Origin of the sequence: Paenibacillus qinlingensis (assembly GCF_031455095.1) — a bacterium.
In the GTDB taxonomy this organism is placed as follows: domain Bacteria; phylum Bacillota; class Bacilli; order Paenibacillales; family NBRC-103111; genus Paenibacillus_E; species Paenibacillus_E qinlingensis_A.
In genome coordinates, this window is sequence record NZ_JAVDSB010000021.1 from 1 (window position 1) to 101,031 (window position 101,031).

At 45.0% G+C, this 101,031-nt stretch carries 96 protein-coding genes and 1 riboswitch; of the genes, 33 read left to right on the forward strand and 63 right to left on the reverse strand.

The annotated features are described in order from the left end of the window. Positions 1-308: 308 nt before the first annotated feature. Together J2736_RS30200 and J2736_RS30205 are read right to left on the reverse strand one after the other, a co-directional pair. A complete protein-coding gene (locus J2736_RS30200; RefSeq protein WP_310502291.1) occupies positions 309-587 on the reverse strand; it encodes a hypothetical protein in 279 nt (92 codons plus the stop codon). Between the two features lie 156 nt (positions 588-743). After that, positions 744-1,973 carry an S-layer homology domain-containing protein gene (locus tag J2736_RS30205; RefSeq protein ID WP_310502292.1) on the reverse strand — a complete coding sequence of 410 codons (1,230 nt, stop codon included), beginning with the start codon at positions 1,971-1,973 and terminating at the stop codon, positions 744-746. A 211-nt stretch (positions 1,974-2,184) separates the two neighbouring features. Here J2736_RS30205 and J2736_RS30210 point away from each other — a divergent pair, with 211 nt between their 5' ends. The 4 genes from J2736_RS30210 (at position 2,185) to J2736_RS30225 (ending at position 6,788) form a co-directional block, all read left to right on the forward strand. Continuing rightward, positions 2,185-3,843: an FAD-dependent oxidoreductase gene (locus tag J2736_RS30210; protein ID WP_310502293.1), complete on the forward strand. Its 1,659-nt coding sequence runs from the start codon at positions 2,185-2,187 to the stop codon at positions 3,841-3,843. A 155-nt stretch (positions 3,844-3,998) separates the two neighbouring features. Continuing rightward, a complete protein-coding gene (locus tag J2736_RS30215; RefSeq protein WP_310502294.1) occupies positions 3,999-4,775 on the forward strand; it encodes a DeoR/GlpR family DNA-binding transcription regulator in 777 nt (258 codons plus the stop codon). Then, complete coding sequence (locus tag J2736_RS30220; RefSeq protein WP_310502295.1) at positions 4,768-5,592, forward strand: HAD family hydrolase; 825 nt, start codon at positions 4,768-4,770, stop codon at positions 5,590-5,592. Before J2736_RS30215 ends, J2736_RS30220 begins: the two co-directional genes overlap by 8 nt. Further along, entirely contained in the window at positions 5,589-6,788 is a 1,200-nt protein-coding gene (locus tag J2736_RS30225) for an MFS transporter (RefSeq protein ID WP_310502296.1), read from the forward strand. Before J2736_RS30220 ends, J2736_RS30225 begins: the two co-directional genes overlap by 4 nt. Positions 6,789-6,836: 48 nt before the next feature. Here the strand turns inward: J2736_RS30225 and J2736_RS30230 are convergent, their stop codons facing one another. The 3 genes from J2736_RS30230 to J2736_RS30240 form a co-directional block, all read right to left on the reverse strand. Continuing rightward, entirely contained in the window at positions 6,837-7,382 is a 546-nt protein-coding gene (locus tag J2736_RS30230) for a hypothetical protein (RefSeq protein WP_310502297.1), read from the reverse strand. Between the two features lie 45 nt (positions 7,383-7,427). Next, the gene (locus tag J2736_RS30235) at positions 7,428-8,864 is read right to left on the reverse strand and encodes a DEAD/DEAH box helicase (RefSeq protein WP_310502298.1); all 1,437 of its coding nucleotides are present in this window, start codon (positions 8,862-8,864) and stop codon (positions 7,428-7,430) included. An 85-nt stretch (positions 8,865-8,949) separates the two neighbouring features. Then, positions 8,950-9,525 carry an RNA polymerase sigma factor gene (locus J2736_RS30240; protein ID WP_310502299.1) on the reverse strand — a complete coding sequence of 192 codons (576 nt, stop codon included), beginning with the start codon at positions 9,523-9,525 and terminating at the stop codon, positions 8,950-8,952. A 217-nt stretch (positions 9,526-9,742) separates the two neighbouring features. Here J2736_RS30240 and J2736_RS30245 point away from each other — a divergent pair, with 217 nt between their 5' ends. Continuing rightward, positions 9,743-10,006: a DUF2573 family protein gene (locus tag J2736_RS30245; protein WP_310502300.1), complete on the forward strand. Its 264-nt coding sequence runs from the start codon at positions 9,743-9,745 to the stop codon at positions 10,004-10,006. 47 nt (positions 10,007-10,053) lie between these two features. Here the strand turns inward: J2736_RS30245 and J2736_RS30250 are convergent, their stop codons facing one another. Both J2736_RS30250 and J2736_RS30255 read right to left on the reverse strand, forming a co-directional pair. Continuing rightward, positions 10,054-10,830 (reverse strand): SDR family NAD(P)-dependent oxidoreductase, encoded by a 777-nt coding sequence (locus J2736_RS30250; protein ID WP_310502301.1) that lies wholly within the window; start codon positions 10,828-10,830, stop codon positions 10,054-10,056. A gap of 75 nt (positions 10,831-10,905) precedes the next feature. Beyond that, positions 10,906-11,364, reverse strand: coding sequence for a chemotaxis protein CheX (locus J2736_RS30255; RefSeq protein ID WP_310502302.1), 459 nt, complete (start codon positions 11,362-11,364; stop codon positions 10,906-10,908). A 279-nt stretch (positions 11,365-11,643) separates the two neighbouring features. Here J2736_RS30255 and J2736_RS30260 point away from each other — a divergent pair, with 279 nt between their 5' ends. After that, the gene (locus tag J2736_RS30260; RefSeq protein WP_310502303.1) at positions 11,644-13,323 is read left to right on the forward strand and encodes a PAS domain-containing sensor histidine kinase; all 1,680 of its coding nucleotides are present in this window, start codon (positions 11,644-11,646) and stop codon (positions 13,321-13,323) included. After that, complete coding sequence (locus J2736_RS30265; protein ID WP_310502304.1) at positions 13,320-14,117, forward strand: TIGR01457 family HAD-type hydrolase; 798 nt, start codon at positions 13,320-13,322, stop codon at positions 14,115-14,117. The genes J2736_RS30260 and J2736_RS30265 overlap by 4 nt, the downstream gene beginning before the upstream one ends. A gap of 516 nt (positions 14,118-14,633) precedes the next feature. Here the strand turns inward: J2736_RS30265 and J2736_RS30270 are convergent. Both J2736_RS30270 and J2736_RS30275 read right to left on the reverse strand, forming a co-directional pair. Continuing rightward, a complete protein-coding gene (locus J2736_RS30270) occupies positions 14,634-15,212 on the reverse strand; it encodes a PadR family transcriptional regulator (protein ID WP_310502305.1) in 579 nt (192 codons plus the stop codon). Between the two features lie 13 nt (positions 15,213-15,225). Beyond that, the gene (locus tag J2736_RS30275; protein WP_310502306.1) at positions 15,226-16,752 is read right to left on the reverse strand and encodes an MDR family MFS transporter; all 1,527 of its coding nucleotides are present in this window, start codon (positions 16,750-16,752) and stop codon (positions 15,226-15,228) included. Between the two features lie 261 nt (positions 16,753-17,013). Between J2736_RS30275 and J2736_RS30280 the strand changes: the two genes are divergently transcribed. After that, positions 17,014-17,916 (forward strand): LysR family transcriptional regulator, encoded by a 903-nt coding sequence (locus tag J2736_RS30280; RefSeq protein ID WP_056613689.1) that lies wholly within the window; start codon positions 17,014-17,016, stop codon positions 17,914-17,916. Between the two features lie 23 nt (positions 17,917-17,939). Next, a complete protein-coding gene (locus tag J2736_RS30285; RefSeq protein WP_310502307.1) occupies positions 17,940-18,746 on the forward strand; it encodes a histidinol-phosphatase in 807 nt (268 codons plus the stop codon). Between the two features lie 66 nt (positions 18,747-18,812). Here the strand turns inward: J2736_RS30285 and J2736_RS30290 are convergent, their stop codons facing one another. After that, positions 18,813-21,128: a bifunctional diguanylate cyclase/phosphodiesterase gene (locus J2736_RS30290; protein WP_310502308.1), complete on the reverse strand. Its 2,316-nt coding sequence runs from the start codon at positions 21,126-21,128 to the stop codon at positions 18,813-18,815. A 226-nt stretch (positions 21,129-21,354) separates the two neighbouring features. Between J2736_RS30290 and J2736_RS30295 the strand changes: the two genes are divergently transcribed. Then, positions 21,355-22,434: a ParB/RepB/Spo0J family partition protein gene (locus tag J2736_RS30295; protein ID WP_310502309.1), complete on the forward strand. Its 1,080-nt coding sequence runs from the start codon at positions 21,355-21,357 to the stop codon at positions 22,432-22,434. A 38-nt stretch (positions 22,435-22,472) separates the two neighbouring features. Here the strand turns inward: J2736_RS30295 and J2736_RS30300 are convergent, their stop codons facing one another. Further along, on the reverse strand, positions 22,473-23,960 hold the full coding sequence (locus J2736_RS30300) for an amidase family protein (RefSeq protein WP_310502310.1): 1,488 nt from the start codon (positions 23,958-23,960) through the stop codon (positions 22,473-22,475). Positions 23,961-24,161: 201 nt separating this feature from the next. Between J2736_RS30300 and J2736_RS30305 the strand changes: the two genes are divergently transcribed. From J2736_RS30305 to J2736_RS30315, 3 genes are read left to right on the forward strand one after another with little or no spacing between them, the layout of a single operon-like run. Beyond that, on the forward strand, positions 24,162-24,839 hold the full coding sequence (locus tag J2736_RS30305) for a GntR family transcriptional regulator (protein WP_310502311.1): 678 nt from the start codon (positions 24,162-24,164) through the stop codon (positions 24,837-24,839). 30 nt (positions 24,840-24,869) lie between these two features. Beyond that, positions 24,870-25,976 carry a mannonate dehydratase gene (uxuA, locus tag J2736_RS30310; RefSeq protein ID WP_310502312.1) on the forward strand — a complete coding sequence of 369 codons (1,107 nt, stop codon included), beginning with the start codon at positions 24,870-24,872 and terminating at the stop codon, positions 25,974-25,976. Then, positions 25,960-26,814: an SDR family oxidoreductase gene (locus J2736_RS30315; protein ID WP_310502313.1), complete on the forward strand. Its 855-nt coding sequence runs from the start codon at positions 25,960-25,962 to the stop codon at positions 26,812-26,814. The genes uxuA and J2736_RS30315 overlap by 17 nt, the downstream gene beginning before the upstream one ends. Positions 26,815-26,908: 94 nt before the next feature. Here J2736_RS30315 and J2736_RS30320 read toward each other — a convergent pair whose 3' ends face one another. The 5 genes from J2736_RS30320 to J2736_RS30340 all read right to left on the reverse strand — a co-directional run bounded on the left by J2736_RS30320 (position 26,909) and on the right by J2736_RS30340 (position 32,752). Next, positions 26,909-30,178 (reverse strand): response regulator, encoded by a 3,270-nt coding sequence (locus J2736_RS30320; RefSeq protein WP_310502314.1) that lies wholly within the window; start codon positions 30,176-30,178, stop codon positions 26,909-26,911. A gap of 66 nt (positions 30,179-30,244) precedes the next feature. Beyond that, positions 30,245-30,658 (reverse strand): hypothetical protein, encoded by a 414-nt coding sequence (locus tag J2736_RS30325; RefSeq protein WP_310502315.1) that lies wholly within the window; start codon positions 30,656-30,658, stop codon positions 30,245-30,247. 150 nt (positions 30,659-30,808) lie between these two features. Continuing rightward, a complete protein-coding gene (locus J2736_RS30330; protein WP_310502316.1) occupies positions 30,809-31,402 on the reverse strand; it encodes an HAD-IA family hydrolase in 594 nt (197 codons plus the stop codon). A 27-nt stretch (positions 31,403-31,429) separates the two neighbouring features. Beyond that, a complete protein-coding gene (locus J2736_RS30335) occupies positions 31,430-31,921 on the reverse strand; it encodes a CYTH domain-containing protein (RefSeq protein WP_310502317.1) in 492 nt (163 codons plus the stop codon). 18 nt (positions 31,922-31,939) lie between these two features. Continuing rightward, positions 31,940-32,752 carry a helix-turn-helix transcriptional regulator gene (locus tag J2736_RS30340; RefSeq protein WP_310502318.1) on the reverse strand — a complete coding sequence of 271 codons (813 nt, stop codon included), beginning with the start codon at positions 32,750-32,752 and terminating at the stop codon, positions 31,940-31,942. A 119-nt stretch (positions 32,753-32,871) separates the two neighbouring features. Between J2736_RS30340 and J2736_RS30345 the strand changes: the two genes are divergently transcribed. After that, positions 32,872-34,578, forward strand: coding sequence for a glycoside hydrolase family 2 protein (locus J2736_RS30345; RefSeq protein WP_310502319.1), 1,707 nt, complete (start codon positions 32,872-32,874; stop codon positions 34,576-34,578). 87 nt (positions 34,579-34,665) lie between these two features. Here J2736_RS30345 and J2736_RS30350 read toward each other — a convergent pair whose 3' ends face one another. Further along, positions 34,666-35,028 carry a group I truncated hemoglobin gene (locus tag J2736_RS30350; RefSeq protein ID WP_310502320.1) on the reverse strand — a complete coding sequence of 121 codons (363 nt, stop codon included), beginning with the start codon at positions 35,026-35,028 and terminating at the stop codon, positions 34,666-34,668. Positions 35,029-35,190: 162 nt separating this feature from the next. Between J2736_RS30350 and J2736_RS30355 the strand changes: the two genes are divergently transcribed. Then, positions 35,191-35,460 carry a hypothetical protein gene (locus J2736_RS30355; protein ID WP_310502321.1) on the forward strand — a complete coding sequence of 90 codons (270 nt, stop codon included), beginning with the start codon at positions 35,191-35,193 and terminating at the stop codon, positions 35,458-35,460. 778 nt (positions 35,461-36,238) lie between these two features. On the opposite strand, the gene J2736_RS30360 is transcribed toward J2736_RS30355, so the two are convergent. Then, positions 36,239-37,003 carry a hydroxypyruvate isomerase family protein gene (locus J2736_RS30360; RefSeq protein ID WP_310502322.1) on the reverse strand — a complete coding sequence of 255 codons (765 nt, stop codon included), beginning with the start codon at positions 37,001-37,003 and terminating at the stop codon, positions 36,239-36,241. Between the two features lie 102 nt (positions 37,004-37,105). Between J2736_RS30360 and corA the strand changes: the two genes are divergently transcribed. Together corA and J2736_RS30370 are read left to right on the forward strand one after the other, a co-directional pair. Continuing rightward, positions 37,106-38,056, forward strand: a complete 951-nt coding sequence (gene corA / locus J2736_RS30365; RefSeq protein ID WP_310502323.1) for a magnesium/cobalt transporter CorA — start codon at positions 37,106-37,108, stop codon at positions 38,054-38,056. Positions 38,057-38,058: 2 nt separating this feature from the next. Further along, positions 38,059-39,006 (forward strand): helix-turn-helix transcriptional regulator, encoded by a 948-nt coding sequence (locus tag J2736_RS30370; RefSeq protein ID WP_310502324.1) that lies wholly within the window; start codon positions 38,059-38,061, stop codon positions 39,004-39,006. Positions 39,007-39,090: 84 nt separating this feature from the next. Here the strand turns inward: J2736_RS30370 and J2736_RS30375 are convergent, their stop codons facing one another. Together J2736_RS30375 and J2736_RS30380 are read right to left on the reverse strand one after the other, a co-directional pair. Continuing rightward, the gene (locus J2736_RS30375) at positions 39,091-40,773 is read right to left on the reverse strand and encodes a hypothetical protein (RefSeq protein WP_310502325.1); all 1,683 of its coding nucleotides are present in this window, start codon (positions 40,771-40,773) and stop codon (positions 39,091-39,093) included. Further along, positions 40,766-41,827: a glycoside hydrolase family 88/105 protein gene (locus J2736_RS30380; protein WP_310502326.1), complete on the reverse strand. Its 1,062-nt coding sequence runs from the start codon at positions 41,825-41,827 to the stop codon at positions 40,766-40,768. The genes J2736_RS30375 and J2736_RS30380 overlap by 8 nt, the downstream gene beginning before the upstream one ends. Positions 41,828-42,018: 191 nt before the next feature. Here J2736_RS30380 and J2736_RS30385 point away from each other — a divergent pair, with 191 nt between their 5' ends. Beyond that, positions 42,019-42,624, forward strand: a complete 606-nt coding sequence (locus tag J2736_RS30385; protein WP_310502327.1) for a hypothetical protein — start codon at positions 42,019-42,021, stop codon at positions 42,622-42,624. A gap of 483 nt (positions 42,625-43,107) precedes the next feature. Continuing rightward, a complete protein-coding gene (locus J2736_RS30390; RefSeq protein ID WP_310502328.1) occupies positions 43,108-44,088 on the forward strand; it encodes a cation diffusion facilitator family transporter in 981 nt (326 codons plus the stop codon). Between the two features lie 9 nt (positions 44,089-44,097). Here J2736_RS30390 and J2736_RS30395 read toward each other — a convergent pair whose 3' ends face one another. The 7 genes from J2736_RS30395 to J2736_RS30425 all read right to left on the reverse strand — a co-directional run bounded on the left by J2736_RS30395 (position 44,098) and on the right by J2736_RS30425 (position 51,994). Continuing rightward, on the reverse strand, positions 44,098-45,159 hold the full coding sequence (locus J2736_RS30395) for a LacI family DNA-binding transcriptional regulator (protein ID WP_310502329.1): 1,062 nt from the start codon (positions 45,157-45,159) through the stop codon (positions 44,098-44,100). A gap of 144 nt (positions 45,160-45,303) precedes the next feature. Beyond that, positions 45,304-46,122, reverse strand: a complete 819-nt coding sequence (locus J2736_RS30400; protein WP_310502330.1) for an ABC transporter ATP-binding protein — start codon at positions 46,120-46,122, stop codon at positions 45,304-45,306. A gap of 1 nt (position 46,123) precedes the next feature. Continuing rightward, positions 46,124-46,942 carry an ABC transporter permease gene (locus J2736_RS30405; RefSeq protein ID WP_310502331.1) on the reverse strand — a complete coding sequence of 273 codons (819 nt, stop codon included), beginning with the start codon at positions 46,940-46,942 and terminating at the stop codon, positions 46,124-46,126. A gap of 22 nt (positions 46,943-46,964) precedes the next feature. Beyond that, on the reverse strand, positions 46,965-47,984 hold the full coding sequence (locus J2736_RS30410) for an ABC transporter substrate-binding protein (RefSeq protein ID WP_310502332.1): 1,020 nt from the start codon (positions 47,982-47,984) through the stop codon (positions 46,965-46,967). 65 nt (positions 47,985-48,049) lie between these two features. Further along, a riboswitch (guanidine-I (ykkC/yxkD leader) is annotated at positions 48,050-48,160 on the reverse strand. A 630-nt stretch (positions 48,161-48,790) separates the two neighbouring features. Beyond that, the gene (gene sdhB, locus J2736_RS30415) at positions 48,791-49,555 is read right to left on the reverse strand and encodes a succinate dehydrogenase iron-sulfur subunit (protein WP_310502333.1); all 765 of its coding nucleotides are present in this window, start codon (positions 49,553-49,555) and stop codon (positions 48,791-48,793) included. 2 nt (positions 49,556-49,557) lie between these two features. Further along, positions 49,558-51,321: a succinate dehydrogenase flavoprotein subunit gene (sdhA, locus tag J2736_RS30420; protein ID WP_310502334.1), complete on the reverse strand. Its 1,764-nt coding sequence runs from the start codon at positions 51,319-51,321 to the stop codon at positions 49,558-49,560. A gap of 16 nt (positions 51,322-51,337) precedes the next feature. Beyond that, a complete protein-coding gene (locus J2736_RS30425) occupies positions 51,338-51,994 on the reverse strand; it encodes a succinate dehydrogenase cytochrome b558 subunit (RefSeq protein ID WP_310502379.1) in 657 nt (218 codons plus the stop codon). Positions 51,995-52,271: 277 nt separating this feature from the next. On the opposite strand from J2736_RS30425, the gene J2736_RS30430 reads away from it, so the two are divergent. Beyond that, a complete protein-coding gene (locus tag J2736_RS30430; RefSeq protein WP_310502335.1) occupies positions 52,272-53,168 on the forward strand; it encodes a LysR family transcriptional regulator in 897 nt (298 codons plus the stop codon). Between the two features lie 9 nt (positions 53,169-53,177). On the opposite strand, the gene J2736_RS30435 is transcribed toward J2736_RS30430, so the two are convergent. From J2736_RS30435 to J2736_RS30445, 3 genes are read right to left on the reverse strand one after another with little or no spacing between them, the layout of a single operon-like run. Further along, on the reverse strand, positions 53,178-53,933 hold the full coding sequence (locus J2736_RS30435) for a response regulator transcription factor (protein ID WP_310502336.1): 756 nt from the start codon (positions 53,931-53,933) through the stop codon (positions 53,178-53,180). Between the two features lie 53 nt (positions 53,934-53,986). Continuing rightward, entirely contained in the window at positions 53,987-54,649 is a 663-nt protein-coding gene (locus J2736_RS30440; protein ID WP_310502337.1) for a potassium channel family protein, read from the reverse strand. Positions 54,650-54,662: 13 nt separating this feature from the next. Beyond that, positions 54,663-56,015, reverse strand: coding sequence for a TrkH family potassium uptake protein (locus J2736_RS30445; RefSeq protein WP_310502338.1), 1,353 nt, complete (start codon positions 56,013-56,015; stop codon positions 54,663-54,665). Between the two features lie 208 nt (positions 56,016-56,223). Here J2736_RS30445 and J2736_RS30450 point away from each other — a divergent pair, with 208 nt between their 5' ends. Further along, a complete protein-coding gene (locus J2736_RS30450) occupies positions 56,224-57,864 on the forward strand; it encodes a CPBP family intramembrane glutamic endopeptidase (protein ID WP_310502339.1) in 1,641 nt (546 codons plus the stop codon). On the opposite strand, the gene uvrC is transcribed toward J2736_RS30450, so the two are convergent. The 3 genes from uvrC to J2736_RS30465 all read right to left on the reverse strand — a co-directional run bounded on the left by uvrC (position 57,824) and on the right by J2736_RS30465 (position 60,698). Next, complete coding sequence (gene uvrC / locus J2736_RS30455; RefSeq protein ID WP_310502340.1) at positions 57,824-59,722, reverse strand: excinuclease ABC subunit UvrC; 1,899 nt, start codon at positions 59,720-59,722, stop codon at positions 57,824-57,826. The genes J2736_RS30450 and uvrC overlap by 41 nt on opposite strands. Before the next feature lie 118 nt (positions 59,723-59,840). After that, positions 59,841-60,155, reverse strand: coding sequence for a thioredoxin (gene trxA, locus J2736_RS30460; RefSeq protein ID WP_056613612.1), 315 nt, complete (start codon positions 60,153-60,155; stop codon positions 59,841-59,843). Positions 60,156-60,314: 159 nt separating this feature from the next. Next, on the reverse strand, positions 60,315-60,698 hold the full coding sequence (locus tag J2736_RS30465) for a MerR family transcriptional regulator (RefSeq protein ID WP_310502341.1): 384 nt from the start codon (positions 60,696-60,698) through the stop codon (positions 60,315-60,317). A 209-nt stretch (positions 60,699-60,907) separates the two neighbouring features. Between J2736_RS30465 and J2736_RS30470 the strand changes: the two genes are divergently transcribed. Both J2736_RS30470 and J2736_RS30475 read left to right on the forward strand, forming a co-directional pair. Further along, the gene (locus J2736_RS30470; RefSeq protein WP_082595384.1) at positions 60,908-61,048 is read left to right on the forward strand and encodes a YqzM family protein; all 141 of its coding nucleotides are present in this window, start codon (positions 60,908-60,910) and stop codon (positions 61,046-61,048) included. A 107-nt stretch (positions 61,049-61,155) separates the two neighbouring features. Next, positions 61,156-62,157, forward strand: a complete 1,002-nt coding sequence (locus tag J2736_RS30475; protein ID WP_310502342.1) for a globin-coupled sensor protein — start codon at positions 61,156-61,158, stop codon at positions 62,155-62,157. Between the two features lie 311 nt (positions 62,158-62,468). On the opposite strand, the gene dnaI is transcribed toward J2736_RS30475, so the two are convergent. The 4 genes from dnaI to J2736_RS30495 form a co-directional block, all read right to left on the reverse strand. Next, the gene (gene dnaI, locus J2736_RS30480; protein ID WP_310502380.1) at positions 62,469-63,425 is read right to left on the reverse strand and encodes a primosomal protein DnaI; all 957 of its coding nucleotides are present in this window, start codon (positions 63,423-63,425) and stop codon (positions 62,469-62,471) included. Between the two features lie 62 nt (positions 63,426-63,487). Further along, positions 63,488-64,981 (reverse strand): replication initiation and membrane attachment family protein, encoded by a 1,494-nt coding sequence (locus tag J2736_RS30485; RefSeq protein WP_310502343.1) that lies wholly within the window; start codon positions 64,979-64,981, stop codon positions 63,488-63,490. Positions 64,982-65,183: 202 nt separating this feature from the next. Continuing rightward, complete coding sequence (locus tag J2736_RS30490; RefSeq protein WP_310502344.1) at positions 65,184-66,140, reverse strand: alpha/beta fold hydrolase; 957 nt, start codon at positions 66,138-66,140, stop codon at positions 65,184-65,186. Positions 66,141-66,149: 9 nt separating this feature from the next. Continuing rightward, on the reverse strand, positions 66,150-66,434 hold the full coding sequence (locus J2736_RS30495) for a YuiB family protein (RefSeq protein WP_310502345.1): 285 nt from the start codon (positions 66,432-66,434) through the stop codon (positions 66,150-66,152). 202 nt (positions 66,435-66,636) lie between these two features. On the opposite strand from J2736_RS30495, the gene hemQ reads away from it, so the two are divergent. Further along, positions 66,637-67,383 carry a hydrogen peroxide-dependent heme synthase gene (gene hemQ / locus J2736_RS30500; protein WP_310502346.1) on the forward strand — a complete coding sequence of 249 codons (747 nt, stop codon included), beginning with the start codon at positions 66,637-66,639 and terminating at the stop codon, positions 67,381-67,383. A gap of 95 nt (positions 67,384-67,478) precedes the next feature. Here the strand turns inward: hemQ and J2736_RS30505 are convergent, their stop codons facing one another. Together J2736_RS30505 and J2736_RS30510 are read right to left on the reverse strand one after the other, a co-directional pair. Then, positions 67,479-67,757 carry a hypothetical protein gene (locus J2736_RS30505; protein WP_310502347.1) on the reverse strand — a complete coding sequence of 93 codons (279 nt, stop codon included), beginning with the start codon at positions 67,755-67,757 and terminating at the stop codon, positions 67,479-67,481. Positions 67,758-67,784: 27 nt separating this feature from the next. After that, positions 67,785-68,975 (reverse strand): NAD(P)/FAD-dependent oxidoreductase, encoded by a 1,191-nt coding sequence (locus J2736_RS30510; RefSeq protein ID WP_310502348.1) that lies wholly within the window; start codon positions 68,973-68,975, stop codon positions 67,785-67,787. A gap of 404 nt (positions 68,976-69,379) precedes the next feature. On the opposite strand from J2736_RS30510, the gene J2736_RS30515 reads away from it, so the two are divergent. Further along, a complete protein-coding gene (locus J2736_RS30515; protein WP_310502349.1) occupies positions 69,380-70,381 on the forward strand; it encodes an NAD(P)/FAD-dependent oxidoreductase in 1,002 nt (333 codons plus the stop codon). A 302-nt stretch (positions 70,382-70,683) separates the two neighbouring features. On the opposite strand, the gene sda is transcribed toward J2736_RS30515, so the two are convergent. After that, positions 70,684-70,929, reverse strand: coding sequence for a sporulation histidine kinase inhibitor Sda (gene sda, locus J2736_RS34355; protein WP_397341975.1), 246 nt, complete (start codon positions 70,927-70,929; stop codon positions 70,684-70,686). A gap of 254 nt (positions 70,930-71,183) precedes the next feature. Here sda and J2736_RS30525 point away from each other — a divergent pair, with 254 nt between their 5' ends. Beyond that, the gene (locus tag J2736_RS30525) at positions 71,184-71,345 is read left to right on the forward strand and encodes a mechanosensitive ion channel protein MscL (RefSeq protein WP_310502350.1); all 162 of its coding nucleotides are present in this window, start codon (positions 71,184-71,186) and stop codon (positions 71,343-71,345) included. Between the two features lie 46 nt (positions 71,346-71,391). Here the strand turns inward: J2736_RS30525 and J2736_RS30530 are convergent, their stop codons facing one another. The 4 genes from J2736_RS30530 to J2736_RS30545 form a co-directional block, all read right to left on the reverse strand. Beyond that, the gene (locus J2736_RS30530; protein ID WP_310502351.1) at positions 71,392-72,072 is read right to left on the reverse strand and encodes a glycoside hydrolase family 73 protein; all 681 of its coding nucleotides are present in this window, start codon (positions 72,070-72,072) and stop codon (positions 71,392-71,394) included. Between the two features lie 189 nt (positions 72,073-72,261). After that, on the reverse strand, positions 72,262-73,416 hold the full coding sequence (locus J2736_RS30535) for a sulfite reductase subunit alpha (RefSeq protein WP_310502352.1): 1,155 nt from the start codon (positions 73,414-73,416) through the stop codon (positions 72,262-72,264). 234 nt (positions 73,417-73,650) lie between these two features. Further along, the gene (locus J2736_RS30540) at positions 73,651-74,022 is read right to left on the reverse strand and encodes a HesB/IscA family protein (protein WP_310502353.1); all 372 of its coding nucleotides are present in this window, start codon (positions 74,020-74,022) and stop codon (positions 73,651-73,653) included. Positions 74,023-74,135: 113 nt separating this feature from the next. Beyond that, positions 74,136-74,330, reverse strand: a complete 195-nt coding sequence (locus tag J2736_RS30545) for an aspartyl-phosphate phosphatase Spo0E family protein (protein WP_310502354.1) — start codon at positions 74,328-74,330, stop codon at positions 74,136-74,138. Positions 74,331-74,657: 327 nt separating this feature from the next. Between J2736_RS30545 and mqnE the strand changes: the two genes are divergently transcribed. Continuing rightward, the gene (mqnE, locus tag J2736_RS30550) at positions 74,658-75,764 is read left to right on the forward strand and encodes an aminofutalosine synthase MqnE (RefSeq protein WP_310502355.1); all 1,107 of its coding nucleotides are present in this window, start codon (positions 74,658-74,660) and stop codon (positions 75,762-75,764) included. Positions 75,765-75,804: 40 nt separating this feature from the next. Beyond that, complete coding sequence (locus J2736_RS30555; RefSeq protein ID WP_310502356.1) at positions 75,805-76,869, forward strand: NAD(P)/FAD-dependent oxidoreductase; 1,065 nt, start codon at positions 75,805-75,807, stop codon at positions 76,867-76,869. A 3-nt stretch (positions 76,870-76,872) separates the two neighbouring features. On the opposite strand, the gene J2736_RS30560 is transcribed toward J2736_RS30555, so the two are convergent. Further along, positions 76,873-77,127, reverse strand: a complete 255-nt coding sequence (locus J2736_RS30560; protein WP_310502357.1) for a YuzB family protein — start codon at positions 77,125-77,127, stop codon at positions 76,873-76,875. Between the two features lie 96 nt (positions 77,128-77,223). Between J2736_RS30560 and J2736_RS30565 the strand changes: the two genes are divergently transcribed. Beyond that, positions 77,224-77,469 carry a NifU family protein gene (locus J2736_RS30565; protein WP_028558591.1) on the forward strand — a complete coding sequence of 82 codons (246 nt, stop codon included), beginning with the start codon at positions 77,224-77,226 and terminating at the stop codon, positions 77,467-77,469. A 66-nt stretch (positions 77,470-77,535) separates the two neighbouring features. Here the strand turns inward: J2736_RS30565 and J2736_RS30570 are convergent, their stop codons facing one another. From J2736_RS30570 to J2736_RS30590, 5 genes are all read right to left on the reverse strand, one after another. After that, positions 77,536-78,330, reverse strand: coding sequence for an SDR family oxidoreductase (locus tag J2736_RS30570; RefSeq protein ID WP_310502358.1), 795 nt, complete (start codon positions 78,328-78,330; stop codon positions 77,536-77,538). Positions 78,331-78,336: 6 nt separating this feature from the next. Then, the gene (locus J2736_RS30575; RefSeq protein ID WP_310502359.1) at positions 78,337-79,044 is read right to left on the reverse strand and encodes a Cthe_2314 family HEPN domain-containing protein; all 708 of its coding nucleotides are present in this window, start codon (positions 79,042-79,044) and stop codon (positions 78,337-78,339) included. 38 nt (positions 79,045-79,082) lie between these two features. Further along, complete coding sequence (locus J2736_RS30580) at positions 79,083-80,048, reverse strand: DMT family transporter (RefSeq protein ID WP_310502360.1); 966 nt, start codon at positions 80,046-80,048, stop codon at positions 79,083-79,085. A gap of 74 nt (positions 80,049-80,122) precedes the next feature. Then, positions 80,123-81,022 carry a COX15/CtaA family protein gene (locus tag J2736_RS30585; RefSeq protein WP_310502361.1) on the reverse strand — a complete coding sequence of 300 codons (900 nt, stop codon included), beginning with the start codon at positions 81,020-81,022 and terminating at the stop codon, positions 80,123-80,125. A 297-nt stretch (positions 81,023-81,319) separates the two neighbouring features. Continuing rightward, the gene (locus tag J2736_RS30590; protein ID WP_056613511.1) at positions 81,320-81,664 is read right to left on the reverse strand and encodes a thioredoxin family protein; all 345 of its coding nucleotides are present in this window, start codon (positions 81,662-81,664) and stop codon (positions 81,320-81,322) included. Positions 81,665-81,847: 183 nt separating this feature from the next. Between J2736_RS30590 and J2736_RS30595 the strand changes: the two genes are divergently transcribed. Next, on the forward strand, positions 81,848-83,683 hold the full coding sequence (locus J2736_RS30595; RefSeq protein ID WP_310502362.1) for a UbiD family decarboxylase: 1,836 nt from the start codon (positions 81,848-81,850) through the stop codon (positions 83,681-83,683). A gap of 149 nt (positions 83,684-83,832) precedes the next feature. Here the strand turns inward: J2736_RS30595 and J2736_RS30600 are convergent, their stop codons facing one another. From J2736_RS30600 to J2736_RS30645, 10 genes are all read right to left on the reverse strand, one after another. Then, positions 83,833-84,426 (reverse strand): alpha/beta hydrolase-fold protein, encoded by a 594-nt coding sequence (locus J2736_RS30600; RefSeq protein ID WP_310502363.1) that lies wholly within the window; start codon positions 84,424-84,426, stop codon positions 83,833-83,835. A 65-nt stretch (positions 84,427-84,491) separates the two neighbouring features. After that, complete coding sequence (locus J2736_RS30605) at positions 84,492-84,815, reverse strand: DUF3139 domain-containing protein (RefSeq protein ID WP_310502364.1); 324 nt, start codon at positions 84,813-84,815, stop codon at positions 84,492-84,494. A gap of 346 nt (positions 84,816-85,161) precedes the next feature. Continuing rightward, positions 85,162-85,740 (reverse strand): DUF3238 domain-containing protein, encoded by a 579-nt coding sequence (locus J2736_RS30610; RefSeq protein WP_310502365.1) that lies wholly within the window; start codon positions 85,738-85,740, stop codon positions 85,162-85,164. Positions 85,741-86,067: 327 nt separating this feature from the next. Next, positions 86,068-87,837 (reverse strand): sensor histidine kinase, encoded by a 1,770-nt coding sequence (locus J2736_RS30615; protein WP_310502366.1) that lies wholly within the window; start codon positions 87,835-87,837, stop codon positions 86,068-86,070. After that, on the reverse strand, positions 87,834-89,456 hold the full coding sequence (locus J2736_RS30620) for a response regulator transcription factor (protein WP_310502367.1): 1,623 nt from the start codon (positions 89,454-89,456) through the stop codon (positions 87,834-87,836). The genes J2736_RS30615 and J2736_RS30620 overlap by 4 nt, the downstream gene beginning before the upstream one ends. 251 nt (positions 89,457-89,707) lie before the next feature. Then, complete coding sequence (locus tag J2736_RS30625) at positions 89,708-90,631, reverse strand: glycoside hydrolase family 43 protein (RefSeq protein WP_397341988.1); 924 nt, start codon at positions 90,629-90,631, stop codon at positions 89,708-89,710. Between the two features lie 73 nt (positions 90,632-90,704). Beyond that, entirely contained in the window at positions 90,705-91,535 is an 831-nt protein-coding gene (locus J2736_RS30630; RefSeq protein WP_310502369.1) for a carbohydrate ABC transporter permease, read from the reverse strand. Next, entirely contained in the window at positions 91,532-92,338 is an 807-nt protein-coding gene (locus tag J2736_RS30635; protein ID WP_397341990.1) for a carbohydrate ABC transporter permease, read from the reverse strand. The genes J2736_RS30630 and J2736_RS30635 overlap by 4 nt, the downstream gene beginning before the upstream one ends. Positions 92,339-92,571: 233 nt before the next feature. Continuing rightward, complete coding sequence (locus tag J2736_RS30640; protein WP_310502371.1) at positions 92,572-93,987, reverse strand: ABC transporter substrate-binding protein; 1,416 nt, start codon at positions 93,985-93,987, stop codon at positions 92,572-92,574. A 294-nt stretch (positions 93,988-94,281) separates the two neighbouring features. Beyond that, positions 94,282-94,722 carry a phosphotransferase family protein gene (locus J2736_RS30645; protein ID WP_310502372.1) on the reverse strand — a complete coding sequence of 147 codons (441 nt, stop codon included), beginning with the start codon at positions 94,720-94,722 and terminating at the stop codon, positions 94,282-94,284. 393 nt (positions 94,723-95,115) lie between these two features. On the opposite strand from J2736_RS30645, the gene J2736_RS30650 reads away from it, so the two are divergent. The 3 genes from J2736_RS30650 (at position 95,116) to J2736_RS30660 (ending at position 99,004) form a co-directional block, all read left to right on the forward strand. After that, a complete protein-coding gene (locus J2736_RS30650; RefSeq protein WP_310502373.1) occupies positions 95,116-95,685 on the forward strand; it encodes a TetR/AcrR family transcriptional regulator in 570 nt (189 codons plus the stop codon). A gap of 133 nt (positions 95,686-95,818) precedes the next feature. Then, positions 95,819-96,727 carry an NmrA/HSCARG family protein gene (locus J2736_RS30655; RefSeq protein ID WP_310502374.1) on the forward strand — a complete coding sequence of 303 codons (909 nt, stop codon included), beginning with the start codon at positions 95,819-95,821 and terminating at the stop codon, positions 96,725-96,727. A gap of 906 nt (positions 96,728-97,633) precedes the next feature. After that, on the forward strand, positions 97,634-99,004 hold the full coding sequence (locus tag J2736_RS30660; RefSeq protein ID WP_310502375.1) for a hypothetical protein: 1,371 nt from the start codon (positions 97,634-97,636) through the stop codon (positions 99,002-99,004). Positions 99,005-99,176: 172 nt separating this feature from the next. Here the strand turns inward: J2736_RS30660 and J2736_RS30665 are convergent, their stop codons facing one another. The 3 genes from J2736_RS30665 to J2736_RS30675 form a co-directional block, all read right to left on the reverse strand. Next, positions 99,177-99,620, reverse strand: coding sequence for a GNAT family N-acetyltransferase (locus J2736_RS30665; RefSeq protein WP_310502376.1), 444 nt, complete (start codon positions 99,618-99,620; stop codon positions 99,177-99,179). Positions 99,621-99,887: 267 nt separating this feature from the next. After that, the gene (locus tag J2736_RS30670; protein WP_310502377.1) at positions 99,888-100,172 is read right to left on the reverse strand and encodes an HNH endonuclease; all 285 of its coding nucleotides are present in this window, start codon (positions 100,170-100,172) and stop codon (positions 99,888-99,890) included. Between the two features lie 484 nt (positions 100,173-100,656). Then, the coding region (locus J2736_RS30675) for a reverse transcriptase domain-containing protein (RefSeq protein ID WP_310502378.1) at positions 100,657-101,031 on the reverse strand (375 nt) is incomplete at its 5' end.

Genomic DNA, 101,031 nt, shown 5'->3' on the forward strand with positions numbered 1-101,031 from the left:
CCAGCGTTCGTCCTGAGCCAGGATCAAACTCTCCATAATAGAAAGATGACTTGCTCATTTGAAGCTAGCGAGATTTTGCAATCTCAATTGTAGTCGATTACTCGACTGTGCTTACTCACTCGTTGTTCAGTTTTCAAAGATCAATTTCTCATGCTTCATTCCCGCCTTAACCTCAAGGCCGGACTTACAATATAGCATAATCACCCAAACAGATGCAAGCTTTATTTTTACAAATTTCGATAAAATTTGCAGCCCGTTTTGGCTGGATCAGTAAAATACCACGGGCATTTGGATAATGCAACACCTTTTTAAAAAGAATATCGATTCAATTCTTGCTGCACAAGTTCTTGCTCAAATTGCTCTTTCAATGAATCATTGCTTGGTGAAATCGATAGTCCCATTTCTCTGAACTCACGAATCAGATTCTGAATCTCATGAAAGTTTTCTTGCTGCACATATTGCTCTGTCTGATTAATAACATGGAACGCCATGGCTTGATAAGCATCAGTAAAGCTTTCATCAACTCCCTCTGCTCCCCGGTAGTCAGCATAGTACCTTTTAAAAGTATCCATCAAACTTTCTTCCATCTAAACCCACTCCTCTCAAGATATCGCATAGTTTTTCACTTCACTTTCCAAATTATACAATTAAATTAGAACAAGCTCCCTGCATGAAGCAAGGAGCTCGTTTGTTTGAATCTAACCTTTTTATCTATCTCTATTAGAAGTGCGAACTTTTTATCTCTATTTAACGTCAATTGTTGTAACGGATTGATTTTGGCCTTTAAGCTGAATCAGGTGACCAGCAGAGAAGTTAGCCAAATTACCTGTCAAAGCGAAAGTGGAAGCCACAGTATATGTAGTCGATTGATCAACGCCATTGATATTTTGTGTGATCGTGATTGTTGCAATTTTACCTTGCGCGTTAATTGTTGTTGAAGTCAATGTACCCAACACATCGAATGTAGCATTCACTGGAGCATTGCCTGTTACTTCTACAAACACAACTGTGTTGTTAAATGTACGTACTTTTACTGTATCGCCAACAGCGATTTGAGTAGCAGGTACTTTAACACCATTACGCAAAACGAAGGCATCTGGGTGCAATGTATACGTTGTTGTTGTGCCATTTTTAGTTAGGGAAAGAACATTGTTGTACACAGCTGCGTTGACAGTTCCTGTCTTTGTATTTTGATCTTCACCAGGTAGTTGCTCGTTTGTACGATCAAGAAGAGCTGCCAATTGAGCACGAGTTACATTTTGATTTGGACGGAATGTATTGTCTTCAAATCCATCAACTAAGCCTTTATCAACGGCTACTTTCACATAACCAACAGATCCAGCTGGAATTTGCTTCGCATCTTTAAATGTAAGTTGGCTAGTCATGTTTGCTTTTGCTTCCGCTTCTAATTTCAATGCTTTCACGAGTAGTGTTGTTGCCCACAGACGATTTGCTTCTTCATTAGGACGAACGCTATCATCACTTTCTGTGAATAGGTCATTCTCAAGAGCTACAGCCACATAACCTACTGCCCATGCTGGAACTTTGTCTGCATCTTTGAAGTTCAACTTCGTTGATTTTTCAGCATCGGACTCAGCTTGTTCACGCAATCCCATCAAACGAACAGCTGCTGTAATCGCTTCAATGCGAGTTACTGTTTTTTCTGGTTTGAAGCTACCATCTTCATATCCTTCGAAAACACGTTTGGAAGCTAGACTTGCAATGTAACGCATTGCCCATTGTGCATTCTTCATATCATTGAAATTAATGTTAATCGTAATGTTTGTATTGCCTTTGGAGCTGTTGGAGTTATTCGATTTATTGTCATATTTTTGAGTGTAGTTGTTGTTATTTCCTTTGTTGCCGTGATCATCGTTTTTACTGCCATTTGCAAATGCGGCAGTTCCGCCACCAGCAACCATAGTTAGTACAAGACCTGTAGCTACGAATTTTTTCATTAGGTTTTTTTTCATTTTAAAATCTCTCCCTTAGTCATGTTATGGTTTATACATAAGATGGAGCCTTCGCGAAGGGTTCCTGGTTATGCTACAAGGATTCGCCAATGCTTGTCATTTTTTGGGGGTGTTGTTTGTAAATCTTTCAAAATCAATTCTCAAAGTCTATTAAATCCACCTTGAAACTGCTAAACTGAACCATATAGTCTAACGCTAAAGGAGCTTATGTATGCGCTTACGAAACCCGCGAGTTCAACTCGTTATTGCTCTGGCTGTACTTCTAATCATTGGATCGGCCTACTCTCTCGGCAAAGTTTGGTTTAAGCAAGGAAGCATGAACGTGACTGCAGTAGTTGCTCCATCTGTAACACATCCTACTACGCCACAAGCAAGTGATGTGCCGACACCAGTACCTACCCAAGAAACGAAAACCGAGAGCAAGACCACATATCCAACCGAAAACGTTGATGTCGTCGTTATTGGAAGCGAGCTCGAAGGACTATACTTGGCGCGAGCGGCCATGGATGAAGGCCTCAAGGTGAAAATATTAGACCCTCACCAAGCCTTTGGTGGTCAAATTCTGCAAAGTCAGATGCTGTTTCTTGACGAAACACGCGATGAACAAGGTCATTTACTTGTACAAGGCCGCGCCAAAGAACTTTTTGATGGCTTCCGTAATGCTAAAATTCGTAAGTTGCCTGAGTTTACTACTTATATGAATAAACTGAGTAAGGACATCCCGATCGAGTCAGGGATTACCATTCAAGATGTTGAACAGATTCAAACACCTGACCTTATGCACAAAATTCCATCTCTCCTATATAAAACGAATACAAATGAAGTTAAGAAAATCACAGCCTCCTATTGGGTAGACAACAGTGATTATGCCGCACTAATCAGCCGTTTAGATGCCAAGCGCTTACCTGGACTTGAAAAGTTCTACGGTCAAAAAGAAATTGAGTACATGAGTGCGGGTATGATGATGAAATTTAAAAACGTGGATTGGCATAAATTCAATACGACATTTAACGCTTTGAAACCTGAGGACAGATCCAAGCAATTTGGCGGTGGAAGTGTCAGCGATAGCTTCGCAATTGGACTTAGCGGGATGACAAAGGCATACCATCCTTCTAATGATCGTGTTTTCCTAAGAGGATTAAATGCGGTAAATCAACGTGATGGTGAAGTCCTCATTAACGCGTTGCTCGTATATACGGTGGATCCTGCAAAGCCAGAGTCCATTCAAGAAGCTGTTACTTTAGGAAATAAAGAAACGGCGCTCATTTTGCAGCATTTCCGGAAAACCTTACCTGGGTGGGAAAAAGCTGAATTGGGCGAACTTCCAACCTATCCCTATGTACGTGAGTATAACCATTACGAAATGGACTACACCTTGAAGCCATCTGATCTCCTCGGCGGAGCCATGTTCTGGGACAATGTGAGTATTGGCGGCTATCCCCTCGATTTACAAGGAACAAGTGCGAACAAATGGGGAATTGAGATGGGACGTCCTGATAAGTATGGCATGCCACTACGCAGCTTTTTACTGAAAAATTATGATAATGTCATCGCCGCTGGAAAAAACGTAGGTTCGTCAGCCATTGCTTACGGAAGTACACGTATTCAGCCAAACACGAGTCTGGCCGCTGAATCCATCGGTGTTATCCTTGGCCAGCTTCATGGAAAGAGTAAACTGAGAGAAATTACACCAGAAGAAATGACGAAACTCCAAGCGTACTTAGCGACGCGTTATCAAATTAAACTGACAGGCGTAACGGCGACGAATAAGATTACAGGTTGGAACGAAGAGGAAATTCGTAAACTAGATACGGGTGAGATTACTTATCCGAGCTACATTCAAACACGTAAGAAAACAACCGTTAAATAAGAATCAGATCGTAGTGACCGTGCTCTCGTTCGTGCAACGAGCAAGCACGGTTTTTTATTTTGAAATAAGGATTGAAAGCTACTCAACATGCGTATACAATAAGCCATATACTTATAATTACTTAATATCACTTAAGTGAAGGAGGTGAATTCCCCTTGTTTCAGGAAGAACGACTTATCTCCATCCTTGAATACTTAAAATCAAATAAGCGTATTTCCGTGGATCTGATTTGTGAGCTCTATGAAGTCTCACGCGATACCGCTAGGCGAGATATGGTCAAACTAGAGGAGCAAGGCTCCATCGTTCGTACAAGAGGCGGAGCTATTCTTCCTACCCTTTATAAAGAAGTGGGCAATTATGATCAACGACTTCAAGAAGAGTCCTCTTCTAAATTAACGATTGGAAAAACAGCTGCAACCCTTGTTCAAGATGGCGATTACCTGATGATGGATGCATCGACTACGGTCCTACACGCTGCCACTGCCTTAACCTCCAAGAACAACATCGTCATCACGAGTTCGATTGAAACAGCTGCTATCCTCACCCGTAAGGAAGGCATTACGATTCATATGCTTGGCGGTGTCCTAGATACTAAACACCATGGCGTCTACGGGGCTAAGGCGATTGAAATGTTAAAAGAATATCACGTTGATAAGCTATTTATTGGTACGTGTGGTATTTCCGAGACAGGTCTGTCTGCCCCCAATGAAGAGGACTGTTATTTAGTTAGAGCCATGATGCAGTATGCAGATCAAGTGATTGTACTCGCGGATCATTCCAAGTTCGGCAAGCGCTTGTTCCATCATGTCGTTGGATTTGAAAACATCGATATGCTTGTGACCGATCAAGCGCTTAGCGAGGAAATGAAAGAACGTTTATTTGCCAGTGAAGTGGAAATTGTACTTGCAGGAGGAGAAGACCAACATGATTAAACTTATCGTTAGCGATCTTGACGGCACGTTGCTTGACCATCATAAGAAAGTAACTGAACGCGAACTAAATGCCCTACGCCAAGCAAAAGAAGCTGGCATCACACTTTGTCTAGCTTCAGGCAGAATGAATATGGAAATGCAAAAGGTACTTCAAGACATCCAACATCAAGGCCATTCTGTTTCCCAAAATGGTGCCTTTATCCACTTAGTGGATGGGACACTTCTGCAAGCAAAGCTATTTGAGCCTTCCATCGCTCATCAAGTCTTTCAGAAGCTCAAAGCATACGACGTGGTAAAGCTAATTTGTACCGGAGATGCCAATATCATCGAAAGCATAAGCCCGGCGTCCGACGAGATTCAAGCGAGAATGTTTGAACCCTTCCTTTTGAAAAGCGAGATTGAGCAGTCCTTGAAGGATGCATTCCCGATCTGCAAATTCTCTCTCTTTGGTCGCGTAGACGTATTACTAGAAATTAAGAAAGTACTAGAAAACGAACTGCCTGATCAACTGGACATTTATTTGGCGGATAAAGATTGTCTCGACATCATGCCTCATCAGGTTTCTAAAGGCACCTCCATATTGACTCTAATCGCACATTTAGGCTTCAAGCCTGAGGAAGTCGCATGTTTTGGAGATTCCTTTAATGATGTGTCCATGTTCGGCATTACACCGCATAGCTTTGCCATGCATACGGCTCATGCCGATGTGAAAAAGCAAGCCGCTTACACGGTGAATTCCGTATCCGAAGCCATAGCCCATGTATTTGCTTTCAATGAAAAGAAGACGACGGAACATAAAGGCAGTACTGTACGATGAGAAGACTGTTATTCATGGGCTGCTTATCCTACTTACTAACAGGCAGTACACACGTAATCTTTGGCGCGGTGCTTCCTGAACTAATGGCCCATTATGGTCGTAGCTATAGTGGCGGTGGCATGCTGGTCTTTTTGCAATTTGGAGGCTTCATGTTAGGCGTGCTTGCAATGCCAGCACTCATTCGTCGCATCAGTCGTAGAAGTACAATTACAATGGCATTTAGCTTATTGTTTATTGCCATGCTCGCTATTGGATTACTGCCACCTTGGCCCCTAGTGATTGGATTGACCTTCCTTGCAGGCATCTCCTTCGGTCTTGTGGAATCCAGCATAAGCACATTCGTTCTCACGGCAGCCAAAGATCAACAAGCCGTTGCCTTCAGCAAGCTTGAAGTTTACTTTGGACTAGGCGCCTTAGTTATGCCGCTAGTTGCCAGTTTACTTATCGCAAACGGCGTATGGAAACATGCGTTCGTTTTACTTAGTATAAGCGCATTGGTCACTGGACTCATTTGGTCCAAACTTTCCTTAGGTGAGCATGATGAATTACTTGCACATAAAGCTGACCGTACACAGAAAGCGGAGCGAATACCCGTTTTATCTAAAAAGTCACTCCTGTTTCTCTTCTTACTTATGACCGTTTTCTTCTTATATTGCGGTATGGAAAATACGATCGTTAATTTCTTACCCTCTATTTTTAAAGATCAGCTAAATGCTTCGAGCTCCATCGCTTCACTTGGTGTTACCGCTTATTGGCTAACCATGGTGATTGGACGTGTATTTGCAGGTGTACTTGCGGAAAAGATTACGTATTTAAAATATTTAGTCTTCTCGTTTGCCTTAAGCGTGCTAACCGTACTCGTTTGGCTATTTAGTACGAATTTATGGAGTAGCTTTGCCGTTATCCTCTTGCTTGGATTATTCATGTCCGGTATGTTCGCCGTTGCGCTTATCTACGCCAATCAACTATTGCCAGGGCGTACGGAACAAACAACGAGCGCATTGATCGCCGCAGGCGGTTTAGGTGGCGCCATCCTGCCGCTGGGTGTCGGTTGGGGCATGGATCACTTCCATGTAGGCGTCTCGATCTGGTTTGTTCTCATCAGTATGTGTGTTGTGTTCGGAATTATTATGTACACACGTAGATGGCAGGCACCAGTGATGCGTGTACAGCAGGATGATATTGTTACTTCCTAAACGAAAAACCCTTCAGATCCACTTGGTGGACTTGAAGGGTTTTTCGCTTTACTGGAATGGTTTAAGCTGGATAAGAATCGACTTATCCTCGAATACCACATTCTTGATCCCAATTAATTTGGGCAAATGGGATTGAAGTGGAATTTCAACTGGCGCTAATTGAAGCCATGAACTCGGCAACTGCCAATTCTTGATCTGTGTATTCACATGTTGAATGACCAAATTAGGCGGTTCCCAACTTAAAGTAAACAGCGCGAGAGCACCAATTGGGATCCGCTCGTGCCACCTCACATTGACATCTGCCTCAACCATCGAACCCTGCAGATTCAGCGTGGCGCCTTCCATGCGAAAGTCATGTGGCAGTTGGGTATGCGACGCTAATTGCTTTTTGAGCAATTGATTGACATCCTCTTCCGAAAGCCGGACTTCCAGCTTGCGGGAAAGGATCATTTCTGCAATTTTGTTGCTAATGGATATCTCTTTATACTGCAGATCAAGCGACTCTGTTGGTTTCACATACTGAATGACGATGACTAGCATCACCGCGGCGATGACAGCCAGAGTCAAGATAGCAAACATTAATTTCTTCAGCATGCTTTACACCCCGCAGATTGTGAATAAGCTTCCATTCGAAGCGTGCTATTCTTCTTTATTCTGCTGCTTCTCTTTCAACCAGCGCGGAGCGCCCTTGCTTTTGCGATCGCGCTCGCGTTGCGCTTTGCTGACGGCCTTGCCTGCGGCAGCCGTCTTCCCTTGCGCTGCCGGCTTCGCCGGAGCAGCGCCCTGCTGGCCGCGCGCGTCTGGCGCCGCGGCACTAACACGCACCGCGCCCGCTGGCGCGGCAGCATCACGCGCGCCGGCGGAGCCGCTGCGCGAAGGAGCTGCGCCGCTCGGGCGCGCGGCTTCACGGCGGCTGCGCATCGTAGCCGCACTGCGATCTTGGGCCGGGTCGACTAACCGGCCCTCGTACATAGCCTTCGGCTCAATCGTGATGCCGAGCTGCTTCTCGAATTTTTCGATGATGAAGAGTTCCTTCGAAGTCACGATAGAGATCGACGTCCCTTCACGACCCATCCGGCCTGTCCGACCTACACGGTGAAGGTAATACTCCGCATTCGTCGCTACATCCAAATGGAACACATGCGTGACTCCCTCAATATCGAGCCCTCGAGCAGCCACATCCGTTGCCAGCAATAATTGGAATTTCCCATCGCGGAAATTACCCATGACTTTGGCACGATCCTGCTTGCTGGCTTCTCCATAAAGAGCTTCAACCGAAAGACCTACATATTGAAGCTTGCCAACGACTTGAGCAATATCGTCAGTCACATTAATGAAGACAATCGCGGAAGTTGGCTTAATCATCCGAACAAGTCTTCGGAGTGTGTCGATCTTTTCGCGTTCCTGACACACCACATAGTGATGCTCTAAGGTTTCAGCCGTACGCTGGGAGGGGTTAATTTTGATAATTACCGGATCCTTTAACCATCTTCCTGCCGCCTGCTCTGTACTTTGCGGAATTGTCGCCGAGACAAACACCATTTGACTAGTACGAAGCATCCCCTTAAGTACCGCTTCTACATCCTGCATTGACCCAAGTTCAAATACTTGGTCAACTTCATCGACAATGCCGATTTTCACATGATGCAGTGTAAGCTTACGTACCTTCATCAACTCAAGCAAACGTCCAGGTGTTCCAACAACGATATGTGGGTGTAAACGCAGCTTTTCGATCTGTCTCGCAACAGCCGCTCCACCGATCAAAGATTGCGCACGAATAGGTCCCCCACTCGTCAGCTTCTCAATTTCTTGCATGATTTGCATGCCTAGCTCTCGTGTTGGGACCACAACCATGACTTGCAATTGTTTCTGTGTTGCATCAATCCGCTCTAGGGCTGGCAATAGATAAGCTAGTGTTTTCCCTGTTCCTGTCTGGGATTGAATAATCGCATCTTTTCCTTGCAGCAGAACGGGAATCCCTTCCGCTTGAATCGGAGTTGGCTCACCTATCCCTAATTCTTGTAATTTATCTAAATATGTCTGTGCAATCTGCAGCTCTTCAAAACTTGTGCTCAACGCTAAATACCCCTTTTCTCTTCCAACCTCATGCCCATATTATATGCTAGAGTGCCCCAGCAAACAAATATATGCCCATATCCCTCTATTGATCAGAGCCCCACTCCTTCAAAAACTTCTGCTTAATCGCGTCGCGCGCGCGAAAAAGCCGCTGTCTCACAACACCTTCGGTCACGCAGAGTTCACTCGCCATATCCTTGTATGATAAATTATGGATCCATTTCATGGCGATAATCTGTCTATAAGCAGGATTAAGTTGATTGATATAGGCGATAACAGCCTCTCGCATCACCTTCATTTCAACCTCTATATCTGGAGCTGCCGAATATTCCGAAGTAGGGGCTGACTCTTTTAGTGAAAACAAGATTTCCGTTTCAAGCTCATCTCGGTTACGTTTATGTTTACGCAAATGATTTAAAGTTACGTTACGGGTAAGTCTTTTGAGCCAACTCTCATATTTATCAATCTCTGTTAATAACGGGGCTTTGTGAACGGCACGAAGAAAGGACTCCTGGATAATATCTTCCACAGCCGCGTGATCTCTCAAAATAAAGTTAATCATCGGATAAACGAGCAAGTAAAATTCTTTATAAATTTGCTCCTGCATGCTCTTATCTAATGTGTTAAAGTCGCTGTTAAATATCTCTCTCAGTGACTTCATCGTGTTCCCTCCTAGCCTACAGGTAAAAAGACCCAAAATGTATCTACCTTATTTTAGGATAAAAAGGGGGAGTAAACAATCGTTCTGGTAAAATTAACGGAAAAATTTACCTTCGTGTCACGAGAACTGCTTTTTGACAGCGTCAACTTCATCTATTAAACTAATATTTAACTAAAAGTGTTCCAACTACCTATTTCCATCCGAAGGGATGAAGTCAATGAATACGGATTTCGAAAACGATTTTAACACGTTGGTTACCAAAACAGCCGAGCTTATTACCGGTGATTCGTCGCCAGAAATGATCGAGAAAATCAAAATATGGGCTTTCTTCAACCATGTTCATAAGGCTTTGCCTGCGCTCGCATCGCATTGGAATCAATCTCATCCTGAAGCGAAGGCAGAGATGCGAAAGATTTTTGAGGAAATTCGTGCGCTCAATCAAGCGAAACAAGCAGCGAAGCCCGATCAAGCAGATACGTAGCATATGCAGAAAAAAAAGCGACCCCAATCATCCGACTGGGAGTCGCTTTATTTTTTATTCATAATACCAGTAGCTAGCTTATTGAATAGTCGAGGAAACATATGAAACAATTTGACGCCAGCACCTGCTACAAAAGGCAGGTTCTTCTCGGGAATGTTTTTCTCTACGGCATGAATAAGTTCTTTAACAACTTTTTCTGGCTTCAGCATAAACCAGGCAATGTTCTTCACATAGTTACCGCTCGGGTCCGCTTTGTCGAAAAATGGTGTCGCAATCGGGCCAGGGTTAATCGCTGTTACCACTACCCCCGTATTCGCTAGTTCCATTCGCAAACTATTCGTAAATCCAAGGACAGCATGCTTCGTTGCGGAATAAGCTGTTGATTTGGCAGAGCCGATTTTCCCCGCCATCGACGCAATATTAACGATATGCCCATTACCTGCGCTCAACATATGCGGGAGAACAGCTTTCGTACATCTTACGAGCCCAAGGTAGTTCACATCCATCATCTCTTCAAAATGAGCAAGAGGCGCCTCAACAAAAGCTTCGAATATGCCATAACCGGCATTGTTAATCAGTATATCAATACGCCCAAATTCAGCGATAATTCGACTCACAACTTCATTAACCTCATCTGTCTTTGTAACATCCATAGCGTAGACGGCATGCCGTCCTTTCAAGCTGGAAGCAATTTGTTGCAGTTGATCTGTACGCCGTGCCGTTAACACAGGAATAGCACCCTTAGCTGCAAATTGTTGAGCCATTAAAGCCCCAATCCCACTTGAAGCACCTGTAATTAAGACGACCTTGTTCTTAATGTCCAACCTGTTCCGCTCCCTCCAACGCATAAAAAAAAGGAGTTACCATGATCTAGGTACTCCGTACGTTTCTTACTTATATTACGTAATTATTACTTGAATGTCTAGTTCACCAATGCCATCCATAATTAATGGAATCGTTAATGCTTTCTTCGGCACAAATCCTGCTGCCGTAGCAGATTGGACCAACTTCGGTGGCGTGATGTCTACCCGTACGCCTTGATTAAAGAGCATCGTGCTCGCATTCCCACTGATCATATTGCCCAGTTCCGAAATGGCACTCTTCCCCATTTCATCCATCTCCGTGACAACGAATCCACCCATCATGGCAGATACCATTTTCAAAGCAACATCTTCAGCTAAGCCAAAGACCACATCGCCTTCCATTTGCCCAGTCATCCCGATTTGGATCCAGATATAATTTTCCACAAATTTGACGTCTTTAATGCCGAGCTGCCCAGTTGTTGGGCGAATGTTAGCAACTTGCTCGATGACGATTCTAGCCGACTCCAAAAAGGGATTAATGTACTCAGCCTTCATAGCTCCGCTCCGATCTCATTTGCGAATAAGTTCCACAGAAAAACGACCTTTTTCAACATTATACATAAAATTTTAGGACAAGTATACTGTCAATTTAACAAAAATAGTTCTAACTACTCAGATACATACCCCCACTTCAACCTTCATACTTAAATTGTCGAAGCCTGTAATTGCCAGAAATGAAATTATTTAAGGAGATTAACATTGGTAAATTATACAATATATTAGCTATATCTGTTAAACTATTAAAATAATCTCGAAAAGGAGAGCTGAGAGTCAATGACGATGAACCCCCCTCCTGCAAGTGCGCGGAAATTATCGAAGTACTTCGTATGTATCGTAGTGCTCTTCGGTGTAGATTTATTTGGATTACAACAGCTAGCTTTTTTTCAACATAATCGCCTGGCAAGTATTTCTCTTGATTGCGGCGTATTCGTCGTATTCATGATACTTCTCTTATTCATAATTAAGTTACTCCAACAACGTGAAAATACGATTTCAGAAACGTCTGAGCGATATAAATCACTGTTTGATAACCATCCTGATTCCATCATTTCTTTCAGTTTGGATGGCGATATCCTGTCTTCCAATCATGGGCTTGAAAGCCTTCTTGGTTTGGGAGAAGAATCATCAAAATCCGCCTCTTTTCTTCCTATGATTCACCCGCCTGATCTACTCAAAACATTGCACCATTTTCAAGTGGCCTCTGAAGGAATGCCCCAAAACTTTGATGCTTCTTTCTTACATCAGAATGGATTTCCTATCCCTTCTAATGTAACTTTTGTTCCGACGAAGGTGGGAAACCAAATTGTTGGGGTTTATGCTATTCTCAAAGACTTGACGGAAATAAGAGAACAGAAGAAAGAAATTGATAAGCTGTATAAACAAAATCAACTCATTCTAAACTCGGTTTCAGAAGGCATTTATGGCATTGACACGAATGGACGAACTATTTTTTGGAATAAAGCAGCAGAAGCGATCACGGGTTGGAAAGTAGACGAAATGCTTGGAAGACGAATACATAATGTAATACGTCCTGTTCATCAGGATGGTACCTTCGTAATTCCCGAGGAAAACGCGACAGTCAATACCATGCTTCAGCGAGAAGGTTCGGTTCTTAATAAAGATGTATTTTGGAAAAAGGATGGGGCCAGCTTCCCCGTTGAATATATGTCTAGCCCTATGCTCGATGGCGGCGGTCAGCTTCTTGGTACCGTTATTACATTCAACGACATTACGGAATTGAAGAAAACGCAGGAATTATTAATAAAATCTGATAAACTATCAGCTGTAGGACAATTGGCTGCCGGTGTCGCACATGAAATCCGCAATCCACTGACTGCCTTAAAAGGATTCCTCAAGCTGCTCACAACGAGCACTTCAAAGGAGCAGTATTACATTGAAATTATGCAAAAGGAACTTCAGCGTATAGAATTTATTGTGAACGAGTTTTTGTTAGTTTCCAAACCACAGGCTACGCACTTCGTTACTAGCACGCTGCATCCGATTATCATGAGCACGGTCGAATTACTTCAGCCTCAAGCATTACTCAGTAACATTGAAATTGAGACAGAGGTTGACGCTGGACTTCCGCCAGTTACTTGTGATGTGAATCAAGTTAAACAGGTCTTTATTAATATTATGAAAAATGCCATAGAGTCCATGTCGCAAGGCGGCAACCTGCGCATTTATGCTGAATTGAAAGGCACGGGAGATCACATCATCGTCCGCTTCGTGGATCAGGGGTGCGGCATCGCACCTGAACGCCTCCCTAAACTTGGGGAACCTTTCTACAGCACGAAAGAAAAAGGAACTGGACTCGGCTTAATGGTTTGTTATCGCATCATTGAAGCGCATGGGGGTTTCATGAAAATAAGCAGTAAACTTACGGAGGGGACGATCGTTGAGATTACTCTGCCGACTACAACTTACCTATCTAAAGGAGCAGCAACAGGATGAACGGATTTCTGATCGATCTCGATGGAACACTTTACAGAGGACATGAGCCTATCCCTGGTGCCGCAGCTTTCCTGGAATGGCTGCACCAGGAGCAATTGCCTTACTTATTGGTGACGAACAATTCGTCCCGCACCCCAGAGCAGGTAGCCGAGCATCTGCAAGCGCTCGGCATCGAAGTGCCCGCAGACGCCGTCTACACCTCTTCGCAGGCGGCTGCACAGTACTTGAGCGAGCAGCACGCGGGTCATCGCGTGCATATGATCGGCGAAGACGGCTTGCGGATCGCACTGGACGCAGCCGGCTTCGCCCTAGATGAGACGACGCCGGATTACGTCGTCCAAGGCATTGATCGCAGCTTCACCTATGGGAAGCTGACGGAAGCGGTCCGCCATTTGAAACATGGTGCGACCTATGTTTTAACCAATCCCGACCGGCTGCTGCCGTCGGATGGAGGGCTAATGCCAGGGGCAGGCACCCTGGCAGCTGCGATCACCGCCGCCTCCGGCGTGAAGCCGGTGGTGATCGGTAAGCCTTCGCCGATCATTATGGCGTATGCCATTGAGCGGCTTGGTCTGCCTGCCGCCGATGTCTGGGTCATCGGCGATAACGTGCACACCGACATCCGCGGAGGCGCGATAGCGGGGTGCCGCACGGCACTTGTGCTGACTGGCGTCGCCACGCCAGACAATGTGCACGAGCAGCTGGCGTCGGCTGGCTTGACGCCGGACTTGGTCTGCGCGGATTTACCGCATTTCATAGCGCAGCTGAATGCATTAGCTGCATCGGGCAATTAAGCGATAGCTGTAGCTGCTCTTACGGGCTTAAATAGAAGAAAACCTGCGAATGTGCAGGTTTTTTTCTTCGTTTTACTCCTGTAACAGCCAAATTCCTGCGAATGTGCATCCTTTTATCCTCAATTTGCGATTCCAAGAGGAATTGGCTAAGAAAGCCTGCAGATTCGCAGGTATTTCATATTTTCGGGATAAATCCCTCAGAAAGCCTGCAGATTCGCAGCCTTTTCCATCACCTCATGATCTACCTAACCGTATCCCTCTAATTAAACAAAACAGTCCCACTAGCATGATAAAACCTGTCGACCATGCAAAGGTAAAGTCATTCTTATAAACCATGAAAGCACCCAGACAAATTAAAACAATTCCCATCACTATATTATATAATTTCATGATGTCTCCTTTGTTCAATAGCAGTATAGTAGTTATCCTACCAATAATGCCTTATAAAATCAAAAACCGCACTACCTTATTCATCAAGGCAGTGCGGTTCTTCTTTGCACTCTTTCGTTTTCTCCCTTACTCAATCCGATCCCAATCCACGTCGAGCTCCGAATTCCGCTCCTGCAGCCGCCCCTCGCGGGCATCACGCTGCAACTCTTCTAGCCACTTTAACTCGGTAAAAGCACGCTTATAGCTCCCGACCATCATCTGCAAGACGACGCGTGGAACAATGTTGATATGCTCGTGGTATAAGCTTTTCATCTTGTTCATAATCATTTTCTGTTCCAAGATTTTATGTTCAAGAATATCCGCAATTTTGGCTTGGTCGCCATGAACGGTAAACGGCAGAGCGACATAGAGAGGATGATAATGCTTAATCTCCTCATGCAATTGATGGGACAATAGTTCTTGAAACTTTCGCTTACCCGCTTCTGTGATTTGATAAATGGTCTTCTCGGGCCGATTCGTATCCCGCACGACTTCTAGTGCCTCTACAAGCCCCTCTTTATGCAGCTGATCCATTGCATAGTAGAGCGAGCCATCCTGCAGCTTCATATAATTCGTCATGCCGCGTTCTTTCATCGTTTGGCGAATCTCATAGGTATGCCGATTGGCTTCCATTAATAGTCCGAGAATGACCAGCTTTATCGACATATGTGTAAACCTCCTAGTGTCCTACTGGTACATCTCCTTTAACAGGCGCTTTACCAACTTCTAGTTTAGCATTTCCCATTAATAAAATGAACGCAAGACCTAGTACGGCTAACACGATCGTGGTTTGGAATACCACAGCAATGGAATCTGCCAACGCCGCCAGCAGTTTATGCAAGACTTCCGTTGGTATATTCGCTCTCACTTCAGGTTGAAGCAGCATACGCGCATCGTGAAACTTTTCTGCCATCGCTGGATCATTTAGTGAAGTGGTAATATTGTCTTTTAATGCATTCACTTGAATACTACCGAATATCGCAACCCCGATGGCAGAACCAACGGAACGAAAGAATGCAACTAAGGAGGTTACCGTACCTCTGCGACGGAAATCAACTTTGTGAAGTGCAGACATGGATGTAATTGGGAAACAAGCGCCAATCCCCAGCCCTAGAATAATCATATAGGTAGTAATGACCCATCGCTCGGAATCTATGGAAATGCCGCCAAGCAGCGATGTCGCTACAAGCAGAAGTGCCACAGAGACAAGCAGTACATTCCGGTAAGAGAATTTACCGATAAATCTTCCACCTAACGCGCTACTTACGACAACACCAAGCATCATAGGCGTTAATGTCGAGCCAGCAGATGTTGCAGATCCTTCGAATACACCTTGAATAAACAAAGGAATGTACGTACCTGCGGAGATCAGCACAGCTCCATAAGCAAAGCTTACGCCCATACTTGAAGTAAACAAACGGTTTTTGAACAAATCAAGCGGGACAATGGGCTCTGCTGCATGTTTCTCAATGAGAAGAAAGCCAGCAAGCAGGACAACAAAACCAGCGAATAAACCAATAATCAGCATGGAATCCCACGCATACTCTTTTCCGCCAAACTCTAAGGCGAACATTAATGAAACAATAGCAGCCGTTAAAACAACCGTTCCAGACCAATCAATTTTAGCCTTACTATGTTCCACCTTCTCGTGGTAGAAGAAAATAATCATTAGCAGTGAAATAATACCTAACGGCAAATTGATAAAGAAAATCCATTCCCAAGTAACATGATCTGTGAAATAGGCACCAATAATAGGGCCAAGCACGCTGGATAATCCGAAGACAGCTCCGAATAAGCCTTGCATTTTACCCCGTTTCTCTGGAGGGAAAATATCAAAAATAATAGCAAAGGTAATCGGCATTAATGCACCGCCACCTATCCCTTGAATAGCGCGGTAAATGATCAACTGCGTCATCGATGATGCTGTTCCACACAGGGCAGATCCAATCATAAAGACGACGATTCCGATAATGAAAAATAATTTGCGGCCATACATATCGGATAATTTACCGAATATCGGCATCGCCGCCACATTGGCAATCAGATAGGCCGAGAATACCCAGACGAATTGGCTGAAGCCACCTAGCTTGGATACAATCGTCGGCATCGCCGTGGAAACAATCGTCTGATCCAAAGATGCCAACAAAAGTCCCAGCATCAAGCCCACTACGGTCCAGGTCGGATTTGATTTACGTGTTAAAGACATAGGGTGAGTCTCCTCAATAATTATTTTAATTACATAAATTATTATATTCAAATTTGAGTATTTTTCAATTGAAAGTTTGGGTTATTTCCCACTGTACTTCGCTACCTTATGCACCATTCTCCACATTTATCCTGCCATGTTGCCTAGTTAGCACTTCCTATCATATAATAAAGTAAGAAAAGGTTTTTATTCCCTTTACAATTTCGATAAATTTTATTTGTACCTTAGGCACCCTAAATCTAACTTGCAGGAGGTAATCTCATGAATATGAACCAGTTAGAAACCCTGCTCACGATTTCCAAGACGATGAGCTTCCGTAAAGCTGGTGAAATTCTAAACTTGACCCAACCTGCCGTTTCCGCGCAAATAAAAAGTCTTGAGGATGAATTCGGTACGATTCTGATCGATCGTAATCAGCCCGTCACTTTAACGGATAGTGGAAAACTTTTCTTAGAACATGCAGAGAAAATATTGCGGATCACGAGTGACCTGAAACAGCGTCTTTCCGATCTTAGCCAAACACCACAAGGGCATATCCATATTGGCACAACAACTTCCATTGCCATGCAGATATTACCTAGGGTCCTCTCCTATTTCCAAGATCAATTCCCGCTGATCAAAACAACGATTCATTCCATGACTTCATCTCAGATCATGACATCCGTGGAAAATGGTCATATCGATATTGGGATCACGTATTTGTTTGAGAAAAATCCAGCACTGGAGACGTCCGTGCTTTACTATGATAATTTTGAACTCATCGTCTCCACGCACCATCCTCTTAGCCGTTTCACACATTTATCGATCGAAAAACTTAGAAACATTCCGTTTATCATGCTTTCCCCAGAAACTGCCGGTCGACGTTTCGTCGATCAAATCTTCAAGTCCTACGATGTCTCGCCTCATATCGTCATGGAATTGTCTAGCAGTGAGGAAGTGAAGCGCATGGTCGAGTTAAATCTGGGTGTTGCGATCATTTCCAAAATGTCTGTTGCTGATGAACTGCGACATGGCTCATTGAAGATGGTAAAAGTGAACGAATTGGATATTACCCATCCCGTAGGTGTAGTATATAAGTCAGGACGATACCTGAATTCTGCTATGCAACAATTTCTTCGCGATCTCAAAGGAATGCCTGAAACACAATTTATTGGTTCAGAATAGTTTACTTTTTAGGAGGACTTGCTGTGAAATTCGACCTACATACGCATCATGAGCGGTGCGGACATGCGCAAGATACTATACGTGACTATATTGAGGCTGCCATTGCAGCTGGCCTGCACGTCATTGGCATCTCGGATCACTCCCCATACTTTGGAAGCTCCGAAGATCGTGCACAACCTGCCATCGCGATGGCAAAAAGTGAATTTCCTCGCTATATTGAGGAAGTGCTTCAGCTTAAAGAAGAATATGCAAACAAAATCAATGTTCTGCTAGGTGTGGAGTCTGATTATTTTCCGGAACACGTGGATATTTATAAGCAAGAATATGCTAAGTATCCGTTCGATTATATTATCGGCTCTGTCCATCTATCTGGTGGTGTGAGTATCTTCAATCGCAACAGATGGAAGAAGTTGAACGCAGCGGAGCACGTTGAGCACAAAGAAGAGTATTACCGCCTCATTGCTGAATCCGCGCGATCCGGTATGTTTCAAATTCTTGGACATATCGACGCCATGAAAGGCTTCTACCCAGCCTTCTCGGATATTCCAACGCCAAAGGTTGATGAGACACTGAAAATTATTGGTGAATCCGGCGTAGCCATCGAAATCAATACATCAGGCAAAACAAAAGATGTTGGCGGCTGGTACCCTTCACACGAAATTCTAGCGCGTGCGCTCCATTATGGTGTTGAGGTTACTTTCGGATCTGACGCCCATATCCCTAGTCGGGTAGCTGACGATTGGGAAGAAGTACAGAAAACCTTGAAAGAAATTGGATTCAAGCAATGGGTCTATTTCGAAAAGAAACAGAAACAGATCGTCGCGCTATAGGGGACTTTTCTTAAATAAATCAAAGCGGTGCTCCCATCAGGGGCACCGCTTTTATGTTTCCTATTTTTATATATCATAGGTAGGAACAGTCTTTTCGCCTAAGAAAGCTAATTTCTCATCTAATCCTTTACAGAATATAACTTGCAGCTGCTCTGGTCCCATCGGTTTATGAAAATAAAACCCCTGGATTTGATAACACCCATTCGCCACTAGGAATTCCACTTGCTCTTCCGTTTCGACGCCTTCTGCAATGATTTGCAGCTGAAAGGCATTCGCGACAGAAATGATTGCTTTGATCATGGCCCGATCCTTGCTGTCGGTTTGAATGCCGCGGACAAACGACTGATCCAGTTTAATTTTCGTGACGGGGAACCTTTTCAAATAGCTGAGAGACGAATAATGGGTACCGAAATCGTCAACGGAAATGGAGATACCTAGCTCTCGAAGTGTATAGAGTACGCCCATCTTCTCATCTAGCATAGCAACATTCTCGGTAATCTCCATCTCTAGGTAGCGTGCTTCCAGTCCCGTCTCTTCCAATATGGCCATAACCTTATCCACAAAGTGTACGTCATTTAACTGCTTAACAGAAATGTTTACGGATATCATCTGCGGAACGTCTTGCAGGCTATGCCAGGCTTTCATCTGCTCGCATGCGCCGCGCAGCACCCATTCACCAATAACATCGATAAGCCCTAGCTCTTCGGCTAAGGGAATAAAATCAGCTGGCGAGATGTATCCCTTTGTCGTATGATTCCAGCGCAAAAGTGCTTCTGCACCAATGATTGTCCCTTGCAAGCAATCGATCTGCGGTTGATAAACAATTTCGAGTTCGTTACGCTCCAGTGACTGGCGAAGATGACTCTCCATTTCCAGCTTCGAGATGGAATGCATCTCCATCTGTTGATTGAAGAAACAGAAGGAACTTCCGCTTTCTTTTTTAGCCATATACATCGCGATATCCGCGTTCTTCAACAGGGCATCCCAAGTTGAGCCGCCATGCGGATACTGTACGATACCTATACTTGCATTAATAAAGAAAGCGCGATTCTCAAGTAGGCAAGGCGGTTTCAAGATCGCAATAAGTTGACCGCAAAATGCCTGAATATCCTGCTCAGTAGGACTGTTCTCTAACAAAATAGCAAATTCATCCCCACCAAATCTAGCAAAGGTATGGTAAGCCAAATTAGATTGCTGAATGCGGTAGACAACCTCCTGCAGCATATGATCGCCCATGTGATGTCCGTGGGAATCGTTAACCATTTTGAAATTATCAAGATCAAAGAATAGGACGACTAACGAGGTGCCTCTCTTCTCATTGTATGTAATCTGCTCTTTCAGCATCATTTGAAAATGTGCGCGATTATGTATACCTGTCAGTACATCATGGTAAGCCAAGTAGGACAACATTTGCTCCGATTCCTGCATCCGTTTCGTAGACTCTTGCAGCTCCTGCTGACCTGCAATCAACTCCTCATTGGCTGCGGTCAAATCTTCATTCGCAATCTGCAGCTCTTGTGTGCGTTCATCTACAGCTTGACCCAATCGATTCCTTTGGCGAATCATATTTATAAAGAAGAATAAGCCTAGAAGCAAAACAAGAAGTATTGCACAACGAGTAACTAGAATCTGATTATTAATCGCTTGGATGGCATGCACGGGTGGCGTTGCCGCTAATTCCCATTGTGTATCTCGAAGATCGATTACTGAGATCAATGGCGACTCAACGAAGGTAGCATTTTCCCCATAAAAAGCAGTCATACCCAATCTTCGAATAGCCATCCTCGGACCCTCAGGAGTCTCATCTTCAATCCCTGATTCACTGAGTAATTCGTCTACGTTAATTGCGACCGATACGAAGCCCCAGAAAACCCCCTCTTGAAAAAGTGCTTTACGAGCTACCAAGCCTTGCATGCCTTGAAGCAACGTGAATGGGCCATCCGTTGTCATTTTCTTCGATTGTAAACCCACTTGAACTTGTGCTTGTACATGAGCCCGAGGATCCTTGAGTAGATCCCAATTCATAATATCTTCGTTTCCTTTGAAGGGATAGACGTACTTCATAACCCCATGTGGTGCAATCACCACATTCAAAGCGGACGCCTGTGAACCTGCATACAAAGCTTCGATGTAAGCATGAATTTCTCCATCACTTTTATCTTGCAAGTAGCTGGCACTTACATAAGCTTCAAGACTAACCATCAAATTAAAGTTGCGATTAATGACAGACTGCAGGGCAACCGCTTTAGCGGATAATTGAGCCCGCTCTGTGCTTTGCAATTCATTAAGCAGCGATGTTTTATAGGTGGTAAGAACCGATTCAGATGAAGTAAAGAGAAGGACAAAGATGAGGAATAGGAAGGTATACTGTAATTTGTTCATAGGTCTCTCCTCCCATATTGAATTAGAACAAAAGACACGTTTCGACATTTCTCTTTATTATTTCATCTTCACTCCCTTACTGGCAATATATTTATTTGCTGCCCATGATGATTGGGATACGTTTAGTTCCTTCCAAAGTAGAATGCTTTCTATGGAATGGATTCCCACGTTTCCAACCTTGTTATATAATTAAGCTAGACGACCTCGAACGAATGGAGACATGAAGATGGATATACATACAATTTCTATGCACCTCATTGATGAAGACACGGATCAACCCCGTTATCAATTCGATGAAGAGGCTTTACAAGAGTTAATGAAAAGTATTGGCGAAATTGGCTTACTCTCACCGATTAAAGTACGCACTACCTCTGACAATCGGTATAAGATTATTTATGGCAATCGCCGTTACAAAGCTAGTAAAATGCTAGGTCTTCCAACAATCCCTTGTATCGTATCTACGGTAACGGATGAGATGGAAATCTATTTGGAGCAGATTGCGGAAAATCTAACCCGAGAAGGCTTCTCTCCGATTGAGGAAGCCGAAGCTTTTCATAAGCTCATGCATGAAGCGAAGTTTAGCTCGTCCATTAAATATCTCTCTAGCAAGCTGGGCAAGCCTGAATCTTATATCAAAAACAAATGTGAGCTGCTCAAGTTTGGGAACTCCGTCAAGAAGCTCATCGTAGGCGGAACCGAGATTCGCAAAGACAAGCTCACGGAAGATCAATTGCTACCGTTGAAGGATCTGCCAATGGAGCATCGTGATCCGTTAGCGCTAATCATGGCACGTGATGAAATGCCCGTCAGTGACGTGAAGAAAATTGCGAAGATGTTTAAGGACAAGGACATCTCTGACAGAATCAAAGGCCAGTTGCTGTATAAGTCTGGGCACGAATTAATTGAAACCTGGTCCACCTTTCAGAACAATCGAGCAGAGCGAGCGAAGCCTATTGCGGCCAAGGCACCTGCCAAGGATGAGAAGGTTACAGATCAGGTTAACAAAGTGGGCACGGCGGATACGGCCGCTGTTACTGTCAAAGATGTTGTCGTAGCACACACTACAGCTTCCTCGGAGCAACCTGACGCTCATGCAGGGGCTGTAAATCCACTACACGCTAAACTACAGCAATTGATTCAAGTATTCCCTGCTCCTCCCACTCCAAGTGAACTAGCTTTGGCGCAAGATGAGATGAATGAACAACAAAAAGAACTGTTCTCACACAACGTCTCGACGTTAGTGGAACAGTTGGAACAACAATTAGAAGCTTGGAAAAAGATTCAAGTATTCGCTGTTTCTAAGTAATGTTTACAGATACCGCATGTGACTCGCGCTGACCCTATCTAGGGAAGCTCGGGCTGCATGCGGTGTTTTGTTGTTTGTTCAAATCCATAAGCAATCCGAAGCAACGTAGGTTCACTATACGCCGTACCAACGAAAGTAATACCTTGCGGGCCTTTGGTTATGTAACCGCCTGGCGCGATAACCCCTGTTGCAGCGTACCCGCCAGGTACCGTGATTGAAGGATAGCCCGCTCTAGCGGCCAGATCAGCACCGCCTTCATTCCCTAGGAACAACAGCGCATCCAGCTGATGCTCCCCTAGGGCATGATCGATGCCGAGCGCACGAGCATACTCCCCATTTTGCCTCAGACTGTCCATATAGGCTTGTTCCGTCAATGTCCCGCTTGTTTGCTCTGACCTCAGTAAATTGCCTTGCCCATATTTCAGTGTCTTCGGCGCATGCTCATCATTAAAGGCAATGACTTCAGCCAAAGAATGCACCGGTACATGTTCGGGCAGCTGTGCTAGATAATCATTCAAGCCCTTTTTAAACTCGTATAACATGACATTGTAATCCCATTTTATTTGTTCACAGGGCAGTACGACCGGATCGATAATCGTTGCCCCTTTTTGCTTCAAAGCAGCAATTGCCGCTTCAACGATTTCAAGTCTAGCTTGGTCTAAATGCGCATAATAAAAACGGGGAATTCCGATACGAGCTTTTGCCAAGAAACCCTCTTCAAGGAATTGGGTATAATCCTGAACAGCATGCCCCTTACTTGATAACGTAGCCCCATCCCTCTCATCTATTCCTGTTAAAGCGCCAAGTACGATCGCTGCATCCCGAACCGATCTAGCCATAGGGCCCGCAGTGTCTTGACTATGTGCAATCGGAATGATTCCTGATCGACTAACAAGCCCTAAGGTCGGCTTGATACCAACGAGACTGTTTTGGCTGGAAGGGCTAATGATCGAGCCCGATGTTTCAGTGCCAATGGCAGCAGCTGCAAAATGTGCTGCCGTCGCTGCAGCGGAACCAGAACTTGACCCGCCGACGAAGAGCTCACCAGGGCCATACGGATTCAGGGTCAATCCGCCTCGCGCGCTATACCCTGCCCATATTTGACCGGACATGAAACCAGCCCATTCGGTCATATTGGTTTTGCCAAGTAAGACGGCGCCAGCTGCACGAAGCTGAGACGCAACAAAAGAGTCTTCAGCAGCACACGAATCAGCGAGGGATAGTGAGCCAGCACTCGTATGCATCCTGTCTTTCGTATCGATATTATCCTTTAATAGAATAGGAATACCATGCAATATCCCACGCACTCCTTTGGAACTTCTTTCTTTATCTAGCTCTTCCGCAATGTGCAGTGCATCTGGATTTATTTCCAAAATGGCATGCAATTCCGAATCATACTTCGTAATACGAGCTAGATACATGTGCACGATCTGCACCGAGGTAACCACCCCCGCCGTCATCGCTTCTTGGATGCTCATTATATCGGCCTCAATTAGCCATTTCTCTTGTATAGGGTCTATCGACATTGGTGGACTCCTCATCTTTTCTGTGATAGCTACAACACTTCTCGATCCGACAACCATTTCCTGTAAAAGGAAGTCGGCGAGTTTACCTATAAGCAACTGTCGGGGAAAAGTTACGTTAAAATCCAATTAATCACCCACTACCACACTACCATACAAGTATGGTAATATAATTTTAGGTTACATGTAGCAAAGGAGACCCGCATGGATTTTTTCAAAAAACCACTAATTAACTCAACCCGCGATGCTGTCTACCACACGCTAAAAGATCAAATTCTAAGTCTTACCCTGCTTCCAGGGGCCACCATTTCGGAGAAAGAAATGTCGGTTAGCTTTGGTGTGAGTCGGACGCCTGTTCGGGAAAGCTTCGTCCAACTCGCACAGGAAGGCCTGCTCGACATCTATCCGCAACGCGGTACGGTCGTCTCTCGCATTGATTTGGAGCTGGTCGATGAAGCACGCTTCATTCGCGAACATCTAGAAAGCGCTGTTATTCGCTTGGCCTGTTTGTCTTTTCCAGACGAATCCCTGCGTTTACTTCAAATGAATTTGGCCTCTCAGAAAGTCTGCATGGATGAACAAGACTACAAGAGAATGTTCGAACTTGATGAAGCGTTTCATCGCACGATTTTTGAAGGCTGCAAGAAAATGAACACATGGGCGGTCATTGGGCAGATTAATGTGCATTTGAACCGTACCCGTATGCTTCGCTTAGCAACGGATCACCATTGGGATGAGCTTTATGCGCAACATGGGCAAATTGTTGATGCCATCAAGGAGCAGAAGCCTGATACGGCAGAGCAGTTAATCCATGCTCATCTTCACGTCGGCATTGCCGATCAAGCATTATTGAAAGAGAAATTCCCTACGTATTTCAAATAGGTTGATGACAATGGAGGCGAGTGCACAGCTATGAAAATGGTATTCCGCTGGTTTGGAGAGGGCAATGATACGGTCACGCTTAAGCAAATTAAACAAATTCCTGGTGTAGAAGGTATCGTCTGGGCACTCCATGATGTTCCTGCTGGTGAAGAATGGCCAATGGACAAGATTCAGAAGATTAAAGCTGAAGCTGATGCCGCTGGCCTGCATATGCAAGTTGTAGAAAGCGTCAACATTCATGAAGATATTAAATTAGGACTGCCAAGTCGTGATAACTACATCGCTAATTATAAGAAAACGATCGCAACACTAGCACAAGTTGGTGTCAAAGTCATTTGTTACAATTTCATGCCCGTCTTCGACTGGGTACGTACGGATTTACATAAGGAGCTGGAAGACGGCTCGACGGCATTATTTTATGAGAAAAGTAAAATTGCCAATCTTGATCTCGCTGAGCATGTCGGTCGAATTAATGCCAATCCTGATTTCAGCATGCCTGGCTGGGAGCCTGAGCGGCTGGCTCATTTGACCGATCTTTTTGATGCGTACAAAGATGTCTCAGAAGAACATCTCTGGGCGAACCTCAAGTATTTCTTGGATGAAATTATTCCTGTAGCCGCCGAGCACGGAATTCGAATGGCGATTCACCCGGATGACCCGCCTTGGTCCGTCTTTGGACTTCCGCGCTTAATGACGAGCCAAGCGAATATTCGCCGCTTCTTAGCCTTGCATGACAGCCCGTATAACGGGCTTACGATGTGCAGTGGCTCACTCGGTGCGAACCCGAGCAATGATATTGTCTCGATCGTGCACGAATTCGCGGATCGGATTCCTTTTGCCCATCTGCGGAATGTTCGCGTATATGAGAATGGTGATTTCATCGAGACCTCTCATCGTACGAAGGATGGCACAGTGGATATGTCAGGTATTGTGCAGGCGTTGCATGCCAACAATTACGAAGGCTTCTGCCGTCCAGATCATGGCCGACATATTTGGGATGAGCGCTGCAGACCTGGGTATGGGCTCTATGACCGCGCATTAGGGATCATGTATTTATGGGGACTTTGGGACATGCTGTGTCGCCAAGAGGTTACATCACACAAAGGAGCTGTTAACGAATATGAGCGCATTAACTAATTTTCCATCCCTCAAGGGGAAAGTCGTTGTGATTACAGGGGGCGCTGGTGTACTTTGCCGCGTGATGGCTATCGAACTAGCTAGACAAGGCGCACGTGTTGCTATTCTGAATCGCACCCACGAGAAAGGCTTAGCTGTGGTTCGTGACATTGAGGAGGCTGGTGGCGAAGCGATCGCTGTTGCCTGCGATGTCACCGTAGCTGAAAGTGTAGAGCAAGCTGCAGCTACAGTGAGGGAATTACTGGGTACCTGTGATATTCTCATTAATGGTGCGGGTGGCAACCATGCCAGTGCGAATACGACGAATGAGATTTTCAAAATGGAAGATATGACGAATCCCGATGTACAATCCTTCTATGATCTAAGTATCCCTGGTTTCCGCAACGTGCTGGACCTGAACTTCGTGGGAACACTGATTCCAACGCAAGTGTTTACGAAACATATGCATGGCAAAGAAGGCGCAACCGTCATTAATATCTCCTCCATGAGCGCACCCTCGCCAATGACGAAAGTTCCTGCCTACAGCGCAGCAAAAGCAGCTATCGACAACTTTACGCAATGGTTGGCTGTTCATTTGGCAGAAAGCGGCATTCGTGTGAATGCCATTGCACCAGGGTTCTTTTTGACAGAGCAAAATGCCAAATTATTAATGAAAGAAGATGGCTCACTAACGGACCGCTCGCATAAAATTATTTCCCACACCCCGATGCGCCGTTTCGGCAAGCCGGAGGATCTATTAGGCACGTTACTGTGGCTAGCCGATTCCGATATGTCCCGCTTCGTTACGGGTACGACGATCCCAGTCGATGGCGGATTTATGGCCTATTCAGGCGTGTAGAACAAAAACCGTTTCATTGCATAACGCTCATTGTGAGCTATGCCGTGGAACGGTTTTTGTTTGTTTATTTTTGACACTGTTCCTTCATCACCGCTTACGCTTCATCCGGAATACAGACGATAATACGTTTAATTTCCGCTTCAATCTCAGCAAGCTGCTCCACGTAATTTGCTTTCACGACTATCGCGGATTGGAGCTTAACCGCTTCCGCATGCAGAGCATCGGCCGACAAGCTCCCTGCTACACCGATGAGGGTATGTGCTGCTCTTTTGGCAGCCACCCAATCCTCCTCACGTTGATATTCGCGAAGCTGATCAGCAAAATCGCTATAATTTTTCTTGAACAACTGCAGCATAACGAGAAGGATACTTTCTTTCCCCTCTACGCGGGCCAAAGCCCCTTCCCAGTCTATCGCAGCAATGCCTTGATAATAAGGAGTTTCTTCAACAAGGTATGGTTCCTTCATGCTTCTTTCTCGCTCATTCGCGCCCTTAGGCTCTATCCATTTATGCATGACTCGAAACAGATGCTTCACATCTAATGGTTTACTAACGATATCGTTCATGCCCATTCGGATATAGGCTTCATGGTCCTGTTTGACCACGTTAGCTGTAAGTCCGATAATTGGCAATTCATGAAATTTTGGATTCAGCCTAATACGTCTCGTTGCTTCTACACCGTCCATAACGGGCATGTGGATATCCATTAGAACCAATGCAAACTCGCTTTTTTCCAGTTTATCCAATGCTTCTTGACCATTCGTCGCTAAGATAACCTTATAGCCTTGCTCCTCAATGAGCTCCGTAGCAACCTGTTGATTAATATCATTATCTTCAACAAGAAGAATATGCCCCTTTGCATCATCAGCAAGGGAGTCATTCGATTTCGGCCCATCAGCAACTTCTTGTGCCTGATCCTTAGCGTGGAACAAATAGTTCAACGTCTGATGCAGTTCTAGTCGACTAATCGGTTTAACCAGCACCGCATCAGGCCTGATCTCTTCAGGAAGTGTGAGAAGCTCTTCCTTCCCCATGGAAGATGTCAAGCAAATGATGCGCGTACGCTCTCGATGAAGGTTGGTAAGGAGCGTATCCCATGTCTCTAAGCCATACATGTCATCACTTTCCATATCGAGGATGAGGCACGGATACTCATCATCTCTTTCTTCTTGGTCTCTCAGTTGCTGAAATAACGCAAACCATGAAGGAATGGTCGTGACTAGGAGAGAGAATGACTCCAACATTTCCTGCAAGCTGTTTCTCATCAGCGGATGGTCCTCGACAACCAATATGCGATAAGGGGTATTCCCCTCGCCAATATCCCACTCATCAGGATCGTCCTGCTCAATCACTTGGAATGGCAGCGTAAATACGAACCGGCTCCCGCTTCCAACTGTGCTTTGAACGTTAAGTTCCCCGCCCATTAGACTGATCAAATGTTGACTGATTGGAAGTCCCAAACCCGTTCCGCCATACTCGCGACTCGTTGAGCCATCTGCTTGAGAGAAAGGTTCAAATATGAAAGAAAGGCGATCTGTCGATATGCCAATACCGGAATCTTCTACACTAAACTGCAGTCGTATCTCTTCAGGTGTTGACTGCGGACACAGCTCGATATGCAGCATGACATAGCCCGCGCTAGTAAATTTAATTGCATTGCTGCAGAGATTCAACAGAACCTGCTTCAATCGCAGCGGGTCTCCTAGTAATTGTCTAGGCAGTTCAGCTGGCGTGCTAAAAATAAGCTCAATCGGATGGCTCTTCGATAACACACTGCAAATGTTGGAGAGCTCCTTCAGCAGCCCATCCAGATGAAAACTTGTTCGTTCTACTTCCAGTTTCCCCGCCTCTACTTTGGATATGTCCAATACATCATTGATAATCCCCAATAACGTATGTGAGGAAGAGGTTATATTCGTCAAATAATCCTTCTGATGATCAGAGAGTTGTGTTTTCCCTAAAAGTTGTGATAGCCCGATGATGCCATTCAAAGGCGTACGAATTTCATGGCTCATTTTGGCGATGAAGTGACTCTTCGCTAGGTTCGCTTGATCAGCCGCATGACGCATGGAGGCTTCCGTAAAATCGTGCAGCGTACCCACAATGCCTTTCACTTCACCTGTTGCGTGATGATAAGCTGAAAGTGTAACCCGATAGTTTCTTCGTATTCCCTCTAATGAAAGAAGTGTAATCTCAAACCTCACATTTTCTTCCCTGATAAGCACTTTTTGAAAATGCTGTTCCCACAGCTTCTGTTCCGAAAGAGGGAGAAATGCCGTCATTTTAACGCCTAGCATGTCCTCTAACCTGGTTTGCGAGAGCTGACAAGCCGCTTGATTCGCCGATGTAATTTCACCTTCTGTTGTGAAGCCAAGGATGCCTTCCTGCGAGTTCTCAACGAGAATCCGATTCCGTTCCTCACTTTCCTGTATGTGACGTTCCGCCAAAGTTCTTTCGGTAACATCTGTTGCTGAACCTATAACTTCAACCACCTGTTCGCCATCAAATACGGGTTGTAAAGTCGTGAAGATAACTTTCCCTTGGACGTCCATCTCATAAGCCACTGGCTTTCCTTCATAAGCTTCTTCATACTTCGCGTGTAAGAAATGCGCAACATCCTGCGAAAAATAGGGAATCGCATGAACATCTCGATCGAAATAGTCGTCGGGTTTAATCCCTAGCTGTTGCAATAATTGACCATCGATAATGGTGAATACCAGTTTATTTTGTACTTTTTTGAGCTTAAACGTAAGCCCAGGTTGGAACCGCAGAATATCCGATAGCTCTTGCTGCATATGACGTACTTGCCCTCTAAGTTCTTCAGCGCGTAGGAAATAGCGGATAAGTCCAGCTACGAACAGTCCAGCTGCGAGATGCAGGAGTAAGTTCGGAATCACAAGTTCAGTGGCAGGAAGATGATAAATCATGACCATATCGACGTATAAAACACTGACAGGACATAACACGAGCAGCAACCATTTGACCGCGAAGTCCCGGATGTAGGAATGAATAAGCGTGCATCCCGCATAAATAATAAAGCCCAGAATCGATACGCGCAGCAAAACCGCAGGATCTATAATCGTTCGACCAATAATAATGATAACCGTTGTGATAAATCCCGAGACGCCTCCACCAATGAACGTGGCCATCAATATTGCAATCGCTTTCAAATCTAAAATGTGCCTTTCGCCCACATGGACACCAAGAAAGGCAAGTACAACACCGAATAACCCGTGCGTAATACCCGCCAATAGTTGAAATTTCCATCGAGTTGTTGCCTTTAATTTAGGAGAGTAAAAAATCTGAACAGAAATAAATACAAATACCGCTACGATCGAAAAATTGTTTAATAGGTCTTTCAGCATCGTACCCACCCCATCGGTTTGCGCTCATCCATCTATCTCTATTATAGATATCAAAATAGGCAAGATCTATACGATTTCATAATCTACTTGTTGGATAACGGAGAAGACTAAATCGATCAACTCAGCACGAGCATGATGAATAAAGCCTAATGACGTCTGTTGTAGATATTCAATGGATATACAAGAGGTCAACATAATCTTGCTAGAGAATACGTACATGGACAACTCATAGTCAGAAGCGACACTTTTGATAACATCGCTAATGTTTGTTCTTTTATACGACTCTGGCAGCTCAATGGCATACATGAGATATAGTGGTTCTTGCCCGGTTTGAGTCATATGGAATATTTCTTTATAGGGAGTGGTTCCTTGTAAACGCCAAAGAAAACCGAATTTATACTGCGAGTCTTCCTCCCACACTTGCTCGAACTGGGCTGTTAACTCGATAAATTGCTGACGATAATAGTGGATTAAATTCATAGATGGCCCTCACAATTCCTTTAGAAGTTCTAACACTACTAGATCATATCTAGAAAATGTTGTGAAACTTCTATCTCGCATTTTAGGGAAGCATGTTTTTTACTCACACTTCCCTAACGAATCCAAGATGGCGTGGGGACTTATTACTTATTACTTATTTTCATTTATAAATGCCGTAACCCGACTCATCCAAGTTCCTTCCGCATCGGCCAGTAAGGTATGCCAACCAATAGCTCTAGCAGGCGCAAGATTGCGCTCTTGATCATCTACGAACAAGATCGCCGCTTGCTCCTTGGCCAAATACGTGTGAACTAGCTCGTACACCTCACCATTTGGCTTGCAGCACCCCACCTCGCTTGAGATCGTTGCACTTTTTAAATAGGGTCGAATGGGGTCCAGCAGATGTGTCAGCCATTCAATTCGATGATTGCTGAGCAAGTGAATATCCGCGTGCTGACTCCACGTTTCCAGTTGCTGCATCGCCGCTAACGGTTGTAATTGTTGGAGTATCCATGAACGATCAACCTTGTTGTTCAGCTCTGGAAACAAATCGTTCAACCAGACCCAGAAGTCCTCTTCTTTCATTTTACCGACCCACAGATCGCCCTTAATTTCTTTAAAGCGCTGAGGCAAGGAAACTAGGGACTCCCCCTCCGTGCCACTAGAAAATCCGCTCCAAGCTTGTGGTGAGAAATTCGTTACGAGTACGCCTGCAACATCAAGAACCAATTGTGGTCTAGCCATGCTGCCTACCACCTTCCCCCATTGGAATTAGCGCTTCTGTAAGGCAACCCACATGGATTTATTACGGAATTCTTCTTCTGAACCGAGCTCTCTTCCGAACCAGGCAGGTGGCACAAACTGCTGCGCAGCCTGCAAATTAGGGAACTCGACTTCAACGACAAGCAAATCAATTTGTTTATATTCATCGATTTCGTAAGTAAATCCATTCGCTTCAAGGGTCGTACGAATTTTCTCTAACGGAATCAATCCCGTGCGATCCAGCAACTGTTTATAGATGGGCTCAGTTATACCGTACTCGACTTCTTCTCGCACCATCCCGTGTCCCGATTTGAAGGTATGCGTATACTGTGATTCCCCTGAGCTATCGATGAGCTGGCGGACGCGAATTTCCTGATCATCGGAGAAGGCCAAATAGGTTTGATAAATGTATTGCTTAGATACTTGAGCCAATTCGTTATTTGCTAGTTCAGCCGCAGGAAATGCGGGCAATAAATACTTTCTTTCAATCTCGGCACCCATAATTCGGTTAGCCCCTCTCTATTTGTTCATTGTTCGAAAACGAACCGGTGAAATCTCGTTCCATACTCGAAACATTTTACCAAAATGAAACTCATCTGCAAATCCACAAGCATCCGCGATCGCCTTCATCGGCTCATCGGTCAGTAAAAGCATCGTCTTCGCTTGCTCATTCCGCACCTGATTTAAATACGCCTTGGGCGAGATACCCTCGTGTTTCATAAACATTTTACGTAACTGTGATACAGAGATATGGTAGGTTTTCGCTAACTCCTCCAGCCGAATGGGCTGATGATAGCAGGTTTCGATCCACATCTTGGCTTGCTGAAAGGCTTTCATATAAGGGTCACTGGACGTATCTGTATCACGCATGAATTGAATTAGCCGCACTAAGACATACTGGAATTCAGCCTGTCGTATTTCTGGATCTGTTCCATGAAAGGACCATAACCGGGTAAGCTGTGCTTCCAGCCAATCCGATTGTTCAAGCGTATAGGGTTTATAGAAGGGAATTGTCAGCGCATCTACAGAAATTGGCTTCAACCAATTCAGATTTTCATAGGGAATATCCCATGCATCAAAAAGGAGCATCCTAATACATAACGGCTTGTCTGTAGAAGATGTCATCGTTAGTGTAAATCCAGGCTTTAGATACAACAAATTCCCAGTCTGTACGTGCAGCGGCACACCATCCGTCTCATGGCGAAATTCCCCTTCACCACTCATAATCCAATACAGCGAGTGTACATCTGTCGTATTCCGAATATCTTTCCAACCGGGGACTGGCGGCTTCTCATACGAGAGTCGATGATGATAAATTCGGTGGTTATTCAAAAGAATGATTCACCAACCTTGTAGCGATTTTGACAAAAAGCGTTGCGGTTTATCCATTCAAATTCCTTCTTCTTCTATGATACGCTATACGAAACATACATGAAAGGGGCTTAATGAACGTGATACGTACTTTTCAGCAGCATAACTTGCGACCTACCCGAATTTTAGATGGATTATGGGATTTCATCACAGATCCTGACAATAAAGGTGTTTCCGAAGATTGGGCTTCTCACTTCCCAACGAATTCCAAAAAGTTTGTCGTCCCCTCTTGCTGGAATAATGAGCTAGGCACTTATGATTATATTGGTGCAGCTTGGTACCGCACTTATTTTGATACCCTGAAAGAAGCGAATATTCGACTGGTCTTTGAAGGCATTCTTCATCATGCCGATGTCTACGTGGATGGACAACATATCGGCTACCACTTTGGCGGGTTTACACAGTTCTCAATGATTCTCCCACACCTCGCAACAGGCAAGCATGAGCTTGTCATTCGCGTGGATAATACGGTGGATTGGCAGACACTGCCGACAGACATTGCCGATTGGCACTCCTACGGGGGCATTATTCGTTCTGTTGAGCTTCAAGAATTGCCTGACGTCTATATTGATTCAATGAAAATTGATTATCAATTGAATAACAACACAGCTGAAGTTCAGCTGCACATTCAAGTAAGTTCGTTAAGCCAAGAAGATTGCCAAATTGATGTGAGTGCGAGTACAGACGGACTTTCCCTATCCGCTGCACATGTCACAGTTGGTGCTGGTCAAACGAGCAGCATCTCCCTAAGTGGAAGCCTAGCTAATATTAAGCGTTGGGATGTCGGTCAACCTGCGCTTTATACGTTTACGGTTAAAACTGGTGATGATGATCTCATCGATCGGACTGGCTTCCGTACCATTGAAGTTCAGGGCAGTGATATCCTGCTAAATGGCAAAAAGCTCTATCTTCAAGGTGTGAATCGTCATGAAGAGCACCCCGAGTGGGGATTCGCATTCCCGCCTAAGCTCATGCTAAAAGATTTGGATATCTTGAACGACATGGGCTGTAACATTGTGCGCGGCTCCCATTATCCGCAAAGCCAGTTCTGGATCGATCTGCTCGATGAGCATGGCATGCTGCTCTGGAGCGAGATCCCGATGTGGGGTTGTTTCATGAGTGTGGAAACGCTGGCAAGCCCGATCTTCAGAGAGCGCGGCGTTCACATGCTGGGCGAAATGATTAGCCGCGACTACCATCATCCGTCTATCATTTTCTGGGGCGCACACAATGAAATCGATACACGGACTCAAGAAGCGCTGGAGCTTACCAAAGCTTTCGTAAGCAAAATCCGCAGCATGGACTCCAGCAGGCTCGTCACTTATGCGACGATGCAACCGGAGGAAGATATCGTATTATCTTACTTCGATGTCATCGGGATTAATAAGTATTACGGCTGGTATGAAGGCAGCGTTGACGGATTTAGTACTATGCTGCAGAACTACTATAAAAATGCCGAGAAACAAGGCGCTGGCGGCAAGCCTGTGATCATGAGCGAGTTCGGCGCAGCGGGCATTTTCGGTGACGCAGGCTGGGAACCGCGCCTCTTCAGTGAAGATTATCAAGCTGACGTCGTCACGCGCGCATTGAAAATCTTCCGCGACGATCCGCGCATCGTCGGCACGCTGATCTGGCATTTCGCCGACATTCGCGTCGATGTGCGGAGCGACCGTCCTTACTTTCGCGACCGCGCGCGGAGCTTCAACAACAAAGGATTGCTCAGCGAGTATCGCAAGCCGAAATTGGCTTATCGCTTAGTGAAGGAGATTTATCGCTCCGAACGGTAGGAGAAATAGAAGGAGCTAAGGGGATGTTGATGTTTCCCCTTAGCTCCTTAGTTTTTTTGAAGATACGATTACGCGACTTTGGTCATCTCATTTGTGTAAAATATCGTCCTTCAATGTAGACACCTTCGCCAACACTTGATCAATCTTATCTGCCCCCACCTCATAATGAGCAAGCGCATCATGAAGATGTGTCACAATCGCTGTAAAATGTACCTCCTGCAGATTCATCCCTGCATGCACTTTAGCCATGGATGCCCCTGTATACTGGTTAGGCCCCCCTAATGCAAAACTAATAAATTTTGCCTGATGCTTGCGCTGCTTTTCCATATCCGTGTTGATAAAAAAGTGATTGACGGTCTCATCCGCCAAAACCAGCTCATAGAAGTAGTCCACTACAGCCGTAATAGCCCCTTCTCCGCCGAGCTTTTCGTATAACGTTGTTTCACTCACTATGTATATCCTCCTTCAGAAATAAAAGACATCTCCTTATTTTATCCAAGATTTTGCAAAATTATCTAATTATTCCGGACTCCGCCCTTGTCCCGCACACCGTCAATCTAGTATGCATTCTATATACTGTTAGAGATGCTAACTAGAAACGAGGTGATTGGAATGGCTTGTAGTAAAGTTAGAGCTGTTCGTCAACCTGACTTAGTTTTGATTAACTGGTCTAGAAATCCTCTGATTGCAGGCTCTCCGCGAAGGATTACTGCTGTACGTGTTATTGGCAGTTCACAACCTTGCCGGGCTACCTTGGTCACCAATGGTTTGCTTAGTACGGCATTAAGCTGTTTATTGGACGATTTCAGAATCGTCTACCAGAAAAGAACGACAAGTATAAGCGGTTATTTGTTGCTGCAACGTTTTCGCATACCATCCTAAGAACTAAAGGGGCAGCTGAGGCTGCTTTTTTTTACGTAAAAATGGTGGAGCTACAACGAGCCAAAACATGAGCTCGGCGGACGAAACTCTCGTGTGAGACGTCCAAAGTTGCTCGCTCAGTTGCTCTTTCGCTCCAGTTCCCGTCTGAGACGTCGATATTCGACGTCTCAGCTCCAAAACATGAGCACGACGGACGAAACTTTCGTGTGAGACGTACAAAATTGCTCGCTCAGTTGCTCTTTCGCTCCAGTTCCCCTCTGAGACGTCGATATTCGACGTCTCAGCTCCAAAACATGAGCTCGACGGACGAAACTCTCGTGTGAGACGTCCAAAATTGCTCGCTCAGTTACTCTTTCGCTCCAGTTCCCCTCTGAGACGTCGGTATTCGACGTCTCAGCTCCAAAACATGAGCTCGACGGACGAAACTCTCGTGTGAGACGTCCAAAATTGCTCGCTCAGTTGCTCTTTCGCTCCAGTTCCCGTCTGAGACGTCGATATTCGACGTCTCAGCTCCAAAACATGAGCTCGACGGACGAAACTCTCGTGTGAGACGTCCAAAATTGCTCGCTCAATTGCTCTTTCGCTCGTGACGTTCTTACTTACACACGCCCACAAACAAAAAAAGGGACCTAGCCAACGGGGCCAGATCCAAAGTTTATATTAAAAAAGGGGGGTCTTGTTTATTATAATACCCTTCTTATGTTAGAGGACTGTAACGGGAATGTTCCAATTGTGTTACAAATTGTTTGAAATTCCCAACTAACACTCCACGTGGTCTTTATTTGAGCAATTTTCGAAGACCAACCGGCGGTGCCTCGAGCGGGAAATATTCCAGCCCCATATGCCCCTCAAATCCAGTCTCATCAATAGCTTTAAAAATCTGTTCATAGTTCAACTCACCATTGTCGAGCTCATGTCTGCCAGGGTTGCCTGCCGCATGAAAATGACCGATCCAAGCAATATTCTCTCGAATGTTAGCGATCACATTTCCTTCAGTAATTTGTTGGTGATAAATATCAAATAAGATCTTCACAAATGGGCTTCCAACTTGTTTTATGATGTAGAAAGCTTCTTCTGAAGAAGCTAGGAAATACCCTTGGTGATTGACACGCGTATTCAGCGGCTCAACGAGCAGTGTTATGCCCTCTTTTTCCAAAATAGGTACACATGCCCGCAGTCCTTCAATCAGTGATTGTGCCTGCGCCTCTCGCGGCACGCCTTCAAGTTCTTGTCCTACTTGGGTAATAAGCTGGGTACAATTCAATCGCTTGGCAACGGCGATCGATTCGATGAGTCCCTCCAGATAAGCATTACGTTGAGCAGGATCCACTAAGCTTGTGAATTTTGTACAAAATGTCGATATCGAGACACCCGCTTCAGCTACTGCTTCTGCAACGACGTCCACATCCTTTTGCCACCAGGACCAGAATTCAATCGTATCATAACCGATCTCCTTCAACTCATTCACACTTTCCTTAAAATCACGCCCTCTATAGAGCGCATCCATACAAACGGAGAGCTTCATCACAATCCCTCTTTCCATTCTAATCTTTTCCTATTGTATGGTAAAATGAAGCAAATGCCTATGCAAAAAACTACGATTAAGTTCCATAGTAGTCAAAATGATATAACTAGGAGTCTCACTATGATACGAACACTTGCCGTCACAACCGACTACTCCGTGATACACGATCTCCCTCTTGAGGAGCTTTCATCGCCAACAATTCGTTGGTACTGGGTTGATTTCTTTAACCCAGATGAGCAGGAAGCTGCCAACCTAAAGGATCATTTTCACTTTCATCCCCTCGCCATTGAGGACTGCTTTCATTTCATGCAACGACCAAAAATCGATCATTATACGGATGTTCATTTCTTTGTCATGCATGCCATTAATGCGAAGACCCTGGAAGCGGAAGAAGTCGATATGTTCCTCGGGAGCAACTATATCGTCACGTTTCATTTGCATGAATCCAGGGAAATAGATGATGCCTGGACACGCGTATCCGAGCAAGTAAACATGCGAAACCAAGGCCAGATCTATGCCGCGTATTTAATTCTAGATAACCTTGTCGATCATTATTTCCCTGGTGTCTATCAAATTGAAGATGCACTTGATGATATGGAAAACAACATGAAGGCCGAAGCTATTGATGCATTAATGAATCAAGTTTTTGAAATTCGTTCCCAGCTATTGCAGTTACGCCGAACAATCGTCCCCATGCGTGACCTTCTGTACCGAATTATTAGTACGGATCGGATTGAGCAGGTACGCGAGCATCTCGTCTTTTTCACGGATATACACGATCATCTACTTAAGCTGTCTGAAATGATTGACTCGAATCGCGAAATTACTGCTGACATACGTGACAGTTACATCTCCCTTAACTCGAACCGTATGAACACGATTATGAAAACATTAACGGTGATTACAACGATTTTCATGCCATTAACGTTTATTGCTGGTATCTATGGTATGAATTTTAGCTATATGCCTGAGTTAGCGTGGCATTGGGGATATTTTGCCGTACTCATCATCATGGTGGGCATTGGATTAGGCATGTTCGGCTGGTTCCAGAAGAAGGGTTGGTTTAAGTAGTAATGAAGAAGTTACCAGTACCAGAGCTACAGAGTCCTGAACCTTCAGAGGCGCAACCATTCAGCTATGCTATTGATGATTATACGAATCATTTTCTGGCTACCTACCCTGTACACAGTGAATTTCGGACGATTCCGCTCGAACAGCAGTTGCTGCATTCACATAATGGCTATGAAATCTACCTTGTCCTGCAGGGCAGCGGCACCTACCTTGTTGGCGATCGCATATATCCACTGCATGCTGGGAGTTTAACGATCATTCATCCCCATGTCATTCATCGACCGTTCCACGGACAAAGCAAAGAATTCCACCGCTATGTCTTATCCATAGATGAGTCTTATTTAGATCACCTGCACACGATTTGTCAGTTGTCGGATTTATCCATATCCCGGCTGCTTTCCAAGCATCATCCAGATTCCAGTCATTATTTCCTGAGCGCTCAACAGTTAGATCGTGTCCAGTCGATATTCGCTGAGCTGACACAGGCTTTACTTAAGCGTGAGATGGGCTATGAGCTCGTTGTGCTGCGAAGTATCGCTGACTTTTTCCTTATCCTATTTGGCTTGCAGGATGAGCAAGGTGAGCATGCATCGAAACCTACAGGTTACCAGCATCTCGCCCATGATGTACTCTCCTACTTGATTGGTCATTATCAAGAGTCCTTATTGATTGAGGATATCGTATCGCGTTTTCCCGTATCGCGTTCGCAGCTTTTCGCCTTATTTAAAGAAACCACGGGTACGACCATTAAACAATTCCTGATTGAGTATCGCCTAAATAAGGCGAAGCGCTTGCTGATGGAGACAGATTTGGCCGTCTCTGAGGTTTCATCAGCCGTCGGGTTTGGCGACATGTCGCATTTCTTCCATATATTTAAAAAGGAAACGGGAATGACACCGAAGCAGTATCGTGTCGAGGCTTTAAAACGGAAGAACAGGACATTGTGGTAATGATGGCCAACTCGACAAAAAAGAGGTACAGGATATCCTCCCTGTACCTCTTTCGTGGCTTCCTTTTTCAAATTGCGTTAACACTTACTTCACTTGAAGTAAACTTTGCGGGGGCTGTACCCGATTATTCCGATAAAAATCATTAGTCTTCCCAGGTGCTGCAGGCACCGTAATCGACATCTGATCTTCCTTGGTCGCTATTGTAGCTGTCACAGAATTTCCCTCTTGTCGAACATCAACCTCCGGCAGTTGGTCAGCCGCATTGCCAAGGGAAAGTTGGAACAGCCAGACAGCTTTTTGAATCGCGTGGAAATCAAACGCCTTCTCCTCACCCGCATACAAGACATAATCCAAATAAAGCTCATCTCCACTGCGTTCTGCTGCAACCTCAAGAGAGCCGTAATCGGACTCCTCCAGAATAGCTTCTATACGAAGCTGCGTATCTCCAAGTAACGTCGTCAGACGTTTCCCCTCCACCAAAGTAGGCAGCTCGAGTTCTTGCAGATCACCGCCGAGCAACAATCGAATGCGCAGATCCTTCGCTTGGAATTTGCCGTTGATCACATCCAAATCCTGATGCCAATCGCCATTATCAGTCGCCAAATTAAAGCCATACAACACATGATTACGTGATTGCACGCCCGTGAAAATGGCAGAGCAGAAGTCACGGCCATCTTTTAAAAACTGCAGCTGAACGAATACTTTCTTCCCGCCGACATCCACGAAGGCTAATAAGTTACGGCGTTGATTCCACATACTCCCGATCGTGTAGCTTCCGAGCGAAAGCTTGTCATTTTGATACGTCGTCGCATAGTTTTGATACCCAGTCTCTGCTGCCAGCAACGTTGGCTCCATGAAATACCGTTCCTCATTAGAGCTAAAATAAGCATGATACTGCTCTGGACACTTTATCCCTGTCGTTTCCTTGTTAAGCGCATTTCCCAGGAAATGCTTCTCTCGCTCTGTCATCAACGTGAAATACGTCCGACTGTATGGGCCGCCCCACTCGCGTGTAGCTGGATGGTAATGCTTCGCAATCATCCCCCAAGCAATATCCAATAGCTGCTCAGCAAGCGCTACAGCCTCCGTAGAATGCGACTCCTGATAGATGCTATCCAGCTCCTCAATTGCAAGTGGTGAATAACATGGACTGTTGTATTCCGAGAACGTACCGATACCTGAAGTAAACACATGGAATCGCTTCAAGCGCTGTTCCCCATAACTCTGAATCTCATTGTCTCCTAACAGCTCGCCACCAACCAGTGTTACAAATGCCCCCATGATCGCAATGTTCGTATAATGAGGTCCCACATTTCGAATCATGATGGCTTGGCAAGCGTGATAAATCGCCTCACGAATCTGATTCACCAATGATTGCGGAAGGGAGTCTGCATACTTCTTCAAAATAAGAACCAAACGCTTTCCATGGAAATCCGCCATGTTCCAGTCCGGACGATCCATTTCATCTAGCGATTCTTCATAAAAATAAGGCCAGATCCCGTAAGAAGCACGAGATGCATCTTGATCCTGTTGAGCAATGACGACCTCGAGAATCTCTGCCGCCCTAAGGGAATAGGCTTCTCCACCGTAGCGGAGTAGATCGTACGCATAACAAGTGGAAGGATACAAAGCGTATACAAAAGGGTGCTGCTCCGGCTTGAGCGCCGTATGATACGTTGCCGTGAGAGGAGTACGAACTAACTTAACGCCTGCATCATACTGCTTCTCTGTAGCCTGAATTGCCCTTAATAATTCATCTCTATCCATGTTTCACCATCTCCATTTGAAGTACTTTCGCGAACAGCATGAGTACGAGACCTTGTCCGTAAAGCGTTGGGTACGTTGGGATATCGTCTTGATAAGCCTGAATCGTTGGCATCACGGGTGTGCCGCCGGACACCCCATTCACGACACCTTCCTCCGTAATATATGGAAAAATGGAAGTAAACACGCGCTCCACGGAAGCAGCAGTCTCTTCTCGACGAGGAATTAAGCCCTGCTCCATCCCTTTCAATAAACCATAGGCAATACCGGCACTTCCTGACACTTCCCTATCAAAATGAGGCTGATCCATGACCGTACTCCACAACCCATCTTCCTGCTGGTACGCCAGCAATCCGCTCATGAGGCGTCCATATCTCTCCTGAAGTTCATCTGGGATCACAACCAACTGTTTGATTTCTTCCACGATTAGTGGAATACCTGCTGCGATCCAAGCATTCGCTCTTGTCCAACGTGCGGCCGACATATGATCCCCAGAGGCGCAATTCCAGCCATGGAAAAGCACATTCGTCTCGTCATCCTGCAGCACACGAAGGTGAATCAACACCTGCTTCAACGCCTCTTCTGCATAGGTGATATTGCCGACTAAAGAAGCCGTTCTCGCTAGAAACAGGACCGCCATGAAAATCGTATCCGCCCACACTTGTTCAGCGAATGCCACATTCTCCGTAACCGTGTGCTCGAAGGCATCTTCCCTTGTTCGCGGCGTTTCCTTAATTAGCCATTCAGCTACGCGAACCGCTTCATCTCGGAACCATTCATCATTCGTAGCACGGTATAGTGCTGGGAAAATAGCATAAGGCGCGATCGAATTGATAACCTTGGTGCCTTTAGCTTTTTCACTATTCAGCTTCACCCATTCCTGCAAATAGGCCATTACTTCTGAATGACGAGTAGCCTCATAATATTCCAACATCGCAATCACACCCACACCTGGTACCCAGTCCCAGTGATGAATGTCCATTCCCCATTCACCGGAATGATCCTTTATCATTTCTTGCCATACCTTATTCGCGTTGTTTGCATACGTAGAATTCATTGCTTCAGCAGCTCCCTCTTCTTAAATGACTACCTACAGCGTAGCATCATTCGCATAAGAGTTGCTTGGGCTTCCGTCTCAAAAACATGGGGAATCGTCCAGAAAAACGTGCCGAATTTTCACAAAACTTTTCCTGCTGCTATTTTACCCTTATACTAAATGGATACAACTGGTAAATGGAGGTATAGACGATGGCTTGGTCTGAATTACATAAGGTGCCCAATGAATACAGTGATGAAATGAGGAAGATTGATGAATCCCTTCTTCAGCTTTTAACAGAGCGCAAATCCCTAGCAAAAGGAAGACGGTTTTACCCAGAGAAGGAAGTCTTGCAAGAATGGTCAGCTCGATTCGGGATCGAGATCCCACAGATCAACTGGCTGCTGAACAGTCTGAATGAGCATTACCCTGTCATGCCGAATGAACCAGGTGATTTGGAGCATGTGATGCCCATCATGAAGACATCGGTGGTTGGTGACTTTGCGTATACATTGACACATGCGATGCAGCATCAGCACAGTAGTATTGTTTACGTCGAAATTAAGCTCCGTCCAATTGATGCACATTTCAGTAACTTCCGTCCACAGCTCCAGCTTGATATTCAAGGAAGTGAACACTATCGTATCGTCAGAAATGGTTCAAGAGGTGGTGGTGGTCAGACACAAATCACCTATCTCGTCTCACCTCGTTTACCTGATCATGTGGATGGGCTGCATTTTGCCTTAATTCCGTATGCCAGCCCGATGGAATCTCCGCCTAAGGAGATCGTTTTGGATCAGGAAGTTCAATTTGATTAATATAGAGGAAACTCACGCTCTGACAGCAAAAAAAGCCCATCACTGGGCTTTTCTTGTTTCATATACATCATTCTATGTTACTAATCGCTATGGTAACTGTCAGTGCCGCAAGATATAAGGCCAGAGGTGAACGTCTGCGCTTTGCGAGTTTTTTACTCAAACTTCATCCCTCCTAGATGTAAATTCTTCATAAGAAGATTTAACCAATCTAGCGAGGGATGAATCATTTTCGTAATTTCATAAAAAAAGGAACCCAGCCAACGGGGCCGGGTTCTAAAAAGTTTATATTAAAAAGGGGGTCTTGTTTATTATATTACCAAGTGAACATTATGGAACCATAACAGGAATATTTCATTTCTGTTACAAAATAGAAAACGCTTTATTATATCCAAAATCCTCCCACAATTTTAGTTGCACCTTTCACCTATGTGGCATATACTAAATACATGTTAATTAGAATTATTCTAAATAAGGAGGAAGCCTATGAGCGTCGAGTATGACTATCATCATCTCCACCATGTGAAAGTACAAAGTAAGTCAAGAAAAACCCTGTGGGTCACCCTCATGTTAACTGCATTTTTTACGATTGTTGAAATTGTCGGTGGGGTGCTCTCGAATTCCCTGGCTCTTTTGTCCGATTCTGCCCATATGATTTCAGATGTCATTGCACTAGGCCTAAGCATGGTGGCCATACATCTAGCTACGCGTCAGCCTAACGCCCGTTTCACTTTTGGATTCCTGCGCTTTGAGATTATCGCTTCATTTCTCAACGGGTTAGCACTGTGTATGATCGCATTGGGTATTTTTATCGAAGGTGTCCAGCGTGTCATCCACCCTCAACCCATACAATTGGGTCTCATGCTTGGCATTGCTTCCATTGGTTTCGTCGTTAACCTCGTGCTCACACTAGTTCTCCATAACAGCGTTAAGGAGGAGGATAATCTGAATGTGCAGAGCGCGCTTTGGCACTTTTTTGGCGACTTACTAAGCTCTGTTGGTGTCATCATTTCAGCCATTATCATTTATTACTCTGGCCTCCTCTGGTTCGATCCGCTGATTTCGATGGTGATTGGGGGCATTATTTTTACAGGTGGGGGCAAAATTATCCGAGAATCCTTCATGATCCTGATGGAATCTGTCCCTGAAAGGTTTAATTTAGATGAAATCCGCTCCGTGATCGCGAAGGTAGAAGGCGTAGAAGATGTGCATGAAATGCATCTCTGGGCGGTTTCGACCGACCATTATTCGCTGACTGCCCATGTGTTCATTAGCCCGAACATACAACCGTTCTGCGTCATTTTGGCCATTAATGAAACGCTAAAAAGCAAGTACGGCATCGAACATGCCACGATTCAAGTCGAGCACGCCGACATTAATCCGCATGGCACGTACGGGAAGGATTTTCTGCGACAGCAAAAACAGATCAAACAACAAACAAACCGTACATCACCTCTTCCGAAGTGATGTACGGTTTTATTTATTCTGCGTCGAGTTCCGCACAACCATTTCCATATCGATGAGCAACTCGTGCCCCTTCATCTGGGCTAAATATGAATCGAGCAGCTTCGCACTTTCCTCATCCAACTCTTCCCCTATCTGCCGCATGAGGAAAGCCGCGACTAAACGAGTTTGCAGCTCCACCGGCATCTCGAAGCTTGTAATGGACGGAAAGCTCGCTTTGGCGAAATGCTCATTATCCATCCCAATAAGCTGCACATCCTCAGGAACACGGATACCTCGCGCATGGCATTCAGCAATCAGCTCCAACGCCAGGGCATCATTGAATGTGTAAATACCAATAGGCCGCAACTCGCCGCTCACACGCAAGGCTTCATCTAAGGTGCCAGATACTCCTAGCTCGCCAGCATCCAAAAGTGCATGTACGGTTGACTCTGTTTGATCGCCCAGCCCAGCTAGAAAACCTTCGATCCGCTGCTCATTGGCACCCATTCCCTTACGTCTACCCGCATAGAAGACGGCTCGACAGCCATGTGCAAGGAAGTACTGTACGGCCTGACTCGATGCCTTGGCAAAATCCAAATTTACCGCCAGCTTCGTAATCTCATTCGGCCAGCCCCAGCCGTTAAATATGACGAGCGGCGTACCTTCGCCGACCAACTGCTGCGTGGAATGCATACTGATGGCCAAACCATGTGAAACCAACCCGTCCACACGCCGTTGTAATAAATGCTCAATATGCCGGGTCTCAACCTCAGGGTCCATGCCTGCAGCTGAAAACACAGATAAATGATAGCCATAACTGTGAAATCTCTGTTCAAGCTTTTCTGCAAATCGGCCGTAATACCCGCCAAAATGCGGGAGAATTAGCCCCAACTCATTCGAGCGCCGCCGGCTCAAATTGGTCGCCATCACGTTCCGACGGTAACCTAACCGTGCAACGGCTTCATCTACTTTACGGATCGTTTCCGGTGACATTGGAACTTTTCTGCGATTAATCACATTCGACACCGTCGCAATGGACACACCTGCCTCAGTGGCAACATCGACGATGGTAGCTTGTTTGTTTTTTTTCATCCCATGCCCTCATTCTTGAAACGCTTAAACATATTGTAGCTAGAAGGGGATAGCTCGTCAAATCACTCTTCACCCCCTATGCCAAAACAAAAAAGGCACCACAAGCAGATTAATCCGCTAATGATGCCCATGCCCCTGTTGCCCTTACTCGTCGTGATGCCCAATCAACGAAATGATCTGCTTCTTCAGCTTCACAAAAGCTTCCGAGTCCTTCACATCCTCTACTTGCCGCAGTCCGTGCGGGATGACAATCTCACTGCGAATCGTTCCAGGATGCGCCTGCATCACATACACCCGTTGCGATAGAAAGATGGCTTCCTCGATATCGTGCGTGATGAAAACAACCGTCGTTTTCTCCTTTTCCCAAATGCGCAGCAACAGCTCCTGCATGGCATTCTTCGTCTGCGGATCAAGCGCTCCAAACGGTTCATCCATCAGCAGCACATCCGGATTATTCGCCAACGCTCGCGCGATGGCAACCCGCTGCTTCATACCACCCGACAGTTCCTTCGGCAGTGATTTTGCGAATTTCTGCAAACCGACAAGCTCCATGAAATGATCGGATATGGCTCTCTTTTCAAACAAAGGAACTCCCTTCAACGTCAAGCCGAACTCGATATTCTCTCGCACAGATAACCAGGGAAACAAGGTATAGCTCTGAAAAACCATGCCTCTATCGGCACCTGGACCCTCAATTTCATGACCATTGATACTCAAATCCCCCATCGTTAAGGGCTCCAAACCAGCAATGATACGCAATAAAGATGACTTCCCGCAGCCTGAAGGGCCAACGAAACTAACAAATTCATGGGCATCTACATGAAAGGATACACGATCCAAAGCGACGAACTGCGACTTCTTCGAACTGTATACCTTCGTAACCTCGACAGCTTCGATTTTACGCACGGCTGCACGTTTCCCAGATGAGGGCACGCTGTTATCTACCAGATTCAAAGCTTCCATCTTAACGCCCTCCTTCCAACCATGGGAAAAACCGCTTATGACAATAAGCAAATGTGCGATCTGTTAATAAACCAAGCAAACCAATCGCAATAATGCCTACAAAAATTTGATCCGTATTCAGAAACCTCTGCGCCTTCATAATCGAAAATCCAAGACCACTGCTAGCCGCAACTAACTCTGCTACGACCAGATACGTCCATGCCCACCCAATGATTAAGCGCAGCGTGTTCATCAAATCTGGCAATAGTGCTGGAATCAGCACCTTTTCGATTACCTGCCACCGTTTCGCGCCAAGCGTATAGGAGGTTTGCAGCAGATCATTGGACACCGACCGTGTATTGTCTGCAACCATCAGCATCAGTTGGAAGAAGCATCCCAGGAAGATAACAAGAATTTTCGCCCATTCGCCAATCCCTGCCCATACCATAATTAAAGGAATGAATGCCGTCGCAGGCATATACCGAATGAATTCAGCACCAGGTACGAACAATGCCTCAGCAAAACGAAATGTTCCCGCCAATATCCCGAGTGGAATCCCGATTAAACAAGCAAGCAAGAATCCACCGCCAACTCGGAAAATACTAATCCAAACATGATCCCAGAATACGGGGTTCTGTAATTGAATCCCAAACTGCCGTAGTACCTGATCAGGCGTTGGCAGGAAGGTGCGATTTACGAATTCGCCGTAGCTCATTACGCTCCAGAATAATAAGACAACCGCAACGATGAGTACGACACCAGACAAGTAGGCTCTACGGCTTATATCACCACGTATGGCAAACAATGTGGACTTCCGTCTTTTTTTTAGCTGTGTTTCCATCTGCAGTCCTCCTGTTCAGCCTTTATTTCTTGCGTTCCTTCATGACTTCCTCAACAAAATGGCCGTCCAAGAAGGTTTCCGCTTTCGGTATGGTGCTAAGCATATCCAAGCCTTTTAAGAATTCGGCTGTTTTCACAGAAGTAAAGGCTAGAGACTCATAGGAATCCCCTTTGGCGAAAGCTTTGACGTTATCCTCCAGTTGGAATATCTTCACGCTATCCACACCAGCTTTGTATTCATCGACAGGCGTCTCTGCGGCTTTGGCCATAATTTTCAGAGACTCCTCTGGATTGGCTTTCCAGTAGTCCAAAGCATCGAACCAAGCGTTAATGATCTTTTTCACATCGTCTGGACGATTCTTCGTAATTTCTTCTTTAAACACGAGCAAGTCTGGGATCAATCCAGGTGTATCCTTGGATGAAAAGAGCAGCTTCCCTTTCCCCTCTTGAATGGCTTTGCTTAGGAAAGGCTCCCAGAGTACTGCAGCATCCAGATTGCCCGCTATGAACGCTGGCCCTGCATCGTTGACTGTCATATTCGTATAAGAGACATCTTTCTCTGCTAATCCTGCTTTCTCAAGCGCTGTCAGCATCAGAAGATGATCGACTGTTCCAAGCTCAGTAGCGACTTTCTTCCCTTTCAAATCTTTCAAAGAATTGATACTTGGCTTCACGACAACACCGTCGCCGCCATTGGAGTTATCATTAACCAGCACTGCTTTCAGCTTAATGCCTTTACTTGCTGGAGCTAGTGTATCACTTAACGTTTGACTATTTGCATCTACTTTACCTGATGCGAGAGCGGATAGGGAGTCACTGTATACAGGGAACCAGACCAGATCCACGTTCACGCCATTCTTCTCAAAAAAGCCCTTCTCCTTCACGAGGTACCACACGAACCAGCCCGGCCATGGACTAAGCGCCAACTTAATTGGCTCCTTGCTGCCTCCTGCTGACGTACTCGCTTCTTTGCTGCCACACCCGCTGATTACTGTAAAAGTAAATAATACCGCCAACATCAGAAATATTGTTTTTTGTCTCATTCTCCGAACTCCCTCTCTGTATAAAATGATAAGGAAAAAGCCCGGAATGATATCATATCCTGATATCCTCCCGGGCTTTTATCCCTCCGTGTGCACGATGAGGTACTCATCGTGTGTCTTCTCTTGGACCTGACCGATAGCCTTCATTCTATCGCGGAACCCTAGAAAACAAGTTTGCTATGCGGTTGTTTCTTCGTTGTCTTACTTTTGTCTATATCATACTTAGATTAGCGAGTCATGTCAATATATATAACACAAATAAATAAAAGGTTGTCAAAAAGGTCTGCTGCGTAATATTATATAACATATAGATGGGCTATTCGGAGGTGTCGCGATGCTTTCGATTCATTTCCACATTCTTATGTTAGATAAGAAGACTATCCCACCTGCCGCGACGCCCTCAATTGTTTTCCCCTATAAATAATCATGATGCAAGTGTATGCGTGTCAATCCCCGTGGTTCACTAACCTCTACACATGATTCAAAAGACCTGAGAGTCTGACTCAGGTCTTTTTGTTGTTCCGAGACGTGAGGATTCGGCGGGGAGTATCCCTGTACCAATTCCCCGCACCGACTGAGTGACATACACCCAATCCTTCTCACAATCTCCCACTACCCTCTTGCTTCTCATTATCTCTACTATCCCCTTCGCTCAGGTTACAAATTTCATTCCAACATTCAGCAACCTTTTCTTCTGAGCCAAAGGGATAGTGCCAATAGACCGATGAATAAGGACACACTACACCGCAAAAAAAAGCCCAGCACCCCAAAGGGTGCCAAGCTTTTATCTGTCAGCGCAACTTAACTTACACGCCTAACCATTTCTTGAACAAGTGCTTCGTCGTATCCAAGTTCAACGCTGCGATCGACGTTGTAAGTGGAATCCCTTTCGGACAGGAGCGTACGCAGTTCTGCGAGTTCCCGCAGCCTTCGATACCGCCATCTGTCATCAGCGTATCCAGACGCTCGTCTTTGTTCATCTCACCTGTTGGGTGAGCGTTGAAGAGACGAACTTGCGATAATGCGGAAGGCCCGATAAACGAGTTTTTGTCATTAACGTTCGGACAGGCTTCCAGACACACGCCGCATGTCATACATTTGGACAACTCATAAGCCCATTGACGCTTCGACTCGGCCATACGCGGTCCAGGACCAAGATCGTATGTTCCATCGATAGGAACCCATGCCTTAACCTTTTTCAACGCGTTGAACATGCGTCCACGATCGATTACAAGGTCACGCATAACAGGGAACGTGCTCATAGGTGCTACGCGAATTGGCTGCTCCAGCTTATCTACAAGCGCGGAACAAGCTTGGCGAGGCTTTCCATTGATAACCATGGAACAAGCGCCGCATACTTCCTCCAGACAGTTGGATTCCCAACATACGGGTGTTGTTTTCTCGCCATTCGCATTTTTAGGATTACGTTGAACTTCCATCAAACCGCTGATCACGTTCATGTTCGCGCGGTAGGGAATTTCAAACTCCTCTGTATAAGGTTTAGAATCCGGACTCTCTTGACGAGTCACGATAAACTTCACAGTTTTCGTTGCACTTAGTGTCTCCGCCATGATCAGGATCCCTCCTTTTTCTTCTCCGTGGAGTAGTCACGTTTACGAGGTTTAATCAACGATACATCAATTTCATCATACGAAATCTTAGGACCATCTGGCGTCCAGTCTGCGATTGTCGTTTTCATGAAGTTATCATCATCACGTTCTGGGAATTCTGGCTTGTAGTGCGCGCCGCGACTTTCATCACGCATCAAGGCGCCAACCGTCATCGCTTCAGCAAGCTCGAACATGTTCCATAGCTGGCGTGTGAACGCAACACCTTGGTTGTTCCAACGTGCTGTATCTGTAATGTTGATGTTGTTGTAACGTTCTTTCAAGTCTTTGATCTTGCCAATCGTTTCTGTCAAACGATCGTTGTAACGCACAACTGTCATGTTCGCATTCATCATGTCACCAAGCTCTTTATGAAGCACGTACGCATTCTCTGTACCGTTGTTCATTTTGAGCAAACTTTCATAACGATCTGTATGACGTTTCTTCTCACGGTCATAGATGATCGATGATGTATCATCCGCATGTTTGGATAAACCGCGAATGTACTCAACCGCTTTAGGACCAGAAACCATACCGTCATAGATAGCAGAAACAAGGGAGTTCGCGCCCAAACGGTTTGCACCGTGATGCTGATACTCACACTCACCTGCTGCGAATAGACCAGGGACGTTCGTCATCATGTTATAGTCAACCCACATGCCGCCCATCGAATAATGAACAGCTGGGAAAATCTTCATTGGAATTTTACGCGGGTCGTCGCCCATGAACTTCTCGTAAATTTCCATAATACCGCCGAGCTTAATATCAAGCTCTTTCGGGTCTTTATGAGAAAGATCCAAGTAAACCATGTTCTCGCCGTTAATCCCTAGCTTCTGATCAATACATACGGAGAAGATCTCGCGCGTTGCAATATCACGAGGAACAAGGTTACCGTACGCTGGGTATTTCTCTTCAAGGAAGTACCAAGGCTTACCATCTTTGTACGTCCAAATACGGCCGCCCTCACCACGTGCAGATTCGGACATCAAGCGCAGCTTGTCGTCTCCAGGAATCGCTGTTGGATGAATTTGAATCATTTCACCGTTCGCATATTTCACACCTTGTTGGTAAACCGCACTTGCGGCAGTACCTGTGTTAATAACGGAGTTCGTTGTTTTCCCGAAAATAATCCCAGGACCACCTGTTGCCAAGATCACTGCATCTGATGGGAACGTTTGAATTTCCATGCTGCGCAAATCTTGTGCGGCGATACCACGGCATACACCTTCGTCATCAATAACTGAACCGAGGAATTCCCAGTGTTCGAATTTCGTTACGAGACCTGCTGTTTCCCAACGACGTACTTGCTCATCGAGAGCATACAGAAGTTGTTGACCTGTCGTTGCACCAGCAAATGCTGTACGGTGATATTTGGTACCACCGAAACGACGGAAATCAAGCAAACCTTCTGGTGTACGGTTAAACATAACGCCCATCCGGTCCATCAAGTGAATGATACCTGGAGCCGCGTCACATAATGCTTTAACTGGAGGTTGATTCGCTAAGAAATCTCCCCCGTAAACTGTATCGTCAAAGTGCTCCCACGTGGAGTCACCTTCACCCTTCGTATTCACCGCACCGTTAATGCCGCCTTGCGCACATACGGAGTGGGAACGTTTCACAGGAACCAAGGAGAACAATTGTACATGAACTCCAGCCTCTGCTGCTTTAATTGTCGCCATGAGTCCCGCAAGGCCTCCGCCGACGACGATGATTTTTGAATTAGCCACTTCTGTTCACCCTCCCTTATTTCCCCGTATGCGCTTCTACTGGAACTGAAAATTCTGTACCTGTAAACGCAGTTAATGACATGATAAACATCACCGTCATTAGAACGAACAAGCCCATTGTAATGATAGTCGAAAAGCGTTGCGCACGCGGTCCAACCGTAATACCCCAGCTCACTAGGAATGACCATAGGCCGTTCGTGAAATGGAATGTTGCGGATACAATCCCGATCAAGTATAGCGTGAATACTACTGGATTCGTTGCAATATCGTGCATCGTGTTCCCAAGTGCCTCATGCGCCACATTGCCTAGGGCAACCTGAATACGAGTCTCGAATAGATGCCATGCAATGAACAAGAAAGTAAGTACCCCTGTTACACGTTGCAACATAAACATCGTATTACGGAAATACCCGTAGCTAGATACGTTATTACGCGATTGATAGGCTACATAAAGTCCATAAACGGCATGGTAAAGAAGTGGAAGCCAAATCCCCACGATTTCCAATAACAATCTCAACGGCAAATCGTTCAACCAGTTAATTTGATCCAGGAAGGCTTCAGGTCCTTTGGTAGCTTCATAGTTAGTGAGCAAATGCTCAATAAGGAAGAAGCCCACTGGAATGACACCTAGTAACGAGTGGATCTTACGAAAGTAATACGAATTACTCATAATGTAACCAATTCCCCCCTCAACAAAATTCAAACACAATTAACATCCGACAAGTTTTGACAAAAACAAGCCACATATCATTGTACTCTCGCCGCAAACGAGCGTCAACCCATAATCATCCACGCCTATTTTGCCAATTCATTCAATGATTATACACAAAGGTTCACGAAATATAGATAATTTGTGACATGTACATCGTACCTCTTTCATGCTTATAATGGAAGTGCCGTTTTTTTATATCTACTTATAACTATTTCACATATAGAGGCGAGGTAAACGTATGGAGCTGTTAGATGTTTTCGCCATTGTTGTCGAACAAGTCAGTCTTAACAAAGCGTCACAATTATTAAACATTTCACAACCTGCACTTTCACGGAAAATTATGAAGCTGGAAGATGAGCTTGGCGTGGAGCTTTTTATCCGGAAGGGGAAACGACTGGAGTTAACCAAAGCGGGGCAACTCTGCTATGATCACGCCTTGGAGAAACGTCTTCTTGAACGAAAGTTCAAGCAAGCTCTCCATAGCTTTAAAGCCGCGGGCAGTACTTCATCACTGACCATCGGCGCTTCACTTACAACACTCCAAGCTACACTGCCTGATCTGATCACCGATTACTTGCAGGATTATCCACTGACGGATATTAAGCTGCTAACTGGCAAAACCCATGAGATTGTCTCCCTAGTGAAAGACAACAAAGTGGATATCGGCATCGTTGCCTCTCAGATTAATGCGACAAGTCTGCATTGTGAACCGTTGTTCGATGATCATCTCTGCTTAGTGCTCCCATCCGGACATCCGTTAATCGATCAGCCGGAAATTACAATGAAGGACTTAAATGAATTGCCGATGATCCTTTTTTCGAAAGGGACTTGGTACCGCATTTTGATGGACGAGCTCTTCAATCGTTTCACGATCTTTCCTAACGTTCAAATGGAGATCGACTCCTTTGAAGCGATTATCCGACTTGTTTCCACTTGCAAAACAGCGACATTATTACCCAAATCCTACTTGCGTGAAGATTTAATTCAGAATAATGAACTAATTTTGAGAGAACTCCAGGAACTGGAACAAACGAAGCGAACAACCTCGCTTATTTACTCCGATCACTCTGCTGACAATGCAGAATCCATGAAGTTCGTCGCCCAAGCTATCAAATACTTCGCTAAGAACCGCTAGCCCCGCCTATTACATGCGTACGAATTTATAACCAACACCCCAAACCGTCCGAATCCATTTCGGCTCTTTGGGGTTATCTTCAATCTTCTTTCGAAGATTCGCAATATGTACATCAATCGCCCTGTCCGTTACAAAAGAGTCAAAACCGCGAACCGTCTGCAATAAATCTTCCCGACTATACACGCGCCCAGGGTTGTTGATGAAGCATTTCATAATCTCAAATTCGGAATAGGTCGTTTCTACGATCTCGCCATACACACTCATAGAACGCGTATTTATGTTAAGCGTTATTTTGTCGTGTTTATCCATAACCGCCGATACGGCAGCCGTTTTAGGCACTTCAACTTCGTTCACATCTCGTGGTTCCGACTGTGTCGCCTGAAGCTGGTTCATGGATGGATACATCTTAGCTCGACGAATGAGCGCATGAGCCCTGGCAATCAATTCATGCATACTGAATGGCTTGCACATGAAATCATCAGCGCCTGCACCTAGCGCATTCACACGTTCCACGATTTTATTTTTCATCGAAACAATCATGATTGGTATACTTGAGTTTTCACGAACTTGTCGACATATCGCTAGCCCATCCATGTCTGGCAGCACCCAATCCAACAGAATTAGATCTGGTTGAAATTGCGGGATTGCCGCGATGCCACTCATGCCATTCTCCTTACGGATGATATGAAAACCCTCTTCCTTCAAATACATCGTGACCATATCACCGATCATCGCATCATCTTCGATCATGAGTACCTTATACATGCGTTGTCCACCTTCATCAAAATTTCACTCGCTGCAGGACATGGAATGTGTGATCAGCCGATAACTTGACTTTCAAAATCATTAATCTGGTTGTTCGTTCCAATGAGTACCATGATGTCGTTCTCATTCACCTTGTCACCCGCTTGCGGTGCAATGATAACCCCAGTCTGCTTATTAATCGCCACAACACTGCAACCATACTTCGCTCGTGGATCTAACTCCTGAATTGTAAAGCCGCATAAACGTTTCGGGACCTTCAACTCAACAATTGTATAGTCTTTCGAAATTTCAATGTAATCTAATAAATTCGGTGTCACTAGCTGATGGGCTACACGAATGCCCATATCACGTTCCGGATAGACGACGCGATCGACGCCTAGTTTCGTCAGAACTTTTCCGTGAAGCTCGGATAACGCCTTGGCAACCACTTGGTTAACCCCTAAATCTTTCATCACAATGGCTGTCAAAATACTGGATTGAATATCATCCCCAATGGCGATGACAGCACAATCAAAATTACGAATCCCTAAAGATTTGAGCACATCTTCATCCGTTGCATCCGCGACAACCGCATGTGTCAACTGATCACTCATATCGTTCACGACTTCTTCATCCATGTCAATCCCTAACACTTCATGTCCAAGCTTCATTAATTCTTTAGAAAGGCTTGACCCAAATCTGCCTAGCCCTACTACCACATATTGTTTCTTCTTCATCTTGCTGTAACCCCTATCCAATCGTAATTTTCCCCTCAGGGTATCTAAATAATTCTTTTTCCTGCTTTGGTTGCAGCGCATAAGCTAGTGTGACGGTTCCTAGACGTCCTGCAAACATCGTTATACTGATTAGCACCTTGCCAAATGCCGTTAACTCCGGCGTTAATCCCATGGTCAGGCCCACTGTTCCGAATGCTGATGTGACCTCGAACAAGATTTTGATAAAGGACGAATCCTGCGTTGTAGATAAAATCATGGTGACGATAATAACTAAGAATAAGGACATCATGGTTAACGTAATGGCTTTAAGAATGCGATCTTTCGCTAAGCGGTACCGGAAAACAACGATATCTTCTTTTCCACGAATCATGGTAATAATGGCACTGATCAGAATCATAAAAGTAGTTACCTTGATGCCTCCGCCCGTCGATCCTGGAGAAGCACCAATAAACATAAGAATAATCATAAGGAATTGAGATGCTTGGCGTAACGCACTAATATCGACCGTATTCGGACCGGCTGACCTTGTAGCTGCAGATTGGAAGAAGGATGAGAGCATTTTGGAACCAAATTCTAAGGAACCTAAGGTTCTGATATTTGTAAACTCGAATATAAAAATACCAAGTGCACCAACAACCAATAGTAATCCACTCATGCTGAGAACAACTTTGGAGTTCAAGGATAGCTTCTTCTTTTTGCGGAGATCCATCATATCGGAAATAACGATGAACCCAATTCCACCAAGGATGATCAACATGATAGCGACAAAGTTAACTACGATGTCACCCACATATCCGGTAAGAGAAACGAAAGGAGAGTCAACCGTACCGAACAAATCAAAGCCAGCATTATTGAACATGGATACCGCATGCCAGATCCCGAAATAGAGCCCTTTGGCAAAGCCAAAATCAAACGAAAATCGAATGGTAAAAATGACTGCGGCAATCGCTTCAATGGTTAACGAATAAATGATAACTTTGCGAATGAGCCGTACGATCCCCTCCATGCTGCCTTGATTTAAGGCTTCCTGCAGGACAAGTCGTTCCTTCAAAGTGATTCGTTTCCGAAAAACGAAAGCGACTAGTGTGGCCATTGTCATAAAACCAAGCCCGCCTACTTGAATCAAAGAAATAATGACGATGTGTCCAAACGTTGTAAATGTGCTCCCCGTGTCTACGACAATCAACCCTGTCACCGTGGTCGCAGATACGGAAGTAAATAGTGCATCAATAAAGGACAAGGACTGACCTGTCGCCGAGGCAAAAGGCAGCGTCAATAGCCCCGCTCCAATAAGAATAATCACAGCGAAACCTAAAACCAGTATTTGAGGAGGTGTTAGTCGCCATATATTCAGTTTTGTATTCATCGTGCCTCCTGCATTTGTAAAAATAATCAAAATCCGCTTTGCCTATACAATAGAGTTCCCCGCTCAAAATGTAGAAATTCCGATAATTAGCAATTGATAGGTATTATATAATTGTTTCCGAATGTTTGCCAGCCAAATTGGCATTCATATTAAACTGTGTTAACGTTGAGAAATGATCGAGAATCCTGAGTTCAGAAGGGAATTGACTATGCGCAGGCTGAAATTTAATCGTTCTCTGCTCTTCTTGTGTTGTATTGGACTGCTCCTTTATTTCGGTGTTTCGATGTTGTACGGACTACACGAGGAAGAAGCATCCCCAGCGGATATGCCCACAATCTCCAAACAACAAGCAGCAGAAAGTGCGGCGTCCTTCATTCGCCAGCGATATGAGCTGCATAATCCACAAACTTACGTTGTCTATCAATCTAAGAAAGAACGAAACGGCTATTTTCAAAAAGAAAAATTACTAGAATCTTATACGAAACAATACGGCGAACGGTTCCCTATTGACTATTATCAAGTTAGTGTAAAGGATCCTACAACGAAACGGCAGTTTGAAGTGGATGTGAATTATACAAATTCATCCATCATCGGCTGGCATGAAAATCTAGAAATCAATCCGACAAGACAATCCTCACTGATTAGTAAGACGAAAGCAGATACGCTAGCGAAGGTAGAGCTTCGTCAAATGGGCTTTGATCCAGAGGATTTCAGCCGAATAGACGAAACTAGAAATAATTCGACAGAGGAACAAACAACACTTCTCTTCGAAAAACGCACGAATCCAATTGGCGAGGCTAAGCTTCAGGTTCGCGTGGATTTCGATCAGACGAATCTCACCGGCTTTCAAGTTAACTTCCAACTTCCTGCTTCTCACCTAGATTGGCTTACTAAGCAAGACGATTCCGCTTCACGCATGACGTGGGTATCCATGGGGTTCAGCTTGTTAATGACACTTGCTGCTATCGTTTTTGCCATTATCTATAGAAAACATATCCGATTCAGCAGAGGTTTGCTCCTAACAACCATCTTCTTAGTCATTTATATCATGAATAATGTGAATATGTATCCGGCTTTTCGAGTGATGAGCGGGGATATGAACAGTGATTTTGCTGTCCGGTTTACAATCCTATTTATGAGTGCCATCACACTCCTTTTAGGGATTTCGCTCTATCTTTCACTGGTCGCAGGTATTGGCCTTTGGAACTCCATTGGTCAGAATAAATGGCCTAGCTGGAAAGAGAATAGATTTGGCCAAGAGGTATATGACGGAATGGGACGCGGCTATCTGTTAGCTATCTTCGTCCTGGGAGTTCAGCAAGTCTTATTTTATGCAGGCGAAATGAAATTCGATGTATGGTCCGTCAATGACCCGACGGATTCCGTACTCAATATGCTCGAGCCTCGATTATTCCCGTTAATGGCGTGGGTTGCGGCTATTTCGGAGGAGGCCACTTTCCGGTTTCTAGGCATCATACTTTTCAAGAAGTTATTTCGCAACAACTTCATAGCCATCCTGCTTCCTAGTGTAATCTGGGCAGCTAGTCATACGCAGTATCCAATCTATCCGGTATACACGCGACTCATCGAGGTCACGATCATCGGTATCATTCTCGGTTATGTCTTTTTGAAATATGGGTTCATTACCGCTATATTTGCCCATGCTTGCATGGATAGCATTCTGATGGGCTTGTCCCTCTTCTCGTTAGGTAACGTTGGCGATGTACTTGCTGGCCTTCTGTACCTGATACTTCCCGGAATTGTTGGGGTAGGCTTGGCCTGGTTGCATGGAAAAAGGCGAAAGCCCCCTATTCCTGGGGAGCCGCCGCCTCGCCTTGAAGTGCTTTGATAATTTCATTCGCTAGTTTCTCGCCAATACCCAGAGGCTTGAAGTCCGTGACTTCAGCCTCTTTTATTTTGCGCACGGAGCCAAAATGCTTGAGCAGCGCCTTGCGGCGTTTCTCACCGATGCCCGGAATGGCATCGAGTTGTGAGACGACCATCGATTTGGCCCGCGTTTCCCGATGAAACGTGATCGCGAAGCGATGGACTTCATCTTGAATGCGCTGCAACAGATAAAACTCCTGGCTATCCCGCGGCAGCGGAACAATTTCGGCAGGATCACCGATCATCAGTTGAGCTGTCTTATGCTTGGCATCCTTCACAAGTCCGCAAATCGGGATATATAAGCCCAATTCATTCTCGAGAACGTCAATTGCGGCGGAGATTTGCCCTTTCCCCCCATCGACAACGATTAAGTCTGGCATCGTGAGATTGTCCTTCAGCACACGCTCATAGCGTCGTCTAACGACTTCCCGCATCGTTTCATAATCATCCGGTCCTACGACCGTCTTTACTTTATATTTCCGGTATTCCTTGCGATCTGGCTTACCATCAACGAAAACAACCATAGCCGATACAGGATTCGTCCCTTGGATGTTCGAGTTATCGAACGCCTCGATGCGGCGAATTGTGCCAATACCGAGCCATTCGCCGAGGTTCTCGACCGCCTTCGTCGTACGACGCTCATCCCGCTCAACGAGTTGGAATTTCTCATTCAGCGCATTCATCGCATTGTCTCTAGCCATATCGACCATTTGCTTCTTCAGCCCACGCTGCGGCATATGCACTTTCACCTTGAGCCACGATTCCAGCGCTTCGCGAATCTCCTTCTCCTCGCCCTCCGTGCGCCGGACTCCTTCGGCCAATGCCTCTTGCTGCGCTTCCGGCTCCGGCATCGTCGGCAGGAAAATCTCCTTCGGCAACGCCGGGTTATCGGCGTACATCTGCGATACATACGTCATGAAATCGTTGTATTCATCGCCGTAGTAAGGGAAGAGCGATACATGCCGCTCAATGAGCTTGCCCTGGCGCATGTACTGGATATGCACCGCCATCCAGCCTTTGTCGACGGCATAGCCGAATACATCGCGATCCAGCGCGTCTGCCGTCGTGATCTTCTGCTTCTCCATGAGCGCATCGATGCTCATGATGTGATCCCGCAGCTCCTTCGCGCGTTCGAAGTTCAGTTCCTCCGCTGCCGCCAACATCTTGGTCGTCAGCTCTTCTTTAATGATGTCGTGTCCCCCGTTCAGGAAACGACTGATCTCTTGCACCATCCGCTCATTCGTTTCCGCGGATACTTCTAAAGCGCAAGGCGCAAGACATTGACCCATATGATAGTATAGGCATACTTTATCGGGCATGGTCTTGCACTTGCGCAGCGGATACAACCGATCCAGCAGCTTCTTCGTCTGCTGGGCCGCGAAAGCATTGGGATAAGGGCCGAAATACTTCCCCTTATCCTTATACACTCGCCGCGTGACTTCCAGACGCGGCTGCTCTTCATGGGTAATTTTGATATAAGGAAACGTCTTATCATCTTTAAGAAGTACGTTATAACGAGGATGATGTTGCTTAATCAAATTACACTCAAGAATGAGTGCCTCCATGTTAGAGGAGGTGATAATATATTCAAAGTCGCGAATTTCGCTGACTAGCTTTTGCGTCTTGGCACTGTGACTCCCCGTAAAATAGGAGCGCACACGATTTTTCAATACTTTAGCTTTACCTACATAAATAATCGTGCCTTGATGGTTCTTCATAATATAGCAGCCTGGCTTATCAGGTAATAAAGATAGCTTGTGCCGGATCGTTTCCAGACTCTGTTCGCGGACGTCAACGTCCTCTTGCTCGAAGTCAGTCATCCTCTAAATCTCCTTCCAGAAAAAATCTTCGCGAATGAAAAAAAAAGCTCTTTCTCAGCATAGCAGAAAAAGAGCTTTTTCTCACGAACAATTGTTTCTAGTTTGTAACGGTTACTTCTTATTGGTGACGGGAAACAACGTTTTTCAACGCGTCTTTGGATTGGAAGCCAACCACTTTGTCAACCGGTTGTCCGTCTTTGAAAACGATCAACGTAGGGATACTCATAACGCCAAAGCGAGCTGCGGATTCCGGGTTGTCATCCACGTTTACTTTTGCGATTTTCAAAGATTCAACTTCTTTATCTAGCTCTTCCAATACAGGAGCGATCATTTTACAAGGTCCGCACCAAGGTGCCCAGAAGTCTACAAGTACTGTACCTTCTCCTTCAACTTCTGCTTTAAAACTGTTGTCAGAAACATTCACGATTGCCATGATAGTTCCTCCTTCTAAGAATGAATTTGATTTATAAGGTGAAAAGTAAGATTAAGTTAGTCACTTAACTTGCTTCGCATCACGTCAACATACAAAGTATACCACACTCATAGGCCTTTTCAACCAAGCCATAAGTTAGCAAACCCGGTATCCTTTGGTCTATATCGAGGGTAATTCAACAGGCAGCCCTTGGCGTCGCTGTTCCTCAATATAGGAAATACGATCCTTGAGATTCGCCTGGAGGAGCTGCAGCATCTCCATTTGTTTCTCGATTTCTTGCAGTTTCTCGGTGTACAGAGGCAGCAAATCATCACAGAGTGACTCTTGATTCTTCATCACACAGTTCAGAAAGCTCTCAATCTGTTCGGTCGTAAAGCCGAGGCTCAAATAAAATTGAATCGTCTTTACCCGCTCGACAACCATCTGATTGTAGACCCGATACCCATTCTCTTCACGCTGTGTTGCTATCAACCCTTTGGCTTCGTAGTAGCGCAAGGACCGAATACTTGCTCCGGTAAGCTTGGAAAGCTCACTAATCCGCATAGCCTCACTTCTTTCCTGTTCCTACATGTTGGAGGAATGTCTTTATTGTAAACCATAACACTAATGTCAGAGTCAAGAAGTATTTTGCCCATTCTTCTCGTTATTGCAATTGTTTGCACAATTGTCACTTTGATTAGCTTTACAACTTTCGACGAATTTGGGTATACTAGGCTTACAAATAAGAAAGTCGGACGTTAGGGGGTAACCACATGAGCAATCAACACCCTGAGCATCACGTGTACGAAGAACCACGTAATGATTTCATGGACGTAGGCATTGGCTTTGGCGTATTCTTTGGCGCATTGTTCGTCATTGCAGTCATTGCCACTGTCATCCAAGTGATGAAATAAGAATAGGTAAGAGTTTTTAATGAAAAGCCGCTTTGCACACTTACTGTGAAGTGGCTTTTTTCCTGCAATTTTGTACGTATCATCGTCTAAAGGGGAATCATCTATTCATGATTAAAGTTCAACCAGAACGCCAGAAACTCATTACATATATCGGCCTAAAGAATGAAGATTTACAGCTTTTAAAAAGCAAAGCAGAAGCCTTCCAGCTCATCGTCAATCTCCTTGTTGATGAACTGTACGCCGATATTATTAATTGGCCAGAGCTTAGAGAATTGATTGAGAAACACAGTACATTAGAACGCCTCAAAGAAACGCAACGTTGGTATTTCATGTCCATGACTTCTGGCGTGATTGATGACGAATTTATATCCAAACGTCTTTATATCGGTAATGTTCATTCCCGCATCGGTCTCACAACTTCGTGGTATCTAGGCACTTATCTCAAATATGCAGACTTAGCTACTGCGCATTTCAAACGCATTTTACCAGATGATTGGGCCCAAGTGATTTATGCATTAAGCAAAATGTTTAATTTAGATTCCCAGCTTGTCCTTGAAGCTTATGAGCATGACGAGAAGCAAAAAATACAAACACTCGCTGATGAACAGCGTCATATGCTGACAACAATCTCCAGCGCAGTTCAAGAGCTCGCTTCCATGATGGTTGAGCTAGGCAGCAGCAGTCAAACCGTTGCAGATACGGCAATTCAAACCGCTGAATCTCAAGATCTTTCCAATACGCGCATCGATGAGCTGAATGACGAAATTAAAGACATTGCCAAGATGGGCTCTGTCATGAAGGAAATTTCCGAGCAAACTCATCTTCTCGGATTGAATGCCGCCATTGAGGCTGCCCATTCCGGCGAATTTGGCCGAGGTTTTGAGGTCGTTGCCAACGAAGTGCGCAAGTTGGCTGCTAATTCCAGACAAGCCCTTGATCAAATTCAAGCGAAACTCAAGCTGATCACACAGAAGCTGGAGTTGGTTCGAAAAGGCTCCGAGGAAACGACGCACTATGCACGAACACAAGCTGCCAGCGCTCAGGAACTTACCTCGTTTGTCCAAATGATTGAGAAAATTACGGCTGAGCTTGAGAAGTTGAAAAAATAAAAATGCGTCTGCTACTTCGGGTTTAGATGGTTAAACCTACAGCTAATATGCCCGAATTTATCTTATTTTCTTGATTAGATGGAAAAAATACATTTAATTTCGTTGGAATTTGAATAATCGAGCAAATCGAAGGGATTTAACTACAGAAAATACAGTTAACCTTTCGAATTCGTAAAATTCACTACAATTAGATGGATAAAATCCAGTTAGATTGCGGAAAGAAGCCGAAGCAGGTTCATTATTCAAAGGTAATTAACAAAAGAGGCTAGTTTCAAAAAGTCTAATCGACTTTTGAAACAGCCTCTTTTTTCTTATGATTTCCCGCGTTTATTCGTTCCAGTCACTTCCACCACATCGACGAAAGGGCGTATCCGGTCCATAATCCGTTGCCCTTTATACTCTTCATCGCCATCTTTGTTCGTGAAGCTAAAATGCTTCTCTAACCCCGACAACGCATAATTTGAAGTGAAAAAGGTTGGTTTCCGATTCATCCGATGATTCACAATAGCGCCGATTACATGATCTCTTAGCCAAGGGTTCAGATTCTCTGCCCCAATGTCATCAAATACGAGCAAATCTGTTTCCTTCAGTAGATCGATCGTTTCCTTCAGCTTGTAAGGCTCCTGGAACATTCCCTTCAGGTCCTCAGCGAAGTCAGGCATGTAGACGATGGCTCCCGTCATGCCGACTTTGGCTAGCTGATGCAGCATGTAGCCCATCAAGAACGTTTTCCCAGTACCAAATGAGCCGGATAAATAGAGCCCACGCGTTTGAAGCCCCTCTTCAATGGTCAAGCTTACATAGTCATTGATTTGCATAACCGCTTTGGCTCGATCCAAATCCGTTTCCAAAATATCACCGAAAGAGAAACTTCGCGAAATCATTCGCGGGTCTACGTGAAACGTGCGGATCCGAGAGCTAATCGCATCTTGCTGTCCTTTGGCAATAAACTTCTTACAAGCTACCTTCTCCTCATGAATAAAAGGCGTCTGCCCCTCCACCGATTCGGCTGTCAGGATTGTATAATGGCCTGTCATATCATTGGGACAGTTCTCCAGACCAGGGCAATTTGAGCACGTTTTGAATTCAGTAACATGCTGATACAACTTGTTCATATTTATTTTAATCGCATAATCGTCCACAAAGGGATACTTCTGACGAAACTTAGCAATCAAAGGGTCAGCCATAACCCCTTGAATTTTCTCTTCTGCTTTTCTTTTCCACTCCGTATCAGGTAAGGACTTGAGTAATTGCGATAAGGATTCCATCATGTTCGGCACCTCCTAACAGTTCCATCGGACTAATCCTCAGATCCACGGCTCGGCTCTCATTAGCTTTTACGGTTAAATCGTTCATCCAGCTTCTGTGCCATCCGTCTAGCAGCCTCCAACTCCTCTGCAGACAGCCTAGTAGACGACGTAGTCCCCGTATCCGGCATCACAATAGGAATATGAGGCTTCTGGGTCTTACCCTGACGACCACGGGTAGCAGAGCCCCCACCAGCTTTGGCAGATTCCACTTTGGAAGCAGCCTTCTGTTTATAATTGATTTTCTCACGGACATACTCAACGGCTTGCTCATAGGAAATAATTTGTTTGCCGAGCATATCAGAGGCAACAGCCTCAATCGAGGATTTGGCCCAAGAGCGACGATCAATGTGCAGGAAGTGAATCAAGACATTGATGACTTCCTCTTTTAATTTATAGTTCAAATCGATTTTCTCGAAAATATTAAGTACGCCATCAGGTATCGAACCCTGTGTGAAAAACATTTTCAACACAGCCGTGTATGGCTCATTTCGCATGATGTAGTTGTATTGATGATCTGTACATTCGCCGCGCAGCTGCTGAGGAACCTCTAGATAAAAAGCCATCTCAACGGACTGCTCTTCCGAAACCTGTGTGTCGTCCTCGGATTTCGTTGTCGTCCGCTCCCGCTCCTCATCCCGCTTCTTACTCTGTCTATAAAACAGATTCGCATTATACTGCATAAGATCCATAACAAGTTCACCTTCTTCGGTGAACACGCCATCTTCGTCCAGCAAGCGACACGTTTCTTGAAGAGATAGATTATACTTCTTCGCCACAATATTAATAGCTATCATGTGCTCTGGCTTGTGCTTCAGCGCTTCAACGAACACGCGGTTACTCGCGCCACGAGGGAACCTCATGATGATATCCGCATACTTGAAGCCTTTGGTCGTCACGTCCATCCGTGCGTCCCCTTGCTTGCTTGCAGAGGCCTCATAGAGTGCTTGCTCCAGCTCATAATCCACGACTTGCGTGTTCAAGCGAAATAGCTCATAAAAAGGTACTGACAAGTTCTCTTCCGTAGCCTCTCTACACTCCTCAGGTTCGGGAGATAGAAGATCTTCTCGCAGCGACAACAGCATGAATTTGCCCACCTTGTCGCGCAGCAACAGGGTTAAATGCTGATTGCGGAAAAACTCATTCGGCCCGAGCGGCGCGAACAACGTATAGACGAAAACGTAATCCTCTTCTTCCGGAATGAATTTCCGTGTCGTCTGCAGAAGACCAATCGCTTCTAGTTTGGAAGATTGTTCTATTAAGTACTTGCGTCCCCGTTCGCCATGCTCTAGATCAAGCAGCAGAAACAACTTCCGTTGCTGCTCCATCGGTGAGTAACCGACTTTCTCCGCACTCATCTGCTGATAGAGTGCTTGATAGAGACTAATCGCCAAACCGCCTATCATCGGTTGATACATCATCGCTAACATTTTATAGTCCAAACTGCTCAAAGAAAACTCACGGTTCACACAAAACCTGTGATTCTCGGTGAAATGCAGCATATTCGTCATTCTCATCCCGTTACAGCACCATCCTGCCTCTGCTCGACTGAGCAATAGCTCAAATTACTGCTACCCCATGCCTCAGTCTCTCTCTATTAGTCTACCACAAAAATCGACAATCTTGGTATCTACAAGAGAAAAGATAATTTTACCTTTTGGGCAAGAAAAAGATTCCATCGCAATAACTCACTAGCAATGGAATCCTCGCTTGGCATTCTTAATGATAATTTTCAAACCCGTTCTCAGCGTCCTCTTCGGTCCCATACATCTGTGGATGAAGCTTCTGCGCAATAGCTAGATCCAGCTTCCAGCGCTCTTTCTGCTCCTTCTTGTCTAAGCTCTCTATCCACAGATGAATGATATCGTTCATACGTCCAGCGCTTTGAATCGGGACTGGATGCTTCGCACCTTTGATGAAAAAAAGAGAACTATTCGGCAGACCCTCATGAAGAATATGCGCATAAGGGTGGAACCCTCTATCCTTTTGACCATAGATCAATAAGACTGGTTGGTGAATGCTGTGAAGCCGAGTCGTGCAGCTGTAGTGAAACGATTGTTCGAAATATGATTTCACATTGGCTGCCGCATCGTGCAACGCATGTTCGTTAAGCTCCTGATAGGTTGTCTGTTTATCGGCATTGCCATACGTAATTGCATTCGTCAAAAGATTCATAACTCGGCTAGGATTCGCCATTCGAATCGCAAGCCACACTCTAATTCTATTGTAGGTGTCTGTCAATTCAGACATGCCACTTACAATAATTCCCCCTACAAATCGAGATGAGTATGCGAGCAGAGCCGCAAGCGCAACCGTTCCTCCGGTTGAATATCCGCACAGAAAGGCTTGCTCGATTCCTAAGAAATCAAGAAGCCCAACGATGTCTTGCGAAATAAGTTCATAACGTAACGGCATCTTTGAAGGAGCACTACCGCCATGCCCTCTAATATCGAAGGTAATCACTCGAAAATAGACGCTTAGTTGCTCTTTCTGATACTTGAACGCTTCGAGTGTTAGTAAAGGAGGGGGAATAAACACAATTGGCGTGCCCATTTCTGGCCCTGTCATCTCATAATGCAGTGATGTTTCATTCACATTCGCCCAAGGCACTTGTCGTGTCTCCTCCGCAATGAAGTTTAAGTAACTCCTCTTAGCGTGACCTGATTGGCCTTCCATTATGACGAATTAGAACATTTTGAACCCACGAATACGCAGTGCTTTGATGGCCGATCCGCTCAGAATAGCGCCAACTAAACCACCGATCGCTGGAATCACATCAACGACTGTAAAACTCTCGTCACTGGATAAGAAGGATGAGGAGCCCATATAGCCATAGATGATAATCCCAATCACCAATGCAATGAAAGCGTATAGCGGAAACCATGTTGTTTTCATAAGCATATTCAGAATAAAGCCAATCCCAAAGAATAACACCATCATTAAGACAGTGGCGATAATCATTTGCAGCACGATAGTTCCCCCTTGTATATGTAAGAAGCTCTTCCTAACATTGGCTTCTGTCGCTCCTATTATTGTAATCGACGAAAAGGTACAGGTAAAGTGTACACAAATTGAACAATTTATACGGGATATTCACCCTTTGTCCATTTGCCCTTTCTCCATGAATTGGATACAATGTAGGGGATATTAGCCCTTGAATGGAGGAAAAACAATGAGTGAAGCCGTACAAACGCTGGAAGGCTGGTATGCGCTCCATGACTTCCGTCTAATGGATTGGAATGCATGGCATGCCGCAACCCCACAAGAACGTAAGCTTGCAGCGGACGAGCTGCAATCCTTCTTGTCCCAGTGGCAACAAGTTGAGAACGATAAACTAGGCAGTACTGCCGTTTATAGCATCGTCGGTCAGAAAGCTGATTTTGTTTTCATGCAATTGCGTGAAACGCTGGAAGAATTGAATGAGCTGGAAACAGCTTTTAACAAGTCTAGCTTCGCTGCTTTTACTATACCCGTTTATTCCTATGTTTCCATCGTAGAATTGAGCGCATACCTTGCGAAGCCAGGTGTTGATCCTGCGCAAGATCCTGAGATTCAAGCACGCTTGAAGCCAATTCTTCCGAAATCCAAACACATCTGCTTCTACCCGATGAACAAACGACGTGAAGGCAATGACAACTGGTACATGGTTCCTGCGGAAGATCGTAAGTCCATGATGCGCAGCCATGGGATGATTGGACGTACCTATGCAGGTAAAGTCAAACAAATCATTACAGGCTCAGTTGGTTTAGATGATTGGGAATGGGGCGTTACACTATTCTCCGACGATCCGCTTCATTTCAAAAAACTCGTATACGAAATGCGCTTTGATGAAGTTAGTGCGCGCTTTGGCGAGTTCGGTGATTTCTATGTCGGCAATGTTATGCTTCCTGAGAAATTCGCTTCATTCATTCAAATATAAGACTAGTTAAGAGCAAGGGGCTTCTGTCCTTTGCTCTTTTTTACATTAATAAAAAAAGCACTGCTCTATGAGGAGCAATGCTTTTTGGCAATCATCTATTCATCGTCGTCGTCACGTAGAGCAGCTTCTAATTCAGCTTCCATCTGTGCTTTACGCGCCAGATAAGCTTCCGTGTCGCGGTCACGCTGACGACTTTTCTCTTTCAGACGCTCAATCGCAGGAAGAATGAGGATATCAATCTCCTTTTGGACTACAGCAACATGATCGTACCGTTTCTCAGTCTCTAAGAAGTGACCGACTTCGATCAAGGCATTGTAGCGATCCAGTTCATCCCTTGTAAGAAGTCCTCTTACTTGGACACTACAGTGTCGCATGGCAATCCCCCCGTTAGCATCCTTTGACTAGAAACGTCCTTTACGTATAACAAGTGGAATTCCGCCAATAATGTAAAGGTATCTCATATCGACCACTTTTTTCATCATTGCAGCAACATTCCCTTTCAATTTACGGGAACCAACGATACCAATCGCTTGACCTTTACCAAGGGAAGCAACTGTACCTTTGTTCGAATATTTGAAAGTTTTCATCTGGGATCCACGAATCGAAGCGATCAAGTTATGAGCAACAGCCTCACCTTGCTGCATCGCGATTTGAGCTGTTGGTGGATAAGGTCTGCCTTCATCGTTCATCACGATGGAACAGTCACCTACAACATAGATGTTATCAAAGCCTGGTGCATGAAGGTGCTCATCGACTTTGATTCTGCCGCGCATCGTTTCGAAGCCAGCTTCATCGAGCATATGGTTACCACGGATACCACCGGTCCATACAACAGTTGCCGCTTTAATAAACTCATCACCAGCAATCAATACGCCTTCTGGTGTACACTCTTTAATCGCCGTACCGATTTTGAAAGTGATACCTTTGTCAGTAAGAACTTTCATCGCATACTCAACGAGCTCAGGATCAAAACCTGGCAACGCCGTTGGAGCAGCTTCAATATTATAAATCTTCACGAGGGAAGGATCCACGTCGAATTCTTTGCAAAGTAAAGGAATACGATCTGCAAGCTCACCGATAAATTCAATACCAGTAAATCCTGCGCCGCCGATAACGAACGTCAAGTAATCTTTGCGATCTGGTTCACGTTTGAACTTCGCGAATTGATACTCGATATGCTCACGAATAAATCGTACACTGTTAATACTGCGAATATTCAAAGCATTTTCTTTCAGACCCGGAATTCCGAATGTTTCCGCTTCGCCACCAAGTCCGATTACTAGGTAGTCATAGGAAAGAGTTCCGTCTTCCAGAATTACTTTTTTCTCATGTGGACGAATTTGCGTAACCGTTGATTTCACGAAATCAACTTTAAATTCATCGATCAATTTCAAAATGTTCACGCGTGCATTTTCAGGATTATCTGTCCCTGCAGCTGGCATGTGAAGATGTGTTGTAATGTAGTGATAATCATGCTTGTTTACAAGCGTAACATCAGCTTCGTTGTAATTCAGTTCCTTCTGCAACCGAATTGCAGCAAGGATTCCGCCGTAACCGGCACCTAAAATAACGATTCTTGGTATTCTACTCATGTCTCTCTCACTTCCATATCCGTATTTTGTCCCATGGTCTCTCTATCTTGTGAAAAATTACACAAACAGCTTCAAAAGTAGTATACTGCTACTAGTTTGCACGCTTTCGAAGTGAATTATGATGAAACAGGTGGAGATTCGTCACAACCATGGTAAACCGATTCTCATGATATGATATAATTTTAATAAGTAAATATCAAGTGTCATTTTGCATAAAAAATCTTGTATTATAGGCGTTTAACCGCCCCAATCTATGTAAGCATTTACTTATCATAGCTATAAGCAATGGAATATGAAATTCCAACTTATCTGTTTCCTTTACTAAGAAGAGACGTTGAAAATGATCATGATTATCACTTTATTTCATATACTTACTCATATCGGACCAAATCGGAGGTTCTGCTATGAACGTGAGAGAAATAAATCAAGAAATCGTTGACATTGTTGTCATCGGCGGTGGGCCTGCTGGCATGTTTGCTTCCTTCTATGCGGGAATGCGTCAAGCTTCTGTGAAAATTATTGAAAGTATGCCTCAACTAGGCGGTCAGCTTGCTGCCTTGTATCCTGAGAAAAATATTTATGACGTCGCTGGCTTCCCTAAAGTAACGGCCCAAGAACTCGTCAATAATTTGTCTGCACAAATGAAACATTTTGCTATTACCATCTGTTTGGAAGAAAAAGTTCATCAGGTCGTTAAGAAAAAAGAGCGTCTATTCGAAATTACGACTGACAAAGGTGTACATTTGAGCCATGCCGTTATTATTTCAGGTGGCGTTGGGGCATTTGAGCCGCGTCGTCTTGAATTACCGGAAGCTGCTCAATTCGAGAAAAAAAACCTTCATTACTTCGTAAGTGATTTGAATGCATTTGCTGGACAAAAAGTTGTAATTAGCGGCGGCGGGGATTCCGCAGTTGACTGGGCCTTAATGCTGGAGCCCATTGCCGAGAAAGTAACCTTGATTCATCGCAGAGATAAATTCCGTGCGCACGAGCACAGTGTGGAGAACCTAATTAACTCGAAAGTTCATGTGGTGACACCAACAGAAATCACGAAGCTACACGGAACAGATCGAATTGAGCAAATTACACTTAAACATATTAGGTCAGGCGAAGAAAGTATCCACGATGTCGATGCAGTCATCATCAGTTTCGGCTTCGTATCCTCTCTTGGGCCGATTTCTGAATGGGGTCTTGCCATCGAAAATGGTTCCATCGTGGTTGATTCCCGAATGGAAACGAATATTCCTGGGATCTTCGCTGCTGGTGATATTACGACATACCCAGGAAAATTGAAATTGATTGCTGTTGGCTTCGGTGAAGCTCCTACGGCGATTAATAACGCCAAAGTATACATTGACCCAAGTGCTAAGCTTTCACCTGGCCACAGCTCGAACATGAAATTGTAATCAGCCAAAATGAAATGGGGTATTCTATACCTAATCTACGGATTAGGAGGAATACCCCTTTGTCATCTATATGTCCAGTTTGTAATGGCTTGCGAGAATTGCAAACCAACTGTCCTATGTGCTCGCAGCGTATGTGTGACCATGGTAAGCTGAGTGACTTGCTCGGTCCTTATTCGCCTTACGAGATGAATAACATTTCTATGACAAACCAAGATGGCGATGATCTAGATGCTTGCCTTCATCTCTTGAATTGTCCCGACTGTCATTCTAGCTTTACCCTACAAATACCTGCTGAGTAAACGTTAATTAAGTGGTGTTTCGTCCTTAACCAATACCGATAACTTTAATTTACGTCTTTGAATTTCCGCGAGCAAAAGTTCAAGAAAATCGGATTCTAATCTTAAATCTAGTGCCTTGTAATAAGAGTCGATCAATGTCTCATCGCTAATTTGTCTCACTGAAATCACCCATATTCTATAATTTAAACTTATAGTATCACGGGGTTTTTGATAGAACAAGCGTTCCGTTATCCACAGATAAGTGTGCATATCCTGTGGGTAAATTGTTAATATGTACCATGAAGGCAAGCAATGTATAGGGGGATAATGTGCATAAACTTATACACATCCAAAACCTGCCAATTACCGATAAAAAAAAATGATCACTAATTTAGGCATTTTTAACGTTCACTTAACATATCGTTCATCTTTTTCACAAAATTGAAAAGAAATTTTAATCATCCCTTAATATTCATCCTTTACAATAAGAGTTGTAAGCATAATATATAAGGAGATGAGTACAAATGATCGTCTATGATATCGTTTTGAATGGCGAAATTAAAGAAACCATTAAACCCCGCAAGAACCGTTTGAAAGAAATTTATGCCTATATGCAAGAACAAACGAAGTTAATGCAAGCCAAGTATGGTGACAATGTTCGAATTAAAGGCCGAATCGTGTATTAAGAAAGTCCTATCACCCTCGGCCTGCTCTTCTTCCACAATCAAATAATCAAATAATTCCTTTGCGATGTAACACGGTTATTAATCGATAGAAATCATAGCTCCCTTTCTCCGGTGTGTCGATGAGTCCTGCTTTTACCGCAGCATCAATGCCTGGTTTGGCCCAAGCCGGAATGACGGTAAGTGCTGTTTGCTCTTCAAGAGATTGAACTCTCTCATTTAACGCTGCGATTTGTTCCTGTAGTTTCTCTAACATCCGAATGACCTCCTCATCGAAGAAAGTTAACCCCTCTGTTACTATGATTGCATTTAGTTTACTTGTGTAGGCAGGGTCAGTCGCGTATCCACTTTGCTGTAAAGCTGTTGTTTGAGCCTGTGGACTGCCCGCTGACCGAACTGCCGCATATCGCGTTGCTTGAAATAGTAGATCTTGATCCCGAAATCCATCCTCAATAGAGGCGTAAGCTCGAAAATCCCCTATCACATTCGTCACATTTTGCCCATTTATGAATTCCCAGGTTCTTGCAGAGACACGATCTCCCCGCCAGTAAGGCGTCAGTACGCCATTCCCAACTTTGTAACCTACCAAATTGTTCCACGCATTGATTTTGCCACCTGTTTCTAGCAATGCTTGTGATATCCGGACAGATGGGAAAATCGGTGAGCCCTCTAAACGCAACTTAACTGCAATCGGTGCAACGAGATCGATGAAATCCTTTCTTGAAGCCATTGAACGCCCTCCCTTCTATCAACTGCATATGCAAGCTATATATTTATAGTATTCCATAAAATGGTAGATAGAGACGGCTAGTAGAGGGTCTAGATGTGGATATTTCATTGAAATTGTTCACAAAAAAAAAGGAAGAGGCTGCACCTCAGTCATTTTCATGACCTTCGGGACACCCTCATCTATCATTCTTTAATAAACATCGCGTTGGTAACGTCCTTGCTCTTGCAAGCCATTCAAATAAGCTTCAGCCTCTTCGCGGTTTAACTTGCCTTCCTTTTCAATAATATCAATCAACGTGTTGTGAACATCCTTCGCCATGTTTTGTTTATCGCCGCACACGTAGAAGTAAGCGCCGCTCTCTAACCATGCGAATAGCTCTTGGCTATTCTCTTGCATTTTATTCTGCACATACACTTTCTGCGCCGTATCGCGTGAGAAAGCTACGTCAATCTTGGTCAGTGCGCCAGCCTGTTGATATTGCTCCAACTCTTCCTTATACAGGTAATCAGTCGCAGAACGCTGGTCTCCAAAGAACAACCACGCTTTGCCTGACGCTTGGCTCACTGCACGCTCTTGAATAAAGGAACGGAATGGCGCAATACCTGTACCTGGACCTACCATGATGATATCCTGCTCCGAGGACTCCGGCAGGTTAAAATGTTTGTTCAGTTGGACAAACACGGGAACCGTATCACCTTCGTTCAGGCGCTCTGCGCACATCACGGAACATACACCTTTGCGCTCGCGGCCATGCGACATGTAGCGAACAGCACCGATCGTAAGGTGAACTTCCCCCGGATTGGCTGCAAAGCTGCTTGCAATGGAATATAAGCGTGGCGGCATTTTTCTTAATAAAGCAACAATATCGTGCGGGGAAGCTTTCCATGGACCAAATTCACTTAGCAAGTCAAGCAAATCACGGCCGTCTGTATAAGCCTTCAACTGCTCCGTATCTGCAACAAGCTGCTTCAATGCTTCATTGTCGGAAAATTCAACGGCTTGCTGAACGATTTTTCTGGACAGCAGCGTAAGCTCGAAATGCTTCAAAAGCGCTTCTTGAAGCGGAAGAGTATCGTTTTGTTTATTAATGACAACCGCTGTGTCCGCATCCCACTTCATGACCTCAAGAATACCAGCGACCAACTCTGGATCGTTGTCAGGCACTACGCCTAAGCAGTCACCAGGCACATAGGACAGGCCAGAGCCTTCAAGTGAAAGTTCAATATGACGTGTTTCTTTTGTGGATCCTTCACCGTTCAAATTCGTATTTTTCAACACTTTCGCCTGAAACGGATTGGTTCTAGAAAACAAGGATGGTACTTTTTCGACATCAGTAACTTGCATTTCTCTTCACCCCATGAGAATTTTTTTCATTTAGAATAGCACATGCCGCTCAACTTAGGAATATTTTTTAATTAACTCTATTATGAATTATTAGGTTTTTCCAAAAAATTAAACAATTTGTCTTTATTTGAGGCCAATTTTTCATTCAATGACCCTATTTCACACAAAAAAACAAAAAACCTCCCAAATCTGTGTTAAACATCAACACAAACTTGGAAGGTACGTTATCGGTTATTATGCCTCAACCTTATCATCGCAAGGCTCAGGTGTTCCTTCATAATCCGCTGGCTTGAAGGACGAGCCACAACCACAAGATGCTACTGCATTCGGGTTATTGATGGTGAAGCCGCCACCCATGCCTTTATCTTCGAAGTCGATTTGGACGCCGTATAAATACTTAGCGCTTTCCTCGTCAACAACAACTTTAACGCCGTGAATGGTAAATTCTTTATCGTCAGACTTTTGATCATCGTCAAAGCCCATTCCGTAAGAAAAGCCGCTGCAACCGCCAGCTTTCACGCCAAGGCGTAAGAATAGCTTTGTAGACTCTTCAGCAGCCAAAAGCTCTTTAATCTTATCACTTGCTGATTCACTAATGTTAATCATAATGGAAATCCCTCCTTGGTTGTTCCCTACATAATAAAGGAAACCTGGCATTCGCATACGAAGTGCTTGCTTCAAGTATACTCCTAATCCATCCGATGCTCAAGGGCAGTTGTTCACTGTTTAGGACGTCTTATGGCATAGTACTGCAATAATAGCTGGTCTAGATCTCGACTGCATTTCTGCACATCAGGATGAAGGAAACCATAAGAGGTTCCTAAACTAACCATTTTACCTCGTAGCAGTTCAATTTTATTATGAAGTCGTTCCTGCGGTTCGGTCACGAATAATGGTAGCACGATTATTATCACCTTTGGCCCTTACGTAATCACATTGCAATAGTATACAGGAATTTGTTAATATTGGGAATAACATTTGGCCAATTTCATCGAAAAAATATAAGATATGGATAAGATTGTCGATTTATCTTCAACGTTCTGATGTTGCCCCTCCTAAGTAGGAGGTTTATAATAAGATGGATGGAAAGCTTGTATCGTTATAGATCTGGTTGTGAATTCCTTCACCGAACGGGTTGACAGGTACGCGAGCAACTCACACCACCTAACGCACCTAGTTCTAATTGCTAGCTGCGTCGTTTCATTTTGCGGTTTATTTTATATTTATAGGAGGCATGGAACATGAGTATTACGACAGTAGACCCGATCAAACGGATGGCTGAGATTGCTGACAAAGTTGAGAACGGCGAACGTTTGACCATGGAAGATGGACTGTTTTTATATGAATCTGACGACCTTTTAACCATTGGTCAATTAGCTAATAAAGTGAACACACGATTGAATGGAAACAAGGTTTATTTTGTACAAAACATGAGCTTATATTTCACGAATGTTTGTGAGGAGCATTGTTCATTTTGTCATTTCCGCCGCGATGAAGGTCAAGAAGGAGCTTACACATTAACGCCGGATCAGATGTTAGATTATATTGCCGAGAATTTTAACCCTGAAATTAAAGAGTTCCATATTAGTCAGGGGCACAACCCTCATCTGCCTTTCGAGTATTATGTCGATTGTATTCGTCGGTTGAAGCAAGCTTACCCAGACGTAACGATTAAAGCTCATACGGCTGCTGAGATTGAATTTTTCTCCCGTATCAGTGGCTTAAGCTACCGCGAAGTGCTGAAAACATTAATGGATGCTGGACTTTCCACGCTACCTGGCGGTGGAGCCGAAATCCTTACAGAACGTTACCGTTCGAAAATGAAGGTCGAGAAAGCTTCCACCGAAGAATGGCTGGACGTTCACCGTCAAGCTCATCTTCTTGGGATGAAGACGCACGCGACCATGCTATATGGTTCAATTGAAACGAAAGAAGAACGAATTCGCCATATGATGTTGCTGCGCGAACTGCAAGACGAAACAGGCGGTTTCCTCGTATTCATTCCTAACTCTGTTCAGCCAGCGAGCAAAAATGCAAGTCTTAAACGTTTCGTTCCCGCTTGGGACGAACTCAAAACAATGGCGATAAGCCGCTTAATGTTGGACAATTTCCCACATATTAAGGCTTACTTCATCAATATTGGAACGAAACTTACGCAACTTTCCTTCACATTCGGTGCTTCAGATGCTCATGGCACGATCGTGAAAGAGAAAATCTCGCATGCTGCTGGCGCTCTTTCACCAGAAGGTTTAACACGCGATGAGATTGTATGGCTCATTCAAGGTGCGGGCCGCGTCGCGGTTGAGCGAGACACCTTTTATAATGAAATCAAAGTGTATGAGAGATAATAGAGAATAGATCATCGTTCAGAAGGGATATTGGTTAGCTATGAAAAAGTTTGTCATTCTCGGAGGAGGCTATGGCGGTTTGACCATAGCTTTAAACTTGTTGGAAAAGGATCTACCCGGCGAAACAGAAATTATTATGATTGATCGCAGTCCCTTTCAAGGTCTCAAAACCGAATATTATGCCCTTGCTTCAGGTACCATTGCTGAGACGCACATTCGAGTTGCCTATCCGGATGATTCACGACTACAACTTGTGTACGGGGAAGTCTCTGGTGTTGATCTTGGCACGAAACAAATCAACTTCTACGATAAAGAACCCATTACCTATGACTGGTTAGTCATTGGACTGGGTTGTGTTGACAGTTATCATGGAATTACGGGTGCTCAGGAGTTCTCATCCAGTATCCAGACACTGGCTCAAACGCGTGCAACCTATCAAAAAATCAACAACATTAATCCATACGGACAAGTGTCCATTATTGGCGGTGGCCTCAGCGGCGTCGAGATGGCTTCTGAGCTTCGCGAGAGCCGGCCTGATCTGAATATCCGATTGATCGATCGTGGTCCAAGTCTGCTTTCCGCTTTCCCTACGAATCTACAGCAATATGTGCGTGAGTGGATGATTGAACATCACATTGAGCTGCGCACACAAGTTTCGCTTGTTCGATTAGATGGCGGTGATCTGTACAATCTGGATGAAATTATCCGTACAGATGCGACTATTTGGACAGCGGGTATACAACCAACGCCTGTTGTCGAAGCTTTGAATGTACCCAAAGATCGTCAAGGACGTATTCTGTTAAATGAGTACCACCAAATTCCGAACTTTGAGGACGTATACGTCGTAGGCGACTGCGCGTCCCTGCCTTTCTCACCAAGCGCTCAAGCAGCTCAAGCGCAAGGCAAGCAAATTGCAGAAGCTATTCAAGCGATCTGGAAAGGCGAGACTCCTAAACTTGGCAAGATTAAGCTAAGAGGAACGCTCGGCTCACTTGGTAAGAAAAGTGGCTTCGGTATTATGGGTAAACGTACACTAATGACAGGTAAAATTGCTCGTATGCTCAAAAGCGGCGTGCTCTGGAAATCCAAACGCCACTTCGGTTAAGTTTTATTCACTAAGCAAGTCATACATGGCTTCAATCTCTTTGATCTTATCTAAAATGGCAGTATGGAGACTCTCTGCGCTTTCAGCAGCAATAATCTCGCCATTGACTAGCGCGTAGGGCTCCATATAACACTGTCCGCAATTGCCTAGACAACCGTATTCCATAACATCGAATTCGGGATTTGCTTCAAGGTCTTTCATGACTTTGTCAGTTCCTGTGTGCATATTACTGGCACAAAATTCTATAATTGGTCGCATTTAAAAATTCCACCCCATGCTGATAGTTTCAAGCCTCAAACCATTTTCATTTAAAGCGTATTGTACTATAATAGATAAAGAAAGGAGATGAATCAAATGACAGAAAAAACCAAAGAAGCGATTTACGATGAAGTTCTTGAGGTTTTAGATAAACTTCGTCCTTTCCTACAACGCGATGGCGGTGACGTCGATCTAGTTGATGTGGAAGACGGAATCGTAAAACTGAAACTTATGGGTGCCTGCGGTAGCTGCCCGAGCTCAACAATCACATTAAAGGCTGGTATTGAGCGCGCATTAGTTGAAGAGGTAGAAGGCATAACAGAAGTCGTACAGGTATTCTAATTACGACTATATCATAAGAAAGAGCTTACCTCTAGGGTAAGCTCTTTTTGCTGTACGATACGAGGACTATTCGGATTTGCGTTGTTTGATCACCGGGATTGGTTGGATAGGATCCAATGCACCAGAGATATCCATTATATTGCCGGTTATGAAATCTGAGTTAGGCGAACATAGAAAATCGATGACACGTGCAACATCCTCGCCTGTTCCTGGTCTCCCCACAGGTGTTTCCCCATCCACTTCTAAGCGTGCTTCTTCCATCGTGCGCTCTTTGTTCTTCCCGCGAATATCACCTGGACAAATCATATTCACCGTGATGCCATGCGCGGCTTCTTCCTCGGCTAATGTTTTGGTAAAGGAGACTAACCCAACCTTGGCAGCCGCATAGGCAGCTCTGTGCGTCCAGCCTCTCGCTTCTGCCGCTTTCCCGAACCCAAAATGAATAATACGCCCCCAGCGCTTCTCGCGCATCATAGGCAGTACAAGATGATCTAACGTCATTACGCCTAGCAGATTTCCACGCATTAAATAGTCAATTTCATCGATATCGTAGTCAGCAAAAAAGCGCCGCTCCCGAACAAAAGGCCCTGCATTGTTCACAAGTATATCAATCGACCCCAGCGCTGAGACCGTTTCTTCCACCATACGGATATTATCCTCGCGTTTGGCTACATCCCCTTGAACAGCGATGCTGCGCACGCCCATTACCGTCAATTGCTGAACAAGTTCAGCAGCTTCCCTCTCACTTGTTACATAATTCACAGCGACCTGGCAGCCTTTCTTGGCTAAGGTTAATGCCGTCATTTTGCCCAAACCCTTGGCACTGCCTGTAACCAGTACTGTTCGACCTCTTAATGGCATGGTCCCCTACCCCTTTGTCACATACGCCGTAATGTAAGTAAATGCTACTGTTAAGGTTCGGCATACCATGTCAAATCCCTGCTGCAAATCATCTAAATTTAGCTTCACATTCTCAAGATGTATGCGCTCACCAATCAAAGGTTCTTTCTGCTGGAGATCGTCCAGCATCTCTGAATTGATGTAGTGCATTTCCATATTACGCAGATTGCGGAGTCGTTCTAACGGCGTTTTATAAGCCATTTTGAGCGTATAGAGCTGTAGTTCTAACGAACCATGAAGATGCTTCTCATGCATATGGCGGAGTACCGTAAAATACGAGAATCGCGATTTTAATGTCTCTGTTTTTAAAGAGAAGAGGTCATTCATGAAAGTCCCTAGTTTGTCTAAAATAGAAAATAAACGAATAAACGCATTTTTGAAGAAGTACACAAATCGCTGATACGTCTCCGTTTCCTGCGGATTCATGTCCTCCAGAAAGCCCTTCACGATCATCTCACCATAGCGCTCGCAGCAATATTTGCTTTGTTCACATTCATCTAAGGCATCGATAAACCCCTTACTCCATATGGCTTGCCGATGAAAGATCGAATATTCCGTAGAGAGGTGACTCTGCTCGGTGGCGATCTGTTTCATATAGGCTCTTATAGCATCGCCTGCTTCCAGCAGGAGACCACTATCCACACGTTTCGGCTCATTAAATAAGACACGAAGCATGGGATCACCTCCCTTTTTATCATCATCTGATTATCTTGTTACTTCGATACCGTTGTGGCTGTTGGGACAGGCATAGCGGAACGCTTAGCTCCAGCAGTACGATCACGTTGCACGAAATACATCGCAGCCAACACACCTGCACCTCCCAAATACTGACTTAACGAGATCGATTCTCCAAGGAAAATGAAGCCCCCAAGGGCAGCAGTCACAGGAAGCAAGTAACCGTAAGCCGATGATTTAAATGGTCCTAACTTAGCTAAACTCCAATTATGCAGAGAAAACCCGACAGCCGTTGCCAAAAGCGAAGTATAGATTAAACTAATCCATCCAGCCTGCGAGATCGCTGCGAAGTAAGCACCATCCGCACGCAATATGACGAAGGGTAATAAAGACAAAGCTCCCGCTGTCATTTCTAGTGAAATGAGGATTGGAAGTGGATATTTTATCACCAAACGATTCATCCCAATGAGATAAATGGCTCCCATGAAACTGCGCATCAAGAGCAAGATATCCCCTCTCAATGTATCACTGCCTAAGTGAAAGCCCTCGGCGCCCCCTGAGACAATGAGCATTACACTACCGAGTGCCAAAGGTATCCCAAGCAGGATTCTCCAAGTAATCTTCACTTGCCCGACAATTACGGCAATGAGTACTGTGATGACAGGCATGAAGCCTCGCCCCAGCACAGCACCATTCGCAGCATTGGAAAACTGCAAAGCATATTGCAGGAGTGCTTCCATTCCAACGGCATTGAGTATGCCTAACCCACAAATAAGCAGAAGATCGCGACCTGCAATGTGAAAACGAAGCGACCGAGAACGATAATAGAAGTAAGTATAGACCCACAGGATCGGAATCATACTCGCGAAGCGTAGACCATTAAAGACTAAACTGTCCCATTCTCTTCCGCCGATTTTGAGAGAGGCCAAATTAATTCCCCAAAGCAGGTAGACCAATACAAATCCCAAATGTGGATAGATCGCTCGTAAACGTCCCGAGTTCATCACGTCATAACACCTCTATAATGGAAATGGCCTTCCGTTAGAAGGCCTTGTTGTGCCTGTGCCGCATGATGCTGCTAGGCTTTACGATCATATAACGTGAGTACACACAAATAACATAAGAATCCAAACATACAAGCCACAATAATGGCATGAATCATACCTGTAAATAAATAAGCAACTTCATTCCCTAAGGACCATGTTACGACTGCGCCGCTAATCACTTGAAGCGAAACGAGAATAAGAGCCCATTTGCTCCCGAACCAAAGCTTGTCCGTCTTCTGATAATGGCGTCGAGCTTGCAGGTACAGAAATAATATACATACAAAGAGCAGCAAAGCGGCAATCCGATGTGTAAACACAATGCCAGTTGCACCGCTAAGTTCAGGGATCACTTCGCCATTGCATAACGGCCAGCCCGAGCAGCCACCTGAAGAAACGGTATGACGCACGAATGCTCCTAAGTAAACTACCACGTAGCTGTAAATAGCTGTAAACCAGACGATTACTTTAAAATTAGTATGAATCTGCGTTGTTCGAATAAATTGTCCCCACGGGGTAAACACGAGTGCAAGCAGCAGGGAGAAAGCAAAGGCAAGCAAGGATAAACCGAAATGAAGAGCAAGGACAAGAGAGGATTGCGGCCAAACAACGGCCAATGCGCCCATAGCTGCTTGAATCAAGGTCATGACTACGGTTGCTGTGATAAAGAATTTAGCATCTCTACGCTTCACATAGCGGAAAACCAAGTAAAACGTTACAACAAGAATCATCGTCACAACACCTACAACTAAGCGATGACTGTACTCGATAAACGAAGAAATGGTATGTGCTGGAATGAATTTTCCATGGCATAACGGCCATTCGTCACCGCAGCCCCGGCCAGCGTCAGCCTTAGTAACTAAGGCTCCCATAGCAAGAATAAGAAACATGCCGATGGCGGATAAATTCGCAAATCTTTGGATCCATTTTTGCATGATTGCACCTACTTTATGTCATATCTACTGAGGATCATGTCGAATACTGTAGTTCCGCTTTAATTATAGCCGTAATATGAAGCCATTTCCATTCGCAATTGTTACAAAGCTCCGAAACAACAGGGGAATCAAGTTATGCCCAACACTTGGAAATAACATTATAGTGTGTGTAGTATGGAAGCATTTATTCCGAATATAAAAAAAGGTTCGATTCGGGCATGGCTAACATCAAAAAACACCATCATCGGATTAATCCGACGGCGGTGTCCATGTGATGTGTATGAGAACTCCTCCTTCTTAAGGAGCCAACGCATTTGAAACTTCAATTGCACGGTCAAGGAATTGCTCGATTTCCTCACGGGTTTTACGCAGTTTGCTGACGAAACGAACGACTTCTTGCCCGTTACGGAAAGCAATGAAACTCGGGATACCTAAGATGTTCAATTGTTCGCACAAATCCGGGAATTCATCACGATCCAGTTCAATGAAAGTAAGACGGCCTTCATAGGCTTGCTCTACAGCAGGCATAAAAGGATCAATATAATGGCAATCCTTACACCATGTCGTTTTAAAAATAGCGATTGTCACGCCAGACTGCGAAATTTGCTCTTGAAATTGTTGCTCAGTCGATACTTTACGCATAGGACACCTCATCACTTCTAGAATTTACTCTCTTATAGCATGTGAGAAAATCAGTGTCAAGCAGCTGGTTCAGGAAAGTAAACTTTTGAACGAGTATGACGTGTTTTTTATTTTCGGCATTTGTTGTAGAATGACATTATTACATAGACCTTTTGGGGAATAGCTATCCGATTGGAGAAAATAATGATCTATCAAAATTTAGAAGAATGCTTAGTTGATTTAGAAAAGAACGGACATTTGGTTCGCATTCATGAAGAAGTTGATCCTGAGCTAGAAATGGCAGCCATTCATATGAAAGTTCATGAAGCTGGTGGCCCAGCCTTATTATTCGAGAATGTGAAAGGTTCCAAGTATCGGGCGGTATCCAACCTTTTCGGTACCGTAGAGCGCAGCAAATATATATTTCGAGATACTTGGGAAGGCGTGAAAAACGTAATCTCTTTACGAAGCGATCCCATGAAGGCAATGAAAAGCCCACATAAACATATTGGTACGGGTCTGGCTGCCTGGAAAGCCTTGCCGATCAAAATAAACGGTGATCTTCCGGCTTCTTTTGAGGAAATCAACATTGCTGATCTCCCTCTCATCAAGCACTGGCCAGAGGATGGCGGTGCATTCGTCACCCTGCCTCAAGTGTATTCGGAAGATCCGGAGAAACCAGGAATTATGAATTCCAATCTGGGGATGTATCGGATTCAACTAAGCGGGAACGAGTATGAATTAAATAAAGAGATCGGCTTGCATTATCAGATTCATCGCGGTATCGGTGTCCACCAGGCAAAGGCGACTAAACAAGGAGCCCCTTTAAAAGTAAGCATTTTTATTGGCGGGCCGCCGGCGCACACTTTGTCAGCAGTTATGCCCCTGCCGGAAGGCATGAGTGAGATTACCTTTGCAGGCTTACTCTCAGGGCGCCGCTTCCGTTACAGCTATATAGATGGCTATTGTATTAGTCACGATGCTGATTTTGTTATCACAGGAGAAATTTATCCTGGCGAAACCAAACCGGAGGGCCCTTTCGGCGATCATTTGGGCTACTACAGCCTTACGCATCCTTTTCCTCTCATGAGAGTGCACAAAGTATATACGAAGAAGAAGGCAATCTTCCCATTTACTGTCGTGGGCAGACCCCCTCAAGAGGATACGGCGTTCGGGGCCTTAATTCATGAACTTACAGGCGATGCAATTAAGCAAGAAATTCCAGGGGTCAAAGAAGTTCATGCTGTAGATGCTGCAGGCGTACACCCCTTGCTCTTTGCGATTGGCAGCGAACGTTACACGCCCTATCAACAAGTCAAGCAGCCGGCAGAGCTGCTCACGATTGCAAATCGCATTTTAGGGACGGGACAAGTTAGCTTAGCCAAGTACCTATTCATCACAGCAGAAGAGAGCCAGCCTTTGGATTCTCATGATGTAGAGCAATTCTTACAATACATTTTGGCACGAATAGACCTTCATCGGGACCTTCATTTCTATACCAATACGACGATCGATACCCTAGATTACTCAGGTACAGGTTTAAATAGCGGCAGTAAGGTTGTATTCGCAGCAGTCGGTGATAAAAAAAGGGATTTATGCTTAGAGGTTCCTGGCGTTTTTAATGAAATACCAGGAATTCAACATGCGTGTTTGGTGATGCCGGGAATCGTCGCGGTTCAGATGTCCGAATTTAAAAGTTACGATGAGACACAGGTTGAAATGAACGATTTATGCGAGGCTATTGGCGCAAAAGGCCCACTCCCTGCTTGTCCATTGATCATTGTTTGTGATGATAGCCGTTTTATGAGTGAGAGTATTAACAACTTTGTTTGGGCTACATTCACACGCAGCAATCCTTCCCATGATATATATGGCGTGAACAGTTTTTATGCGAATAAACATTGGGCTTGCGATAATGTTGTGCTTGATGCGCGAATTAAACCGCACCAAGCACCGCCATTAATACCGGATCCAACAGTTGAAAAAAACATCATGCGCTTATTTGCCGAAGGCGCCATTCTAGGCGGCATTCAAAAGTAGTCCAAGAAAACCAGCCTTGCCCAATTCGGCAAGGCTGGTTTTTTTAAAATCTGTTTGTATTAAACTAGGGCTCGGCCGATGTTTGTTTATCGCCCAAACGCCCAAGCCACCATCCGTGGAAATACTTCACGCCACATCACATCGTCGTGTTACGCGACCCGCTCATTCATTTCAACGACCCCACCTGCATCGCGAAGTGCAGCCGCCCACCGGGTCGCGTTCTCAAGGAAGAACGGCTCCAGTGTGCCGGCTACGAGGTATGCGCTCGGTAGCAGGCTTGGCATCACGGCAGGTGGTCGGTAGCCCCCGCCTGGCGATGCGGAGAAGACCGTACCGTAGATGTCTGGATGCCTAAGCCCTAAGGCGAGTGAGAGCTCTCCACTCGCCGACACGCCGCACACGGCGGTGCGTTTGGCGGGAAACGCAACGCTGAAGCGCGAACGCACCCATCGGCGGACCTCTTCGACGAAAAATCTTTCATGTGCCGCAAACCGTTGGTGGTCGAACGGCGGTGAGTACTCATGAATGCGCACCATCTCATCCACATTCGACGTTCGGTAGGCACCTACGATCATCGTTGGCGGTACGTTGGCAACCTCAAGATACCCGCCCCACTGCGAGATAAGCTGACCGTCACCGGCAAACACAATTGCCTGGGGTGGGTCCGGAGGGACGTATACCGTAACCTGACGACCACCATCATACTCGAGCATCTCTGTGACGAGTTCTCCCGCGATCTTCATATCTCACATCTCCTGTATTCCTAATTAAGCTTATCTCGTGTAGCGCAACGAGGGGCTATATTTTTCTATTTATTATTTTTAAGAGCTGAGTCTGTGATTCCTAATTGCTTACCTTCTTCTGTAATACTATAACTAAACTGCATTACGTTATTATGGGCAAAGTATATGTACTCAACGTAAGGTTCATTTTCAAATACGACAACCGTGTAAAATGACGGTAATTTAATACCCCAGATTCCTTTAACCGATTTGATTTCATTCTTCTTGTAATCATGTTCATTTAAAAGGTAGTTAGTCACTTTATTCGCATAAATTATTTTGTTTACTTGTACGTAAACGAAGGGTGTGATGAAAAGACCAATTATTAATATGGCTGGTATCCATTTCATTAATTTCCTCAACGTAACACCCCATTCTACATCATTGCTTAACAAATTAATCTGCCCGTAACATTTATTCACTTAAATCAAACCCTTCAATACTAATCGCTCGACATGTATCTGCTGCGGTTTTTTCATTCAACATTAACTATGAGGAACTAAGTCTATTTTATAAGGACTTCTTAACAGACATACGGGAAAGTGAACTGCTTTTTTACGCTCTCCTGCACGTTCGGGGAAAAGACAACCGGTTGTGATGGCTGCCTGGTAATAGTCGGTCTAAGCTATAGTTCTCCGTGAGTTAAATGACCTTCACTTTTGAAACGATGAACTTGAAGGCGAAATTCTCTACTTCTCATGCTTCAAAATGATACTCCATATCCCCAGCCATTGACGCTGGCGTATCGGCAGTCTTTCGAAAGTCATGTGCGTACAGAAGTTGAAAATCTCCAAAATCCACTTGTTTATAGAACTCGTAACAAGGGAACCCATCATGACTTCCCTTCACCTGCACGGTACCATCTTTATGCGCATTAATCTGCAGAGAGTAGTCTACCGTCGGTGCATCAGACCTAAGCGGATTGCTTACGCTCGCTCGCATAGTTAATGATACCGTATCCCCGCTCCACACTTCGTCTTCAATTCGAATCCCGTCTGTAGATGCTTTTCCTTGTTTGTATTCTACTAAGCCGTCTGGGGCTGTCATTTTGAGGACAGTGACACCTGTATCGGAGAAAGAGTTAATGCGTTGCTTTACGAAGTCAATAACGACCTCTTGCTCTACACGGCAACGCCCTGTGTTTACTGCATACGGAGTGAATTCCCTTGCATCCCCCTGATATTCATAAATCATGCCTGAAGAATCTTGAATTGGTGGTAGATAAAGCATACCGCCGATGAACACACTACCTCTAATTTTAATTAATTCTGCCATAATAGTAACCCCTTACTCCTCTTACAAACTTATAATATTTTTAAAAGTATTTATAATATTCGTTGGATATTAATACTTTCCTTTTTTTGTAACTTTACTGCCAGTTAGCTGAATGCCTAAGAATATATGTAATATTGGTCTTGTCGGCAATCGGACTATATTCTTGTCACTCGACAGGTACGTACACTAGGAATCGGAAAGTTCTTGCCAAAAAAACGGAGAAAAATTTGTAGCGAGGACTCCTCCCATATCAAGGACCAATTCACCTTTAATAGTCATTTCAGCACCTACTCTTCTCCCTGTCACTTTCAACAATTCTCATAAAAGTCATGTCCTACACGGTAGCTGCACAGTAACAGACGTCCCTTCGCCTAGCGCGGATTGAATTTGGACACCATAAGCCTCACCATAGGCTAATTGGATACGCGAAATCGTATTCTTGATGCCGACGGATGCTGACTCCTTATACAGAATAGTGTCGATGCCATCCTTGCTGATCCCTCTTCCGTTATCGCGAATTTGGAAATATCGGCTCTCGTCCTCTGTCCATCCGCGGATTACAATGAGGCCGCCTTCCTCCAGACCGCTGAATCCATGTAAAATCGCGTTCTCAACGAACGGTTGGAATAATAGCCTTGGCAACTTCCCCTCGTAAAGCGAAGGCTCTATTTCATAAGTGACGCTGAATTTCCCTTCAAACCGAGCTGACATGATGTAAAAATAATTCCGCATCCACTCCAGCTCTTCTGACAAAGAGACAGCACCCCAATCTTTCCGGGATGTATAGTGCAGCATGCCTGACAGGCAAACGAGCATTTTGCTGAGTTCCTTTTGGTTGTTCTCGATTGCTGTCCAGTTCATGATATTGAGCGTGTTGTACAGAAAATGGGGATTCATCTGCATGTTCAGCGCGTGGATCTCTGCTTCTTTCTCCTTCAGCTTAATCTCGTAATTTTCCTTGACTAGCAGCTGGATGCGATCGTTCATGCGATTGAAACGCTGCGAAAGAAGCCCGAATTCATCGTTGCTGTCCACTTCAACCTGCTTTTGAAAATCCCCCTCCCCCACAGAACGCATCGCACTAATCAGTTTCTTAATCGGCACCGTGACATGCCCAAGGATGAAATATGCGAACAACAGCGCAACACCCCCAAGCACCAATGCGATGACAAGTGTCGATGTGCGGATAACGGGAACTAGACTTCCGACGAGCGCGGATTCCGGAGTAATGACGATCGACAACCAGCCAGTCACCGCCGAACGGTCAAAGACGACGATCTGATTGGCGCCGTTAAGCTTAAGTCGCGTAGTCCCGCTACCTTGCGCACGGAAGGCGCCTACCCAGTCCTGCTTATACGTTCCAGTGACCTGAGACTTGTCACTTGAAGCCACCACAATATCGTCTGGGTCCAATACCATGTAAGTCGATCCCGTGGGAATACTCTTCTCGAAGAGCTCGTCGAGTACCGTAGATTTGTAGCTGATCGTCAGCACCGGACGTTCCACGTTAGGTTTAAGCTTCACCAAGCTACTGTCCTCCAGATGAGAGAAGTTCAGCAGCCGAGTAGCGGTGAACAAGTAACGGTAGTCGAACGTTCCGTCCTCAAGCCAAGGCTGATCGAACATTTTGATAAAATCGTAGGTCGGATACCACACCATTTTCCCCGCCGCCTGCACGGCTGCCTTATAGATTTGCGACTGCGCAGGATCTCCTTGGGGCATCGCCAATAAACCAAAGCTGTAGTAGCTTGTCCACAGCTGCGCAGCATACACATTCTCACTCTGTGAGAAATACTTGCTCAGGATTGCCGTAACTTTGCGATCAGCAGCGACGAGTTCCTCTGCTGCTTCCGGGTTGAGATTGTTAAAGATTTGGAACAAATCCTTGTCCACAAACAAGGATCGGCTATTCTGATCCGCAATCCCAAGTTTCGTATTAATCACGTCATTATTCTTCTGTACAACGGCATAGACGTTCTTTTGCGCTTGCTCCGTGACAACGTTCAAGCTCGTTCGGTAAAAGATCGTACTCAACACGAGGAGCGGCAGCGCGATGAGAATTAAATAACTCAGCAGCAGTCGCGCTTTGAATGTCATGGGGTCCCCTCGCTTCCAGCCGACGGAGAAGGAATTCGTTTGTATGCTTCTGGAGACAATCCTACCTGTTTCTTAAACATCCGCGTAAAATATTTCGTATCCCGATAACCACACTGCTCCGCGATCTCGTAAATCTTGAGCTGCCCGGTGCTAAGAAGCTCTTTGGCACAGCGCATACGAGCTTCGGTAAGGTGGTCTGAGAATGATCTCCCCGTCCTGCTCTTAATTAACGTGCTGAAATACGAGGTGTTAAAATGAAACCGCTCTGCCGCCATTTCCAGCGTAAGATCCTCACGGAAATTCTCATCGATCCAACCGATGCAATCGTCCATGATCAGCTCGTTGCGGTCTTGCTTCCTTACAATCATCGAACGGTGCACCTTCTCCAAACTCTGGAGAATCACATCCATGAGTTCCTCACTGCTACGGCACATTGGGATTTCCGCAACGGCAGCCTCTGTCATGGCAATTCCTACATCGCGATCGACGATTTCTTTGGTACGGCTCTTCATCTTCATCAACGTCAACGACGCGTAATCCTTCATGAGCTTCGGATCGGTACTACCACCGCTTGCGAGTTCCCGAAAGGCTGTGCGGCACATGGCTTCAGCAGCATCCATGGCCTGCTCTTGCAGCGCCTCGAACAACTGCTCCCCGTTTAGCCGAAAGGAGGACGTCACCGGCTGCACAAGTTCCGTGCTGCTCGTAACCCCTTGCCATTCCGCGTGGAATGTATGTGTTAGCGCTATTTGCGCGTGCTGATAGAGCTGGGGAATATCCATCGACTCATCTGCTTCCGGTGGTCTGCACCCGATCCCATGGCACAAATGGCCACCTGCTTGACCGCTCTGAGATATCGCATGCAATAAACTACGAATCTCTGGTATATGCATGGGCAGTCGTGCGGGCTCGCTCAACTTGAGCGCGGTGACGACCCGCCCCCCTTGGTTCGGTACGGATTGAAGTGGGAAAACACAAACCTGACCGAAACCCGTTCCAAGCTGAGTCAACTGGTCCACCAATGCCTCCAGCGGCATTACCGAGTTGCCCCCAGTGCTGCTACCAGTGCCGATCTCGCTCAGAATCAGCATATCGACTTCCTGCAGCAACGCCCAATCGTCCAACCGTTCGCCTTCGCTCGGGTCTAACTCGCCATTCATCCATTGATGAAGCAAATGGCTCCTATACGCGGAAGAAGTCAGCTGCAGTCTATGCTTGAGGTCAGCAGTCTCCCCCTGTTCCATAATCTCCGCTGCTAGCTTTTGCTCTATCCGCTGAAGCAAGGCTTCCACCTTGTCAGCGTCAACCGGCTTAAGCAAATAGTCGCTGGCACCATATCGAATCGCAGTCTGGGCATAATCGAATAGATTGAAGGCCGAAACGATGATAACCTTCGTCTGTATACCCTCCACTTCCAACCACTTTAACAAAGAAAGTCCATCCATGTTCGGCATCTGAATATCGCTAAAAATGACGTCAGGCAGCTCCGAGCGAATACTCGCGAGCGCAACTTCTCCGTCCTTAGCCACGGATACATGCGCATGCGGACGCATAGCCTGAACCATAGCGGCCATTCCTCTCAAATGCCGCGGTTCATCGTCCACGATGAGAATTTTCACCTTGTGTTCCCTCCTCTCCACGATGTGTCCGATCAATTTCTACTACAGTACTACGTAATCCAAGTCTTGGATAGAGGGGGGACTTAAACCCCGCTGTCTACATTTCCTGCTACAATTACACTATTTTCCATATATAAGGAGTCGCTTCGTGCCCTATCCTACAAAATAGACAAGCTCTTGTCGTTCATCAACGACAAAAACTTGTCTACTCATACAATCTCTTTCGACCAGAATCGAAGCTCATTCGGCTCTTATCTTTCTTTTAGCGGACGGGCAGCTACTCCTTCAAACGTTAACTTCACCGGTCGAATGCTGCCATCCTCCTCGATGTACATGCGATCGATGCAGACAACTCGATGGTTCGCATCCGTTTCCGATAACGGTCTCCGATGGTAAACGATGTACCATTCGTCTAAGTCCGGCACCTGGATAATCCCGTGATGTCCTGCGCTAGTTGCGACATCCTTGTTCTGCTGCAGTATTTTCCCCACTCGTTTGAACGGACCTACGGGCGATTCCGCTATCGCGTAAGCAACAGAGTAATCCGGGCCGCCCCAACCGCCTTCTGCCCACATGAAATAATAAAGTCCGTTTCTCTTGATCATGCAAGGTCCCTCGACGAAAAGCTCAGGCGTGACTTCCTTGAACGTCTCTCCATCATCGAATGCTCGAATGCTGATCATATCTTCATTTAATCTCACAACATTACAATGACCCCATCCGCCGTAGTATAAATAAACGCTGCCGTCATCGTCTATGTAAACATGCGGATCAATGGGTTGGGCGCCGTGATAGAATTGATCGATCAGAGGCTTACCTATCGCATCAACGAATGGACCTTCGGGCCGGTCAGAGACAGCCACGCCAATGCCCCCGAGTTCATCATTGCTTTGGATATCATTCGCAGCGAAATAGTAATAATATTTTCCGTTTTGTTCAATCGGAGAGGGGGCCCATAGGGCTCTCTTTGCCCATGATATACTTTTCATTTCCAGTATGCGATCTACCTTCGTCCACGCCACCAAGTCTTCCGAGTAGAAGGCATCGAAGTATGTTTGCTCATCATACGGTGCTGAATATGTCGGGTAGATCCAATACTTTCCTTCGAAAATTCTGGCCTCTGGATCCGCATACCAACCCGGAAAAATCGGATTACCCGATCGTTTATCCTTCATTTCATTCACTTTGTGAACCTCCTGATTATGGATTAAAGTAAGCCACTGGTCGGCAACGGCAAACAATCATACCTTATCCTTTCAACCCCGTAAGCGTAATTCCTTCGAGGAAATAGCGTTGCCCTACCAAAAAAACAACGATGCACGGCAATACAACGACCGTTGATGCCGCCATTAGCAAGTCCCACTGCGCTGTATAGCTGCCTTGAAACATCTGCAAGCCAAGTGCAAGTGTGAACCGGCTATCACTTTTCAAATAAATAAGCGGTCCCATAAAGTCATTCCATGACCCCAGAAATGTAAAGAGAGCAACGACGATAACAGCGGAACGGCTGAGAGGCAGAATGATCCGCCAATAGATTTGGTAATAATTTGCTCCGTCCACAAACGCCGCCTCATCGAAATCCTGTGGAATCGTCATATAAAATTGGCGCAGCAGGAAAATATTAAAAATACCTCCACCGAAATATGCAGGAGCAATGAGTGGATAGAAGGTGTCGTAAAAGCCAAGCGTCTTCCAGCCGATAAAACTTGGAATAAGGGTAACCGCCCCCGGCAGCATCATGGCGGACATCAAGATGGCGAACACCACTTCGCGCCCCTTCCAACGGATGCGTGAGAAGCCAAAGGCCGCAACAGTACTCGAAATAACTGTGCCCAGCAAAACTGCGGCAACAATAATCAGCGTATTTTTGAAAAAAGCGCCAAATGGAACGACCGTAAGGGCATTTTTGAAATTTTCGAAATGAAACGGCTTCGGAATCCATTGCGGCGGCATAATGAAGATCTGGGATAAGTCCATAACCGAGCTGCGCAGCAGCCAAATGAACGGCACTATAAACATGACGGAAACGATAACAAGGGCAGTAAACCCACCTAGAAGCTTAAGTCTGGACTCTCTCATGCGCGATCCCCCTCATAATGAACCCAGGATTTCGAGGTTTTGAAGATCAGAAACGAAAAGATCATAATAATGACGAAGAGCACCCACGCTAGTGCTGAGGCGTAACCCATTTCCGAATCGCGGAACGCAGTTCGCCATAGATAGAACACAAAGAACAAGCTTTTGTTATTCGGTCCCCCTTGTGTCAAAATATACGCCTCACTGAATACTTGGAAAGAACCAATAATCGTCATGATCGTGTTAAAAAAGATCGTTGGCGTCATCATCGGAATCGTAATATGCCTCAGCTTTTGATACCAGCCTCCACCGTCTACATCAATAGCTTCGTAATAGCTTGAAGGAATGCCCGATAATCCTGCTAAAAAAATGATGACGGTTCCGCCAATTCCCCATAATGTCGTAAGCACAATGGAGGGAATTACACTGCTTTCGCTGAACAACCAAGCGCTGGTTGGGAGATGCAATTTTTCCAACACGGTATTTACTAAGCCCAGATCCGGATTCAACAGCCACAACCAAATCATCGAAGAGGCAACCGCCGGCACAATGCTCGGCAAGTAGATGATTGTCCGGAATGCGGAACGGCCTTTTACATTCATGTTTAGAAGAATAGCCAAGAAAAACGAAAAGATAATAACCGTAGGCACACGTAATACGACGAAATAAAAGGTTGTGCCAAGCGACTGGTAGAACAGTTCATCTTCACCTGAGAACAGCTTAATGTAATTGGTGAGTCCAATGAAGTTTGTCGTATCCTTGAAGACGTTGTAGTCCGTTAAACTAAGATATAAGCTCGCAACCATCGGTCCCAGCGTAAAAATAAGGAAGCCCACTATCGCCGGCGATGTGAACAGCAGGCCATAGAACAGTGCCTTCCGTTCCCGCTTAGTGCTCGTGCTGCGCGAAGCAGCAATGGACTTCTGATTGTCTAGTACCGAAATCTCCATACCGTATTCCTCCTATCTATGCCAGAGGACAACGCCTTTTGGAAGAAAGGGCCGTTGTCCTCAATTGTTCATCCGCTATTTCGGATTTGCTACTTAACGTCGCGTCGACCCTGTACATGTTCCTGCGCTTTCACAGCAACCGCGTCTAGCGCCTCCTTGGCTGATTGCTTACCAAGCCAAACTTTATCCAGTGCCGGATTAATATCATCCATGATTTTGCTGAAGTTTTTAACATAAGCCGTTGGTGTAGCATGGCTATGATTAAGCAGCATATCAATAACGGCTCCTTGGTAACCAGACGGACGCGAAGGTAGATTTTTCGTCCATTTCGCTAGCTTCTCATCATTTGTGTACCAGTCTTTGTGAGCAGGCATCAATGTGCCAGCCGTCAGCAAGTCGAGTGATGATTCCGGATCAAGCAGCGCCTTGAGCAGCTCCCATGATTCCTGCGGATGTTTGGTCGACTTGAAGATGGAGAACATCGCGCAGACAACGGTCGTAACCGGCTCTTTCATAACGGGCAAAACACCCACATTAAAGTTGAACTTGGACTGCGCGAGCGCCGTGCTTGCCCATTGTCCGTCAATCGCCATGGCTACTTTTTTGGTTTGAAGTGCTACGTTCGTGCCAGGAATATTTTTGGCCTGCAGCGCTGACGGTGCAACATGATGCACATTGATCAGATCGGCCAATTTCTGGATGGCTTCCGCTGCTGCCGGCTCATTAATCGCTAGCGTCTTGCCATCTGCCGACAGAAAGTCTCCACCATTTGAGTAAATAAAGTTGCTGTAAGCTCCCCACCAAGTCGGAAGGTTGATGCCGAACTGCCGAATGTTCTTCGGATCGAACCCTTCCTCCGTCGCATTTTTCCCTTTACTGTCAATCGTCAGCCGCTTGGCAATATCTACGAATTGATCCCAATTCCAAGCTTTGGAGGCATCCGAAGGCGGAGGTTCAATACCCGCTTCCTTAAATACATCTTCATTGTAGAAGAGACTGAATGTTTCTGGCCCTGACGCAATCCCGATCACATTCCCGGGTTCAAGCGAATACGTGATATTAGGTACCAACACGTCCATATTAATTTCCTTATCTTTTGCTAGAAAATCCTGCAAATTAAGGAACTTGCCTTGTTCGGCAAGAGGGAACGCAATGCTCCCTGATTCCATCATCGCTACATCCGGTACATCATTGCCGGCAACCATTGTCGTCAACTTGGTATCGTAATCTGCTGAGATGGCTTGGAAATCTACTTTAATATTCGGATGCGTCTTCTCGAACTTCGTAATAGCAACCTTGTAGGCAGCCAAATCATCCGGAGAACCCCAGCCCGTAAACCGAAGGGTAATGCGCTCACCATTGTTAGCCGTACTAGTTGCAGGGCCTGTAGAGCTATTCGTATTTGAACTTCCGCTATCCGATTTCGTACAGCCAGATAACACCAGAACAGTCGTCAGAATGAAAGCTAAACATATAGGGATAAATTTCCAACTGTTAATTGACACTAATTTGAGCCCCTCTCTACTTCCTTCTCATTTGCTCATAGCTGCAGTCTATGACTTCCTTCATTGTAAAAGATAGAGAGCGCTTACGAAACCCGATCATTTCTAGAATGGTGGACTTTTATTGCTTCTTACGTTGTGGAGCCTAAATTATTTTGTTGTTTATTGGAGTAACGTTCATGCGTAACGCTCGATTAAAAAACATATACAAACCTTCATCAAAATACTGGAACTCTTCCATTGTTACTCTATAACGAGTATACCCCTCGTAAAATGCCTCTAATAGTTCCGGCTCATTTAAAATTCTTCTAATCGCCAAGGATTCATCATATCGTGGGTCTCATCTGTATTACAATCACCGTGAATCATTGTTTGATTAACAGGTATAGGTCTATTCAGTATCAGAGATTCCAATAGTTCCAAATCTCCCTCAGTTTCCCCACAATCAACATAGCTTTTTGCCTTTTCCAGTTGACTCTCTAGCCAGTTCCCCTCTCGCTCAAGTGATTTTAGTGGGCTTTTTTCATAAAAGCAATTAAGGAATCGCCCGAAACTCATAAACAACTTTTTCTTCTCCAATGACGTAGCTTTTCCCAGAGCAGTAGTTAACGTGGTACCAGCCTTTAATAACATAAGTAAATGACTGATATCTGATTCCTCAAAGAAATGATAATACTTAGGGATCTGGAGAAGGTCATCTTGAAGCTTTTCTAAAATTTGAGCCTCATTTTTAACCACAAACAATACTTTTCCTTATTCGCACTTTTTAGTATGTAAGATCTTTCTTCCGTAACAATGCGGTTTACCTCAGATGTACAACCTTGCTCATCCAATAGTACAAAATCACTTACTTTACCTATTATTTCTTCGACTTTTACACATGCAGCATTTCCCGAATTGCCTTCCTTATCTTTGTGCGAAGTGAATGTATTACCTGTATTTCTGATTGCACCGTCTCCCTCATACTCGAAACGAATTCGAATGTTTTTTCGCCGTTGGACTCATTGCAGGGTTGGATCAATTCCAGTTCAATAAATCAATACTATAATAATTAAATTCATTACTATGGTAACATGTTTTTATTTCCGGAATAAATCCTTTATAATAACTGTGAAAGGAGTGGATTTCGTCATGAGCACTCGCGGAGCTACCAAAGAGGGGATTATTTCCACCGGGATAAAAATGTTTATCGAACATGGGTTTGACAAAGTCACCATCAATCAGATTTGCCAAGAGATCAACGTGACCAAAACCGCCTTTTATTATTATTTCAAATCCAAGGATGACCTTATATCCGAATTTTTTACGGTTGATAACCTCCTTTCCAATGAAGATCTGATCCATATCCTTTCGGCAAGCGATTATGCCAATCAAGCCATGAAAGCAATGGAGATCTACATCAACCACATTGTCCGCTCCGGATTGGAGTTGACCAAAGAATATTATCGGGTTCTCATGCGTAACGAGATTATCCCGCTTGATAAAGGCAAATCGACAGTACTTGGATCGATCGTACCGACTTTGCTTCAAAAGGCTATTGATGCCGGGCAGTTGAAAAATCCTTCAAGCGCCGAAGATTTGCATGACTCGATGTGTTGCATTGCCAATGGCGTATGTCTACACTGGGTAATCGAAGGCGGGGCTTTTAACCCCCTTGAATTAAGCAGAAAACGATTTGAAAATTTGCTTATTGTAAATTGACACATTCTGTTGTGCAGCGCGCCACGTTGACCGTGGCGTTTTTTTGTTTTGACAAAACATTACTTTGGTATTTACAAAACATTACCTAAGTAATATAATTCATATACGAAGTACAAAGAGTGGAGAGATGATTATGGATAAAGAGGTTTCAAGGTTGATATTGGTTATCGGCGGCACGGGAACACAGGGCGGTAACGTCGCCCGTGAGCTGCTGCACTATGGTCACAGCGTCAGAATATTGACTCGGGATCCGAGCTCGCCGAATGCGCAAGACATGGCAGCCAGAGGAGCCGAATTGGTACAAGGAGACTTGGCTGATCCGTCAACTTTAACGCTCGCAATGAAAGATGTATCGGCGATCTTTTCAGTGCAATATGCGGATCCCTACGATCTAACAATCGAGCCACGCAATGCTACGAATATGTTAAATGCAGCAAAGGAAGCTGGTGTCGAACAAGTTGTACACACCTCCGTATCCGGCAGTAATTTGCTCCCAAGATGGGATAAGCACAAGTATTTGCTTCAGACCTGGGAAAATAAGTTTGCAATCGAAGAGAATATCCGCAATGGCGCTTTCCGATACTGGACGATCTTGCACCCAAGTTGGTTTATGGAAAATTTCATACCTCCTCTCTCCTCTATCATGGCCCCAGAATTAATTAAAGGCATTCTGTTCGGGACGATGAATGAAAATACGCCCTTGAAGTTAAACTCTGGCGAAGACACCGCGATATTTGCCCGCGCAGCGTTTGAAAATCCGCAGAAATATCACGGACTGGATATCAATATTGCAAGCGACGAACTTTCCATGAAGGAAATCGCGCAAACCTTAAGTCGAGCGCTCGGGAAAAACATAATTTATGAAACGATTAGCAGCGAAGAAACTATGAATCGCGGGATGTTGGAGGGAACGACTTATTTTATGGAATGGCTCGAAGCCGTTCCGGGCTTCGGGTTTGAGCTTGAAGCGACCAAGAAATACGGCATTGCGCTTAAATCGTTTGTGGAATGGGTCGATATCAATAAAAGCCGGTTTGAATAATTTACGTGGAGCAACGTGCACAGAGCAATCCAGATAACGATTTATCCATTGGAGAGATCCTGCGAATAAGCAAGTATTCGTGAGAAAACCACATTTTACCGAGGGAGTTCAACGAAGTGGAGTCGGCTTTCCTGGCTAAATGCTTTATTAATGCGATTTCCGAGCTTTCCGTGGCAAAGAGATCGAGTTCTTGTCAATTTCGGCAATGTTCTTGTCACCTGACAACGGTTTCGGTTTGGGATGACAAGAACTTTATCTCATTCCCGAGGTGTGATGCCGCAGCAGCTGCCGCAGCGCATTTCGAATTCAAAAACACACACCCCGTTTGGTTGGGTGTGTGTTTTTAGAAATTTTATATAGAGTTAACAACGTATTTACTATGTGCTTTATTGTCATCTGTTGGATTATCAAAAATTCTCATCAATACACTTAGTGGTGTAAATGACTTCATTTTTCTAAGCGATTTCTTAATACTTTTTGTGCGCTTATCGCACACTTAATTTCAATCTTGCTTCTTGCCAGTTTCATATGCTGCCTGCTTTCCTTAAAGATGCTCCCCATTCGCAATTACAGTTAATTAACTTTGCCCTTTAATATTCAAGGTAGGCACCACGCAAATCTGCCCTTTAGTTGAGCGGAACTCACAGAAACGAAAACAAGCGATGGATTGGTTCCACCGCCACACTATAGTGTCACTTAGATTAATGTTTTGGAGAGATTCTAGGCGGGGTAAATAGATTTATTTCCACATTAAAACAAAAAAACTCTAGTCTGCAATAGATTAGAGTTTTTCTTCATCTGAAGAGGAGCACCCAATGAGGTGCTTTAACATATATACTAGTATTTTCTTCCAATACTTAGCATGATACAATCTAGTGAACAGTCCTATCAGGAAGGGGCGCATTAATGCAAACACACCAACAACCGGGCAAGGCTGCTCAGCAGACAACGACGACCGGCACCGCCGAATCGTTGAATATGGTTGAAAATGAAACGGCACAAGGCTTGTCAGGTCCAGCTCTTCAGCGTGCAACCAAGCTCCCGCAGGCGATGAGCCCGGCGCAGATGATGCATCTGCAGCGTACCATCGGCAACCGCTCGGTTGGCGAGCTGTTCAAGAAGCATCAGTCAGCGGCTAACCCCGCTGCGAGAGCCGTGGAAAAACCTGCGGAGCTGACACCAGCCGCTGGTACAATTCAAGCCGCTTCGCCATCCCAAAGCGCTATTCAGCGTAAGGTGTATATCAAGCGGGCGCTAATTGGCGGCTACAGGAACAAGACCAAAACCGGCCGCGGCAACGAAGGTGCAGGCGAGCGGAAAGTAGATAATATGATCGCGGACGGGAAATCACGCTATTTCAACAGTAAAGATGAAATGTCCCAGTACGCTGCGAAGACGACAGAGAAAATCGGGTATGTCGAGAAGACGGATACGTGGATTCGCATTCCGGATGAGCTAACGGTAATCGGGGAAGTCCATACGGAAACTACGTTGGAAGATGTTGTGAAAGCTGTGGGGACAGATAAGTTCATGCACGAAGCCTACACCGAACGTCCAGCTGAAGCTGCTGATAATCCTGAGCTGGAAGCGGCTATAACGAAGCGAGAGGTTGAGCGCAATGCCAAGTTCGGTGGCATCGGCACGGGTCCGGGGGCTAAATCGCACTATGCGGAAAGTTTTTATCCGAAAGTCATTCGAGGCTTGCAAGGGATTAATGTGATTTACGATTATCGGGTCATGGCGTCGGAGGCAGAGAAGAGATTATTCGGTATGGCGATTCGATTTGCGGCGGGTGCAGATGAAGACTCCGTACTCTATCAGACCTATGCGGCTCAGGAAGATCTGTGGCAGCGAACCGCTGCCAGCCTTGAAGGCGATGAGCAATCGGCGGATCCTTTAACGGAGGCCATGAAAGCTGCAAAGAGCAAGGATCTGTTTACTACGTTCGTTCGTGAAGTAACGGCTTACGCCACTACGAAGCTTCAAGAGGAGCAGGCACAGGCATCGGCTGCGGATAAGAAGGCTTTTGCCGACAATTGGCATGTAGCCAAGTCGGATTATGGTGCAGCGGATACCGAGATTATGAAAGCGGAGAAGGCCCGTGATTTCTCAATGTTCCAGCATATCAAAAAAGCGAAGAGCGAGGGGTATCTGTTGTACGGACTTGGCGATTTGCATCTTAAACGGCTTAAGGAGCTGCTCACTGCCGAGGGCATCAAGTCGGTGAACATGAACAAGTTCATTGATGAACAGGAGACGACTCATCCGCAAACGTGAGGTGGTCTTCAAGGCTGCATCGTAATAAAATGGCTCCAATCATGTCGTCTTCCTTTTAGGAAAAAAAACGTTTCAAAAGTGGCAAGGAAATAGTTCAAGTCACATAATTGGATTTTGTAAAACTAGTTTTTGCACTATCGTTCCCTTTAGTTGAACGCAAATTGGTTATTCATTAGTCAAGATTAATAACTTTATCAAAGCAGTATGAATCTTTGTCATAGCCATTATGCTCATAGAACGCATGGGCCTTGATGCGCTTCATCCCGGTACATAGAATAATGCTGGTTATTCCTCTGTTTTTCGCATAGTTTTCTGTGAATCGTAGCAGTTCAGTTCCTACCCCATGACGCTGATAATCACTATGAACAGCAAGACCGGTTATATGCAGATAACCATTCGCAGACCCTACAGCTAATGCATGAACGATAGATATGAAACCAACAATATGATTTTCAATTAAGGCTACAAACGTTTTGTAATTGCCGGCTTTGCTCATCTGTTCCATCGTAACGCGAAAGTTCTCAATCGTAACAGTACGAACGCCAAGTACATCGTTCCATAGCAAAACAACTTTAGAAAAATCGTTTGTTTCAATTTCTCGTAACTTTATTTCCATGTCCCTGCCCCCCTTAAAATGAAGTTTTCATGAGCAATGGATTCGATAACTGATGAAGCAATCCTCCCGATACTTCAAAACGCATCCTGCAGGATCTCTCCGGCAGGATGCGTTTTGAAGTATCGGTAACAATAGGTAAGCGTTTGATGCAATCTCCAGCTTTTCCCCTGTCCCACACGGAGCGAGCCTGTTTCCAAGCACTCCGCGTTCCATCTAACTGAATTTACTAAATCATAACTTCCTCGTTACTCATTGATTTGGGATATGTTAAACTGGATCTAATGCATATTTTTCACGGTATTGGTTGATCTTGTTCATCATCATTTCCGTTAAACCCAGTTTATTTTTGAGTACGTCAATCGTCTCTTTTTGTGTTTGAAGTATGAGTTGCCCGACCTCTTTTTGTAGGATGCGTAAGTTACTAAACTTGTCAGTTCCACCTGCGTGGGGCGGGATGTAGTGGTGGCAATGAACATCGGATGCGAAAAGATACATACCTGTAATTTCGCATTTCCCCATTTTCATGCTATACCGACTAATCCGATTATCCATATATTCAACACTTTGATTCGGGATGCTAGATTTCGATAGGAAGTAAATTTCCTGACGTAAATCTGGGCGAAGTTTTTATATAGTTGTTCTCTACCTGCAGTGGTAAAGAGTGAGAGACCTGTACTAAAGCCCATCGTGTTCTTAGTTTTCATATTGGCAAGAGGATATAAATAAACATCTGCTATTTTAAAAGTCCTGTAACTCAAGCTGTAAAATTTACTGTACGTTGGCGGTGGGTTTGCAGGATGCTCGTATTTCCCGATTTGTTTGAGACGATTGTACATGAAAGCTCGCAGATCGTAGACAAGACGTGAGAACGCAACACTTACATGTGTTGCCCGATTAAAATAATTGTGAATTCCTAAAACAAAACTGTTAAACCGTGCAGCGTTTAGAGCTGTTGGCGAAGTCCTCATTTTGAGGATGTGATTCTTGACTTCGCTTTTGATTCTCTGCCTTTTGCTCGCTTTAATGCCCGTATGTGCTACTCGTTTTTGCCCTTTTTGTTTGCTCGGATTGTAAACCCAAGGAATTCCGACTCTCGCTTTCGCAAGTTAATGATTTGCGATTTTTCAGGTGACACGTCCAGTTTCAGACGGTCTTTGAGATACAGAACAACCGCATGATACCACCTTTGGGCTGATCTCCAATCTCTGCAAATGATTTTAAAGTCGTTGGCGTAACGCACCAAGTAGCCTTCTTTCAGACTTGACCGTATCTTCGCTGCCTTTTCTCCTGTTCTTGATTTGAAAGGCTTCTTTAGAGGAAAGAGTTCCCATTGACCAGCCACCCAGTGATCGAGGTCGTTCAGTACAATATTCGAAAGCAATGTTGACAACAATCCCCCTTGAGGTACTCC

Excerpts from the sequence above, each read along its gene's own strand:
- J2736_RS30635 (WP_397341990.1), bottom strand. The coding sequence starts at position 92,338 with ATGGTTGCGAGCTTATATCTTAGTTTAACGGACTACAACGTCTTCAAG.
- J2736_RS30515 (WP_310502349.1), top strand. The coding sequence starts at position 69,380 with ATGAACGTGAGAGAAATAAATCAAGAAATCGTTGACATTGTTGTCATC.
- J2736_RS30510 (WP_310502348.1), bottom strand. The coding sequence starts at position 68,975 with ATGAGTAGAATACCAAGAATCGTTATTTTAGGTGCCGGTTACGGCGGA.
- J2736_RS30475 (WP_310502342.1), top strand. The coding sequence starts at position 61,156 with ATGATTAAAGTTCAACCAGAACGCCAGAAACTCATTACATATATCGGC.
- J2736_RS30465 (WP_310502341.1), bottom strand. The coding sequence starts at position 60,698 with ATGCGGATTAGTGAGCTTTCCAAGCTTACCGGAGCAAGTATTCGGTCC.
- J2736_RS30575 (WP_310502359.1), bottom strand. The coding sequence starts at position 79,044 with ATGCTTCGTGTCTTATTTAATGAGCCGAAACGTGTGGATAGTGGTCTC.
- J2736_RS30565 (WP_028558591.1), top strand. The coding sequence starts at position 77,224 with ATGACAGAAAAAACCAAAGAAGCGATTTACGATGAAGTTCTTGAGGTT.
- dnaI (WP_310502380.1), bottom strand. The coding sequence starts at position 63,425 with ATGGAATCCTTATCGCAATTACTCAAGTCCTTACCTGATACGGAGTGG.
- J2736_RS30210 (WP_310502293.1), top strand. The coding sequence starts at position 2,185 with ATGCGCTTACGAAACCCGCGAGTTCAACTCGTTATTGCTCTGGCTGTA.
- J2736_RS30320 (WP_310502314.1), bottom strand. The coding sequence starts at position 30,178 with ATGCTGAAAGACCTATTAAACAATTTTTCGATCGTAGCGGTATTTGTA.
- J2736_RS30330 (WP_310502316.1), bottom strand. The coding sequence starts at position 31,402 with ATGGCTAGACCACAATTGGTTCTTGATGTTGCAGGCGTACTCGTAACG.
- J2736_RS30580 (WP_310502360.1), bottom strand. The coding sequence starts at position 80,048 with ATGAACTCGGGACGTTTACGAGCGATCTATCCACATTTGGGATTTGTA.
- J2736_RS30300 (WP_310502310.1), bottom strand. The coding sequence starts at position 23,960 with ATGTCGATAGACCCTATACAAGAGAAATGGCTAATTGAGGCCGATATA.
- uvrC (WP_310502340.1), bottom strand. The coding sequence starts at position 59,722 with ATGACTGACTTCGAGCAAGAGGACGTTGACGTCCGCGAACAGAGTCTG.
- trxA (WP_056613612.1), bottom strand. The coding sequence starts at position 60,155 with ATGGCAATCGTGAATGTTTCTGACAACAGTTTTAAAGCAGAAGTTGAA.
- J2736_RS30595 (WP_310502362.1), top strand. The coding sequence starts at position 81,848 with ATGATCTATCAAAATTTAGAAGAATGCTTAGTTGATTTAGAAAAGAAC.
- sdhB (WP_310502333.1), bottom strand. The coding sequence starts at position 49,555 with ATGGCGGAGACACTAAGTGCAACGAAAACTGTGAAGTTTATCGTGACT.
- J2736_RS30655 (WP_310502374.1), top strand. The coding sequence starts at position 95,819 with ATGGATAAAGAGGTTTCAAGGTTGATATTGGTTATCGGCGGCACGGGA.
- J2736_RS30540 (WP_310502353.1), bottom strand. The coding sequence starts at position 74,022 with ATGATTAACATTAGTGAATCAGCAAGTGATAAGATTAAAGAGCTTTTG.
- J2736_RS30305 (WP_310502311.1), top strand. The coding sequence starts at position 24,162 with ATGGATTTTTTCAAAAAACCACTAATTAACTCAACCCGCGATGCTGTC.
- J2736_RS30435 (WP_310502336.1), bottom strand. The coding sequence starts at position 53,933 with ATGTATAAGGTACTCATGATCGAAGATGATGCGATGATCGGTGATATG.
- J2736_RS30555 (WP_310502356.1), top strand. The coding sequence starts at position 75,805 with ATGAAAAAGTTTGTCATTCTCGGAGGAGGCTATGGCGGTTTGACCATA.
- J2736_RS30560 (WP_310502357.1), bottom strand. The coding sequence starts at position 77,127 with ATGCGACCAATTATAGAATTTTGTGCCAGTAATATGCACACAGGAACT.
- J2736_RS30245 (WP_310502300.1), top strand. The coding sequence starts at position 9,743 with ATGAATACGGATTTCGAAAACGATTTTAACACGTTGGTTACCAAAACA.
- J2736_RS30530 (WP_310502351.1), bottom strand. The coding sequence starts at position 72,072 with ATGGCTTCAAGAAAGGATTTCATCGATCTCGTTGCACCGATTGCAGTT.
- J2736_RS30355 (WP_310502321.1), top strand. The coding sequence starts at position 35,191 with ATGGCTTGTAGTAAAGTTAGAGCTGTTCGTCAACCTGACTTAGTTTTG.
- J2736_RS30225 (WP_310502296.1), top strand. The coding sequence starts at position 5,589 with ATGAGAAGACTGTTATTCATGGGCTGCTTATCCTACTTACTAACAGGC.
- J2736_RS30470 (WP_082595384.1), top strand. The coding sequence starts at position 60,908 with ATGAGCAATCAACACCCTGAGCATCACGTGTACGAAGAACCACGTAAT.
- J2736_RS30525 (WP_310502350.1), top strand. The coding sequence starts at position 71,184 with ATGATCGTCTATGATATCGTTTTGAATGGCGAAATTAAAGAAACCATT.
- uxuA (WP_310502312.1), top strand. The coding sequence starts at position 24,870 with ATGAAAATGGTATTCCGCTGGTTTGGAGAGGGCAATGATACGGTCACG.
- J2736_RS30240 (WP_310502299.1), bottom strand. The coding sequence starts at position 9,525 with ATGAAGTCACTGAGAGAGATATTTAACAGCGACTTTAACACATTAGAT.
- J2736_RS30570 (WP_310502358.1), bottom strand. The coding sequence starts at position 78,330 with ATGCCATTAAGAGGTCGAACAGTACTGGTTACAGGCAGTGCCAAGGGT.
- J2736_RS30260 (WP_310502303.1), top strand. The coding sequence starts at position 11,644 with ATGACGATGAACCCCCCTCCTGCAAGTGCGCGGAAATTATCGAAGTAC.
- J2736_RS30610 (WP_310502365.1), bottom strand. The coding sequence starts at position 85,740 with ATGGCAGAATTAATTAAAATTAGAGGTAGTGTGTTCATCGGCGGTATG.
- J2736_RS30295 (WP_310502309.1), top strand. The coding sequence starts at position 21,355 with ATGGATATACATACAATTTCTATGCACCTCATTGATGAAGACACGGAT.
- J2736_RS30280 (WP_056613689.1), top strand. The coding sequence starts at position 17,014 with ATGAATATGAACCAGTTAGAAACCCTGCTCACGATTTCCAAGACGATG.
- sda (WP_397341975.1), bottom strand. The coding sequence starts at position 70,929 with ATGCACACTTATCTGTGGATAACGGAACGCTTGTTCTATCAAAAACCC.
- J2736_RS30590 (WP_056613511.1), bottom strand. The coding sequence starts at position 81,664 with ATGCGTAAAGTATCGACTGAGCAACAATTTCAAGAGCAAATTTCGCAG.
- J2736_RS30270 (WP_310502305.1), bottom strand. The coding sequence starts at position 15,212 with ATGTCGATAAAGCTGGTCATTCTCGGACTATTAATGGAAGCCAATCGG.
- J2736_RS30375 (WP_310502325.1), bottom strand. The coding sequence starts at position 40,773 with ATGGATAGAGATGAATTATTAAGGGCAATTCAGGCTACAGAGAAGCAG.
- J2736_RS30385 (WP_310502327.1), top strand. The coding sequence starts at position 42,019 with ATGGCTTGGTCTGAATTACATAAGGTGCCCAATGAATACAGTGATGAA.
- J2736_RS30290 (WP_310502308.1), bottom strand. The coding sequence starts at position 21,128 with ATGAACAAATTACAGTATACCTTCCTATTCCTCATCTTTGTCCTTCTC.
- J2736_RS30325 (WP_310502315.1), bottom strand. The coding sequence starts at position 30,658 with ATGAATTTAATCCACTATTATCGTCAGCAATTTATCGAGTTAACAGCC.
- J2736_RS30275 (WP_310502306.1), bottom strand. The coding sequence starts at position 16,752 with ATGTCTTTAACACGTAAATCAAATCCGACCTGGACCGTAGTGGGCTTG.
- hemQ (WP_310502346.1), top strand. The coding sequence starts at position 66,637 with ATGAGTGAAGCCGTACAAACGCTGGAAGGCTGGTATGCGCTCCATGAC.
- J2736_RS30535 (WP_310502352.1), bottom strand. The coding sequence starts at position 73,416 with ATGCAAGTTACTGATGTCGAAAAAGTACCATCCTTGTTTTCTAGAACC.
- J2736_RS30200 (WP_310502291.1), bottom strand. The coding sequence starts at position 587 with ATGGAAGAAAGTTTGATGGATACTTTTAAAAGGTACTATGCTGACTAC.
- J2736_RS30230 (WP_310502297.1), bottom strand. The coding sequence starts at position 7,382 with ATGCTGAAGAAATTAATGTTTGCTATCTTGACTCTGGCTGTCATCGCC.
- J2736_RS30600 (WP_310502363.1), bottom strand. The coding sequence starts at position 84,426 with ATGAAGATCGCGGGAGAACTCGTCACAGAGATGCTCGAGTATGATGGT.
- J2736_RS30255 (WP_310502302.1), bottom strand. The coding sequence starts at position 11,364 with ATGAAGGCTGAGTACATTAATCCCTTTTTGGAGTCGGCTAGAATCGTC.
- J2736_RS30490 (WP_310502344.1), bottom strand. The coding sequence starts at position 66,140 with ATGGAAGGCCAATCAGGTCACGCTAAGAGGAGTTACTTAAACTTCATT.
- J2736_RS30670 (WP_310502377.1), bottom strand. The coding sequence starts at position 100,172 with ATGGATAATCGGATTAGTCGGTATAGCATGAAAATGGGGAAATGCGAA.
- J2736_RS30445 (WP_310502338.1), bottom strand. The coding sequence starts at position 56,015 with ATGAATACAAAACTGAATATATGGCGACTAACACCTCCTCAAATACTG.
- J2736_RS30395 (WP_310502329.1), bottom strand. The coding sequence starts at position 45,159 with ATGAAAAAAAACAAACAAGCTACCATCGTCGATGTTGCCACTGAGGCA.
- J2736_RS30370 (WP_310502324.1), top strand. The coding sequence starts at position 38,059 with ATGAAGAAGTTACCAGTACCAGAGCTACAGAGTCCTGAACCTTCAGAG.
- J2736_RS30605 (WP_310502364.1), bottom strand. The coding sequence starts at position 84,815 with ATGAAATGGATACCAGCCATATTAATAATTGGTCTTTTCATCACACCC.
- J2736_RS30440 (WP_310502337.1), bottom strand. The coding sequence starts at position 54,649 with ATGAAGAAGAAACAATATGTGGTAGTAGGGCTAGGCAGATTTGGGTCA.
- J2736_RS30390 (WP_310502328.1), top strand. The coding sequence starts at position 43,108 with ATGAGCGTCGAGTATGACTATCATCATCTCCACCATGTGAAAGTACAA.
- J2736_RS30405 (WP_310502331.1), bottom strand. The coding sequence starts at position 46,942 with ATGGAAACACAGCTAAAAAAAAGACGGAAGTCCACATTGTTTGCCATA.
- J2736_RS30665 (WP_310502376.1), bottom strand. The coding sequence starts at position 99,620 with ATGGAAATAAAGTTACGAGAAATTGAAACAAACGATTTTTCTAAAGTT.
- mqnE (WP_310502355.1), top strand. The coding sequence starts at position 74,658 with ATGAGTATTACGACAGTAGACCCGATCAAACGGATGGCTGAGATTGCT.
- J2736_RS30265 (WP_310502304.1), top strand. The coding sequence starts at position 13,320 with ATGAACGGATTTCTGATCGATCTCGATGGAACACTTTACAGAGGACAT.
- J2736_RS30360 (WP_310502322.1), bottom strand. The coding sequence starts at position 37,003 with ATGGAAAGAGGGATTGTGATGAAGCTCTCCGTTTGTATGGATGCGCTC.
- J2736_RS30450 (WP_310502339.1), top strand. The coding sequence starts at position 56,224 with ATGCGCAGGCTGAAATTTAATCGTTCTCTGCTCTTCTTGTGTTGTATT.
- J2736_RS30505 (WP_310502347.1), bottom strand. The coding sequence starts at position 67,757 with ATGCGACACTGTAGTGTCCAAGTAAGAGGACTTCTTACAAGGGATGAA.
- J2736_RS30410 (WP_310502332.1), bottom strand. The coding sequence starts at position 47,984 with ATGAGACAAAAAACAATATTTCTGATGTTGGCGGTATTATTTACTTTT.
- J2736_RS30400 (WP_310502330.1), bottom strand. The coding sequence starts at position 46,122 with ATGGAAGCTTTGAATCTGGTAGATAACAGCGTGCCCTCATCTGGGAAA.
- J2736_RS30585 (WP_310502361.1), bottom strand. The coding sequence starts at position 81,022 with ATGCAAAAATGGATCCAAAGATTTGCGAATTTATCCGCCATCGGCATG.
- J2736_RS30205 (WP_310502292.1), bottom strand. The coding sequence starts at position 1,973 with ATGAAAAAAAACCTAATGAAAAAATTCGTAGCTACAGGTCTTGTACTA.
- J2736_RS30660 (WP_310502375.1), top strand. The coding sequence starts at position 97,634 with ATGCAAACACACCAACAACCGGGCAAGGCTGCTCAGCAGACAACGACG.
- J2736_RS30380 (WP_310502326.1), bottom strand. The coding sequence starts at position 41,827 with ATGAATTCTACGTATGCAAACAACGCGAATAAGGTATGGCAAGAAATG.
- corA (WP_310502323.1), top strand. The coding sequence starts at position 37,106 with ATGATACGAACACTTGCCGTCACAACCGACTACTCCGTGATACACGAT.
- J2736_RS30430 (WP_310502335.1), top strand. The coding sequence starts at position 52,272 with ATGGAGCTGTTAGATGTTTTCGCCATTGTTGTCGAACAAGTCAGTCTT.
- J2736_RS30650 (WP_310502373.1), top strand. The coding sequence starts at position 95,116 with ATGAGCACTCGCGGAGCTACCAAAGAGGGGATTATTTCCACCGGGATA.
- J2736_RS30615 (WP_310502366.1), bottom strand. The coding sequence starts at position 87,837 with ATGACATTCAAAGCGCGACTGCTGCTGAGTTATTTAATTCTCATCGCG.
- J2736_RS30630 (WP_310502369.1), bottom strand. The coding sequence starts at position 91,535 with ATGAGAGAGTCCAGACTTAAGCTTCTAGGTGGGTTTACTGCCCTTGTT.
- J2736_RS30220 (WP_310502295.1), top strand. The coding sequence starts at position 4,768 with ATGATTAAACTTATCGTTAGCGATCTTGACGGCACGTTGCTTGACCAT.
- J2736_RS30625 (WP_397341988.1), bottom strand. The coding sequence starts at position 90,631 with ATGAAGGATAAACGATCGGGTAATCCGATTTTTCCGGGTTGGTATGCG.
- J2736_RS30315 (WP_310502313.1), top strand. The coding sequence starts at position 25,960 with ATGAGCGCATTAACTAATTTTCCATCCCTCAAGGGGAAAGTCGTTGTG.
- J2736_RS30485 (WP_310502343.1), bottom strand. The coding sequence starts at position 64,981 with ATGAGAATGACGAATATGCTGCATTTCACCGAGAATCACAGGTTTTGT.
- J2736_RS30335 (WP_310502317.1), bottom strand. The coding sequence starts at position 31,921 with ATGGGTGCCGAGATTGAAAGAAAGTATTTATTGCCCGCATTTCCTGCG.